This window comes from Amycolatopsis sp. NPDC049688 (genome assembly GCF_040674975.1).
GTDB lineage: Bacteria > Actinomycetota > Actinomycetes > Mycobacteriales > Pseudonocardiaceae > Amycolatopsis.
The window spans coordinates 281001-390880 of record NZ_JBFANY010000007.1 but is presented as its reverse complement, the minus strand read 5'-3'; the positions used below and the strand labels follow the sequence as shown (position 1 = coordinate 390880).

Genomic DNA, 109880 nt, shown 5'->3' with positions numbered 1-109880 from the left:
CCGGCTGCGGTCCAGCTGGCCCGCCTTGTGCTCCTCCAGCAGCGCCAGGATCGCCTGCTTGTCCAGCAGCTCCTCGGTCTTCGAGTCCGAGATGATCCCGCGGGCCCAGTCGTACATCTCGTTGCGCAGCCACAGCCGGATCGGAACCGGGAAGCCGAGCTTGCGGCGGTTCAGCACGTGCGCCGGGATGATCTTGGCCAGCGCTTGGCGCAGCGCGTACTTCGTCGTCCCGTGCGCCAGCTTCTGATCGAGGGGGATCGACGCGGCGACCTTGAACACCTCGGCGTCCAGGAACGGCACCCGCAGCTCCAGCGAGTTCGCCATCGTCACCTTGTCGGCCTTGACCAGGATGTCGCCGCGCAGCCACGTGTAGAGGTCGACGTGCTGCATGCGGGCCACCGGGTCCCAGCCGCGCGAGACCTCGTACCAGGGTGCCGTGACGTCCTTGAAGCCGACGCCCTCCTGGTAGGTCTTCAAAACGTTCCGCAGCTGGTCGTCGCGGAAGTTGCGGGCGTTGCCGTAGTAGCGGTCCTCCAGCGGCAGCGCGCCGCGGCGCAGCAGGTCCTTGCCGCGGGTGCCCTCGGGGATCTTCGTCGACACTTTGCCGATCAGCTTCCGCATGCCGCCCGGGATCTTCTCGAACGGCGCCAGCGAGATCGGCTCGTTGTAGATCGTGTAGCCGCCGAACAGCTCGTCCGCGCCCTCGCCGGACAGCACCGCCTTGACGTGCTTGCGGGCCTCGCGGGCGATGAACCACAGCGGGACCAGCGCCGGGTCGGCCACCGGGTCGTCGAGGTACCAGACGATGAGCGGCAGGACCTCCATCATCTCGTCCGCCGACACCGTCCGGACCACGTGCTTCACGCCGATCGCGGCGGCCGACTCGGCGGCGACGTCGACCTCGGAGTAGCCCTCGCGCTCGAACCCGGTGGTGAACGCGATCAGGTTCGGGTTGTGCTCCTTGGCCAGCGTGGCGGTGGCCGTGGAGTCGATGCCGCCGGACAGGAAGGCACCCACGGTGACGTCCGGGTCGGAGATCATGTGCTTGCCGACCGAGTCGCGCATCACATCGGCGATGCGCTGGTACAGCTCTTCGGCCTCGGCGGGGGAGTTGACCGGCTTCGCGCTGAACTGCGGGTGGAAGTAGCGGGTGAACTTCACCTCACCGCCGGGCACCACCTCGAACGACGTCCCGGATTCGACGCGCCGGATCGCCGTGTGCAGCGACTCGGGCTCGGGCACGTACTGCAGCACCAGGTAGTGCTGGAGGGCCCTGCGGTCCAGCTCCTGCGCGACGCCGAGGACGTCCGACAGCTCCAGCAGGCTCTTCTTCTCGCTGGAAAACGCCACGCCGCCGGGGCCGGCCGAGTAGAACAGCGGCTTGATCCCGAACGGGTCGCGCGCGCCGAAGACCCGCTTCTCCTGGGAGTCCCAGATCATGAAGGCGAACATGCCGCGCAGGCGCTTGACCCACTCCGCGCCGAGGTAGTGGAAGCCGGCGACGATGGCTTCGCCGTCACCCTCGGTCTCGAACTTCGCGCCGTGCTTTTCGGCGAGCTCGGCCCGCAGCTCCAGGTAGTTGTAGATCTCGCCGTTGAAGTTCATCGTGTACCGGCCCGGCGCCTCCGGCGGCCCCCAGACCAGGGGCTGGTGGGCGTGCTCGACGTCGATGAAGGCGAGCCGGTTGAAGCCGTAGACGACCTCGGCGTCGGCCCAGGTGTCCTGCTCGTCGGGGCCGCGGTGGCGCTGGCAGCGCATGGCCGCGCCGACGGCGTCACGCGCGTTCGCCGCGCCGGTCTCGGTCGCGCAGATCAGTCCAAGCAGGCCGCACACGGGTACTCACACACCTTCAGGGTCTTCACCGGGCTGGGGGAAGGCCCCAGTATGCCGGGACCGCCGTGGCGAGTACCACGCGCGTCGACGGTTACCCCTTAGTCAGCGGACCGCGTCAACTCGGCTAGGCTCCGCCCTGTCACAAAGATCGGTCGTAGGAGGCTCTGGGTGAAAGGGCGAGGCGCAGTGGGACAACCCGAGCGCACCCTGGGGAAGCGGACCGTGCGGATCGCCGCGCTGGCCGTGCTGGTCGCGCTGACCGCGACGGGCTGCTCCGGCGACGAGATCCTGCGCTTCGGCTGGCCGGTGGGCGTCACCCACCAGGCCGACCAGATGCGCACGCTGTGGACCTGGGCCGTGGTGGCCGCGCTGGTCGTCGGCGTCATCGTGTGGGGCCTGATCTTCTGGACCGCGACGTTCCACCGCAAGAAGAAGACCGCCGACGGCGAGCCGGAGGAGCTGCCCCGGCAGTTCCAGTACAACATCCCGCTGGAGCTGTTCACGGTCGTCGTCCCGACGATCATGGTCTGCGTCCTGTTCTTCTTCACCGCGACGACGGAGTCGAAGGTCCTCGACAAGATCCCGAACCCGGACGTCAAGGTCCAGGTCGTCGCCTTCCAGTGGAACTGGGAGTTCAAGTACGAGGACGCCAACGCGGCGAAGCCCGACGGCAGCGGCCAGGTCAGCACGGTCGGCTCGTCCGGCGAGATCCCGCTGCTGGTGCTCCCGGTCGGCAAGACCATCCAGTACGACCTGGTCTCCACCGACGTCATCCACTCCTTCTGGGTGCCGGAGTTCCACTTCAAGCGGGACGTCTTCCCGAACCCGGAGAAGAACAACCAGGACAGCTCGTTCCAGAACAAGATCGACCGCGAAGGCTCCTTCGTCGGCCGGTGCGCGGAACTGTGCGGCACCTACCACTCGGTGATGAACTTCGAGGTCCGCGCGCTGTCGGCGGACAAGTTCGACCAGTACATCGCGCTGCGCAAGCAGGTGAACCCGGCCACGGGCCAGACGTTCACCGCGGCCGAAGCGCTGGCGAAGATGAACTGCGGCGAGCTGTGCACCCCGCACGCGGTGACCACCCAGCCGTTCAACACCGACCGCACCGCGCGCACCGCGTCCAACTGACGGCGTCGCACCCAAGGAGTAGGAAAAGACCATGAAGGTCGAAGCCCGCATCTTCTTCATCGTGGCGATCTTCGCCGTGTTCATGGCGGCCGTGTACTGGGTGTGGACCGGCCTGTCCGCGACCCACGGACCGGAGCCGGTCGGCATCGTCGCCCTGTTCCTCACCGGCGGCCTCGCGTTCCTGGCGGGCAGCTACATGCAGTTCATCTCCCGGCGCATCGAGCCGCGCCCGGAGGACCGCGAGGACGCCGAGATCAGCGACGGCGCGGGTGAGCTGGGCTTCTTCAGCCCGGGCAGCTACTGGCCGATCGGCATGGCGGCCACCGCGGCGCTCGCGGCCGTGGCGCTGGCGTTCTTCCACATCTGGCTGCTGGTGATCGCCCTGGTCGCGCTGCTCATCACGATCGGCGGCCTGGTGTTCGAGTACCACACGGGCCCCTCGCACGACTGACGCTCACGCATCCGGAACCGGCCGTCACGCACCCGCGTGGCGGCCGGTTTCGTTTCAACCGCGGAACGCTGTCCGGTAGGAGGATGGGCTCGTGCCGCGCAGCCGGCTGAACTGGTGGCGCAGGGCGGCCGCCGACGCGTAGCCGCACGCCGTCGCGATGTCCTCCACCGACAGTCCGCCCTCCTCCAGCAGGGCCTGGGCGCGGTCCAGCCGCCGCTCGGTCAGCCAGCGGTGCGGCGTGGTGCCCGTCGCCGCGGAGAAGCGGCGCAGGAACGTCCGCTCGCCGAGGCCGCTGCGGCGGGCCAGTTCGGCCACCGTGAACGGCTGGTCCAGGCGCCGCTCCACCCACTCCAGGGCCTCCGCCACCACGGCGTCGTCGCCCGCCGCCGTCGCCGGGACGGGTGCCTGCACGAACTGCGCCTGCCCGCCCGCGCGGTGCGGAGCCGCCACCATCCGCCGGGCCAGCGTCGTGGCTGCCGCGACGCCGCGCAGGCGGCGGACCAGGTGCAGGCACAGGTCGACCGCGGCGACCGTGCCCGCGCTGGTCAGGACGCCGCCGTCGTCGGCGTACAGCGCCTGCGGATCCACCTGGGCCGCCGGGAACCGCTGCCGGAATTCCGCCTCGTACACCCAGTGGACCGTGCAGCGGCGGCCGTCGAGCAGGCCCGCGTAGCCGAGGGTGAACACCCCCGCGCAGAACCCCGCCACCCAGGCGCCGCGCCCGGCCGCGTCGCGCAGGACGTCCAGCACCGGTCCGGGCGGCGGGGCGGTCCTCGGCGCGCACGTCGGCACGATCAGCAGGTCCGCCGAGGCCGCGAAGTCCAGGTCCCGCAGGCCGGACAGCCCGAACCCGGACCAGCTTTCGACCGCGGAGCCGCCGGGGGAGCAGACGGCGAAATCCCAGCCTTCGATGCCGTCGGCGCTGCGGTCGGTGCCGAAGACCTCGCACGCGACGCCCAGCTCGAACGGCGAAACGCGGTCGGCGAGCACCACGGCGACCCGGTTGACGTCCATGGCGGCCAGTCTGTCACAAGTTTTGCGGCCATTGTCATCTCTGACACTGGTTGGCGGCGCCGGACGGGACGAACCTGGTCGGCATGACGAACTCCGAAACCCGCCCGCTGCTCCAGTGGTCCGCGGCGATGGCGATGTCCGGCACGATCGGTGCCGTCGTGCTCGAGAGCGGCGCGGCCGCCCCCGCCGTGGCGTTCGCCCGCTGCTTCGTCGGCGGCGCGCTGCTCGTGCTGTGGTGCCTCTCGCGCGGCTGGCTGCTCTCCTGGCGGCCGTCCCGCCGCGACCTGGGGCTGGCCGTGCTGGGCGGGCTGTTCCTAGTCGGCAACTGGGTGCTGCTGTTCGCCTCGTACGCGCTGTCGTCGATCTCGGTCAGCACGGTCGTCTACCACACCCAGCCGCTGATCCTGGTCGGCCTGGCGGCGGCGTTCCTCGGGGAGAAGGTGGCCAAGAGCCACCTGGCCCGGGCCGGGATCGCCTTCGCCGGGGTGGCGTTGATCTCCCTGTCCGCGCACGGCGAGGACGGCAAGCCGGTGCAGCTCGCCGGCATCGCATTGGCCCTCGGCGCGGCCGTGTTGTACGCCGGAGCGTCCTTCGTCGCGAAGCAGCTGAAGCACATCCGCCCGCACCTGCTGGCCGCGGTGCAGACGACGGTGGGCGCGCTGGTGCTCGCCCCGGCGCTGCTGATCACGCCGCTGCCGGCGACGACCTCGGGCCTGCTCTGGCTGGTCCTGCTCGGCACCGTCCACACCGCACTGATGTACGTGCTGATGTACGCGAGCATCGGCAAGCTGCCGACCACGACGGTGGCGCTGCTGTCCTACCTGTACCCGGTGGTCGCTGTCCTGGTCGACATCGTGTTCTACGGCCACCGCCCGAACTGGCCGGAGGCGCTGGGCATGCTCGCGGTGCTGGCGGCCGCACTGGCACCGCAGCGCAGCCGCCGCCCCGAAGCGCAGCCGGTGAAGGTCAGCTGAAGGCGATCCAGCGGTCCAGCAGCGCGGCCGCGGCACCCGAGTCGATCGCCTCCGCGGCCCGCGTCAGCCCGGCCCGGAGGTCGTCCTCCAGGGAGTCCGAGAAGCCCGTGAAGGCGGCCAGCGCGGCCGCCGCGTTGACCAGGACCGCGTCGCGGACCGGGCCCGGCTTGCCGCCGACCAGCTCGCGGACCACCTCCGCGTTCGCCGCCGCGTCGCCGCCGCGCAGGTCCTCCGCCGTCGCTCGGGGGATGCCCACGGACGCCGGGTCGAAGCTGCGTTCGGTGACCTCGCCGTCCGAGACCACCCAGACCGTCGACGTCGTCGTCGTGGTGATCTCGTCGAGGCCGTCGTCGCCGCGGACCACCAGGGCGCGGGTGCCGCGGCGGGCGAACGTCTCCGCCAGCACCCGCGTCTTGTCGGCGTACGCGCAGCCGATGAGCGCCGCGCCCGGCTGGGCCGGGTTGGTCAGGGGGCCGAGCAGGTTGAACGTCGTCGGGATGCCGAGCTCGCTGCGCACCGGGCCGGCGTGCCGCAGCGCCGGGTGGAACGCCGACGCCAGGAAGAACCCGACGCCGACCTCCGCGAGGCTGCGCTGGACGTCCTCCGGCGGCAGGCTGATCCGCACGCCGAGGGTCTCCAGCACGTCCGCCGCGCCGGACTTCGACGACGCGCTGCGGTTGCCGTGCTTGGCCACCGGCGCGCCCGCCGCGGCCGTGACGATCGTCGCCATCGTCGAGATGTTCACCGAGTTGGAGCCGTCGCCGCCGGTGCCGACGATGTCGACCGCCGGGCGGTCCAGTTCGACCCGCCGGGCGTGCGCCAGCATCGTGGCGGCCATGCCGGCGATCTCCTCGGGCGTCTCGCCCTTGGCGCGCAGCGCGACCGCGAACCCGGCGATCCGGGCCGGGCTCGCCGCGCCGCTCATGATCTGGTCCATCGCCCACGCCGTGTCCTCCGCGGAGAGGTCGACGCCCGCGATGAGCTGCTTGAGCAGGGGTGGCCAGGTGCGGGGGACCGGGGTGGTCACCGGGCTCAGCCGTTCACGACGGGGACCCGTCGCGCGCGCAGCACGTCGGCGACGGTCTCCGCGGCGGTCAGCGGGTCCAGCGGGTGCACCAGCACGGCGTCCGCCTGCGACCAGGTGGCCAGCCACCGGTCGTCCTTGCGCCGCACGGCGACCACGATCGGGGGACAGTCGGTGATTTCACTCTTCAGCTGACGGCAGAGGCCGATGCCGCCGGTCGGCTGGGCCTCGCCGTCGAGGATGGCCAGGTCGACGTTCCCCGCGTCCACCTCGGACAGCACGTCGGCGATGCCGGCCGCCTCGACGTAGTCCACGCGCGCCAGGTCGGCGGCGGGCCGCCGGCCGACCGCGTTCACGATCGCCTCGCGCACCTCCGCCTTGTGGCTGAACACCAGGACCCGCATCGACCGCTCGCCCATGTTGGACACGCCCTCTCTCGTCACCGCACCACTCGCACGCCGATCGTATCGGCCGAGACCGACATCACGCGGTCGGCTCCGGCTGGAGCGCGTCCCAGCCGAGCGCGTCGCCGCCCAATCGTTGCGCGAGACCGGCCATCCGGGACCGTTCCTGGGCGCAGTGCAGGGCGTCGAGCACCTGGACGCGCACAGCGAGCACCCGCGCGAGATCGCCGGAAACCCCCTGTTCCCGCAGCTCGTAGCCGTCCTGGGCGAGGATCGACGCCGCCTCGGCGAGCCGGTCCGGAGGCAGCAGCAGGTGGTGCCGCAGGACGGCCGGTGCCGCGGCGACCCAGGCGGGTGAACCGGCGAGCACGGCGGAGTCCGCGACGACCGGGTCGAAGGCCTCCGCGACGATCTCCAGCCCCGGCGTGTCAGGCGTCAGACCGGGCGTTTCCCGCTTCTTGACCAGGTCAAGCAGGCGGTCGAGTAAACCCATGAGTAGCTCTCACCTTCCCGGGCATCCGGTGTGATCGGTTACGCAGACGACCCGCCGTGGACCCACCCGGCGGAGCGGTGGTGCGAGAGGACATAATGCGACGCGTGACAACGGCAGCTCCCACCATCAGTCAGCGGGTCCACTCGCTGAACCGGCCGAACATGGTCAGTGTCGGCACCATCGTGTGGCTTTCCAGCGAGCTGATGTTCTTCGCCGGACTGTTCGCGATGTTCTTCACCGTCAAGGCGCAGAACTCGTCCGGCCAGTGGCCGCCGCCGCTGCACGGCGAGGAGTTCAAGCTCAACGTGGCGTACGCGATCCCGTTCACGGTGATCCTCGTGCTGTCCTCGCTGACCTGCCAGTTCGGGGTGTTCGCCGCGGAGCGCGGTGACGTCTACGGGCTGCGCCGCTGGTACATCGTCACGTTGATCATGGGCGCGATCTTCGTCGGCGGCCAGGCCAACGAGTACCACAACCTGGTCGAAGAGGGCATGACGATCCCGTCCGGCCCGTTCGGCACGGTCTTCTACCTCGCCACCGGGTTCCACGGCCTGCACGTCATCGGCGGGCTCGTCGCCTTCGTGTACCTGCTCATCCGCACGAAACTGAGCAAGTTCACGCCCGCCCAGGCCACGTCGGCGATCGTCGTGTCCTACTACTGGCACTTCGTCGACATCGTGTGGGTCGGCCTCTTCGGTGTGATCTACCTCCTTCCGTAGGTCCGCCTCAGCCGCCACCACCTTCACCATCGGCCTGAACTGACAGCAAGGGTTGCCGCAAGATGACCACCAGCACGAAATCCTCGGAGCGCCGCTACCGCGCGCGGTCGAAGCTGCGGAGGCGGTTCGCCGGCCTGCTCGCGCTCGGCATCGCGCTGGTGGGCGCCGGCGCCCTGTACGCCGTGTTCGCCCCGGAGCCGCAGACCGCGCAGGCCCAGGGCACGCCGGCGCAGCTGCGTCTCGGCGAGCAGGTCTACAACAACACCTGCATCGCCTGCCACGGCGCGAACCTCGAGGGCGTGCAGGACCGCGGGCCGAGCCTGATCGGCATCGGCGACGCCGCGGTGTACTTCCAGACTTCTTCGGGCCGCATGCCCGCCGCGCGCCAGGAGGCGCAGGCCGAGCGCAAGCCGCCGAAGCTGACCGAGGCCGAGATCGACGCGGTCGGCGCCTACATCCAGGCGCACGGCGGCGGCGTCCAGCGTCCCGCCGAGAAGGGCGAGGCCCTGCGCGGGAACGACCCGGCCCGCGGTGGCGAGCTGTTCCGCCTCAACTGCGCGTCGTGCCACAACTTCACCGGCCGCGGTGGCGCGCTGTCCGCCGGCAAGTACGCGCCGAACCTGGACCCGGCCAGCGAAGAGCAGATCTACACGGCCATGCTCACCGGCCCGCAGAACATGCCGAAGTTCTCCGACCGGCAGCTGTCGCCGGAGGAGAAGAAGGACATCGTCGCCTACGTGAAGTCGGTGTCGGACGGCAACAATGACCCGGGTGGTAACGGCCTCGGCGGGGTCGGCCCCGCTTCGGAGGGCGTCATCGCCTTTATCGTCGGGATCGCCGCGCTGATCGGCGTGACGTTGTGGATTGGATCGAAGGCATGAGTGCCGAGGGGCCGAAGCCGCCGACGGAGGCGGAGCTGGCTGAGATGGACCGCGACCAGCTGCTGAAGCTGGGCGGTCAGCTCGACGGCGTCGAGATCGTCGAGTACCCGACCCCGTGGCCCGTGGAGGGCACGCGGGCGGAGAAGCGGGCCGAGCGCCTGGTCGCGTTCTGGTTCGGGCTCTCCGCGCTGGCCGGGATCGGGTTCGTCGTGTCGCTGATCTGGTGGCCGTGGAAGTACGAGGCGCCGGACAACGAGAGCGGCCACTTCTGGTACAGCCTCTACACCCCGATGCTCGGCATCACGCTCGGCCTGGCCATCCTCGGCCTGGGCATCGGCGTGATCCTGTACACGAAGAAGTTCGTGCCCGCCGAGGTCGCGGTGCAGCAGCGGACCGACGCGGACGGCGCCGGGTCGGCCGAGGTCGACCGCGCGACGATCCTCGCGCACCTGGCCGACGCCGGGAACCGCAGCACGATCGCCCGCCGGTCGCTGATCAAGCGCTCGGCGATCGCCGGGGCCGGCGCCCTGGGCCTCGCGGCCGCCGCGCTGCCGGTCGCGTCCTTCATCAAGAACCCGTGGAAGGACAGCGAGTCCCGCGACTCGCTGTGGCACACCGGCTGGAAGCCCAACTACCCGGGCGAGAAGGTCTACCTGCGCCGGGCCACCGGCAAGCCCATCGAGGATCCCAAGGACGTCAGCCTGGTCAAGGCCGAGGACCTCGACGCCGGGGCGATGGAGACGGTGTTCCCGTACCACAAGGAAACGGACACGACCCCGGAGGCGCTGGCCGCGGCGCTGACCCGCGTCGACAACCCGGTCATGCTGATCCGCCTGCGCCCGACCGACGCCGCCAAGGTGGTCAAGCGGGCCGGCCAGGAGGACTTCAACTTCGGCGACTACTACGCGTACACGAAGATCTGCAGCCACGTCGGCTGCCCGACCTCCCTGTACGAGCAGCGGACCAACCGCATCCTGTGCCCGTGCCACCAGTCGCAGTTCGACGCTCTCCACTACGGCAAGCCGATCTTCGGCCCGGCGACGCGGCCGCTGGCCCAGCTACCGATCACGGTGGACGAAGAGGGATACTTGTACGCGCGAGGCGACTTCATCGAGGCCATCGGTCCGGCCTTTTGGGAGCGTAAGTCATGAGTTCACTCACCACGCCGACCAAGGGCTCGAGTGCCGTGGAGCGGCATCTGGGCGAGGCCGCGAACAACGCCGACCAGCGGTACCGGCTGGCCAAGGGCCTGCGGCACCAGATGAACAAGGTGTTCCCGACGCACTGGTCGTTCCTGCTGGGCGAGATCGCGCTCTACAGCTTCATCATCCTGCTGCTGACCGGCGTGTACCTGACGCTGTTCTTCGACCCCTCGATGCAGGAGGTCGTCTACAACGGCAGCTTCAAGAACATGCAGGGCCTGGAGATGTCCCAGGCGTTCCGCACCACGCTGGACATCTCCTTCGACGTCCGCGGCGGCCTGTTCATGCGGCAGCTGCACCACTGGGCCGCGCTGATCTTCGTCGCGTCGATGGCCGTGCACATGCTGCGCATCTTCTTCACCGGCGCGTTCCGGCGCCCGCGTGAGGCGAACTGGGTGATCGGCGGGCTGCTGCTGATCCTGGGCTGCTTCGAGGGCTTCTTCGGCTACTCGCTGCCGGACGACCTGCTCTCGGGTACCGGTATCCGCGCGACCCTGTCGGGCATCGTGCTCTCGGTGCCGGTGGCCGGGACCTGGATCCACTGGGCGCTGTTCGGCGGGGAGTTCCCCGGCGACCAGATCATCCCGCGGCTGTACACGCTGCACATCCTGCTGATCCCGGGCATCATGCTCGCCCTGGTCGGGGCGCACCTGGCGCTGGTCTGGTACCAGAAGCACACCCAGTTCCCGGGCGTGCGCCGCAAGGAGAGCAACGTCGTCGGCGTCCGGATCATGCCGTACTTCGCGCTCAAGGGCGGGGCGTTCTTCACCCTGGTCGTCGGGGTGCTGGCGCTGATGTCGGGGCTGTTCCAGATCAACCCGGTGTGGAACTTCGGCCCCTACAACCCGGCGCAGGTGTCGGCGGGTTCGCAGCCCGACTGGTACATGGCCTGGGCCGACGGCATGCTCCGGATCTGGCCGGCCTGGGAGGTCTACCTCGGGAACTACACGATCCCGGCGGTGTTCTTCCCCGGCGCGATCGGCATGCCGATCCTGTTCGGCCTGCTGCTGGGCTACCCGTTCATCGAGCGGAAGCTGTCCAAGGACACCGCGCACCACAACCTGCTCCAGCGGCCCCGGGACACCCCGGTCCGCACGGCGCTGGGTGCGATGGCGCTGGGCTTCTTCATGGTCATCGAGCTGTCCGGCTTCAACGACATCATCGCCGACAGCTTCGACATCTCGCTGAACGCGACGACCTGGGCCGGCCGCATCGGCGTGCTGATCGTGCCGCCGCTGGCGTACTACTTCACCTACCGCATCTGCCTGGGCCTGCAGCGGGCCGACCGCGAGGTGCTGGAGCACGGCGTCGAGACCGGCATCATCAAGCGGCTGCCGCACGGTGAGTTCATCGAGATCCACCAGCCGCTCGGCGGCGTCGACAGCCACGGCCACGCGATCCCGCTCGAATACCAGGGCGCGTCCGTCCCGAAGAAGATGAACAAGCTGGGCTCGGCCGGTCAGGCCGTCCCGGGCACGTTCTGGTCGCCGGACCCGGCGGACGAGACGGTGGCGCTGCAGCGCGCCCACGGCAACGGGCACGGCGGTGGCGAGAACGGCCAGCACGGCCAGCACGGCGAGTTCGACTCCGCGGAGACGGCCTCGGCCGCCAAGCAGGACTAGGTTCGGCCACGACGAAGGCCACCTCCTCCGGGAGGTGGCCTTCGGTCGTTTTCAGGGCTTCGCGGCGCGGAGCCGGGCGATGGTCTTCTCCACCCGCGAGACGCGCGTCTCGGGCCTCTTGGCCTCGGCGACCCACTGGACGTACTCACGCCGGTGGGAGGGCGGCAGGGCCTCGAACCGGGCCGCGGGGGGCTCGCTCAATCCTCGACGCCGATCGAGAAGGCCGATTCCGTGTCGGCGCGGGAGTAGGACCGGAACGCGATGTGCGTGACGGTGTCCAGCACGCCCGGCACCTTCCCGATCCGCCCGGGGATCAGGTCGGCCAGCTCCTCGTGCGTCGACACCTTGACGGTGGCGATGAGATCGACGTCCCCGGCGCACGAGTAGACCTCGCCGACACCCTCGATGTCGGCGATCGCCTGCGCGGCGTCCGGGATCGCGTCCGCCTCTACCTGGATCAACACGATCGCGGTGATCACCCTGGGTCCTCCAAGACTCGGCTGTGGGGTCGCCCGCGATCCTAGCTACGCCGCGGTGGGCCCCGACCGGCGCGCGGCCCGCGCCCCCAGGCGGCCGCCGCGAGCCGACCCTCCGATCACGTGAACCGACCCTCCAGGCACGCCGACCGACCGGCCGGATTCGCGAGGCGCGTGCGTCAGCCGACGTGTTCCAGCGAATGCGCCTCCGACACCAGGTTCAGCCAGCCCTGCCAGCCCGCCACGGCCGCCGGCTCGGCCCAGGGGCGGGTGGTGCGGACCAGTCTCACCCCCGGGCGGGCCAGCCAGCGCAGCAGCACCCCCACCTCCTCCGGTGGTGCCCCGTGCAACGGCCCCGGGTCCGGGAGGACCGTCTCCGCCGAAGCCACCAGCGCCTCCACCACCGGCATCGGCGGTACCCCGCGGCGGGCCACGCCCGCCGAGGCCAGCCTGCCGTAGCGGATCACCGCCAGCTCCCAGCCTCCCGCGCCGTCCGGGCCCGCCGCGATCAGCTCGCCGATCGATGCCAGCGATGCCTGGCGGTGCGCCCGGCCCAAGGCCCGGATCAGCCCCGCCAGCTCGTCGCGGTGCCGGGCCGCCTGCTCGTAGTGCTGCCCCTCCGCCAGCCGCTCCACGTGCGCGGCCGCCGTGTGCAGGGGGCGGCCGTCCAGGCCCGCGATCAGGCCCGACACCGACTCGACCGCCGGGCCGTACGCCTCCACGCTCTGCCGTCCCGCGCACGGCGCGCCGCACCGGCCCAGCTCCGCCAGCACGCACGGGGTCCCGTTCGGCGACCGCGGTGAGATCCGCTGGGTGCACGTCCGCAGGCCCGACGCCCCGGCCAGGGTGTCCGCCGTCGTGCGGGCGTCCGCCTGGTTGCGGAACGGGCCCAGCACCCCCGGCCGCGGCAGGCGCACCACCGACAACCGCGGGAACGCCTCGTCGGTCAGGCCGATCCACCAGCCCTGGTGGCGGTTCTTCGACCGCCGGTTGTACGCCGGGCGGTGCGCGGAGATCAGCCGCAGCTCCCGGACCTCCGCCTCCAGCGCGTGCGCGCACACGACGTGGTCGACGCGCTCGGCCAGCGCGACCATCTCCCGGATCCGGGAGCGGTTCTCCGAGCCCGTGAAGTACGTGCGCACGCGCCGCCGCAGGTCCTTCGCCGTGCCGACGTACAGGACCTCGTCCTTCGGCCCCTTGAACAGGTAGACGCCGGGAGCCGACGGCAGGTCCGCCGCCAGGTGCCGCTTCGCCCGCTGGGCGACCGTCACCTCCGGCAGGTACCCCATCAGCTCTTCGAGGGAGTGCACGCCCAGGTTGCCGACCCGCTCCAGCAGGCCGTGCAGGACGTCCACCGTCGCCCGCGCGTCGTCCAGAGCCCGGTGCGTCGGCCGCGTCTTCGCTCCGAACAGCAGCGCGAGCGCCGTCAGGTTGTACCGGCCGACCTCGTCCCGCGGCACCACCCGCCGCGCCAGCCGGACCGTGCAGACGACGGTCAGCTTCGGCCACACGTACCCGTGGCCTTCGCAGGCCGCCCGCATGTGCGACGTGTCGAAGCCCGAGTTGTGCGCGACCAGCACCGAGCTCCCGATGAACTCGAGGAAGGCGGGCAGCACCTCCTCGATCGGCGGCGCGTCGTACACCATCGCCTGGGTGATCCCGGTCAGGGACACGATCTGCGGCGGGATCACCATCCCCGGGTTGACCAGCGTGGCGAACTCGCCGAGCACCTCGCCGCCGCGGACCTTCACGGCGCCGATCTCGGTGATCCCCGACGGCCCCGGCGGAGCCCCGGTCGTCTCGAGGTCGAACACGACGAAGGTGGTGTCCCGCAACGGGGTTCCGAGCTCGTCGAAGGCGAGCTGTGCCTGGACCGGACGCATGAGCGGGACCCTAGAGGCGACCACCGACAGTTTCCGCGCGCCGCCGGTCCGTGTGCCGGCTGCGGTACGGCCGGAACCCGGGCCGGGCTGGGGTTGCCGGTTCGTGCCTCGGTGGTTCCGCCGCCTGCTGGCAGGCCGCGGCCTGCCAGGGCTCGGCCGCCGAGGGGCCTGTGTTCACCGGCCGCATCCGGTTCGTTTCGCCGCGCGGCCGGCCGGTCGCCCGGGGCCCTCCGGCCGGGTGGGCCGCCGGTCCGTGTGCCGCGCGGGGCGGGATGTGGGGGCGGGGCCTACCCTGGACCAATGCACCCGCAGCCGCTCGTGCCGGAGCCGCCGGGGGATCCCGTGGGTCCCTCGGGTGTCGCGGCGCGCCCGGAGGTGGCCGGGGAGCCCGCTGACCAGGACGGACGGCCCGAACCCGCCACCTGGCCCACCCTGCCGGAACCGGTACGGGACCGCATCGCCGAGCTCGCCGCGGCCGCCGTCGCCAAGCTGCCCGCCACCGATGTGCCCCGCCAGCTGCGGCCGGTCGCCAAGTTCGCCCCCGCCAAGCGGGCCAAGCTCGGGGGCGCCGCGCTGCTCGCCGCCCTCGGTGAGTCCTCGCAGTTCCGCACCGCCGTCATCGAATGGCTGCGCGAGCACCGCACGGACGTGCTCGACCCGAACGCCGCCGACTCGGTCGCCGCCGCGGCCGCCGCCGTGCTGCTCGGGGAGTCCGGGGCCGCCGGGCGCGTCCGGCTGGTCGCCCGGAACGCCGAGGAAAACGCCCTGCGTGCCGAACGCGACGCCGCGCTCGCCCGCACCCAGCGGCTCGAAGCCGAGCTCGCCCAGGTCCGCGCCGAACTCGCCGAAGCGAAACAAGCCGCCGAAAACGCCCGGGGCGAGCGCGAAGGCGAAGTCGAGAAGCTCCTGAAGCGCCTTCGAGAACAAGGCGTCCAGCTGCGCCAGGCACGCGACGCGGCCGAAGCGGCAGCCGCCGACGCCGAACGCGGCTCCGCCGCCCACGTCGACGAGATCGCCTCGCTCACCAGCCAGCTCGAACGCGAACGCCAGCGCGTCGCCGGCGAACGCGCCCGTGCCGAACGCGCCGTCGCCGACGCCGAGATCGCCCGCCAGTCCGCCCGCGAGGCCCGGCAGGCCGACGAGGTCCGGCTCGCCCTGCTCATCGACACCATCGACGGCGCCGTCACCGGCCTGCGCCGCGAACTCGCCCTCGGCGCGCGCGGGGCCCGCCCGGCGGACATGGTCCGCGGTGCCAGCCCGGGCACCGGCCAGGGCGGCAGGATCGCCGACGTGTCCACGCTGGACCGCTATCTTGCGCTGCCCAACGTGCACCTGATCGTCGACGGCTACAACGTCACCAAGACCGGGTATCCCGAACTCGCCCTCGCCGACCAGCGCGACCGGCTGATCCACCAGCTGTCCGCGCTGGCCGCGCGCACGTCCGCCGAGGTCACCGTCGTCTTCGACGGCGCCGGCGTGCTCTCCGTGCCCGCTTCGGTGCCGCGCGGGGTGCGGGTGCTGTTCTCCGACCGCGGGGTCCTGGCCGACGACGTGATCCGCAACCTCGTCGCCGCCGAGCCCGCCGGGCGGCCCATGGTCGTCGCGACGTCCGACCGCGCCGTCGCGGACTCGGTCCGGGGCGGCGGAGCCCATCCGACACCGGCAGCGGTGCTGGTCAGCCGGTTGTCTAGGGTCTGACCGAGCTTTTCGGGGGTCCGGGTGGCGAAGCCCCCGGCCCGGGGCGAAGGCCCCGGTATGACGCTGACCGCCCGAAATTGTCGGTGGTGGCCCTTACCGTTCTCCTCAGTCAGTTCCGACGTGAGGAGGACCACATGGGCGACACCCCCGAGCTGTCCGAAGTGGACGTCTCGCACATCGCCGTTTCGGACATCGAGAACCTGGTGGTCGACTGCGACCGCTGCGCCGTGCGCGGCATCTCCTGCCACGACTGCGTGGTGAACGTGCTGCTCGGCGCGCCACCCGCGGTGGTGTGGGACGCGGACGAGCGGCGCGCGGTGGACGCGCTGGCCGAAGCCGGGATGGTGCCGCGGCTGCGGCTCGTCGAAGAACCGGTCCGGCGCTCCGCCTGATTTCCACCGTTTCGTGACGGCGCGCCGAATGGTCGATTGAATCGGTGAACGGTCGGTAGTCGAAAAGCCCGCCGGAAAACCCCAGCGTGTAACGCCCATCACACGATGGCTCCCGCCCTGGTCCGATGGTGTGCAGCGGTGTCACTCAGCGTTTTTGGCCGAGAGGTGGTGGACGCGGTGGCGGTCTTTTCGTAACCTGTCCGAGATCTCGTGGCCCCCGGCCGTCTGAAGAGGCGGCGACGCGAGATCGCCGCCGGGCGCAGCTTTGTCGGGAAGCTGGGAACCGGAACCACCACCGCGTGCTTCACCTGTTGCGGTCCGTGCATGTCAAAGCGCGGTCCGGGCGCGTGGTGGGTGGGACAGCGGTGAAGAGGAACTCCCCGGCCTCTTCGCGCCCCGGTCCCCTTCGGCGGCCGAGACCAAAGGAGACCCGCGCGACCGTGCAGTCGCATTCCCTCAGGCGCGTGGTTTCAGGTGCCCTCGCCGCGGCCTCGGTGATCACCCTCGTCACCGTGGCGCAGCCGTCGGCCACCGCCGCCCCCGTCCCCGTCCTCCAGACCCCGCCCACCGGCTCCGACGCCCTCGCCCAGTACCGCGACCTCGCGGCCCAGGCCGAGAAGCTCAACGAAGACCTGCTGTCCGCCCAGGACGACCTGAAGAAGAAGCAGGCCGAGCTCGACAAGGCCACCGGCGACGTCAACGCGGCCAAGGAACAGGCCACGAAGGCGTCCGAAAGCCAGAAGAAGTACCAGACCGAGGTCGACAAGTTCGCCGGTGCGTCGTTCACCAGCGGTGTCCAGCTGAACAAGCTGTCGGCGCTGCTGGCGGGCACGTCCACCCAGGACTTCCTGGACCGCTCGTCGGCGCTCGAGGTCATCGCGACCGGCAAGAACGCCGCGATGGGCAACCTCACCGGCGCCGTCCAGGAGGCCACCGACGCGGCCGCCAAGGCCAGCGACGCCGCGAAGCGCGCGCAGGACGCGCGGGACGCCGCGGCGAAGCTGACCGAGGACATCAAGGCCAAGCAGAAGACGCTGCAGGACCAGATCGACCAGCTCGAAGCGGCCAACAAGAACCTGAGCGCCTCGGACAAGGCCGCCCGGAGGGACACCGGCGGGACGCCCCCCTCCAACATCCAGGCGCCCACCGCGGCCGCGCAGAGGGCGGTCGACGCGGCGTTGAGCAAGCTGGGCAGCGCCTACGTCTACGGCGCGACCGGCCCGACCAACTTCGACTGCTCGGGCCTGACGATGTGGGCCTACAAGCAGGCCGGCATCACCCTGCCGCGGACCAGCCGCGAGCAGTCGACCTTCGGCGCCGCGGTGCCGCGGGACCAGCTCCAGCCGGGCGACCTCGTGTTCTACTACTCGCCCGTTTCGCACGTCGGCATGTACATCGGCGACGGCAAGATGGTGCACGCGCCCGACACCGGTGACGTCGTGAAGATCTCGCCGCTGCAGAGCCAGTATGCGGGAGCCCGCCGCCCGACGGCGTAATCCCCGAAGCAGCACCCTCCAGGGGCGGTACCGCGGACGCGGTGCCGCCCCTGGTTCGTCGGTGGCTAGCCTTTGGGGCGTGCTCAAGACCCTGCTCGTGACCAACGACTTCCCGCCCCGGCCCGGGGGGATCCAGAACTACCTGAACTCCCTCGCCACCCGGCTGCCGGCGGACGACCTGGTCGTCTACGCGCCGTCGTGGGAGTCGCGGACGGGGTCGCACGAGGAGTTCGACGCCGAGGCGCCGTTCGAGGTCGTCCGGCACCCGACGTCCCTGATGCTGCCGACGCCGGACGTGCTCCGCCGGGCGAAGCAGATCATGCGGGCGAGGGACTGCGAAGCCGTCTGGTTCGGTGCGGCCGCCCCGCTCGCGCTGCTGGGACACCCGCTGCGGCGGGCCGGGGCGCGCCGCGTCGTCGCGTCGACGCACGGGCACGAGGTCGGCTGGTCGATGCTCCCGGGTTCGCGGCAGGCACTGCGGCGCATCGGCGACACCGCGGACGTCCTCACCTACGTCAGCCGGTACACCCGCGGCCGCTTCGCCGCGGCGTTCGGCCCGATGGCCGGGCTGGAACTGCTGCCGTCCGGGGTGGACACCGAGCTGTACCGGCCGGACCCGGCAGGGCGCGCGGAAATCCGCGCGCGGCACGGTCTCGGCGACCGGCCGACCGTCGTGTGCGTGTCGCGGCTGGTCCCGCGCAAGGGCCAGGACCAGCTGATCCGCGCGCTGCCGAAGATCCGCGAGCAGGTCCCGGACGCGGTGCTGCTGATCGTCGGCGGCGGCCCGTACCGCAAGACGCTCACCGGGCTGGTCGCCGAGCTGGGCCTGGAGCGCGACGTCGTGCTCACCGGGTCGGTGCCGTGGGCGGAGCTGCCGGCGCACTACGCGGCGGGCGACGTCTTCGCGATGCCGGCCCGCACCCGCGGCAAGGGCCTGGACGTCGAAGCGCTCGGCATCGTCTACCTGGAGGCCTCGGCGACCGGCCTGCCCGTGGTGGCCGGCAACTCCGGTGGTGCCCCCGAGACGGTCCTCGACGAGGTCACCGGGCACGTCGTCGACGGCCGCGACGTCACGCAGCTGGCCGAAACCCTCGCCAGCCTGCTGGCCGACCCCGTGCGCGCGCGCCGGATGGGCGAAGCGGGGCGCCGGTGGGTGTCGGCGAACTGGCGCTGGGACGTCATGGCGCGGCGGCTGTCCGGCCTGCTCGACGGCGATCCGGTGGCCGTCGTCCGTTAAGGCGTGTAGAGCGCCGGGTGCCGCGGATCGTCGACGCGCACGACGACGTCGGCGAGCGAGCTCGGATCCACCTCTTCCTCGTAGCGCTCGTAGGCCGGGACCGCCCAGGCCTCCGGTACGCGGCGGCGCAGCGCGGCGGGGGAGAGCCACAGGTGCACGGCCAGGTCGAAGGCCAGCCCCGCGCCCAGCAGCAGCTCGCCGTCGACGAGCACGACCCCGCCTTCGGGCAGCGGCACGCGTTCGGCGCGGGTCGCGCGGTCGCGTGCGGCGTCCCACAGCGACGGCAGGACTTCGCCGGACCCCTTGAGCGGATCGAGGACTTCGCGGCGGAGGGCGCCGAGGTCGAGCCAGTCGCTGTAGCGGGCGTCGGGATTGGTGCGGCCGTGCTCGAAACGCAGGGACGCCGGGCGCAGGAAGTCGCGCGCCGACACGCGCAGGGTCGCGCGGCCGCGCAGGCGCAGCGGGTCGACCAGGGCGTCCGCGAGTTCCCCGGTTTCCGTCGCGCCGGCCGCGCCGTCGACGGCCACCGCGATCCGCGGCGTGGTCAGCGCGTCGATGCGGTCGGTGAGTTCTTCGGCCAGGACGGCGGGGGAAATCGGGCGGTAGCGCACGGGTACTGATCCTCCACCCGGACCGGTGGCCGGTTTTGTCGTACCCCGGTGGCACGATGAGGACATGACTTCTTCAGTGGGGAAGACGGCCGATGTGGGGTGGAACATCGGCGTTTCGCGCACCCTGCCGTACCCGGCCGGGACGGTGTGGGACTTCCTGGTCAGCCGTGAGGGCGTCGCGATCTGGCTCGGCCCCGGCGTCGAGCTGCCGCGGGAACCGGGCGCGGAGTACGAAACGGCGAACGGCACGGTCGGCGAGATCCGCAGCTTCGCCGAAGGCGACCGGGTCCGGCTCACCTGGCGGCCGAGCGACTGGGACCACGACTCGACCGTGCAGGTGCGGCTGAGCGGCGCCGGGGCCAAGACGACACTGAGGTTCCACCAAGAATGGCTTGCGGACGCGGAAGAACGCGAGGAACAGCGGGCATACTGGCAGGACGTGACCGAGCGCGTCGTGGCGGCACTCGCCGAACGCTGACGCGGTGAGGCTTGGGGGATGAGATGACGAGCGACGAAATCGTCGAGGTGGCGGAGGACTTCGCCCAGGACGCGCACCTGTTTTCGGAGATGCTGCGCGGGGGCGGCCCGGTGCGCCGGGTGCGGCTGCCACCACGGGGACTGCCGTGCTACCTGGTCACCGGGTTCGCGGACGCGCGGTCGCTGCTGGCGGATCCGCGGCTGCACAAGAACAGCGCGGGCATCCGGGCGCTGTTCGAGGCGAAGCTGCCGCCGGAGGCCCAGATGAGCGGCTTCGGGCAGGACCTCAGCCAGCACATGCTCAACTCGGACCCGCCGGACCACACGCGGCTGCGGAAACTGGTGAACAAGGCGTTCACCGCGCGGACGGTGGCGCGGCTGCGGCCGCGGGTCGAGGAGATCACCGCGGGACTGCTCGACGAGCTGGCCGGGCAGGAGCGGGCCGACCTGGTGGCGTCGTTCGCCGCGCCGCTGCCGATCACGGTGATCTGCGAGCTGCTCGGGGTGCGCGAAGAGGACCGCTCGGAGTTCTCCGGCTGGTCGAAGACGCTGCTGAGCGCGGCGGCGCGCCCGGAGGAAATGCTGGCGGCGGCGCAGAGCATGTTCGGCTACCTCACCGGCCTGATCGCGCAGAAGCGTGCGGAGCCGGCCGAAGACCTGCTGTCGGACCTGGTGCACGCGACCGACGACGGCGACTCGCTGTCCGAGCCCGAACTGGTGTCGATGGCGTTCCTGCTCCTGGTCGCCGGCCACGAGACGACGGTCAACCTGATCGCCAACGGCACGCTGGCCCTGCTGCGCGAGCCGGAGCAGCTGGCCCGCCTGCGCGCGGAGCCGGAGCTGCTGCCGGGCGCGGTGGAGGAGTTCCTGCGCTTCGACGGCCCGATCCACCTGGCGACCCTGCGGTTCACGGCCGAGCCGGTGGAGGTCGGCGGCGTGACGATCCCGGCGGGCGAGTTCGTGCTGGTTTCCCTGCTCGGAGCGAACCGTGACGCGGAGCGGTACCCGGAGCCGGACCGGCTGGACATCACCCGCCCGGCCGGCGGGCACCTGGCCTTCGGGCACGGGATCCACTACTGCGTGGGGGCGCCGCTGGCCAGGCTGGAGGCGGAAATCGCGCTCGGGGGGCTGCTGGCCCGGTTCCCGGACATCGCTCTGGACGCCAAGCCGGACGAGCTCGTTTACCGGCCCAGCTCGCTGGTGCACGGGTTGGAGGCGCTGCCGGTCCGCCTGTGATACCCGGACAGGTCGTGAGTGGCAAGGCGAGTCAGAAACTCGCCTTGGCCCTCACGACCGGTGGCGGACTGCTCGGCGGCGGCCGTGTCGTAGGGTCGGCGGATGGACTCCGCCGACCTGCTCGCCCTCGATGCCCGGCACGTCTGGCACCCCTACGCCCCCATGCCGGCGAAGGTGCCGTCGCTGCTGGTCACCGAGGCCAGCGGGGTCCGGCTCACCCTGGCCGACGGGCGGGAGCTCGTCGACGGGATGTCCTCGTGGTGGTCCGCTGTCCACGGCTACCGGCACCCCGTGCTCGATGCCGCGCTCGCCGCCCAGGCCGGGCGGATGAGTCACGTCATGTTCGGCGGTCTCACGCACGAACCCGCCGTCACCCTGGCCAAGACCCTCGTCGACCTCACGCCCGAGGGGCTCGAGCACGTCTTCCTCTGCGACTCCGGTTCCGTCTCCGTCGAGGTCGCCGTCAAGATGTGCCTGCAGTACCAGCGTTCCCGCGGGAAAACCGCGAAGCACAAGCTGCTCACCTGGCGCGGGGGCTACCACGGGGACACCTTCACCCCGATGAGCGTCTGCGATCCCGAGGGCGGCATGCACTCGCTGTGGCGCGGGGTGCTGCCCGACCAGGTCTTCGTGCCCGCGCCACCGTCCGGTTTCGACACCCCGCCGGATCCGTCCTATGTGGACATGCTGGCCGCGGAAATCGAGCGGCACCGGCATGAACTGGCCGCGGTCATCGTCGAACCGGTCGTGCAGGGGGCCGGGGGGATGCGGTTCCACCACCCCGGCTACCTGCGCGCCCTGCGGGAGCTGACCGCGGCGCACGACGTGCTGCTGATCTTCGACGAGATCGCCACCGGCTTCGGCCGCACCGGTTCGTTCTTCGCCGCCGGGCACGCCGGCGTGACGCCCGATGTCCTGTGCGTCGGCAAGGCCCTCACCGGGGGCTACCTGAGCATGGCCGCGGCCCTGTGCACGCCGGAGATCGCCGCCGGGATCGCGCGGGGCGAACTTCCCGTGCTCGCGCACGGCCCCACCTTCATGGGCAACCCCCTCGCCTCGGCCGTCGCCAACGCGTCGCTCGGGCTGCTCGCCGGTGGAAGCTGGCGAACCGACGTCTCGCGGCTGGAGAAGGGCCTGCTCGACGGCCTGGCTCCGGCGCGCGACCTGGCCGCCGTCGCCGATGTCCGCGTGCTGGGCGGGATCGGGGTGCTGCAGCTCGACCACCCCGTCGACATGGCCGTCGCCACCGAGGTCGCGACCGCGCACGGCGCCTGGCTCCGGCCGTTCCGGGACCTCGTCTACGCCATGCCGCCCTACGTTTCGACTGACGACGACCTGGCCGTGATCATCCGCGCGATGCTGGCCGTCGCCGAAAAGGCGTGAATTCAGCACATCGGGTGTGATCGCGGGCACAGCGAGACCCGAAGTCCCCTCATCGTCGCACTGCGTGTCCGGTCAAGATTTACACCACGCGAACGGCGGAGGCGGTAAGTGTGAAAGCCGGGTCCGCCCGGTCGATCCTGTGCCCGGCGGAACGCGAGAAATGCTTGCGTAGCGGACTTTTCGCCCGTTTTCGGCGATCCTGCCCCCATGATCGAGATCGTTCGTGGCGAGCACGACACCGGACCGCCGTCGCACCAGAAACTCCAGGACCTCAAACACGATTTCTTCGCTTCGATAGTCGTCTTCCTCGTCGCCGTCCCCCTGTCCCTCGGCGTGGCCTTCGCCGCCGGGGCGCCGCTGCTCTCCGGCCTGATCTCCGCTGTCGCCGGCGGGCTGGTCGCGAGCCTGCTCGGCGGATCGCCGCTGCAGGTCAGTGGCCCGTCCGCCGCCCTCACCGTGGTGCTGGCCGACACGATCGCCACCCACGGCTGGCCCGTCACCTGTGCGATCACCGTCGCCGCGGGCCTGCTCCAGATCGTCTTCGGCCTGACGCGCCTCGCCCGCGCCGCGCTCGCCGTGTCGCCCGCCATCGTGCACGGCCTGCTCGCCGGCATCGGCGTCACGCTCGTGCTCGGCCAGCTGCACGTCGTCCTCGGCGGCTCGGCGCAGGGCTCCGCGCTCGCCAACGTCCTGGCGCTGCCCGGGCAGATCGCCGCGCACCACGATCAGGCCGTGCTGATCGGCGTCGTCACCCTCGGCGTCCTGCTGGCCTGGCCGCGGTTGCCGAAGGCCGTGCGCCGGGTGCCCGCGCCGCTGGCCGCCGTCACGCTGGCCACCGGGCTGTCCGTACTGGCCGGGATGAGCCTCCCGCGCGTCGACCTCCCGGCCGGGCTGCCTGCGCTCCACGTCGTGCCGCGGCTGCCCGATGGCGGCTGGGCCGGCTTCGCGCTCGCCGCGCTCACCATCGCGCTCATCGCCGGCCTGGAGAGCCTGCTGTCCGCGGTCTCGGTGGACAAGCTCCGCGGCGGCCCGCGCACCGACCTCGACCGCGAGCTCATCGGGCAGGGCGCGGCGAACGTCGCCGCCGGCGCGCTCGGCGGGTTCCCGGTCACCGGCGTCATCGTGCGCAGCATGACCAACTACGAGGCCGGCGCGCGCACCCGGGCGTCGGCGCTCCTGCACTGCGTGTGGATCCTCGCCGCCTGCCTGCTGTTCACCGGGCTGCTGCGGCTGATCCCGCTGGCCGCGCTCGCCGCCCTGCTGGTGTACGTCGGCACGAAGCTGGTGAACCTCAACGGGCTCAAGGAGGTCCGGCGGCACGGCGACCTGCCCGTGTACGTCGTCACGCTGGCCGGCGCGGTCGCCGTCAACCTGCTCACCGGGGTCGCGGCGGGGATCCTGCTGGCGCTCGCGCTGATGCTGCGGCGGATGATCTTCTCCGGGATCCACGTCGAAACGGACGGCGACCGCCACCGCGTCGTCATCGAAGGCGCGCTGACGTTCCTGTCCGTGCCGCGGCTGACCCGGGTGCTCGCGGAAGTGCCCGCGCACGCCGACGTCACGCTCGAGCTGCTCGTCGACTACCTCGACCACGCCGCGTTCGACTGCCTGCGTGGCTGGCAGCAGGCGCACGCCGGGCCGGTGACGGTCGACGAGATCGGGCACCCGTGGTTCGAACGCGGCCGCTCGGGGGAGCCGACCGTGCGCCGCAGCGTCGCCGCGCGGGTCGTGCCGCGGTGGCTCGCGCCGTGGTCGGAGTGGCAGGCCGAGCACGTCGTGCTGCCCGCGCAGCGCACGGCCAGTTCGCTGCTGTGCCGCGGCGCTTCGGAGTTCCAGCGCCGCACTGCGCCGCTGCTGCGCGACACGTGGAGCGGGCTGGCGCACGGCCAGCAGCCGCACACGCTGTTCATCACCTGCGGCGACGCGCGGATCGTGCCGAACCTGATCACCACCAGCGGGCCGGGTGACCTGTTCACCGTGCGGAACATCGGCAACCTCGTGCCGCCGGCCGGCGGCACCGACTCCTCGGTCGGCGCGGCGATCGAGTACGCCGTCGGGGTGCTGGACGTCGCCGAAATCGTGGTGTGCGGGCACTCCGGCTGCGGCGCGATGAAGGCGCTGCTCGGCCGGGCGCCGGACGGCCTCGAACAGCTCGGCAGCTGGCTGCGCCACGGCGAAGCGACGTTGCGGCGCCGTGCCCGCGAGGCGCCGCTGCTGCTCGGCGGCGAGCGGCCGGCCGCCGAGGCCGACCAGCTCGCGCTGCAGAACGTGGTGCAGCAGCTGGAAACCCTGCGCGGCTACCCGGTGGTCGCGGCGGCCCTGGACCGGGGTGCGCTGCGGCTCACCGGGATGTACTTCGACGTCGGCGCGGCGCAAGTGTCCCTTTTGGACAGTTCCGCGCGCGGGTTCGTCCCTGCGGGCGCGCTGGAGCACTGACCGCTAGCGCCCCAATGTGGCGTTCGGTGCGCTGGACGTACCCAACGCCACATTGGGGTGGTCCGGAAGCTGTTGTGTCGTACGGGATTCAACTGTCACGCGACAGAAATGAGGACCCGTGAACGGCGTGTTAACGCGGTGCCCGATATGTGACGTTCAGGCTAAATGTGGCGAGTTGTTCACTCGATCGGGTGGTACATAGCGGACATTTCACTCGATTTCCTGTTGCATGGTGATCATGAGACCCCTCGCCGTGCTCCGACACGACCTGCCGGCCTCACTGGTCGTCTTCCTCGTAGCTGTCCCCCTGTCCCTCGGCATCGCGCTCGCTTCGGGCGCCCCGGTCGCCGCCGGGCTGGTCGCCGCCGTCGTCGGCGGTATCGTCGCCGGCGCGCTCGGCGGCTCCGCCCTGCAGGTGAGCGGGCCCGCCGCCGGCCTGACCGTGGTCATGGCCGAAACCATCCAGACGTTCGGGTGGGTGGTCACCTGCGCGATCACCGTCGCCGCCGGCGCGTGCCAGATCCTGCTGGGGCTGAGCCGCATCGCCCGGGCCGCGCTGGCCATCTCGCCGGCGATCGTGCACGGCATGCTGGCCGGCATCGGCGTCACGATCGTGCTCGGCCAGCTGCACGTCATCCTCGGCGGCAAGGCCCAGAGCTCCGCGCTGGAGAACATCGCCGAGCTGCCCGCCCAGATCGTCGCCCACCACGACTCCGCCGCCATCGTCGGCCTGCTCACTATCGGCATCCTGCTGGTCTGGCCGAAACTGCCCGCAGCCGTGCGCAAGGTGCCGGGGCCGCTCGCCGCGATCGCGGTGGCCACGGTGGTGTCGGTGGCCTTCGGGATGACGCTGCCGCGCGTCGAACTGCCCGGTGACCTGCTGAACATCCACCTCGTCCCGCAACTGCCCGACGGCGGCTGGGGCGGGTTCGCGCTCGCCGTCGTCACGATCGCGCTGATCGCCAGCGTGGAAAGCCTGCTCTCGGCGGTCGCGGTCGACCGCATGCACACCGGGCCGCGCGCCAACCTCGACCGCGAGCTGGTCGGCCAGGGCGCGGCCAACATGCTCTCCGGCGCGCTCGGCGGGCTGCCCGTCACCGGCGTCATCGTCCGCAGCTCCACCAACGTGGCCGCCGGGGCGAAGTCCCGCGCGTCGGCGGTGCTGCACGGCGTCTGGGTGCTGCTGTTCGTCGTCCTGCTCGCCGGCCTGATCCAGAGCATCCCGCTGGCCGCACTGGCCGGGCTGCTGGTGCACGTCGGCGCGAAGCTGGTCAACCCCGGGCACATGCGGACCGTCCTCGCCCACGGCGACCTGCCCGTGTACCTGCTCACCCTTGCCGGGGTGGTCGTGTTCGACCTGCTCACCGGCGTGCTCGCCGGGATCGGGCTGGCGCTGGTGCTGATGCTGCGCCGCACGGTCTGGTCGGGGCTGCACGTCGAGCGCGAGGGCGACGACTGGCGGGTCGTCGTCGAAGGCGTGCTGACGTTCCTGTCGGTGCCGCGGCTGTCGAAGGTGCTCGGGAGCGTCCCGGACGGCGTGACGGTACGGCTGGAGCTGGTCGTCGACTACCTCGACCACGCCGCCTTCGAAAGCCTGCACACCTGGCAGCAGGCGCACGAGCGCGCCGGCGGCACGGTGGAGGTCGACGAGGTCGGCCACCCGTGGTTCGGCGAAGGCAAGGCGGGCCGCCCGACGCGGTCCCGGATCGCCGCGAGCCGGGCGGTGCCGCGCTGGCTCGCGCCCTGGTCGGCGTGGCAGGCCGTCGAGGGGATCCCGGCGCAGCAGACCCGCCGCGGCGCGACCGAGTTCCACCGCCGCGCGGCGCCCCTGCTGCGTGACACGCTGTCGGGGCTCGCGGACGGCCAGCGGCCGCGCACGCTGTTCATCACCTGCGGCGACTCCCGGATCGTGCCGAACCTGATCACCACCAGCGGCCCGGGCGACCTGTTCACCATCCGCAACATCGGCAACCTCGTCCCGCCCGGGCAGGCCGACGCGTCGATGAACGCCTCCATTGAGTACGCGGTGGGTGTGCTCGGGGTGGCGGAGATCGTGGTGTGCGGCCACTCGAGCTGCGGTGCGATGGCCGCCCTGGCCGACGGCCCGCCGCCGGGGCCGCTGTCGGCCTGGCTGCGCCACGCGGAGCCGAGCGCGCACCGCCTGGGTGCGGCGACGCTGGACGGCGCCGTCCCGGACCGGGAGGGCGACCGGCTGGCCTTGCACAACGTGCTCCAGCAGCTGGACCACCTGCGCGAGTACCCCTCGGTGGCGGCGGCCGAATCGGCCGGGAAACTGCAGCTGACCGGGATGTACTTCCACGTCGGCGACGCCCAGGTGTACCTGTTCGACGGCGCCGGGCGGACCTTCCGCCCGGCCGGGGCCCCGGTGGCCGTGCCGGGCGCCTGACCCACCCGTCGTGAGTGGCAAGGCGAGTTCTCACTCGCCTTGCCACTCACGACCGCGGGCGGCTGACCACGGCCCGCGTGCGCGTGCGGTGGGTGAGTCACTAAGTTGATGGTTCGTGACCATGCTGGTGATGACGGGGACCGGGACCGGGGTCGGCAAGACGATCACCACGGCGGCGATCGCGGCCGTGGCGGTGGCCGGGGGGCAGCGGGTGGCCGTGCTGAAGCCCGCGCAGACCGGGGTGCGGCCCGGCGAGGACGGTGACCTGCAGGACGTCGTCCGGCTCGCCGGGGCCGGGGTCACCACCCGGGAGCTGCGCCGCTATCCCGATCCGCTCTCGCCGGAGGCCGCCGCGCGGCGCAGCGGGCTGCCCGCGCTCGATCCCGGGGAGATCGCGCAGGCCGCGTCCGACCTCGACACCGACCACGACCTCACCCTGATCGAAGGCGCCGGCGGGCTGCTCGTGCGCTTCGACAGCGCCGGCGCGAGCCTTGCCGACGTCGCCTGGTCGCTCGGGTCGCTCGTGATCATCGTGGCCGAGGCCGGGCTCGGGACGCTCAACGCCACCGCGCTCACCGCCGAGGTCGCCACCAAGCGGGGGCTGACCGTCGCCGGGGTCATCATCGGGTCCTGGCCGGCCGAACCGGACCTCGCCGCGCTGTCCAACCTCGAAGACCTGCCGGTGGCGGCCGGTGCGCCCCTGCTCGGCGCGCTGCCCGCCGGGCTCGGGGACGCCTCGCGCGAAGAGTTCCTGGCCGCCGCGCGGACCGGGTTGTCGCCGTGGTTCGGCGGGGAGTTCGACCCGGAGCTTTTCGCGGGGTGCGCTTCCGCCGGGAAGTGACCTGCATCGCTGTCCCCTCGGCGCCCCGTCGTGCACGATGAGGAACGTTTGCCGCACCACCTCGATCAAGGAGCGCCCGTGACCGCAGTCCCGGACACCGATGTCCTCGCCTTCGCACGCGAGCAGGTCCTAGAAAACGGCGTCGGCCTCGGTGAACAGCAGGTCCTCGACGTGCTCCGGCTCCCGGACGACCGGCTGCCCGACCTGCTCGCGCTGGCGCACGAGGTGCGGATGCGCTGGTGCGGGCCCGAGGTGGAGGTCGAGGGCATCATCAGCCTGAAGACCGGCGGCTGCCCGGAGGACTGCCACTTCTGCTCCCAGTCCGGCCGCTTCCCGACGCCGGTGCGCTCGGCGTGGCTCGACATCCCGAACCTCGTCAAGGCCGCCCGGCAGACCGCCGAAACCGGCGCGACGGAGTTCTGCATCGTCGCCGCCGTCCGCGGGCCCGACAAGCGGCTGCTTTCGCAGGTCCGCGAGGGCGTGAAGGCCATCCGCGAGGACGGCAACGACATCCAGATCGCCTGCTCGCTCGGCATGCTCACGCAGGAGCAGGTCGACGAGCTCGTCGACATGGGCGTGCACCGCTACAACCACAACCTCGAGACGGCGCGCTCGCACTTCCCGGCCGTGGTCACCACGCACACCTGGGAAGAGCGCTGGGACACGCTGCGGATGGTCGCCGAGGCGGGCATGGAGGTCTGCTGCGGCGGCATCATCGGCATGGGGGAGACGGTCGAGCAGCGCGCGGAGTTCGCCGTGCAGCTGGCCGAGCTGAACCCGCACGAGGTGCCGATGAACTTCCTCATCCCGCAGCCCGGCACGCCGTACGAGCACTACGAGATCGTCGAAGGCCGCGACGCGCTGCGGACGGTGGCGGCGTTCCGGCTCGCGATGCCGCGCACGATGCTGCGCTTCGCCGGCGGCCGCGAGCTCACGCTCGGCGACCTGGGCGCGGAGCAGGGCATGCTCGGCGGGATCAACGCGATCATCGTCGGCAACTACCTGACCAACCTGGGCCGCCCGGCTTCGGCGGACCTGGAGATGCTGGACGAGCTCAAGATGCCGATCAAGGCCCTCAGTGACAGCCTCTGACGCTGCCTTTTGCGTCCACTGTGGACAGGAGTCGCCGGGTGGGGCGGACCACCCGGCGTGCCACAACCCGAGGACGGCACTGGAACCGCCGCGCTACTGCACGTTCTGCGCGCGCCGGCTGGTGGTCCAGGTCAGCCCCCTCGGCTGGACGGCCCGCTGCAGCCGCCACGGCGACACGGCGAGCGGCTGACGCCTTCCGCGGCCCGCCGCCGTCCGCGACACGACCCGCCGTGGGCGGCCCGGGCGCACCGACCGGTTACGCTCGGTGGCACGAATGCAGGAGGGAGTCCGGGTGAGTGAGTCGTCGGGGCCCGCGCACCGGCCGTCGGCCGTGGCCGGGCCGTGGTCGGTGCCCGTGCTGTTCCGGGAACGGCGGCCGCGGGTCGTCGTCAAGGCCGACCTGCTGCCCGCCGTCAGCGTGCTCGGCACCCTGAGCCTGCTGAGCTTCCCGCTCGCCTTCGCCTGGTCGCGGCTGGCGCCGCCGGAGCGCGTGCGCATCGTCGCCGCCGACGGCACCCAGGGCGCCCTCGAACTGGAGAGCTGGCACCGCTTCGACGACCTCGCCGTCTTCGGGTTCCTCCTGCTCGGGCTGGGGATCGTCGTCGGTGTCGTCGTCTGGCTGCTGCGCGAACGCCGTGGCCCGGTCGTGTTCCTCGCCGCCGTGCTCGGGGTCGCCCTCGCCGGGGCGCTCGCCATGCTGCTCGGGGTCGGCTGGGCGAACAGCCACTACGCCGTGTCGAGCCCGCCCGCGCTCGGCTCGGTGATCGAACTGGCGCCGCGCCTGGAGTCGTGGTGGGTGCTGCTCACCGGCCCGCTCGGCGTGTCGATCGCCTACAGCCTGCTGGCCACCTGGAACGGCCGCGACGACCTGGGCCGCCGCCTCGGCTGACGGCTTTCCCCTAAGGTGGTGGCCGTCACCTACAGGGGGGAACCGACAGTGACCGAAGACATCGAAGTTCCGCGGCCCAACGCCGTCCGCTTCCCGGGCATCAGCCCGCGGGCCTACGAACACCCGGTGGACCGCGGCGCGCTCGCCACGCTGCGGGCCGTGCCCGGGTTCGCCCAGGTCGTCAAGGCCGTTTCGGGCTTCTACAACGAACGCGGCGAGCGGCTGATGGCGCTCGCGTCGTCGATCCGCGTCGGGCCGAAGCAGTACCCGGAGCTCGACCGGCTGCGGCACGAATGCGCCGAGACGCTCGACCTGCCCGCCGTGCCGAACCTGTACGTCTACCAGGACCCGCGCATCCAGGCGTCGGCCGTCGGCATGGACGAGCCGTTCATCCGGGTGAGCACCGGGCTCGTCGAGCTGATGAACCAGGAGTCGCTGCGGTTCGCCATCGGCCACGAAATGGGGCACGTGCTGTCCGGGCACGCGGTCTACCGCACGATCATGGTGCGCCTGATCGGCCTGCAGACGGCGATGTCGTGGACGCCGGTCAGCGCGCTCGGGATCCGGGCGATCATCGCGGCGCTGCGCGAGTGGTTCCGCAAGGCCGAGCTGTCGTGCGACCGCGCCGGGCTGCTGTGCAGCCAGGACCCGACGGCGGCGCTGCGGGCGCAGATCCAGGTCGCGGGCGGCATCGACCCGGCCCGCATCGACGTCCCGTCGTTCCTGCAGCAGGCCACCGAATACGAGTCGGTCGAGGACATCCGCGACAGCTTCCTCAAGCTCAAGTTCGTCGAGACCGAGTCGCACCCGTTCGCCGTGGTCCGGGCGGCCCAGCTGCAGAAGTGGGCGGCTTCGGAGGAGTACCGCGCGATCCTCGCCGGCGACTACCCGCGCCGCGACTCCGACCAGCCGACGTCCGACTGGAAGGACGACCTGAAGTCGGCCGCCCAGTCGTACAAGGAGTCGTGGAGCTCGTCCACGGACCCGCTGACGAAGGTGTTCAGCGACGTCGGCGAAGCGGTTTCGGGCGCGGCCGGCAAGGTGTGGAACAAGTTCGGCAACGGCTCTTCCTGAGCCGGCTCAATTGAGGCTGGCCGGGCGGATCGGATCGGTGAATTCGCCCGGCGGCAGCGGCACCGCGCCCAGGGTGTTCAGGAAGCCCGTTTCCCGCGTCAGCAGGCGGCAGGCGATGCGGAGCCGGCGCAGCGGGTGGCGTTCTTCGAGCAGCCGCTGGCGGTCTTCCAGCGGGAGCAGGCAGTCCGCGGCCAGCGCGTAGGCCAGCTCGCCGAGCGTGGTGCCCGGTCCCGGGGCGTGCCAGTCTTCGCTGCGCCACGCCGTTTCGCAGTACCGCCGGTGCGCCGCGCGCGCGACCGCCGCCAGCCGCTCGGCCATGTCGCCGGCCGGCGCCACCGGGTCGTCGTCGACCCACTCCACCGACGCGATCAGGTACGGCGCCGAAACGCAGTCGAGTTCGCGCAGGCGGAACCGGCGCTGGGCCTGCGTCACGACGTCGAAGCGGCCGTCCGGCAGGCGTTTCGCCTCGCGCAGCACCGTGCTGCAGCCCACCTCGTACAACTGGTCCAGACCACGAACCTCGCGCGTCAGGGACGACCGCAGGGCGACCACGCCGAACTCGCGCTCCGGCACGGTCCCGTTCACCAGGTCCGCCGTCAGCTGCCGGTACCGCGGTTCGAAGATGTGCAGCGGGAGCTTGGTGCCGGGCAGCAGCACGGTCTGGAGCGGGAACAACGGCAGCAGCGTCGTCGTCGCGTCACTTTCCGATTCCGGCTCGGTCACGCGTCCACCGTAAAGGGAGAACGCCTTCGGCGCAGGATGGTCACCGGGACGGCGGCTTGAACACCGCGAACGGATCGGTGATCTGCATGCCCTTGCCGGCGAAGGAGAACAGCGCCGCCGGGCGTCCGCCCGCCCGGCCGGGTGCGGCCGTGTGGCCGGTGGGGACCAGCAGGCCACGCCGGGAAAGGACCCGCTGCAGGTTGGTCGCCGAGACGCGGTAGCCCAGCGCCGCCGAATACAGCCCGCGCAGCGCGGAAATCGTGAACTCGTCCGGCGCCAGCGCGAACCCGAGGTTCGTGTAGGACAGCTTCGAGCGCAGCCGGTCGCGGGCGCGCAGCACGATCGCCTCGTGGTCGAACGCCGTGCGCGGCAGCTTCGCGACGTCGTGCCACTCGGTGTCTTCCGGTACCTCGGGGTCGACGTCCGACGGAACGAGCCCGAGGAACGCCGTCGCCACCACGCGCGGCCCCGGCACGCGGTCCGGGTCGCTGAACACCGCGAGCTGCTCGACGTGCTTGAGCTGGCGGACGTCGACCTTCTCGGCGAGCTGGCGGCGGATCGACGTCTCGACGTCCTCGTCGGGCCGCAGCCGGCCACCCGGCAGCGACCAGCGGCCCAGGTGCGGGTCCAGCGCGCGGCGCCACAGCAGCACCCGCAGTGTGTCCGAGCGCACTTGAAGGACCGCGCCCAAAACCTCGTGGGCCAGGGGGGCCTGGGTGTTAAGATGACTTCGCACGGTTTTCGATTGTAAGGCGAAAACCGGAGACAGGTCCAGGAGGGCCCGATGACCACCACGTTGGTTCCGGAAGGTCTCACCCCGTTCGGCGGGGTCGAGGCGAACGCGGCCTGGGCGGAGGAGGTGCGGCGCCTGGCGAAGCAGCGCGACGCGGTCCTGCTCGCGCACAACTACCAGGTCCCGGAGATCCAGGACATCGCCGACCACACCGGCGACTCCCTGGCGCTGAGCCGCATCGCGGCGAGCAGCGACGCGTCCACCATCGTCTTCTGCGGTGTCCACTTCATGGCCGAAACCGCGAAGATCCTTTCGCCGGAGAAGACGGTCCTGATCCCGGACGCGCGGGCCGGCTGCTCGCTGGCCGACTCCATCACCGGGGAGCAGCTGCGGGCCTGGAAGGCCGAGCACCCGGGCGCGGTGGTCGTCTCCTACGTCAACACCACGGCCGAGGTGAAGGCCGAGACCGACATCTGCTGCACGTCCTCGAACGCCGTCGACGTCGTCGCCTCCATCCCCGCCGACCAGGAAGTTCTCTTCCTGCCGGACCAGTTCCTCGGCGCGCACGTCAAGCGCGTCACCGGCCGGGAGAACATGCACGTCTGGGCCGGGGAGTGTCACGTCCACGCCGGCATCAACGGCGCCGAGCTGGCCGAGCGCGCGGCCGAGGACCCGGACGCCGACCTGTTCATCCACCCCGAGTGCGGGTGTGCGACGTCGGCGCTCTACCTGGCCGGCGAGGGGGCGGTGGCGCCGGAGCGGGTCAAGATCCTCTCCACCGGCGACATGGTCCACGAGGCCCGCGACACGAAGGCCAAGACCGTGCTGGTGGCCACCGAGATCGGCATGATCCACCAGCTCCGCAAGGCCGCGCCGGGCATCGACTTCCGCGCGGTGAACGACCGCGCGTCCTGCCGGTACATGAAGATGATCACGCCGGCGGCGCTCCTGAGGTGCCTGCGCGACGGCCTCGACGAGGTCCACGTCGACGTCGAGACGGCTTCGAAGGCGCGGGCCTCGGTGCAGCGGATGATCGAGATCGGGCAGCCCGGCGGCGGCGAATGACCACGCCGGTTAATGACCCACAGGCGAAAACCCCGGTCTGGGAAGCTCGTGCCGACCTGGTCGTGATCGGCAGCGGCGTCGCGGGGCTGACCGCCGCGCTGCGGGCCCAGGCGCTCGGGCTGCACGTCCTGGTGATCACCAAGGCGGCGGTCGCGGACGGCAACACGCGCTGGGCCCAGGGCGGCGTCGCCGTGGTCCTGGAAAACGAGCACGACCTCGACGACTCGGTCGCCCGGCACGCCGAGGACACCTTCACCGCAGGAGCCGGGCTGGTCGACGAGGCCGCGGCCCGCTCGATCCTCGACGGCGGGCCGGCCGCGGTCGCCCAGCTGAGGGCGGACGGGGCCCGGTTCGACGCCGCGGCGTCCGGGCTGCTCGCGCGGACCCGCGAGGGCGGGCACAGTGCGTTCCGCGTGATCCACGCGGGCGGCGACGCGACCGGCGCCGAGGTCGAACGCGCGCTGGTCGCGCAGGCCGGGCAGGCGCGGGTGCCGGTGCTGGAGCACCACATCGCGGTGGACGCGCTGCGCACCCCGGGCGGCCGGGTCGCCGGGGTCACCGTGCTCGACCGGAACGGCGTTCCCGGCGTCGTCCGCGCCTCGGCCGTGCTGGTGGCCAGCGGCGGGATCGGGCAGCTCTACCAGGCGACGTCGAACCCGGAGATCGCCACCGGCGACGGCCTCGCGCTCGCGCTGCGGGCCGGGGCGACCGTGGCGGACATCGAGTTCGTCCAGTTCCACCCGACCGTCCTGTACACCCCGGGGGCCCGCGGACGCTGCCCGCTGGTCACCGAGGCCGTGCGCGGCGAGGGCGCGACGCTGGTCGACGGTGCCGGCCTGCCGGTGATGCGCGGTGTGCACCCGCTCGGCGACCTGGCCCCCCGCGACGTCGTCGCGGCGGCCATCACGCGCCGGATGACGTCGGCGCCCGGCGGGGTCGACGACCACGTCTTCCTCGATGCGACGCGGATTTCCGGGTTCGCGCAGCGGTTCCCGACGGTGTTCGCGGCGTGCGCGGTGCTGGGGCTCGACCCGGCCGTGGACCCGATCCCGGTGACCCCGGCCGCGCACTTCTCGTGCGGCGGGGTGGTGACCACTGTGGACGGACGCTCGTCGGTTCCGGGGCTGTACGCCGCGGGCGAGGTCGCGCGGACCGGGCTGCACGGGGCGAACCGGCTGGCGTCCAACAGCCTGCTCGAAGGACTGGTCGTCGGGCAGCGCGTCGCGGAGGCCGTCGCCGCGGACCTCGCGGCCGGGCTGCTGGCCGATCCGGCGCGGGGACGGCTGCCGTCGTGGACGGCCGCGCCGGCCGCGGACCGCGACTCCCTGCAGCGCGTGATGAGCCGGTACGCGGCGATCGGCCGCGACGCCGACGGGCTCGCGGCGGCCGGCTCGGTGCTCGATCTGTCTCTTTCGGACACTCCGTTGTGGACGCACAAGGGGGTGGAGGACGCGGCGCTCACCGTGGTGGCGCAGGCGTTGCTCGCCGCGGCCGTCCGGCGCACCGAGTCGCGCGGCTGCCACGTGCGGTCCGACTTCCCGGCGCCCGACGAAGGCTGGCGGCGCAGCCAGCTCATCCGGCTCAGCCCGTCCGGCCAGCCGGTGCTGGCCGACCCGATCCCCCTGGAGGGCGTGGCATGACGTTCCCCATCTCCGAACCGGTCCGCGCGCTGGTCGCCGCCGCGGGGCTCGACGTCGAGGACGTCGAGCGCGTGGTGGCCACGGCGCTGGGCGAGGACCTGCGGTACGGGCCGGACGCGACGACGGCGTCGACCGTGCCCGAGTCCGCCGTCGCGGTTGCGGAGCTGACCCCGCGCGCCGACGGCGTGATCGCCGGGCTGCCGGTGGCGCTCGCGGTGTTCGACATGGTGCTGGGCGACGGCTACGAGGTGCTGGCCCGGCGCGAGGACGGTGACCGGCTGGTCGCGGGCGAGCCCGCGCTGGTGCTGGCCGGGCCGGTGCGCGGGCTGCTCACCGCCGAGCGGACGGCGCTGAACCTGCTGTGCCACCTCTCCGGCGTCGCCACCGCGACCGCCGCCTGGGTGTCCGAAGTGGACGGTACCGGGTGTGCCATCCGGGACTCCCGCAAGACGTTGCCGGGACTGCGGCTGCTGCAGAAGTACGCCGTCCGCTGCGGGGGCGGGGTCAACCACCGGCTCGGCCTCGGGGACGCGGTGCTGATCAAGGACAACCACGTCGTCGCCGCCGGTTCGGTGACCGCGGCGCTGGCCGCGGCCCGCGCGCACGCCCCGGAACTGGCGTGCGAAGTGGAGGTCGACACCCTGGAGCAGCTCGAAGAGGCCCTGGCGGCCGGGGCGGACGAGGTGCTGCTGGACAACTTCACGCCCGAGGACTGCCGCCGGGCGGTGGCGCGCCGCGACGAAGTCTCGCCGAAAACGCGGCTGGAATCCTCTGGTGGCCTCACGCTCGACCGTGGTAAGGCGTACGCGTGGTCCGGTGTGGACTATCTGTCGGTGGGCGGGCTGACGCATTCTTCGCCCGCGTTGGACCTCGGGATGGACCTTCGCTGACGCGTGTTTCCGGGCTAGACTGGCGGTGGCGGAATTCCTTGTCCGCCACCGTCTTTCGGTTTTCGGGGGTGGGGGTGCGGTTACCGGCGGTGCTCGCGGTCGCGGGCCTGGTGGCTGCCTCGGGTGTGTCCGGCGCACCGGCGGCCTCGGCCGAGGGGTGCGCGAACCCGTCCGGCACCTACACCGGCGAAGTACCGTGGGGCCAGCGGCTGGTCGACCCGGCGCGGCTGTGGCCGCTGACCCGGGGCGGCGGCCAGCTGGTGGCCGTCGTCGGCACCGGCGTCGACGGGCAGAACGCGCAGTTCGCGCCCGGCCAGCTCGAAGGCGGCGCGGGCACCGAACGGACCGACTGCGACGGCCGCGGCACGATCGCGGCCGGGATCGTCGGCGCCCAGCCGGACCCGTCGACGACGTTCGCCGGCGTCGCACCCGGCGTGCGGCTGCTTCCCCTGCGGTACACCACGTCCGACGGCGGCGACCCCGGTGCGCTGGCCGGGGCGATCGACACGGCCGTGGACCGCCACGCCGGCGTCATCCTGATCGCGGTGCCCGCGGCGGCCGACAGCCCGGCGTTGTCGGCGGCGGTCTCGCGGGCGCGTACGGCCGGGGCGGTGGTCGTGTCGGCGGCGTCGGCGACCCAGCAGGGCGCCCGGACGTACCCGACGGCGACGTCCGGTGTCCTGGCCGTCGGCTCGGTGAACCAGGCGGGCGAACCGGTGCAGACGGAGGCGGGCGACCACGTCGGGGTGGCCGCGCCGGGAGCGGACCTGGTGAGCACCTCGGCCGGGGCGGGCGGCGCGGCGGCCCACCGCTGGCCGGTGACGGACCCCGGCCTCGCGGCGGCGTACGTCGCCGGTGTCGCGGCTTTGGTGCGGGCGTACCACCCGGAGCTGTCCGGCGACCAGGTCGTCACGCGCCTGACCCTCACCGCCCACCGCCCGCCTTCGGGAGCCCACGACCCACGCCTGGGCTGGGGAGTCCTGGACGCCTACGCAGCGGTGTCCTCGACCCTCCCCGCCGACGTTTCCCCGCCCGGCGCGGCTCCGGTGCCGGTCACGGCCCCCGCCGTGGTCCCGGCCGCGGCCCCCGCACCCCGCCGCTCCGACGTCGCGGCCGGCACGATCGCGCTGGCCGGGGTCGCCTTGGCCGCCGCCGCCGGGGTGACGGTCGCGGCCGTCCGCCGGGCCCGCCGCCGCGGCTGGCGCCCCTCCCGCTTCACCCCCTAGGCCGTGTCGACTCCTCAATCACACGTGATGACCCTTCAATCACGTGTGATGCCCGCTCGATCACGCGAGATACCCCTTCCCGCACGTGAGCTCGGCGTGCCGGAAGGGGAATCAACGTGATTGGGGAGGCATCACGTGTGATTGGAGGGGCATCACTCGTGATTGGAGGGACGACACGGGGTCAGGCGGGGATGGGGCGGGTGGAGCCGATGATCGCCACCGCGTTGCCCGCGCGGGTGACGTGGATCGTGAAGTCCGCGCCGTCGCGGGAGAAGCGGGTGATGTGCTCGCCGGGGGTGCTGCGGTCCTGGGACTCCCAGCCGTCGCGGCGCAACGCCGGGAGCAGGGATGCCAGGCGGTCTTCCGGTGACGCCGGGGTCTCCAGGCGGACGCCGTACTGCCAGCAGAACAGGTGACCCGGGTTGATCGGGTCGCAGTCCAGTTCGCCGTCCAGGGTCGGGTCGACGGGACCGCCGAAGGCCGCCGCGACGTCGTCGATCACCGACGTCAGCTCGGCACCCAGCCGGCGCAGTTCCGGGTTCACGGCAGCACCTTCCCGTCGCCGGTGAGGACGCGGTACATGTTCGTCCACGAATCCGAACCCGGCTTCAGCACGTCATTGTGCGACGACACGCCCCACAGCGCCGAACCGGCCGCGTCGTGGCCGGTGGCCAGCTCGGTGACGCCGGGGAAGACGTCCGGGTCCGCGCCGTGCCCGATGCCGGTCCACTCCAGGCCCCACGCGTTGCCCTGCGCGATGACGATCGGGTCCAGCGGCGCCGTCATCGAGTACCGCTGGACGCCCGCCTGGCTCGGCGGCAGGTCGGACGGCGACCACACGCCGTGCCCCATCCCGGCCGACTCGACGTGCAGCACGCGGTCGACGTCGAGGCCGTGCGCCTCGGCGAGCCCGACCGTCGCCCCGCCGTAGCTGTGCCCGATCGCGGTGAGCGTGACGCCGGGGCCGGCGTGGCCCGCGATCTCGCCGCGCAGGTCGTCGGCGAACGTCTTGAGACCCGGCGCCATCGCCTGCGCGTAGCTTGCGTCCGGCCCCTGCGCCACCGGGCCCTGCGGGAACACCCCGTCCGCCCAGACGACGACCGCGGTGCGCCCGGCCGGATCCGCGGCCACCAGGCTGCGCCCGAGGCCGGCGTAGGCGTCGAAGTTCGACATCTGCGTGTTGACGCCGGGCACGAACAGCCCGACGTTGCGCGTCCCCGGCTCGATGTGCCCGACGAGCTCGGCGATCCGGCCGTTGCCCGAGGGATCGAACCGGAGGATCTGCCGGTCGTGAGCGAGGATGTCCTCGTACAGCTTGATCCGCGCCTGTGACCGCGCGATGGCGTCGGCGTCGGTCAACGCGGCCAGCCGCGCACGCTCGGCGGTCAGCGCGTCGGCGACCTTCACCCGGTTGTCCGCGATGGCGTGCGCCCACGCCCCGGTGTCGGCCGCGCCGCCGATCCCGGCGGGATTTCCCGCGCGCGGCAACGGATCCTCGGGCAGCAGGGCCCGGTACATCGCCGCGACCTGCGCGTCCGCCCGCCGGTACCCGGCGGCGGACGCCGTGAGTCCACTTTGGATCGTCCGGAGCCGGGACACGCTCGACTCGAGCTTCGAACCCAGCTCCGCCATGGTCTTCTCGAACGTCTTGGCTGCGGCGGCCGACTCGCTCACCTGGCCGAACGCGGCGGCGGGCACCTTCTCGCCCGCCACCGCCGACTGTGCCCCGGAAAGCGCGTCGGCGCGTGAGCCGGACTCGCCGGCCACCGCGTCGAGACGCGCCGGGGCGACGCGGTATCCCGCCGCCGTCATCAGGCGCCGTCTTCGCCGATGACCGGCGGCGCGACCGGTGCCGACTGGCCCCAGACGTTCTCGGTCTCGACCAGCCACGCCGGGATCCGCCGCCCGGAGCCCATGTCCCCGCCGCCGCCCATGCCCATCGGCATCATGGGCATCATCGGCATCGCGCCCTTGGCGGCCGCCGCGCCCGCCGCCCCGGCCGCGCCGCCGGCAAGCCCGCTCAGCGCGTTGCCCGCGCCGCCGTCGCCGGCCAGGCCGGAGTGCGCCGCCGGAACCTCGCCGGGACCGGACAACCCGCCCCCGCCGACCGGAATTCCGCCGCCGCCGCCGAGCGAAGGCGCGTCACCGCCGCCGATCGGGATGCCGCCACCGGTGCCACCTTCGACACCTGCGCCGCCCCCGCCGAGCTTCGTGCCGGCCGGTTCGTCCTTCTTGTCCTTGGGATCCTTGCCGGTGGCCCACGACGGCACCTTCGGCATGATCGAGCCGAACCGGCCGAACGCGGCGGCCGAAGCCGCGGCGAGCCCGGCGGTGAACATGTCGCCGAACAGGGGGTTCGACGTCGGCGCGGTCGTCCCCGGCCGCGGCAGGTTCGTCGACGGCAGCGGGTGCCCGTCGGCCGGCGTGACGATGACACCGGGACCGGTCATGCCGTTGCCGACCAGGCTCGGCGAGCCGCCAGTGCCAGCACCCCCGCCGGCCGGCGGGGTCGTCGGCGTCTGGACGGCGTTCGGCGAAGCCGGGATCGACTCCTCGGCCACCGTGTACTCACCGGCCAGTTCGGTCATGACGACGATGGCCTTGCCGTGCGCCGAGCCGGCGGCGTTCGCGGCGGCCTGCTGCGCTTCGACGTTCGCGATGGCCTGCTGGCGCTGCTGCGCCGCGGCCTGGACGACGGCGGGGGAGGCGTCCGGCGGCAGCAGCGGCGGGTTCACCGCGAGCGCGACGTCGGCGGGGGCGACGTCCGGCACCGAGACCGGCGGCGGCATCTCCTTCTTGGCCTTCACCAGCGCGTCGGCGGCGTCGCCGAGCATCACGTTCATCGCCTCGGCGGTCTGCGCCACCTTCGAGATGCCGTTCGCGAGGTCGATGATCATGTGCTGGTACTGCTCGGCCGCGCCGCCGGTCCACTGGTCCTTGAACTCGGTCAGCTCCGAGTTGAGGTTGTGGGCCTGCTCGTGCAGGTGCAGCGCGGCGGACTTCCACTTGTCGGCGGCGTGGCGCGCGCTGTTCGGGTCGCCGGCCTGCAGCATCGCGTACAGCTGCTGGTGGCTGTACGCGGCGAAGTTCGTGTGCGCGGTGTTCTTCGTCATCCCTTGCGGCTCCCGTCCGTGTCCCCGCCGCCCAGCAGGCCGAGCAGCGGGTCGAGCAGGCCGGTGACGGCCCCCGACGCGTGCAGGTCCCCGGCCACCGACTCGTCGGCGTGCTGGTAACCGTCGGCGACCGTGGTGGTGACGTCCTGGGCGAACCCGATCGCGCTGCGGACCTGGTCGAGCAGGCCCTGCATCTCCGAGACGGCGGCGCGGTGGGCGTCGGCCAGCGACCCGGCCTCGCCGAACTCGCCGAACAACAGCGGCTCTTCGCCCAGGGTGAGCAGGAAGTCGTTCGGTTTCGACATCGCGTGGATCTGGGTCTCCAGCTCCCGCACGAAGTCCTTCAGCGATTCCAGGTGGACGTAGTACGACTGGTCGTGCATCGGGTCCCGGCTCTCTGGTCGCGGTACGGGAAAGCCGGTCGGCCGGTGCGAGCGGGGGGTTTCCCGCACCGGCCGACCGACGTCTTGGCGCGGATCAGCCCGCGAACAGCCCCTGGTTGCGGTTCTCCAGCGACTGCTGGAGGTCGTGCGCCTCGCCGACCTTCCCGCCGAACTGCGCGATGATCGCGACGATGTCCGCGGTGGCCTGGCGCAGGCGCGTCTCGGCCTGGCGGGCGGCGTCACCGGCGGAGCTGCCGGAGGCGTACCAGGTCGCGGTGATCGGCTGCAGGTTCTGGTGCAGCTGCTCCAGCTGCGAGGTGAGCGCCTTGGCCTTGGCGGCCAGGGAAGCCGAGCTGTGCTGCAGCGCGGCGAAGTTGATTTCGACGACGTCGGCCATGATGAGCGTCCTCTCGGGTCAGGGGTTGAGGCGGGGGAGCACGCCCGAGCCCTCGAGGGTGTTGCCGACCCCCTGGAAGCTCTGGTGGACGTCGGCGTCGCCGCGGCCGTAGTTCGCGTGGCTGGTGTGCACGAGCTGCGACATCGTGTCGAGCTCCTTCACCGCCGCGGACATCTTCTCCTGCAGCCGCCGCTGGAGGTCCCAGAAGGCCACGGCCTGGTCACCCTTGTAGTTGCGCAGGGCCTCGGTCAGCTCGGACTCCAAGCTGGCCATCGTGGACTTGGCGTTCGTCGCGGTTTCCTCGAAACCCTGGACGGCGCGCGTCATGGCAGCGGAATCTGCCTGGAATCCCGGACTGGACATCGACGGGCCACCTCCTTCCTGAAGCGAATTCCCCGGGCGCGGTGGTCCGCGCGGTGTGAAAGTCACGCTAGAAAAGAGGCCAGTGCGGTCAAACGGCACAACTGCCGGTCGCGCTGACGGCACTATTACCCACACCCCGGCGGTAGGGCTCGCCCCACCCCGCCGACGGTGGCGCGCTCCAGTGACCCCGCGCGGCCCCCGAGCCAGGCTTGGTGCCATGGCAGACAAGGGAAATCCGCTGGTCACGGTCCGCGCGTGGCACCGCCCGCTGGTGGTGCTCGCCGGGGCGATGGGGGTGCTGTGCGCGGTCTCGCTGCTCGGGCTGCTCCTCGATGATCGCACGCTGGTCAATGCGCCGATCTGGCTCAAGCCGTTCAAGTTCTCGGTTTCCATCGGGATGTACGCGCTGACGCTGGCGTGGCTGCTGACGCACGTGCGCCGCGGCCGCCGGGCCGGCTGGTGGTTCGGCACGCTGTTCGCCGCCGGGATCGGCCTGGACTTCGTGCTGCTGGTGTGGCAGATCATCGTCCGCGGCCGCACGCTGCACTTCAACCAGGCGACCGCGGCGGACAAGATGATCAACAACCTCGTGGCCGGTGGCGCGTACACGGCGTGGCTGATGACCGCCGCCGTCGCCGTCCTCCTGCTCTTCCAGCGCATCCCGGACCGGGCCCTGCGGTCGGCCCTGCGGTGGGGCAGCGGGCTCGCGGTGCTGGGGATGTACGTCGCGACGCTGATGTTCTCGCCCACGCCGGCGCAGCAGGCGGTGCTCGAAGCGAACGGCAGGTACTCGACGTTCGGCGCGCATTCGGTCGGCCTCGAAGACGGCGGCCCCGGCCTGCCGATCACCGGCTGGAGCACCGTCGGCGGAGACCTGCGGATCCCGCACTTCATCGGCATCCACGGCCTGCAGGCGCTGCCCCTGGTCGCGTTCGGGCTGCTCCTGCTGGCCCGCCGGTTCCCGGTGCTGGAGTCCGACCTCGTCCGCCGCCGGCTGGTCCGGACCGCGGGCGCGGGCTACGCGGGCCTGCTCGCGCTGCTCACCTGGCAGGCGCTGCGTGGCCAGTCGATCGTGCACCCGGACTTCCGGACGCTCACCGCCGCCACCGGCCTGATCGCGGCCGTCGCCGTCGCGGGCACGCTGTCGCTGCGGCCGGTGTCCCGGCCGCCGGTCGGTTCTGCCGAAATTCTGAGATCCGCCCGGTAGACCGGGACCTCCCGGCGAAAGGCGGTCGAGATGGTCCACCCGCAGGCACTGCTGGACGAGCTGCAGCGCGCCCCGGAGGTCCCCGCGTTCGAGCACGGTGCGCGGGTGACCACCCGCGGGCAGCTGCGGGACCTGATCGGCCGGTTCACCGCGGGCCTGCGGGCCGCCGGGCTGGGCCCGGGCGACGGTGTCGGGCTCGCCACCGGCGTCACGCCGGAGGGGTTCGCCGCGCTGGTGGCGGTGCACGTGCTCGGCGCCCGCGCGGTCGCGGTGCGGCCCGGGCTGCCGGAAGCCCAGCTGCGGCACGTCCTCGGCGACGTCGCGGCGGTGGTCGCCGACGGGCCGGTGGCCGCGGCGGTGCCGGTGCTGCCGGTGGAGCGCCTGCTGGGGCGCTACGCCGAACCGGTGCCGCAGGGCCGGCTCGACGACATCGCGACGGTCGTGTTCACCAGCGGCAGCACCGGCGTCCCGAAGGGCGTCGCCTACCGCTACCGCGCGCTGACCGAAGGCCGGGTGTGGCGGCCGCCGGTCCCGGGCTCGGCGCACGAACGGCTGGGCTCGGGGTTCGGGCGGTACCTGCTGTTCGGGACGCTGGCCAGCGCGGTGATGGTGGAGCAGCTCGGGGTGTGCCTGTTCGCGGGCGGCACGGCGGTGATCCCGGAAGGAGCGGTGGACTTCGCGCAGGTGCTGCCGCGGCTGCGCATCACGGCGGCGCTGACGACGGTGCCCCGGCTGCACCAGCTCCTGGACGTGCTGCGCGTCGAAGACGTCGACCTGAGCGCCCTGCGGACGTTGATCGTGGCCGGGTCGCCGGTACCGCCGCACAAGCTCGCCGAGGCGGCCGCGCGGATCGGGCCCGCGATGCACCACGCGTACGGCCAGACCGAGACCGGCATGCTGACGATCTGCCGGGCCGACGAGGGCCTCGGTTCCGTCGGAAAAGCCTGCGACACGGTCGAAATCGCGACGCGGGAGGGCGAGGTCTGGGTGCGCACGCCGTCGGCCTTCGCGGGCTACTGGCGCGACGAGGCGGCGACGGCCGAGGTGCTGCGCGACGGCTGGGTGCGCACGCAGGACCTGGGGTTCCTGGACGACGACGGCTACCTGCACCTGTCCGGCCGCGCGCGGGACGTGGTGATCGTCAACGCGGTCATCCACTACACCGGGCCGATCGAGCGGGCGATCGCGGCGCACCCGGACGTCGACCAGGCCTACGTCGTGGCGGTGCCCGACGAGCGCACCGGCGAGGCGGCCCACGCGTTCCTGGTGCCGGCGCCCGGGCGGGAACCCGACCTGGACGAGGTGCGCAAGGCGGTGGCGGCCGAACTGGGGGAGGCGGCGGTCCCGGCGCGGTTCGGCTTCGTGGGCGCGGTTCCGGTGGCCCCGTCGGGAAAGCCGGACAAGGCGGCGCTCCGGAGATCCATTGTGGACTGACTACTTCCCTGCGCGCAGCTCGGTGCTCGGCCGCCCCGCGGTTCTCCGCGCTGAGCGGAGCGTCATGGAGCGAGTGTGCCGCGTGCCGGCCGGCGGCACGCGGCACACTCGCGCTCGTCAGACGCCCGCGGTGGTGCGGATCCAGCTGCGGCTGGACGCGATGCTGGCGTAGTTCTGCGTGCCCTGCGGGTCCGAACCGGAGTTGTTCCCCGTCGAGCACACCCCGACCTGGGCGCCGTTGTACAGCTGCGGGCCACCCGAGTCGCCGTGCCACGCCGAGCCGTTGATGCCCTGGCTGGCGATCGCCGTGCCGCCGAAGGCGTCCGAGCTGAGGCCCGTGACGCGGACGTTGGCGGTCTTGAGGGTGCTCGAGGGCGGGCTGCTGCCCTGCGTGCGGCCCCAGCCGTAGATCTGGTTGGTGGAGCCGGTCGGCGGGTTGCCGGTGCCGAGCTTCATGTAGGTGGTGCTGACCGCCGTCGTCAGGTGCAGCAGGGCGATGTCCCCGTTCGGGGACGCCTTCTGCTGGTCGACGCTGGCGTTCGTGCCCTGCTGGAGCGTCACGCTGCCGACCTTGACGTGCATGCCCGGCGAGTTCAGGCAGTGCCGCGCGGTGAGCACCCACTGCGGGGCGATGATCGTCCCCGAGCACTCGAAGCCACCGTACGTCGTCACGTTGTTCCAGTAGATCTGGGCGCCCCACGGCGCGGAGGAGACGGTGCTCCCGCCGATGATGTCCTGCTGGGCGTCCGCAACCCCCGCTGAGACCAGACTCAGCGCCGCGGCGGCAGCTCCGACCGCGGCTACAGCCCTCGACATTCGCATGAAAATGCCCTTCGGCCCAGGTGATCCGGATATCCGTCCCGAACGGGACGACGAGCCCAACGTATGAGCCGTGAAGGATTTTCGGAACCTACCGAAGTCGGTAACCGGCGCCTCTGGAGGATCGGGATCGCCCCGCCGAACCTCAGGACTCCACGGGTTTCGTCCACGCCACCTGGACCAGCCCCGTCCCGTGCCGCCGTGACACCAAAGTCCCGCGTCCCGGCGGCTGCGGTGACGGCTTCACCTCGCCCAGCAGCGCCCCTTCCTCCTTCGCGCCCGACATGATCAACCCCGGCGAGCCCAGCTCCCGCAGCCGCTGCAGCACCGGCTCGAACAACGCCCTGCCCGCGCCGCCCGAGCCGCGGACGATCACCAGGTGGAGGCCGATGTCCCGGGCCTGCGGCAGGAACTCCAGCAACGGCTGCAGCGGGTTGCGCCCGACCGTCGCCACCAGTTCGTAGTCGTCCACCAGGACGAACAGCTCCGGGCCGCGCCACCACGACCGGTTGCGCAGCTGCTCCGGCGTCACCGATGGCCCCGGCAGGCGGTTGCGCATGCCCTGGGCGCACTCCGCGATCAGGTCCGTCAGCTTGCCCTCGGCCCCCGCGTAGCCGAGCAGGTGCGGCTCGGAAACCGCGCCCAGCAGGCCCCGCCGGTAGTCCGCCACGATGATCGCCGCTTCTTCCGGTGTGTACGCCGACGTGATGCCGTGGGCGATGGCGCGCAGCAGCGAACTCTTGCCCGACTCCACGTCGCCGAAGGCCACGAAATGCGGGTCCGCCGCGAAGTCCAGGTACACGGGCCGCAACGTCGATTCGGCGATGCCGAGGGTGACCTGACGCGACGGCGCCGCGGGCAGGGTGTCCAAGGGCACCTCCGGCGGCAGCAGCCGGACCTGCGGGGCGCGCGGCCCTTGCCACGCTTCGGAAATCCGCCGGACGAGGTCGACGCCGCCCGCGCCGACGGTCTCCGGCCGCTGGTCGGCGTCGATGCGGGGCAACGCCGCCAGGAAGTGGAGCTTCTCCGCCGTGAGGCCGCGGCCCGGGCGGTCGGTGGGGACGTTGGCCGCGACCTTGCGGTCGATCGAGGAGTCCATCGGGTCGCCCAGCCGCAGCTCGAAGCGCGTGCCGATCGCGTCGCGCAGCTGGGCGCGGACGCCGATCCACTGGTTCAGCGACACGATCACGTGGATGCCGAACCCGAGGCCGCGCGCCGCCAGGCCGGTGATCTGCTCTTCCAGCTGCTCGTACTCCTGGCGGATCGTGGTCCAGTTGTCCACGAACAGGAACACGTCGCCGAACTCGCGGCCGTCCGTGCTCTCGGTGAACTCGGACCGGCGAGCGCGGAACGCCGCCATCGACTCGATGCCTTGCGCGGCGAAGAACTCTTCGCGCTGCTCCAGCAACGTCGTCAGCTCGGCGACGACCCGGCGGCAGCGCTGCGCGTCCCGGCGGGTGGCGTACCCCGACACGTGCGGCAGCCCGGCGATCGGCGCCAGCGCGCCGCCGCCCATGTCCAGCACGAACAGCTGCACCTCGGCCGGGGTGTGCGTCAGCGCGAGCATGCCCGCGATGTCCTTCATCAGCGTCGACTTCCCGCTCTGCGGCGCGCCCACGATCAGCGCGTGCCCGGCCGCGCCGGAGAAGTCGGCCCACAGCAGGTCGCGGCGCTGCTCGAACGGCTTGTCCACCAGCGCCACCGGGATCGTCAGCTTGCCGTTGCCGCCCCAGCCGAGCGGGCACAGGCCGCGCGCGGCGTCCTCGCCGAGCGGCGGCAGCAGCTGGTCCAGTGTCGGCGGTTCGTTCAGCGGCGGCAGCCAGATCTGGTGCGCGGCCGGCCCGCGGCCCTCCAGGCGGGACAGCATCGCGCCGATGATCGTCTCCCCGGTGCCTTCCGCCGAAGGCGCCGCGGACACCTCGGTCGTCACCGGGATTTCCACCGGGGCCAGGGAAAACGGCAGCACGCCGAGTTCCTGGCCGTCCTCGCGCACGACCGTGCTGCGCGGCGGCAGCTCGCCGGAGACGTAGGCCGCCTTGAGCCGGATCAGCGTTTCGGTATCGGACTTGAGGTACGCCGATCCCGGCACCGGCGGCAGGTGGTAGGCGTCCGCGACCCCCAGCACGGCCCGGCTTTCCGCGGCGGAGAACGTCCGCAGGCCGATCCGGTACGACAGGTGGGAGTCCAGCCCGCGCAGCCGGCCCTCCTCCAGCCGCTGGGACGCCAGCAGCAGGTGGATGCCCAGCGAGCGCCCGAGCCGGCCGATGGCGACGAACAGGTCGATGAACTCCGGGCGCGAGGACAGCAGCTCGCTGAACTCGTCGATGATCACCAGCAGCGACGGCAGCGGGTCCAGCGGCGCGCCGTCCGCGCGGGCCTTCTCGTAGTCCCGCACCGACGCGTAGTTCCCGGCCGCGTGCAGCAGTTCCTGCCGCCGCAGCAGCTCGCCGTTCAGCGCGTCCGCCATGCGGTCGACCAGCGCGAGGTCGTCGGACAGGTTGGTGATGACGGCGCAGGTGTGCGGCAGCCCGGTCATCCCGGCGAAGGTCGCGCCGCCCTTGAAGTCGATGAGCGCCAGGTTGAGCGTCTCCGACGAGTGCATCACGGCCAGGGCCGTCACCAGCGTCCGCAGCAGCTCGCTCTTGCCGGACCCGGTCGCGCCGATGACCAGGCCGTGCGGGCCCATCCCGCCCTCGGCCGACTCCTTGAGGTCCAGCTCCACCGGCCGGCCTTCGGGGTTGACGCCCAGCGGGATCCGCAGCCGATCCCTTGCCGCGCGCGGGGCCCACGTCACCGTCGTGTCGGTGTCGCGCGGGTCGCCGATGCCGAGCAGCCCGGCCAGCCCGAACGTCGACGACATCGGCTTCTCGCCGACGACCGCGGCGGGTGTGTGCAACGGCGTCAGCATCCGGGCCAGTGCTTCCGCGGCGCCGCGGTCGAGGGTGTCCGGGCGGCCGAGGAAGCCGAGCCGCTGCTCGCCGCCTTCGCCGACGACCATGCCGAGCGACGCCGGCGCGGTGTGCAGGCTCAGCAGCCGTTCGGTCGAGGACGCGCGCGGGTGCTCCTGCCCGACCTCGAGCACCGTGACGCCGAGCCGGCCGTCCTCGCCGATCAGCCGGGGTTCGCCGTGGGCGGTGCCGCCGTCGACGACGACCACCAGGTGGGGCAGGTCGAGCTCGGCGGCCGCGCGCCTGCTGAACGCGGGCCGTTCGCCGAGATCGGCGCCCAGCAGCTCGGCCAGGCCGGCCGCGGTGTCGGCGGCCAGCCGCCGCGAGCCGACGGCGTCGGCCGCGCCCGCCGCGGTCGCGTGCGGTAGCCACTTCGCCCACTCCCAGTCGTGCTGCCGGTCCGGCGACACGCACACCGCGACCCGCAGGTCCGCGGGGGAGTGGAAGGTGACCAGCTGGCACAGCAGGGCCCGCACCAGGCCGAGCACGTCGGGCCGCCGCCCGGCCACGGTGACCGCGGCGAACGAGCGCAGCGACAGCGCCACCGGCAGGCCGTCCACCGTCGAGTAGGTGCGGATGAAGTGCTTGAGGCTGGTGGAGGACACCGGGTCCAGGTCCTCCAGCGGCACGGTCTGCGGCGCCTTCAACGGCGTCGCGAGCCGCTGCGGACCGGTGCCCGCCCGCACCTGCGCGAACTGCGGCTCGGTGCGGCGGCGGTCCCACAGCTTGCCGGTCTCGACGTAGGCCCACAGGTCCGCCGGGTCCGGCTGGACGGCGATCATCGCCGCGCGCTGGCCGTCGGCGATCTCCCGGACCTGGGCGCGCAGCCCGGACAGGTACCGCTGGTAGTCCCGGCGTTCGTCGTTGATCTGCGCCTTCTTCGCCATCCCGCCGCGGCCGAGCGACATCACCACCATGCCGCCCATGGCGCAGAGGAACAGCGCGCCGAAGACGTAGGTCATCACCCCGCCGTCGCGTCCGATGTAGACGAACGACATCGCGCCCATGCCCAGCATCATCGGCAGGAACATCATCAGCTGCACCATGCCGCCCGACGAGCTCTTGGGGAGCATCGGCGGCGACTGCAGCACGATCTCGGACGGGCGCTCTGGCGAGAGGCTCATGCAGCAATGCTCCAGCGGATCGGGGCGGCTCTGACCGGTATTTTGGCCACTCGCCGCCCCGCCGCGGTGGGTACTTTTGCCGTCCGCCCGCTTCCGGGGCCGAACCTACGCTCAGCCGAGCACACCCCCCGGAAGGAGACCCATGGCCGGCGAGTACCGGGCTGAGCCCGAGGCGATGCGCTCCGCCGTGGGCAACGTCGGGGGCATCATCGCCCACGGCATCAACGCCGTGGCCGACCTGGAACGGCTCGTCGTGCAGCCGATGTCGTTCGCGACCTTCGGCAGCGCGGTCGCCGCCGCGAACGCGGCCCTGCACTCCAGCCAGATCACCGCCGTCCGCACGCTGCTGCAGCTGCTGCAGCAGGTCAACGGGCTCGTCAAGGCCAGCGCCGACGCCTACCAGGCCGCGGACCAGGACGCCGCCGCCGGCTACGGCGGGGGCCACCAGGGCGGCTCTTCGACGCCCGCGTCGTCGATCTGGGGCAGTTCGCACGCGTCCGAGCTGGCCACCCTGGCCATCAACGACAGCGCGGGCGCCCGCGGCGAGCCGTCGTCGGTGGGGAACGTGCTGCGCTACCTCGGCGACGCGCGGCTCGGCCGGCTCGGCGACCACCCGATCACCGACACGCGCTTCCACGGCGTCGCCGACTTCAACGACTGGCTCGCCGGCGACGCCGACAACCAGGCGCGGGTCGGGCTGATCGAGGTCTACGCCGGCACCGCGCGCACGTTCTCCGACGTGCCCGGCGGGGTGCACAGCGGGGACGTCGTGGTCGTGGAGCCGCTGATGTTCTCCGACCGCCAGCCGGTCATCGGCGTCGCCGGCGACGGCGGCCGCCTCTACAACCACGGGCTGCTCGACGCCCGCATCGGCGGGCTGGCGAAGGTCAGCGTCTACCGGCCCGCCTCCGTCGTCGCCTGATCGTCCGCTCCTCGAATCCCTGTGAGGTCCGATGCTGACTTTCCCGAACTCCAGCGCGATGGACGCGACCGCGTCCTCGGGCGGGCCGATCACCATCCTGCCGCAGATCGTCACCGGGCAGCCGGAGCAGATCGCCAAGCACGTGGTGGACCTGGTCAAGAAGGCCGAGCAGTTCCTCAGCATGTACAACGAGCTGACCAAGGCCGCCGACCAGCTCGGGAAGATCTGGTCGGGCGCGGCGAGCGAGTCGGCGCTGAAGAAGATCAGCGACTCCCTCGACCAGCTCACGAAGATCATCAACGTGGTGCAGAAGGGCGCCGAGCTGCTCGGCGTCTCCGGCACGCTGATCAAGACCGCGCAGGAGGCCTACCGCGCGGTGGTCTCCGCGGTGAACCCGACGGTCGCCGCGCTGATGTCGAACTGGTGGACCTACGGGGCCGCGGTCGCTTTGTCGACCGCGACGAGCGCGTCGCTGCGGGCGTTCATCACCGCGATCGGCGCGCTGCTCAAGGCGCTCGGCGCGGTCGACCTGGCCCAGCAGGTCACCACGCTCGCCCAGGTCATCGGCGAGATCGAGAAGCTCTTCCACCACGGCTCCGGCAGCTCGGGCGCGACCACGCCGTCGATCGGGAACACCCCGGTCCGCGCGCCGCAGGCCCCGGCGCCGGTGGCGAGCCCGTCGGGGCAGCAGGCAGCGTCGTCAGGAAATCCCACCCCCGGCGGTGAGGGGATCCCGCAGCAGCCCTCGTTCACTGACTACACCCCGCCCGCGCTCGCCACCGGCGCCGGTTCCAGCGGCTCGGCGACGCCCGGCGCGGTGAACCCGGCGAACAGCTGGATCCCCGTCGACCACGCCGGGACGACGACCCCTGCGGTCGTCCCCGCGCCCGCCCCGGCCCCCGCGCCCATCCCGGCGCCGGCCACCGGGCACGCGGACGAGGTCGTCATCCACACCAACCTCACCACCGGTGAGTCCACTGTGGAGGCTCCGGGCGGCCAGGACTTCGACCTCGACATCGCGCTGGACTACAACGGCAAGCACTTCAGCCAGCACGTCGGCTACGACGCGGCCGGGAACTAGCCGATGGCGGGCTCGGGGGTCGTCGACGCGTCCGGGGTGGTCAGCTCGGTGCTGTCGGGGTACCGGCGCGTGCTCGCCGAGTGCCGGCGGCGCGTCACCGGGGATCCCGGGGCGCTGAGCGCGGCTTCGCAGCGGGTCGCCGGCCAGGCGTCGGCGGTCTCGGGCAAGGCGCGCGAAATCGGCGAGTCCGCGAAGGCGCTGCACGCGGACTGGGACGGCGACGCCTACACCGCCTTCGCCACGGCGGCGGAGAAGCTCGGCGAAGGGCTCACCGAGACCGCCACGAAGCTCGACGACCAGGCGAAGCGGCTTTCGACGGCCGCGCAGCTGGTGCAGTCCGCGGAAGCCGCCGTCGACTCGGTGCTCGCGCAGTTCGACCAGTACGCCGCCCAGCTGACCGCGCAGGCCCGCGCGGTGAACTCCGCTTCGGTGGGCGCGTTCATCCAGGCCGCGCGGCAGCTCGGCGAACAGAGCGTCGCCGCGGCCCGCCAGGTCGTCGACGAGTTCTCCGACGCGCTCGCCGAGCTGTTCCCGCCCGAGGGCGTCGGCCGGCTGGAGCACGAGCTCGGCAAGTGGGCCCGCGGCCCGCTGCACTGGCTCAACGGCGAACCCCTCGACGGCCGGAAGCGGCCGCGGACCGTGCCGTCGTGGTTCGGCAACTCGGGCTGGAAGAAGCTCACCTGGGACGGCCTCGAGGGCACGCGCGCGCCGAAGAAGGCGGACACGCCTTTCGGGCAGCCCGAAGCCGAGGGGCTGAAGAACAAGATCGGCCGCAACACCGAGATCACCTACTACAAGTTCCAGCACGAGCAGGACGGGTTTTCCCCGGAGTACGACGGGAAGATCACGTCGAAGGGCTGGGACGCCGGCGCGTCCGGGCACGCGGAACTCGCGGCCCTGCACGGCGAGGCCGAGCTCAAAAAGGAGTGGGGCGTCGCCGAAGCCCACGCCAAGGGCACGGTGTTCGCCGGCGGCGAGGTGAGCGCGTCCGGCACGATCGGCGCGCACGGCGTCGGCGCGCACGCGAACGCCTTCGTCGGCGGCAAGGTCGAGGGCGAGGTCGCCGCGGACGTCGCCGGGATCGGCGTCGGTGCGAACGGCACCCTGCAGTACGGCGTCGGTGCGCAGCTCGACGCCCAGGCCGTCTACGACGCCGGGCACCTCAAGGTGAACTTCAAGGCGGGGGCGGCGCTCGGGCTCGGCCTGGGCGTCGGCGCCAAGATCGACATCGACCTGCCGAAGCTCGGCCACACGATCAGCGAGTACGGCGGCGCGGCCGTCGACGCGGTCAGCCACGCGGCCACCGATGCGGCCGACGCCGTCGGCTCCGCTTGGGACGACGCCGTCGCGTACGTGGGGCTGTGATGACCCTTCCCCTCGACTTCGTCATCCCGGACGGCTGGACCGCCGTCGACCCGGGCGATTCCGGTGCGGTGTTCGTCGCCGTGCACGACGCCGCACCGGGCGAGTTCGTCCCGAACATCACCGTGAGCGTGCAGCAACGGCCGGACGACGCCTCGATCGACGCCATCGCCGACGAGGCCGTCGAACGGCTTTCGCTGACCTTGGCCGGGATCGAGGTCCTGAGCCGTCGCGACGTCGGCGAGCCGGCCGCGCCCGGCGTCATGCAGCTCCTGCGCCTGCGCACCGGCGAAGGCACCGAGCTGATCCAGACCCAGGTGCACCTGACGGTCCCCGGCGCGACGCCGGCGGACCGGCTGGTGCTCGAGCTCGCCTGCACGGCCGCGCCCGCGACCGCCCGGCGGCTCTCACCCGGTTTCCAGCGGTTCGTGGGCAGCGTCCACGTCCGCCAGCACGAAGGGAAAGCACAGTGACCGATCCGTACGCGGTGCCGGACATGGACGAGCTGCTCGCGCAGGTGCGCAAGCAGACCGAAGAGGTCCAGCGGATCCAGCGCACGGTCGAGGCGATGGAGGTCAAGGCGCACTCGCGGCAGAACGAGGTCACCGTCACCCTCCGCGGCGACGGCCGGTTCACCTCGATCGACATCGACCCCCGCGCGATCCGCGAGTACGACGCCCGCAACCTTTCGGAGATCGTGCTGGAGGCGGTCAACGCCGGGCTGCAGAAGCTCGCCGAAGCGTCGTCCGCGAAGTTCGCCCCGGTCATCGCGGCCGCGAAAGACGTGTGATGACGGCATCTTTGACCGGGACGACCCGCCGGGTCACGGTGGTCACGCCGCGCGCCCGCGTCGACGTCGCCCTGCCGCAGCAGTCGACGTTCGCCGAGCTCGTGCCGCAGCTGGTCCGGCTGGCCGGCGCGTCCGGCCAGGCCTCGGCCGAGCACCCCGGCTGGGTGCTGTCCCGGCTGGGCGGGGCACCCCTCGCCTTGGGGCTCAGCGTCGCGGCGGCCCAGATCCGCGACGGCGAAGTGCTGCACCTGACCCCGCGGGAGCGCCCGCGGGGTCCGCTGCTGTTCGACGACGTCGTCGACTCGATCGCCAGCGTCGCCGACACGTCCGGGGGCTGGGGCCCGGCGGTGGCCCGCCGGTCCGGCCTGGTCGCCGCGGTGGTCCTGCTGCTGGCGGGCGGCCTGCTGGTGCAGGCGGCCGCGTCCGGCAGCGTCCTGGCCCCGATCGGCACGGGGTTGCTGGCGCTGGTGCTGCTGCTCGGCGGCGGTGCGCTGAGCCGCGCTTACGGCGACGCCGAGGCGGGCGCGGCGGGGTCGCTGGCCGGCGTGGGCGTGGCGCTGCTGGCGGGGATGTCGGTGCTGCCACCCCACCCGCTGTTCTCGCTGTCGGCGGGCCCGCTGGCCGCGGGCCTGGCGGCGGTGACGGTGTACGGCGTGCTGGCGGCGGTCTCGGTGGCGGACCGCCTGCCGTGGTTCGTGGCGATCACCGGCGCGGCGGGCTTCGGCGCGGTGACCACCGGGGTCGTCCTGCTGGCGGGGGTTTCCGCGGGGTCGGCCGCGGCGGTGGTCGCGGTGCTCTGCACGGCACTGGCGGCGGTGGCGCCGATGCTGGCGTTGCGCCTGGCCCGCCTGCCCCTGCCGCGCGTGCCGGACGACATGGAGGCGTTCCGCGCGGACGAGCAGCCGTCGCTGGGCACCGAGATGATCGGCCGGACCTCCCGGGCCCAGGCGGTGCTGACGGGCTTGCTGGTGGCGCTGGGCCTGGTGGTGCTGGCGGCGTCGGTCGTGCTGTCCGCGGGCGGGCCGTGGGAGGCGGGCCTGGCCGGGTTGCTGGGACTGGCGTGGATCCTGCGGTCACGGTCGTACGCGGGCCGTGCGCAGCGGCTGGTGCTGATCGGGTTCGGGGTGCCGACGCTGGTGTGCGCCGGGGTGTGGCTGGTGGCCTCGGGCCACCGCACGGCGGTGTTCGCGGCCGGGTGTGCGGTGGTGCTGGCGGCGGTGGTGTGCCTGGTCTATGCGACGCGGGTGGCGCGGGGACTGCGTTCGCCGTACTGGTCGCGGCTGCTGGACGTGTCGGAGTTCCTGGTGCTGTTGTCGCTGGTGCCGATGGTGGCGATGATCGCCGGGGTGTACGAAGCCGTCCGCGGCTGAGGGGCTGCCTTGGCCGTCGAGGTATTCGACTGAACGTTTCATTGACGGTGCCGCGCGAAAACTGTCAAGATTGTTTTGGGAGCGCTCCCAGGTCGTTCACCGCCGACACAGGGAGATGCCATGTCACCACGCCAAGAGCAGTCCGGAAGTTCGCCGTTCCTGCGCCGGCGGACCGTGCTGGCGGCGGGCGCCGTCCTGCCGGTGCTGGCGGCCCGGACACCGGCCGCGGCGGCCACCTCCGTGGTCGTCGAGCCGTCGAACGTGCAGCAGACCATCCTGGGCTTCGGCGGGATGAACCACACCGTCTGGATCAGCGACCTCACCGCCGCCCAGCGCGAGACGGCGTTCGGCAACGGCACCGGGCAGCTGGGGTTCACCGTGCTGCGCATCCCCGTCCACGAAGACCGCAACAACTGGAGCCGCGAAGTCGCCACGGCCCGGCGGGCGAGCGAGCTCGGGGCCAAGGTCATCGCCTCGCCGTGGAACCCGCCCGCCTCGATGACCGAAAGCTTCTCCGGCGGCAAACGGCTGAAGTACGGCTCCTACGGCGCCTATGCCCAGCACCTGAACGACTTCACCGCGTTCATGGCGGGCAACGGCGTGAACCTGTACGGGATCTCGGTCCAGAACGAGCCGGACTACGCGTCGGCGTGGACGGCGTGGACCGCCGCCGAGATCGTCAAGTTCCTGCGTGAGAACGCCGGCTCGCTCACCACCCGGGTCATCGCGCCCGAGTCGTTCCAGTACCGCAAGAACATGTCCGACCCGATCCTGAACGACGCCACCGCCCTGGCGAACGTGGACATCATCGGCACGCACCTCTACGGCACCTCGTTCGCGAACCTGCCCTACCCGCTCTTCCAGCAGAAGGGCGCCGGCAAGGAGCTGTGGATGACGGAGGTCTACTACCCCAACAGCACCGACTCGGCCGACCTGTGGCCGCAAGCGCTCGACGTGGGCGAACACATCCACCGCGCGCTGGTCGACGGCCGGTTCCAGACCTACGTGTGGTGGTACATCCGCCGGTCGTACGGCCCGATGCGCGAAGACGGCCAGATCAGCAAGCGCGGCGCCTGCATGGCGCACTTCGCGAAGTGGGTGCGTCCCGGGTACTCCCGGATCACCGCGACCGCGAACCCGCAGGCGAACGTCTACGTCTCGGCGTTCAAGAGCGGAGCGCGGGTCGTCATCGTCGCCATCAACAAGAACACCGCGGCGGCCGACCTCGCGTTCACCGTCCGGGACACCGGCTCCGCGACCGCCCCGACCTGGCTGACGAGCGCGAGTGCGAACCTCGCGCAGTACACCGACGTCACGGTCACGAACGGAGCGTTCAACGCTCAGCTGCCCGCCCGGAGCATCAGGACGATCGTCATCGGCTGAGTCAGCCGTCCAGCGCGAGCGGCAGGGTCCGGCGCACCCCGGCCCCATGCCGCCCGTGCAGCGGAACCATCCCGGGCGGCACCGGCACCGCGGCCCCCGGCCGCGCCCCCACCCGGACCGTCACCTCGGCCTTCTCCCGTCCCCCGGCCGTCCGCGTCAGCGTGTACGAAGTCGCCGTGAAGGCCGCTCCCGGCACCGCCGGATCCAGCACCTGCGGCGACCGCGGCGTGAAGCACACCTGCGCCGCCCCACCCCAGGTCCAGGCCCGCCACCCCTCAGGCGCGCCGGACGCGGGCCCCTGAACGCCCAGCGCCACCCGGAGTTCCTTCGCGAGCTCCCCGGCCTCCAAGACCGTGCTCTGGTACCCCGCCTCGGCCAGCACACCCATCAGGCTCAACGCCGCCGACGCCGTGCTCCGCAACGCACCGAGGTCTCCGCCGCCCCGGGCCAAAGCCGCGATCGGGGCCAGGTCGGGCCGGTACCGCACCGCCAGCCAGCGCACCCGCAGCACCTGCTCACCGCGCGGGATCGCCCAGGTCAGCAGCTGGGCCGACGCCAGCGGGATGTCCGCCCGCTCGTACGCCGAGCGCAAAGCCTCCACGAGCGGCCCCGGCGCTCCCGGGCCCGGGGTCAACCGGATCAACGCGCTCCAGCCGCCGTCGACCTCCGCGACGCCGAACCGGTTGCCCGCGCGGTCGACGTGCTGGCGGACCTTCACCGGCCCGGCCACGGACAACAGCGGGTCCGGGCTGTCGCGGCGGGTGTCGTGGCGGCGCAACCGGAACGCCGTCCACGTCAGCGCCCAGCCCGCCAGGTGCCGCCCGGCGAAGCGCACCGACGTCAGCAGCACCACCAGCCCCGCCGCCGCGCTGACGCCGATCCGCACCGGCTGGGTGACGCCGCCGACCAGCCACGCGAGCAGCACGGCGATCGCGGCGATCTCCCACACCGCGGCCTGCAGCGGGCGGACCGGCAGCAGCCACGGCAGCGGTGTGGCCGCGGGCCGAAACGGTGCCGGGCGGACGGCGGTATCGACGGACACGGGCTCCCCTTTCCCCGGCCCCCGACGCTACTGCCTCCCCAGATGCGGCGTGGGCGTAAAAATTACCCTCGCCGCGCCCTGGTCCGGTGCCTAGCATCGGCTGCTCGGGAGGACGACGCACACAGCGGGGGCACAGCAGCGTGTGGACGCAGCGGGACCAGATCCAGGCGTACCAGTTCCTCCGCCGCAGGCTCGTCTCCGCGCTCGTCGCCGCCGACGCCAACCACCCCGTTTCGCCGAGCCGGCGGCTCGTCCTCGGCACCGTGCTGGGCGTCGCGGCCGCCCTGCTGGTCACCGCCGTCTTCGGCATCATCGGGCTGCTGAACCCCGCCGGGGGCAAGGACTGGCTGGCCGGCGGGAAGGTGATCGTCGAGGAGGGCACCGGCGCCCGGTTCGTGCTCGGCGCCGACGGCGTCCTGCACCCGGTGCTCAACTACGCCTCGGCGCGGCTGCTGGTCGGCGGCAACGGCGACGCGACCGTGTCGGTGTCGCCGGAGAACCTCGGCAAGGCAGGCCGGGGCACGCAGATCGGCATCCCCGGCGCCCCCGACTCGCTGCCGTCGCCGAAGGCGCTGGTGAACGTCCCCTGGACGAGCTGCAGCCGGACCACCCAGGACGCGCCCGCGTCGGCCGAGCCGCGCACCGCCGTCCTGCTGGCCCCGCCCGCGTCCGGCGTCGAGCTGCCGCGGGACCAGGGCGTGATCGTGCGGCTGCCGCAGGGCGACCGGTTCCTGCTCGCCGGCGGACGGCGCTACAAGCTGAGCGACGAGGCCGCGACCGCGCTGCAGTTCGACAGCTACCCGACGATCGCGGTGTCCTCGCGCTGGATCGACACCGTCCCGGCGGGCCGCGACCTCACCGCGCTGCCGGTCGACGGCGCCGGGGACCCGGGCCCCGCGGTGGGCGGCCGCGGCAGCCGCGTCGGCGAAGTCCTCGCCGTCGTCGACGCGATGGCCGCGCCCGGCACCGCCACGTCGTACTACCTGGTCCGCCGCGACGGTCTCGAGCCGGTCGGGCAGACCGAGGCGAGCCTGCTGGTGACGACGGAGGCCAACGCCGCCGCCTACCCCGGGCCGCCCGCGCCGGTCGAGGTCCGCGCGGCGGACGTCGCCGCGGTGCCGAAGGTCGCCGCGCCGCGGGCCGGCGGCGCGGACCCGGCGGCCTTCCCCGACCGCATCCCCGGCAAGGCCCCGATCACCGGGAACTCCGTGGCGCTGTGCGTTCAGGGCAGCCGGTTGCTCGTTTCGGCCGAATTCCCGCTTCCCGCCGGCGCCAAGGCCATCCAGGTCGCCACCCGGACCGAAGCAAGGGTGGCGGACGAGGTTTACGTCCCTCCTTCGGGTGGGGCGGTCGTCGTCGAAGCCGGTTCGGTCACGGCGTACCTGGTGACCGACACGGGCCGGAAGTACCCGGTGGTGAACGCGCAGTCCCTGGCCTCGCTGGGCTACGGAAGCGTCGCCAAGCCGCCGATCGCAGGTAGTTTGCTGGCATTGGTGCCGACGGGCCCCGCGCTGGACCCGGCTGCGGCCGGGCGGCCGGCTCCGTCGGGTGGAACGGGGTGAAAGTCGTGCACATGACAGAAGAACGTCCGACCGAGGGTGAGCTGGACCAGGGGCGGGTCCGGGTCGCGGTCATCGAAGACCACCCGCTGTACCGCGTCTCCGTGGAACGTGTGCTGGCCGAGGCGGACTTCGTCGAGCTCGGTGCGGTCGTCGATTCGGTCGCCCGGTTCCACGTGCACCGGCAGCCACCGGGCAGCGTGGTCCTCCTGGACCTCGGTCTCCCCGGTGTCGCGGGGGCGGCGGCGGTGCTGGAGGTGTGCGAGCTCGGGCACCACGTGCTCGTCGTCTCCGCGCAGGCCGAGCCGGAGGTCGTGCTCGGCGCGATCGCGGCGGGCGCGCGCGGCTTCCTGTCGAAGGACGTCGACGCGGACGAGCTGCTCATCGCGATCAAGACGGTCGCGGGCGGCGGCGCGTACGTCTCGGCCGTGGTCGCCGGGATGATCATGAAGGACAACGCCGACCGCCCGGCCGTGTCGGCCGAAGCCGAGCTGTCGCCGCGCGAGGAGCAGGTGCTGCGGCTGGTGGCGGCGGGGGAGCGGGACGTCGACATCGCGCTGATCCTCGGCATCGGCGTCCGGACGGTCCGCGGCTACCTCGACCGGATCCGCGACAAGACCGGGGAACGGCGGCGGCCGGGGCTGGTCAAGGAGGCCATCCGCCGCGGCCTGATCGGCGGCGCGGGCCCGCGGCGCGGCGGCCGCAAATGAGCGGCTCCGCGCGGCGCATCCCGGTCGGGGTGATCGAGGACCACCCGCTCTACCGGTACGCGCTGACCCGCGTGCTCACCGAGGCGCCGGACATCGAACTCGGCGCGGTCGCCGACTCGGTGGCCCGGTTCGCGGTCCAGGAGCAGCCAGCGGGCAGCGTCGTCGTCCTCGACCTCAAGCTGCGTGGCGTCCAGGACGCGGCCGCGGTGCTGGAAGTGGGGCAGATGGGCCACAAGGTGCTGGTGGTGTCCGCGCACGCGGAGCAGCCGGAGGTCCTCGGCGCGATGCAGGCGGGCGCGAAGGGCTTCCTGTCGAAGGACGTCGACGGCGACGAGCTGCTGCGCGCGATCCGTACGATCGCCGACGACAACGCATACGTGTCGCCGACGCTGGCCGGGATGATCATCCAGGACAGCGAAGAGCGTCACGCGGGCCCGAAGATCGTGCTGTCGGAGCGGGAAAAGCAGGTGCTGCGCCTGGTGGCGGCGGGGGAGCGGGACGTCGACGTGGCGGAGATCCTCAACATCAGCGTCCGCACGGTCCGGTCGTACCTGGACCGCATCCGCGACAAGACCGGCGAACGGCGGCGCGCGGGTTTCGTGCGCGTCGCCATCCGCGAGGGCCTGTTGCGCTGAGGTCCGGTCCCGCTAGAGGCGCCGGTTGGCCAGGGCTCCCGTTGCGGCGCGGGCCTTGGCCGACACCGCCGGATCGACGTCCACCACGAGCGTTTCCGCGCCGGCGCCCGCGGTGGCGGCGACCCGGCCGAAGCCGTCCGCGACCAGCGAGTACCCGATGCCCGTCGGCGCCTTCGGGTTGACCGTGACGCCCGTCGCCGCCGGGTCGGCCTGGCCGCACGCCAGCACCCAGCAGCCGGAATCCAGGGCCCGCGCCCGCACCAGCACCTCCCACTGCTCGCGCTTGCCCTCGCCCGCGCCCCACGACGCCGGCAGCAGCACGACGTCGGCGCCGTCGTCGGCCAGCGCGCGGAACAGCTCCGGAAACCGGACGTCGTAGCAGGTCGCGACGCCGAAGACGACGCCGTCCAGCTCGAAGGTGGTCGCCGTGGAGCCGGGGGCGACCGTGTCGGACTCGGCGAACCCGAACGCGTCGTAGAGGTGGATCTTGTCGTAGCCGCGGTGGTGCCCGCCGCCGGTGACCAGCAGGGTGTTGTGCACCCGGCCGCCGTCCGCCGGGGTGAACATGCCGGCCACGACGACCACGTCGTGCTCGGCGGCCACCGCGGCCACGGCCGAGGCCCACGGCCCGTCGAGAGGCTCCGCCACCGGCTCCAGGGGCCGTCCGAAGCGGGCCATGGTCGCTTCGGGGAACACGACGATCCGCGCGCCGTCCGCCACCGCGGCTTCCACCCCGGTGCGAACGAGCTTCAGGTTCGCCTCCGGATCGTCACCCGAGTTGACCTGGCACAACGCGATTCGCGCCACCGTTGCCTCCTGCATGCTGGGATCGGCCGTCACCGGGGAGTATCGCTGAAAAGCGGCTGGGCGTGACCTCGTACCCTGGAGGGCATGTTGAACCGCACCGACCTGCGCGGGCAGGTCCCGACCGCCGCCGAACTGCGCGCCACGCTCCCTCGCGCCGAATACGACGTGGACGCGGCGCTGCATCACGTGCGCCCGGTGGTCGAGGCGGTCCGCGACCGCGGTGTCGAAGCCGTCCTCGAATACACCGAGAAGTTCGACAAGGTCCGGCCCGGCGCGGTACGCGTGCCGCGGGCCGCGTTGACCCGCGCTCTGGAGGAGCTCGACCCCGCGGTGCGTGCCGCGCTGGAGGAGTCGATCACCCGGGCCCGGAAGGTGCACGCCGAGCAGCGCCGCACCGATGTCACGACGACGGTCGTCGAGGGGGGCACGGTCACCGAGAAGTGGGTGCCGGTCGAGCGTGTCGGGCTGTACGCCCCGGGCGGGCTGGCCGTGTACCCCTCGACCGTGGTGATGAACGTCGTCCCGGCGCAGATCGCCGGCGTCGGCTCGCTGGTCGTCTGCTCGCCGCCGCAGGCCGCGTTCGACGGCCTGCCGCACCCGACCATCCTCGCCGCGGCCGAGCTGCTCGGCGTCGACGAGGTGTGGGCGGCCGGTGGCGCGCAGGCCGTGGCGCTGCTGGCGTACGGCGGCACGGACACCGACGGCGCCGAGCTCGCCCCGGTCGACGTCGTCACCGGGCCGGGCAACATCTACCTCACCGCGGCCAAGCGGCTCCTGCGCGGCCTGATCGGCATCGACTCCGAGGCCGGGCCGACCGAGATCGCGATCCTCGCCGACGAGACGGCCGACCCGGTGCACGTCGCCGCCGACCTGATCAGCCAGGCCGAGCACGACCCCCTGGCCGCGAGCGTCCTGGTCACGACGTCGGCCGAGCTGGCCGACGCCGTCGACGAGGAACTGCTGAACCGCGTCGCCGCGACGAAGCACAGCTCGCGGGTCGCCGAAGCGCTGGGCGGCAAGCAGTCCGGCGTCATCCTGGTGTCCACAGTGGACGATGGACTGCGGGTCGTCGACGCCTACGCCGCCGAGCACCTGGAGATCCAGACGGCGGACGCGCGTGCGGTCGCCGCCCGGGTCCGCAACGCGGGCGCGATCTTCGTCGGCGCGTATGCCCCGGTGTCGCTCGGCGACTACTGCGCCGGGTCCAACCACGTGCTGCCCACCGGCGGGTTCGCCCGCCACTCCTCGGGCCTGTCGGTGCAGAGCTTCCTCAAGGGCATCCACGTCGTGGACTACACCGAGGACGCGCTGCGCGAGGTCGCCGGCCGCGTCGTCGCGCTGGCCGACGCCGAGGACCTGCCCGCGCACGGCGAGGCCGTCGCCGCGCGCTTCGGAGGTTCGGTCCGATGACGATCGGCGAAGACGTCACCCTGGACCAGCTGCCGCTGCGGGACGACCTGCGGGGGAAGTCGCCCTACGGCGCGCCGCAGCTGGACGTCCCGGTCCGGCTCAACACCAACGAGAACCCGTACCCGCCGCCGCCCGCGCTGATCGCGGACGTGGCGGAGGCGGTCCGGGCGGAGGCGGCCGAGCTGCACCGGTACCCGGACCGCGACGCGGTGGCGCTGCGGCAGGACCTGGCCCACTACCTGAGCGTGTCGACGCGGGTGGTGCTGTCGGAGGCGAACGTCTGGGCCGCGAACGGGTCCAACGAGGTGCTGCAGCAGATCCTGCAGGCGTTCGGCGGTCCCGGGCGCAGCGCGCTCGGCTTCGAGCCGTCGTACTCGATGCACCCGATCATCGCGTCCGGCACCCGCACCGAGTGGGTCCCGGCGCCGCGCCGCGACGACTTCAGCCTCGACACGGCCGCGGCGGCCGCGGTCATCCGCGACCGGCGTCCGGACGTCGTGTTCGTCACGAGCCCGAACAACCCGACGGGTGGCTCGATCCCGCTGCCGGAGCTGCGCTTGCTGCTCGACACGGCCACCGGGATCGTGGTGGTCGACGAGGCGTACGCGGAGTTCTCGTCGCAGCCGAGCGCGGTCTCGCTGCTGGCGGACTACCCGTCGTCGTTGATCGTCTCGCGCACGATGAGCAAGGCGTTCGCCTTCGCGGGTGGCCGGCTGGGCTACCTGGCGGCAGCGCCGGCGGTGGTCGACGCGTTGCAGCTGGTGCGCCTGCCGTACCACCTTTCGCGGTTGACGCAGGCGGCGGCCCGCGCGGCCCTGCGGCACGCGGACGCCACTTTGGACAGCGTGCACAAGCTGGCCGCGGAACGCGACCGCGTCGTGGAGGCGTTGGCGGGACTGGGTTACGACCCGGTGCCGAGCGACTCGAACTTCGTCCTCTTCGGACGGTTCGCCGATCCGCACGCGGCCTGGCAGTCCTATCTGGACCTCGGCGTGCTGATCCGCGACCCGGGCATCCCCGGGCACCTGCGCGTCAGCATCGGCACGCCGGAAGAGAACGACGCCTTCCTCGAGGCGAGTAAGGAAGTCTCGCGATGACCCGCATCGGCAAGGTCGAACGGACCACCAAGGAGTCCTCGATCTTCGTGCAGCTGGACCTCGACGGCACGGGCGAAGTCGAGATCTCGACCGGCGTCCCGTTCTACGACCACATGCTGACGGCGTTCGGCGTCCACGGCTCGCTGGACCTCAAGGTCGAGGCCACCGGCGACGTCCACATCGACGCCCACCACACGGTCGAGGACACGGCGATCGTCCTGGGCCAGGCGATCCGCCAGGCCCTGGGCGACAAGAGCGGCATCCGCCGTTTCGGCGACGCGTGGATCCCGATGGACGAAACGCTGGCCCACGCGGCCATCGACGTCTCGGGGCGGCCGTACTGCGTGCACGTGGGCGAGCCGGAGCAGTTCAACACCTTCACGATCGGCGGCAACTACCCGTTCGTGCTGACCCGCCACGTATTCGACTCGCTGGCGTTCCACGCCCAGATCGCGTTGCACGTCCGGGTGATCCACGGCCGCGACCCGCACCACATCGCGGAGGCGGAGTACAAGGCGGTGGCCCGTGCATTGCGCGCGGCGACCGAGCCGGACCCGAGGGCGGGCGGCATCCCGTCCACGAAGGGTGTTCTGTGAACAACGGAGTCGTCGGAGTCCTGCTGCTCGCCCTCGGGGGTTTCCTCGTGGGCGGCGTGTATTCGACCTGGAAGACGGCGAAGTTCATGGCGGTGGTCCTGGGCATCGCGGCCCTGCTCGCCATCGGCGGCGCGATCTTCTGGTTCTCCAGCTAGCCCCTCACCCGTCGGCGAGCCGCTGGATGGTGTGGCGCCCAGCCACGCTTCGAGCTCGGCGGGATCGCCGAGTTCGAAACGCAGCACCCGGCGCCGCGTCGAAACGCCGAGCACGAAGGCGTCGATCGCGGGGGCCCGGCTACGGGCTTCCGCGTCGTCGAGGCCGCTATCGCGCAGGTAGCGGTGCAGTGGTTCCAGCGAGTTGGTGTCGAGGAACGCGGCCAGCGCCTCGGCCGCCTCCTGGCGTTCGCCGGCTGCCCGGTGCAGCACCAGCAGGGGATCCTCACCCGGGGACCGAACCAGCGGCGGACGATGTTCGCCGCGAGTCTGGCCCCCAGCGTGGCGCGGTCGCCGCCGGCCACACCTTTGACCTTGACCGCCGTGTACCCGTGCCGGGCGAACTGGCGCCTGGCGTGCACGAGGATCCGCTGCCGGGTGGCGGACGCGGCTGGTCCCCACCCCACCAGCGGTCCGGGGACCCCGGTGCGCCGATCGTCGTGCTGCTGCACGGATGGCCGGACTCGGTGCTGCGATTCGAGCGCGTCCTGCCGCTGCTCGCGGATGTGCACGTGGTAATGCCCGCGCTGCCGGGTTTCCCGTTCGCGGCTCCGCTCACGACGCCCGGGATGTCGGCCGCCCGGATCGCCGGGATCATCGCGGCCGCACTCGCCGAGCTCGGTTACACCCGGTACCCGGTGTCCGGCGGCGACGTGGGTGGCACGGTCGCCGAGATCCTCGCGGCCCGGTCGCCGGACCGGGTGGCCGCCCTGCACCTGACGAACGTCGCACCGCAGCGCGCGCGTCCCAAGTCCAGTCTATCGACAGGCCCGACAAAACCCCTGGCCGAAGCCTGGTTGTCCACAACCCCACGGGGTTGTGGACAACCAGGGTCAGCGGTTCGCGCCGACCAGTTCCCGCTCCTCGGGCTCGTCCAGCTGTTTCGTGAGCTTCTCGCCCTCGACGTCCACATCCGGCAGGATCCGGTCCAGCCACTTCGGCAGCCACCACGCGCCGCGGCCCAGGAGGGACATCACCGCCGGGACCAGCGTCATGCGGACCACGAACGCGTCCACCAGCACACCGAACGCCAGCGCGAAACCGATCGACTGGATCAGCGACGACTCCGCCAGGACGAACCCGGCGAACACGCTGATCATGATCAGCGCCGCCGCGACCACCACCCGCGCGCCGTGGCGGAAGCCCGTCACCATCGCCTCCTGCGGCTCCGCGCCGTGGACGTGCTCCTCGCGCATCCGCGTCACCAGGAACACCTGGTAGTCCATCGCCAGCCCGAACAGCACGCCGATCAGCAGGATCGGCAGCATGCTCATGATCGGGCCGGTCGATTCGACGCCCAGCAGGTCGGTGAGCCAGCCCCACTGGAACACCGCGACCACCGCGCCGAACGTCGCCGCGACCGAGCCGAGGAAACCGATCGTCGCCTTCAGCGGCACCACCACCGAGCGGAACACCAGCATCAGCAGCACGAACGCCAGCCCCACGATCAGCGCCAGGTACGGCAGCATCGCGTCCGACAGCTTTTCGGAGACGTCGATGTTCGCCGCGGTCTGCCCGGTCACCGCCAGCTTCGCGTCCAGCTTGCCGGATTCGGCGCGGATCGCGGCCACCAGGTCCTCGGTCTGCGTGCTGCTCGGGCCGCTCTTCGGGATCACCGTCAGCAACGCCGTGTCACCGGTCTGGTTGACGCGCGGCGGGGTGACGGCGGCGACGTCCGGCAGCTTCTGAATGCCGGCCGCGGCCTGGCCGAGCGCCGCCTGGCGGTTGGCGCTCGCGGAGACGTCGACGACGACCAGCAGCGGCCCGTTGGAGCCCTCGCCGAAGCTGCGGCTGGCGATGTCGTACGCCTTCTTCTGCGTCGACTCGGGCGCCGCGGTGCTGTCGTTGGGCAGGCCGAGCTGCATGCTCAGCGCGGGCAGCGCCACGACGGCCATCCCGGCCAGCGCGACCAGCAGCACCGGGATCCGGTGGCGGGCGACGAACCGCGCCCAGCGCTCGCCGTGCGTCGTTCCGACCGGCTTGCGGCGCAGCCGGATGCGGCCGCCGGCGACGCGGGCCCCGGCGAATCCGAGGATCGCGGGCAGCAGCGTCAGGGCGATGAGCACGGCGATCGCGACGGTGACGGCCGCGGCGACGCCCATCTGGCCGAGGAACGGGATGCCGATCACGGTGAGCCCGGCCAGCGCGATGATGACGGTGAGCCCGGCGAACACGACGGCGGACCCGGCGGTGCCCGCGGCGCGTCCGGCGGCTTCTTCGGGGTCGCGGCCGATGCTCAGCTCGTGCCGGTAGCGGGAAACGATGAACAGGGCGTAGTCGATGCCGACGGCCAGGCCGATCATCAGCGCCAGGATCGGCGTGTTCGAGTTCAGCTCGAGGAACCCGGAGGCGAGGAAGATGCCGCCCATCCCGGTGCCGACGCCGATCAGCGCGGTGAGCAGCGGGATCCCGGCGGCGACCAGCGAGCCGAAGGTGATGATCAGCACGACGGCGGCGACGGCCACGCCCAGCCCTTCGGTGGCCCCGGTCGCGGGCACGCCCTGGATGGCGTCGCCGCCGAACTCGACGGTGAAGCCGGCCGCCCGGGCGGCGTCGGCCGGGGCCTGCAGGGCCTGGCGGTCCTCGTCGGTGAGTTCGTACGCCTTCGCTCCGTAGCTGACCTGGGCGAGAGCGACGCGCCGATCGGGTGAGATGGACTGCGCCTGGAACGGGTCGACCACCGCGGCGACCTTCGGTGCCGTCTTCAGCTGCCCGACGAGCGCTTCGACGGCGGCCTTGCCCTTGGCGTCGGTCACTGTGGTCCCGGCCGGCGCCTCGATGACCACGCGCGCGGTGGCGCCACCCGCGTTGGCCTGCGGGAACTTCGCGGTGAGCTGGTCGATCGCCCGCTGCGACTCGGTGCCGGGGATCGTCACCGAGTTCGACAGCTGGCCCGACAGCGTCAGCGCGCCCAGGCCGAGCGCCACCAGGACGGCCGCCCAGACGGCCGCGACCAGCGCTTTCCGCCGGAAGGAGAACCGGCCCAGCCGGTACAGGAAGGTCGCCACGAGTCAGCTCCGTTTCGCCCGAACGGGGTCGAGTCACTCCATAGGGTCCTTTCCAAGCTAGCCGATCGGCAAGGGTGACTCCAAGCCGATCGGCAAGTATGTGACTTGCCGAACAGCAAGGTTTATCCCTAGCCGTTCGGCTAGTAAGCCGGTTTGCCGATCGACTAGGCGTGACGTAGGCTCCGACGGCTGCTGAGGAGGAAGAATGACCGCCGGCCCGGCCGAGGACACCCGGACCCGACTGCTGCAGACCGCGCTGCGTCTGTTCACCGAACACGGGGTCGAGGGCACGTCGCTGCAGATGATCGCGGACGCGCTGGGCATCACGAAGGCGGCGGTGTACTACCACTTCAAGACGAAGGCGGAGATCACCGAGGCGGTCGCCGAGCCGGGCGTCCGCGACCTGGACGACCTGGTGCGCCGCGCGGCCGCGCAGAAGCGCCGCGGCGCGCAGGTGGACCTGCTGCTGGAGGGGTTCGTCGACCTGGTGATCCGCCACCGGGCGCTGGTGGCGCTGTTTTCGAGCGACCCGGGCATCGCCCGCGCGATCGAGAAGTCGGCCCACGGCGGCATGGAGGGTTTCGGCCAGGCCCTGCTCGGCATCCTGTCGGGCCCCGACCCGGACACGACGGCCCGCGTCAACGCCCTGGTGACCCTGACGGGCATAGCCATGGCCGGCGGCTCCCCGGACCTGGCCGCCCTCGGCGACGACGAGCTGCGCACGGAACTGCTCGACGTGGGCCGCCGCCTCCTCGGCCGCCCCCGCCGCCGCCCCCTGAACCCCGTGTCGACCCTCTGATCACGCGAGATGCCCCCTCAATCACACGAGATGCCCCTCCCATCACGAAAGTCTCGCGCCTGATCACGCGAGTTCCGGCTTTGATCACGCGAATCGCGTGTACCCGACGGGACGACTCGCGTACCTGGACGGACGACTCGCGTACCTGGAGGGTCGGTTTGCGTACCTGGAGGGTCGGTTTGCGTGGCTGAGGGCGGAACTCGCGTGACTGGAGGGGTATCTCGTGTGATTGGGAGGTCATCTCGCGTGATTGGAGGGGCATCTCGCGTGATTGGGGGGTCGACACGTCAGGGGTGGGGGGAGAGGTAGGGCGGGGGGACTGAGGTGGTGAGCCAGACTCCGTTGGCGCTTACCTGGAATTTGTGGCCGGCGGCGGTCATGGCGGCGGCGTCGATGCGGAGGATGACCGGTTTGCCGCGGCGGGCGCCCACTGTCCGGGCCGTTTCCGGGGTGGCCGACAGGTGGACCGCGTGGCGGTTCATCGGGCGCAGGCCCTCGCGGAAGATCGCGTCGAGGAACGTCGCCACCGTGCCGTGGTAAAGGACGTCCGGGGGAACCGTGTCCGGCAGGCCGAGGTCGACCGCCACGCTGTGGCCCTGGCTCGCGCGGATGCGCGTTCCCGTTTCGTCGAAGGCGAAACGGCGCTTGTTGTTCTTCTCGACCACTTCGTCGAGTTCCTCCCGGGTGATCGAGAGGGCACTCAGCAGGGTGTCGACCGGGGCCCAGCCGTCGGGGGAGAGGGTGAGGCCGAGGGCGGCCGGGTCGTGGCGCAGGTGGCGCGCCAGCCTCTTCGAGAGGCGGATCAAATGGTTTTCGTTCATTGCCTCCTCAGCATCCTCCCCGCCCGCAAGCGATTTAGATGCCGCCTTCGACCGCGGGGCGCAGTTTGCTCGCCCCCGGGCCGAACCGGGCCAGCTCGTCGTCGTTGTTGTACAACGCGCAGCTGCGCAGGGAAAGGCAACCGCACCCGACGCAACCTGTGAGCCGGTCGCGAAGGCGTTGCAGGGCATCGATCCGGGCGTCGAGTTCATGCTGCCAGTCGCGGGACAGGCGCGCCCAGTCCGCCTTCGTCGGGGCGTGGTCCGCCGGGAGCGTCGCCAGGGCCGAGCTGATGTCCTCGAGCGAGAGCCCGACGCGTTGCGCGGCGCGGATGAACGCGATCCGCCGCAGCACCGAACGCGGGTAGCGGCGCTGGTTGCCCGCCGACCGCTCCGAACTGATCAGCCCCTTCTCCTCGTAGAACCGCAGTGCCGTGTGCGGAACCCCGCTGCGTTCCGCCACCTGTCCGATGCTGAGATGTTCAGCGAGCCTGGTCACCAGGTCAGGCTATCCTTGACTTCGAGTTTAGTCGAGGTTGCATCGTCGGGTCATGACCACTGTGACCGAACCCGGCTACGCCGATCTGCCCCGGCTGATCGCGCTGATGACCGGCGACGAAAAGCACAGCGCCGCCGCAGAGTCCACTTTGGACGTCATCTGGGTGCTCTACGACCGCGTGCTCGACATCACCACCGAAAACTTCCGCGAGCCCGGCCGTGACCGTTTCCTGCTCTCCAAAGGACACGGCCCGATGGCGTACTACGCCGTGCTCACCGCGAAGGGCTTCATCGCCGAAGCGGAGCTGCCGACGTGGTCCGACCCCGTGTCGCGGCTCGGTCACCACCCCGACCGGCGCCGCATCCCCGGCGTCGAAATCTCCAGCGGCTCGCTCGGCCACGGCCTGCCGATCGCGTTCGGCACCGCGCTCGGCCTGCGGGCCCGCGGCCTGACGCGGGCGAAGGTCGTGACGCTCGTCGGCGACGCCGAACTGGACGAGGGCTCGAACCACGAGGCGATCGTCGTCGCGGCGCGGGCCGGCCTCGGAAACCTGACCACGGTGGTGATCGACAACCAGTCGTCGACGCGCGGCTGGCCCGGCGGGATCGCGCGCCGGTTCGCCGTCGAAGGCTGGGAAACCCGCACGGTGTCCGGCCGTGATCACGACGCGCTGTACGACGCCTTCACCACCCCCCACCCCGGCCGGCCGCTGGCCGTCGTCGCCGTCGTCGAACCGAAAGGCTGACCATGCTGCCGATGCGGGAAGAGTTCCTCGCCACCACCGAACGGATCGTCGACGCCGACCCGGACGTCGCGGTCGTGCTGGCCGACATCTCGGCCGCGCAGCTCGCCGGCGCCGCGCGGCGCCACCCGGACCGCGTGATCAACGTCGGCATCCGAGAACAGCTGCTGGTCAGCACGGGCGCGGGCCTGGCGCTCGCCGGGCTGCGGCCGATCGTGCACACGTTCCCCTCCTTCCTGGTGGAGCGCGCCTTCGAGCAGATCAAGCTGGACTTCTCGCACCAGGAAGCGGGTGGCGTCCTGGTGTCGTGGGGAGCGTCGTACGACATGCCGACGGCCGGCCGCACGCACCAGTCCCCGGCGGACGTGACGCTGATCGATTCCCTGCCGGACTGGACGATCCACGTTCCGGGCCACCCGGCGGAGGCCCGCCGGCTGCTGCTGGAGTCGATCCCGGGCGACGGCCGCGTGTACCTGCGGCTTTCGGCGCAGGAGAACGCTTCCGCGCACCTCGGGGTGGGGTTCACGAGGCTGCGGGAGGGATCCCGGGGCGTGGTGGTGGCGGTGGGCCCGGTGCTGGACCGGGTCCTGCGCGCGACGGCGGGCCTGGACGTGACGGTGCTGTACGCCTCGACGATCCGGCCGTTCGACGGCGCCGGGTTGCGGTCGGCGGTGCTTTCGGCCACTCCTTCCGTGGTGCTCGTGGAGCCGTACCTCGCCGGGACGTCGGCGTATTGCGTGGCGGACGCGCTTTCCGATGTGCCGCACCGGATGAAGGCGCTCGGCGTCCGCCGCGACGTCGAGGTCCGCTCGTACGGGGACATCGCGGACCACGACCTGGCCCACGGCTTGGATGCGGGCTCACTGGGCTTGTCGATCAGGGCGTTCCTGGCGGAGGCCTCACCGGAGCAGTGATCGCGACGTCGGCTCCAGCTGCACCGAAGCCCCCGACACCGGCGTCCGGCTGAACCACACTGCGAACGGGCCGTCCGTGCGGACCGGCAGCTGGGGGAACGTGTTCTCCGACGGTTCCGTCTCGAACGCCGCGAACACCGGCTCCGGAACCGGGGAAGGCGAAGTGATCGTCACGTACCAGTCCGCACCCGGTGGTGGCGCAGTGAGGCCGCCGGCCACCGGGCGCAGCAGCAGGACGTTGTCCGAGTCGATCATCGTCGCGTTCGCCGCCGACCGGTGTTCCTTCCACACCGGCCCGAAGTAGAACTCTTCGAGCGCCGCCTTGCGCTCGTCCATCGAGCGGAAACCGCGCAGCCACACGAACTCGTCCGGGGCCGCGCGCGACCGGAACAGCCCGAACAGGTGCGCGCCCGCCGCTTCCTGCGGCTCGACGAACTCGCGTTCGAACAGCTCGATCAGCTCGTCGCGGCGGCCCGGGTGCAGGGTGTAGCGCCGCAGTTCCAGCACGGTTTCGAAGTCGGAGAAGGTCATGCCGCCGAAGCTAGCGGGCACCACCGACAAAAAACGATCAGCGGAACGCCGCGAGCCCCGTGACCGCCTGACCGAGTGACAGCGCGTGCATCTCCTCGGTGCCTTCGTACGTCAGCACCGTCTCGAGGTTCGCCATGTGCCGCATCACCGGGTACTCCAGCGAAATCCCGTTCGCCCCGAGCATCGACCGCGCGGTGCGGGCCACGTCCAGCGCCGACCGGACGTTCGCCATCTTCCCGAAGCTGACGTGGTTGTGGTGCAGCGAACCCGCGTCCTTGAGCCGCCCGATCTGCAGCGCCACCAGCCCCGCGCGGTTGACCTCCACGACCAGGTCGGCGAGCTTGCGCTGCGTCAGCTGGAACCCGGCGAGCGGCTTGCCGAACTGGGAACGCGACAGCGTGTATTCCAACGCGGCTTCGTAGCACGCGCGCGCCGCGCCGACCACGCCGAACAGGATGCCGTAGCGGGCTTCGTTCAGGCAGGACAGCGGCCCGCGCAGGCCGCGGACTTCGGGGAACGCCGCCGACGACGGCAGCCGGACGCCGTCCAGGACCAGTTCCGCGGTCAGCGACGCCCGCAGGGACAGCTTGTGCTTGACCTCGTTCGCGGTGAACCCCGGCGTGGACGTCGGGACGACGAAGCCGCGGATCCCGTCGTCGGTCTGCGCCCAGACGACCGCGACGTCGGCGACGGTCCCGTTGGTGATCCACATCTTCGTGCCCGAGAGGACCCAGTCGGACCCGTCGCGCACCGCGCGCGTCCGCATCGAGCCGGGGTCGCTGCCCGCGTCCGGCTCGGTCAGCCCGAAGCAGCCCAGCGCGTCGCCGGTGGCCATCCGCGGCAGCCACTCCTGCCGGTGCTCTTCGCTGCCCCACTTGTGGATCGCGTACATCGCCAGCGACCCCTGCACCGACACGAAGCTGCGCAGCCCCGAGTCGACGGCCTCCAGTTCGCGGCACGCGATGCCGTACGCGACGGCGCTGGTGCCGGCGCAGCCGTAGCCCTCCAGGTGCATGCCGAGCAGGCCGAGCGAGCCGAAGCCCTTCGCGAGTTCCGCGGCCGGGAGCGCGCCCGTTTCGTACCAGTCGGCGACGTGCCCCAGCAGGTGGTCCTTCGCGTACGCGCGCACCGCGTCGCGGATCGCGCGTTCCTCCTCGGCGAGCCCGGCGTCGAGGTCGAGGAAGTCGTGCGGATCAGGGGCGCTGCTCATGAGGACTCCCGGTGGACGCGTCGATGCGGCCACCGCAGGAAACCACAGTCAGGCGTCTGTTCTCCTCGTGGCGTTCGTCACGCGAGCAGCAGACGGGCCGGGCGTGTAGCGCGGCCGGACCTGCTGGCGGGGGATCAGCAACTCGCTGAACTGCGGAAACGGTACGCTTTCGATGTCGTCACGCCAGGCGTGCAGCATCTGGGACAGCAGATCGTCCTCGGCCATCTTCGCCTCCCTGGCGTCCGCTCGTGGCGGGTGCGCGCACACGATCGGGTGAAGTGATACCCGGCGGGTGGGACGGTCAAACGGGTTTCCCCAAGATTTTTCCGGGCAGTGCGGGCTCTGTGGCAGGATGGCTTCGCCGCCGCCAAGGCCTCAACTCCCGAGGAGCGCACATGCGCGCACTGCGGACGGCAAGTCTGCTCGCCCTCACCACCGTCACCCTGCTCGCCGCCGGCGGTGTCGCCACCGCGCACGGCACCCGCTGGCAGCAGGTCGGCCACACGACCGCCGAGAACCGGATCAGCGGCGAGGGCCTCACCACCCTCCGGCTGCCGGGGCACGCCCCCGAGATCGTCTACCGCAACGGCGCCACCATCCCGCAGCCGCTCAAGGACGAGGGCTGGGGCCACGTCGGCGACCCGGACTCGCTGCGCGGCTACGTCTTCGACGTCTACCAGGACACCCGGACGCCGGCGCCCACGACGAAGATGTACCTGGTCACCCGGCCCGACGGGACGACGACGGAGTTCGTCCACCCGCTGCAGGCCGACGAACCGGCGGCCAACGCGAACGCGCAGGTCGCGGCCACCCCCGACGGGCAGTGGCTCGTCTCCGGACCGCTCGGCGAGATCGACCGGCTCTACGTCTCGCCGACGCCCTTCCTCAACCCGCGCGGCCCGAAGGTGGCCGGCGACCTCCCCGTCGCCGCCCGCATCCACCTCGACCACCACATCCGCAGCGCCCAGGGCTGCGACTTCACCGGCCCGGCGACGCTGATCTGCGCCACCAGCGACCCGTACAACGACCTGTACCCGACCAACCTCCAGCTCCTGCAGATCGACCTCGCCCGCCCGCTGACCGGCCGCGACGTCACCGCGCGGGTGCACGAGATCGGCCAGGTCCCGCTGGTCAGCACGTGCACGGGCACCTTCACCCCGGAAGGCGTCGACTACGACGCCGGCGTGCTGCGGGTGGAGGTCGTGCCGCCGTCGCCGTGCAACACGGTGACGGACGTCTATTCGTTCGAGCGCCGCTGAGCGCGACGGCTACGCTGGGTGGCGTGTCTCGTGTGGTGATCCTCGACTACGGTTCCGGCAACCTCCGCTCCGCCGAACGCGCTGTGGCGCGCGCCGGGGCCGACGTCGAGGTCACCGCCGACCCCCATGCCGCGATCGAAGCCGACGGCCTGGTCGTGCCCGGCGTCGGCGCGTACTCCGCCTGCATGGCGGGGCTGCTGGAGGTGCACGGGCACCGGATCATCGGCAAGCGCCTCGCCGGCGGCCGCCCGGTGCTCGGCATCTGCGTCGGCATGCAGATCCTCTTCGCCCGCGGCGTCGAGCACGGCGAAGAGACCGAGGGCACGGGGGAGTGGCCCGGCGTCGTGGACCGGCTGCACGCGGACGTCCTGCCGCACATGGGGTGGAACACCGTCCGCGCGCCCGCGGATTCGCAGCTGTTCGCCGGGCTGGACCCGGAGGAGCGGTTCTACTTCGTGCACTCCTACGCGGCGCGGAAGTGGGAGCTCGACGGCCTCGCCGGGCAGGAGCCGAAGGTGACCTGGGCCCACCACGGCGAGGATTTCGTGGCGGCGGTGGAGAACGGGCCGCTGTGGGCGACGCAGTTCCACCCGGAGAAGTCGGGCGACGCCGGGGCGCAGCTGCTGCGCAACTGGCTGGCGACCCTCTGACCGGGTGATCGGGGTCCCCGCCCTAGAGTTACCGCTGTGACTTTCACGCTGCTTCCCGCCGTTGATGTGGCCGATGGCCAGGCCGTGCGACTCGTCCAGGGCGAGGCCGGCACCGAGACCTCCTATGGCAGCCCGCTCGAAGCCGCGTTCGCCTGGCAGCGCGACGGGGCCGAGTGGATCCACCTGGTCGACCTCGACGCCGCCTTCGGGAAGGGCAGCAACCGGGAGCTGCTCGCCGAGGTCGTCGGCAAGCTCGACGTGCAGGTCGAGCTCTCCGGCGGGATCCGCGACGACGCGTCCCTCAAGGCCGCGCTGGCCACCGGGGCGCGCCGGGTCAACCTCGGCACCGCCGCGCTCGAAGACCCGGAGTGGACCGCCCGGGTCATCGGCGAGTACGGCGACCGCGTCGCGATCGGCCTCGACGTGCGGATCACCGAGGCCGGCCACCGGCTTTCCGCCCGCGGCTGGACCTCCGACGGCGGCGACCTGTGGGACGTCCTCGAGCGGCTCGACCGCGACGGTGCCTCCCGGTACGTCGTCACCGACGTCAGCAAGGACGGCACGCTGCGCGGCCCGAACCTCGACCTGCTGCGGGACGTCGTCGCCCGCACCGACGCGCCGGTGATCGCTTCCGGCGGGGTGTCGAGTGTGGCCGACCTCGTCGCGCTGGCGGGCCTGGCGTCCGACGGCGTCGAGGGGTCCATCGTCGGCAAGGCGCTCTACGCCGGCGCGTTCACGCTGCCGGAAGCCCTCGCCGCGGTCGCGCGGGTCTAGCCGAGCAGGGACACCGCGGTCCGGCGCGGCAGCAGCCCGGTGACCGCGGTGAGCACGGCGTTGTGCCGTCCCGGCACCACGGTGGGCCCTTCACGGCGGTGCACGGCCCGCAGGGCCCGCGCCACGACGTCCTCCGGTGTCTGCACGAGCCAGGCGGGGACATCGGAAGCGCGCTGCGACTCCGTCGCGGTCACGCCCGGGCACAGCGCCAGCACGTGCACGCCACGCGCTTTCTGTTCGTGCCACAGGGTTTCCGAGAACGACGTCACGAACGCCTTGGTGGCGCTGTAGACGCCGAGCCCCGGTTTGGGTGTGAAGCCCAGCGTCGAGGACACGTTCACCAGCGCGGACCCGGGCCGGGCGCCGGCGAGGAAGGCGTGGGCCAGCGTCACGACCGCGCGGCAGTTGAGGTCCATGACGGCCAGCGAGTCTTCCAGCGAGGTCTCCGCGAAGCCGCCGTGGATCGCGGCGCCCGCGTTGTTCACCAGCAGCGTGTACGGCCCGGCCAGCCGATCCGCGGTGGCCCGAAGGCCGTCCGCGGTGGCCAGGTCCGCGACCAGGTGGTCGTGGCCCGGGCCGAGAGCGGTCATGAGGTCCGCGAGGCGGTCTTCGCGGCGGGCCACGGCCGTCACCGAGTAGCCCGCCGCGGCCAGCATCGTGGCGAACGCGCGGCCGATGCCCGCGCTCGCCCCCGTCACCAGCGCCTTCACTGCTTCGGCCGCGTTTCCGGCGCGAACTTGAACGAGATCCGCTCCATCAGCGGCTTGCGCTGGGTGTTGTGGAACGCGGCGACGAGCCAGCGCTCGCCGTCGCGGACCAGCGTGTACGTCTGCACCTTCGACAGCTTCTTCGGTGCGTCGCCGGTGTAGGTGTCGCCGCGGCTGGTCAGGACGGCCACGTCCGCGCCGAGGAACCGCACGTCCAGCACCTCGTGCGCGAGCTTGGTGCCCTTGAGGAACTTCTCGAACAGCACGCGGTGGCTGCCGGCGATGTCGTCGCGGCCGGCGTAGCGCGTGCCGACGAAGGTCACGTACGTCGCGTCTTCGGTGAAGTGCGCGCCGTAGGCGTCGGCGTCGCCGCGGCCCCACGCGTCGGCGAGCGAGTCGAGCACGGCGGTGACGGTCGTCCGGTCGGTGGTCAGCATGGTCGTCTCCTATACTTAGCTTCGCGTGTGCAGTATCTGCACACATGCAGATATTAGGCAGGAGGACGACGAGATGGCAAGTCCCGGGGAACGGCACGTGCTCTTCCGGCGGTACCTGGACGCGGTGGGCCTGCACGGCCTCGCCGGGGCGGAGGCCGCCGGGCTGCACGCCACCGAGTGGTACGCGCTCAGCCTGCTCGACCTGGAGGGCCCGCTGACGTCGGGCGAGCTGTCCACCCGCACCGGCCTGACGACCGGCGCGACGACCCGGCTGATCGACCGGCTCGAGCGCGCCGGGTACGTCCGCCGTGCCGCCGACCCGGCCGACCGGCGCAAGGTGCTGGTCGAGCCGGTGCCGGACGCCCTCGCGAGGGTCGAAGGGATCGTCGGCCCGGCCCGCGGCCGGATCGCCGAAGTCATCGGCCGCTACACGCCGGAGCAGCAGGAGGTCCTGTTCGACTACTTCGCCCGCGCCGCACCGGCCTACCGCGAAGCTTCGGAGCAGATCCGCGCGGCGACGCGGCGGCGCTAGCACGGCCGGGCACTCTGCCGGTAGTACTTTGGCCGGAGTAGTCCGAGCGGCGGGAGTGATCATGGTGCGACGCAATCCCGAGCGGCGGGCCGCCCTGCTCGACGCCGCGATCGAAGTCCTGGCCGCCGAGGGGGCCCGCGGGCTCACCTTCCGCGCGGTCGACCAGCAGGCCGGCGTCCCGGTGGGCACGGCGTCGAACTACTTCTCCAGCCGCGCCGAAATCCTCACGCACGCCGGGGAGCGGGTCTACGAGCGGCTGGTGGACGACGCCGTCATCGCGGGCGGCCTCGAAGGGCCGCGCGACCGGGCCCGCGTCGCCGAGCTGATGCACGAGCTCGTCGACCGCGTCGCCGCGTTCCCGACCGGGTTCCTCGCCCTGCTGGAACTGCGGCTGGAGGCCACCCGGCGGCCGGAGCTGCGGGACGTGCTCACCCGCCGCATCCGGGCGGACGTCGAGTTCAACGTCGGCTACCACGAGAAGTCCGGGCTGCCCGGGGACGGGACGACGGTCGTCCTGCTGTGGCTGGCCCTGAACTGGCTGATCATGGAACGCCTGACCCTGCCGGACCTGTTCGGCGGCGAGGAGCGGCACGACCTCGTGGAGGCGCTGGTGGACCGGCTGCTGGCCGGGCAGCCCTCGTTACCTCCGACGTAATCGACTCCGTTCCGGCGGCCCGCGAAGATTCCTTTCGAGGACAACGAAAGGAACGCCATGACCGCCTACGGAGTCGCCCACCTCCGCCCGCCCGCCGTGCTGTCGGAGGAGGTTTTCGAGTACCTGGAACGCATCCAGGCGACGCTGGACCCCTACGGCGGCAAGTTCCTGGTGCACGGCGCGCCGGTGGAGGTGCGGGAAGGGGAGTGGCCCGGCGCCCTGGTGGTCATCGGGTTCCCGAGCCTCGCCGCGGCACGCGAGTGGTACGACTCGCCTGCCTACCGCGAAATCCTCCGGCTGCGCGCGGACCACATCCCGGGCGACCTGATCCTCGTTGACGGCTGCGGCCCGGACCACGACTCGGCCGCACTGGCCGCCGTCCTGCGCGCGGCCGCGTAACGGCGAAAAGGGGCTGACAGGGGTGCCCGGGCGTCGTAGGTTGCCGCGGGTGGAGGAGATCGTCACCCAGCTCGAGATGACCGCCGCCGATCAGCTCAACCCCGCGCCGGCCGTCGACGGTGTCGCGTTGCGCGCCGTCCGGCCGGGGCCGCTGATCCGCGAGCTGCACGTCCGGATCGGCACGCCGCACGGCTGGCCGGGCGTCACCCGCGGCGACGCCGAGTGGGACCGCTGGCTCGCGGAACCGGGCCGGCACTACCGGCTCGTCGAGTACCGCGGCGAAGTCGCCGGCGCCGCGGACTTCGAACCGCAGCCCGGCGGCGTCGTCGAGATCACCACCTTCGGGCTGGTGCCCGGGTTCGTCGGGAAAGGACTCGGCGGGTACGCGCTGACCCTCGTCGTCGCCGACGCCTGGGCGCTGCCCGGCACGCGGCGCGTCTGGCTGCACACCTCGTCGCTCGATCACCCGAACGCGCTGCCGAACTACCTGCGGCGCGGCTTCCGCAGCTTCAGCCGTCCAGCTTGACGGCGATCCCGACGGTCCGGTCCGCCGGCCCGCGCAGCTTCGAGAAGAACATCGTGACGCGGCCGATGACGCCGTACTTGCGCGCGATCGCCCGCCGGACGCGCTCGGTGTCCGCGGCGTCCAGCAGCCGGGCCTGGCCGGACGCCTTCGCGCCGTGTGTCTTCTGCCCGCGCAGGTCGCACGCCTGGACCTCGACGCGGCCGCTGTTGCGGATGCGCTTGACCTTGCCGGCCTTCCGCTCCGACCAGAAGACGAGCTCGCCGTCGTGGCCGGCGACCCAGATCGGGGTCGGCACGGCCCGCCCGTCGCGCCGGAACGTGGTCAGGACGACGTAGCGCTCGGCGGCGAGGCGGTCGGTCTCCGAAGTCATGGACCCACCGTAGCCGCCCATGAAAACCGGCTGGGCCGTTCGGCGCCAAAACCGCACACGCCCAGCCGAAGCGTTGCAACGCCTGCACCTGCAACGCTTCAACGGCTGGGTCATCCGCACACTGGGAGGCTTCGATGGCGGTCAGACAGCACCTACCGGCTCACCCACAGGCAGGCTTTTTCGGCGGCGGGCCGTACCCCGCGCGCCGGGTCCTCGTCGCGGTCCTCGCGGTCCTGGCGGGGTTCGTCCTCACCGCGATCTGGTCGGCGCCGTTCGTCGACTCCGTGATCGGGGACAGCGTCGCGAACGGCCTGCTCGGCTACGACGCCAAGGCCACCCCGATCAGCGGGGTCGTCGCCGGGACGCTCTTCGCGTTCGTCTCCGGCCTCGCGGGGTCCTTCACCGCCTGCAACATCGCCGCCTTCGGGGCGGTCGCCCCGCTCGTCGGCGACCAGGCGGGCGAGAAGCGCAACGCGTTCAAGCCGCTCGGCTGGATCGCCGCGGGCATGCTCACGGTGTCGGTGGTCTACGGCGTGATCGTCGCGCTCGTCGGCACGCGGATGCCGCAGTTCGACACCGCGAAGACCACCGGGCTGTCGCCGCGCAGCATCCAGTCCATGGTCGCCTTCGGGGTGGTCGGCCTGGTCTTCCTCGGCATGGGCCTGATCGCGCTCGGCATCGTCCGCAACCCCTTCGAGAGCTTCACCCGCCGTCACCCGGCCGCGCCGCTGGTCCTGATGGGCGCGCTCATCGGCGGGTTCCTCATCGGACGGCCGTACCCGCTGTTCCGGATCATGTTCCGCAGCGCCGCGGAGCAGCACAACGTGCTCTACGGCGCCGCAGCGTTCGCGCTGCAGTCGCTCGGCAACATCGTGGTGATGGCCGTGCTGTTCCTCGTCCTGACCTACGCCACCGGCGGGCGCGTGCAGCGCTGGCTGGCCGCGAAACCGGCCCGGATCGCCACCGTGACCGGCGCGGCGCTGCTCGTCGGCGGCACGTTCACGCTGCTCTACTGGGACGTCCGCGTGCTCGGCAGGCTCGGGTACATCTGGTTCCCGATGATCAACTGGTAGGCCGCCCGAGCCAGCGGTAGTCGGGTGCCGGGTCGAGCTGGACGCCGTCCGCGACGGCGATCAGCTCGGCCTCCGGCCGCGAACCCGACACGGTCAGCCAGCGCCCGGACGGCAGCCGGGCCGCGACCATCGCGTCCCGCCCGGCCACCGGCGCCACGAAGAAACCCTCGCCGCCGCGGACGGTCACCGGTGCCGCGCCGCTCACCCCGGGGGAGGCCGGACCGGCGGCGACCGTCACCGCGGCGATCGACGGCCGGGCCGGATCGGCCGCGGTCAGCACGGTGGCCGCGTCGGCGGGCCCGGTGCCCTGCACCGCGGCCGACCGTTCGGCCAGCCCGCCCGGGAGCGGCCCGAACCGCAGCTCGCCCCGGACGCCGACCGGCTCGGCGGCGACCGCGCCGGCGACCCGCTGGGCGGCTTCGCGGGCGTCCGGGACGCCGGCCAGCGCCGCGACCAGCACGTGCTCGTCGTCGGCCAGCCAGGTGAGCTGAGCGGTGTCGCCGGCTCCGGTGACCATCGCGACCCGGCCGTGCACTACCACCTGGTCCTTGATCGACGCGATCTTCAGCGCGGTCTGCGACCACTCCGGATCGGCGGTTGAGTACGTCTGCAGCGTGATCGAGGCCGGCCCGGCGGACCACCGCCGGACCTGCGGGGTGATCCCGGGCCCGCCTTCGCGGTACCGCTCGGTGAAGCCGTCCGGCAGCCACCCCGGGCTGAACGCGAGCACCGGACGGCTCGCGGCCGGCTCCAGATCCGGCCGGGTCAGCAGCTGCGTGCCCGCGAAGACGCCGACGACCACCACGACCACGGCCGCGGCGACCAGGGCCAGCCGGGGCGCGGGCCGCCGCTTCCGCCCGGCGCGCGCGAGGGCGTCGCGCACCGCGTGGCCGTCCGGGGCGCGGGCGGCGAGGCGCTCCAGGCTGTCCCGGATCAGCGTCTCGGTGTCGTGCTCGCTGCGCGTCATTCGGGAACTCCGGTGGGGAGGGACGTGGGGTGCGGGGCCTGGCGCAGGGTGGCCAGGGCCCGCGAAATCTGGCTGCGCACGGTGGAGGGACCACAGCGCAGGACCGCGGCGATCTCGGCGTCGGAGTAGTTCTCGTAGTACCGCAGCACGATCGCGGCGCGCTGCTTGCGCGGCAGGGTGGCGAGCAGGCCCAGCATGGCGTCCCGCTCGTCCCAGGCGGTGGCCGGATCGGCTTCCGGCGGGCTGAGCGCGTCGAGGACGTCGTGGCTGCTCGGCACCATCCGCCGGACCGCCCGCCGCCGCCACGAAAGGTATTCGTTGGTGACCATCCGCCGCACGTAGGTCGGCGGGGCGGCGATGCCGTCCCAGCGCTGCTGGGCACGCAGCAGCACGTCCTGGACGATGTCCTGCGCCAGGTGCGGGTCGTTCGTCAGGACGGTGGCGTAGCGGAGCAGCCCGTCCAGCCGCTCCGCCACGAACTCTTCGAAGCTCACACGCGTCCCTTCCGCTCACCCCAGGGACGCACGAGGGGGCCGTGCTGATGCACGGCGGTCGGAAGTTTTTATCGCGGGAGGACGTCCTCCAGCCGGAGGAAGGCGAAGCCGGTGGCCGGTTCGTCCCCGGGCGAGGGGTGCCGCTCGCCGTCGTGGACGACCAGGAGGCCGTGCGGGAAGCGGCGGCCGAGGTAGGCCGTGCTGATCGCCGAGCCGTCGGAGTGCTCGACCGAGTCCGTGCCCCGGCCGGCGACGATCCGCAGGTCACGGACGCGCTTGCCGTACACGACGAACCGCGAGTCGCCCTGGCTGGAGGAGAACAGCGTGCCGTTGGCCAGTGCCAGGCCCTCCGCGTCGGCGGTCAGCCACCGGCCGCCGAAGCCCGGGTCGGGTCCGTCCGGGACGCACTCCTCCGTGGCGGCGTCCCAGCGCTGCGGGACGCCGAACGAGCGCACGCGGTCGATCAGCTCGGGCCGCCCGAAGCCGGCGGACGTCAGCGGGATCCGCCAGATCCCGACGTCCTCCTGGGCGGTGTAGAGGACGCGGCCGTCGAGCACCGAGCCCTCCAGCTGCGGCCGCTCGCCGGGCTCCTCGCACGGCGACCAGGTGGTCCCGTCCGGCAGGCGGAACGCGGCGGGCAGGTCCACGGTGGCGATCGGCGCGGTGCCGACCGTCCCGTCCGGCCGGTCGGCCAGCCGCAGCAGCGCCACGCGCGTCTCGTGCCGCCGCGTCACGGCCACCCACCGGACACCGGTGCGCGGATCACGGGCCGCGGCCAGGCCGTAGGCGGTCCGCTGTTCGTCCACTTCGGACTCCGACGCGGAGAACACCGGCGCGGCGGCGGGGTCGGTGACGTCACGGAGCACGTGCGCGCCGGCGCCCGAGCCCGCGGGGTCGATCCGGTAGACGCGGATCCGGTCCCGGCCCCGGTCGCTGACCACGGCCAGGTCGCCGACGACGTCGACGTTGTTGAACCGCCCGCCCGGCCCGGCGGGCACCAGCTGCAGGGTCCGCCCGTCCAGGTCGAACGCGGCGAGACCGCCCTTCTTGAGGGTGCCGAGGACGACGCTGCGCTCGGGGTCGCGCGGGTGCACCCAGATGGCGGGATCGTCGGCGTCGGCGTCGCCGGTGAAGGCCTGGGTCTGCAGGACCGGAGCGGGATCGCGGGGCGCGGCGGAGGCGGGGACGGCGGCGAGGAGCGAGAGGGCGGCGACGGCCACCGGGAGGAGTCTGCGCACGGGCGGAAAGTAGACGAATCGGATGACCGGGACGTGAACGCGGGATGCCGGAGAGGCGCCATCGGCGGCGGCCCCGAGCCCCTTGACTACGCTGGTGGCCATGTCTGTCGCGGTGCGGGTGATCCCCTGTCTCGACGTCGACGCGGGCCGGGTCGTGAAGGGTGTCAACTTCGCCGGCCTCCGCGACGCCGGTGACCCTGTCGAGCTGGCCCGGCGTTATGACGCCGAGGGCGCCGACGAGCTCACCTTCCTCGACGTCACCGCCTCCTCCGGCGACCGCGAAACCACCTACGACGTCGTCCGGCGGACCGCCGAGCAGGTCTTCATCCCGCTCACCGTCGGCGGCGGGGTGCGCAGCAACGACGACGTCAACCGGCTGCTGCGGACCGGGGCCGACAAGGTCAGCATCAACACCGCCGCCATCGCGCGGCCCGAGTTCCTCAGCGAGGCGTCGAGGCGGTTCGGCGCCCAGTGCATCGTGCTTTCCGTCGACGCCCGGCGCGTCCCCGAAGGCGGCGAGCCGACCCCGTCCGGCTTCGAGGTCACCACCCACGGCGGCCGCCGGGGGACCGGGATCGACGCCGTGGCGTGGGCCGCCCGCGGCGAGGAACTCGGCGTCGGGGAGATCCTGCTCAACTCGATGGACGCCGACGGCACCAAGAACGGCTTCGACCTCGAACTCATCGAGCTCGTCCGCAAGGCCGTGCGCGTCCCGGTGATCGCCAGCGGCGGTGCCGGCTCCGTCGAGCACTTCCTGCCCGCCGTGCGGACCGGGGCCGACGCGGTGCTCGCCGCCAGCGTGTTCCACTTCGGACAGCTGAAGATCGGGGACGTCAAGGACGCGCTGCGCGGCGGCGGGGTCGAGGTCCGGTGAGGTCCTGGCAGGCACCCGTCGAGGTGAAAGTCACCGCCGGCCTGCTCGTCGGGCTGCCGGTCGCGTGGGCGCTGCTCGACCTGATCCAGGTGCTGGGCGCCGGGTCGGGCCTGGAGATCTACCGGATGCCCGCGCTCGCGCTGATCCTCGGCGGCGTCGTCACCACCGGGCTCGTCCTCAAGCACGGCAGCGCGCGGATCGGCGGCCTGATCGTCGCCGTCGTCTTCGCGCTGCTGCACGCGTTCCTGCTGCTCGCCGCCGAGCTGTGGTGGGTCAAGCTGTTCTCCGGCCTGTCCTTCGCCGGCTACGGCTACGCGTTCGTCCTGCTGAACTCGATGCCGCTCAAGCGGCACATCCTGGGAGCCAACGCATGACCCTGGACGCGGCCGTCTCGGCGCGCCTCAAGCGCAACGCCGACGGCCTGATCGCCGCGGTGGTCGTCGAGCACGCCACCTCGGACGTGCTGATGATGGCCTGGATGAACGACGACGCCCTCGCGGCGACGCTCGCCACCCGCCGCGGGACGTACTGGTCGCGCAGCCGGCAGAAGCTGTGGGTCAAGGGCGAGACGTCCGGGCACTACCAGCACGTCCGCGAGGTGCGGATCGACTGCGACGGCGATACGGTCCTGCTGCGCGTCGACCAGACCGGCCCGGCCTGTCACACCGGCACGCACACCTGCTTCGACACCGAGGAGCGCCTGCTCCTGGCCGATGAGAAAGAGCTTGCGTGACCATCGTCGCCGACATCCTGGTCGGGCTCGTCGCCCTGATCCACGTCTACATCGTCGTCCTGGAGATGTTCCTCTGGACGACGCCCCGCGCCCGCGCCGCGTTCGGCACGACCGAGGAGTTCGCGGAGGCGAGCAAGACCCTCGCGGCGAACCAGGGGCTGTACAACGGCTTCCTGGCCCTCGCGCTGGTGTGGGGCCTGATCGCGGGCGAGTTCCAGCTGCAGCTGTACGGTCTGGTCTGCGTGATCATCGCGGGGCTGTACGGCGCTGCGACGGCCAGCAAGCGGATCCTTTTCGTGCAGGTGCTCCCGGGTGTGCTGGCGCTCGTCGCGCTGCTGATCGCGCGGTAGGGGTACCGAGGACGGCGTCAGCCGATGTCGCCCGTGAGGTAGCGCTGCAGGTTCGGCGCGATCGCGCGCACCAGGACCTCGACGTCCTCGGTGGTGAGCGGGTCGAACTTCGCCACGTACCGGACCATGCCCAGGCCCACCATCTGGGTGGCGCACAGGTTCATCCGCAGCGCGTTGCGGTCCGCGCCGATCGACGAAATCAACCCGCTGAAGAACCGCTGGAAGAAGTCGCGCAGCACGTGGCCGGCCTGCTCGTGGCCGGTGACGCTGCGGATCAGCGCCACGAACGGGCCGCCGCCCGCGCTGTCCCAGCGGGTGATGAAGGTGCGCACGATCCGTTCCCCCAGCTCGTCGTCGGGGCCCTGGCGCAGCACCTGCTGCAGTTCCATGGGGTCGAACGGCAGCTCGAGCACCGCCTGGGCGAACAGGCCCTCCTTGCTGCCGAACCAGTGGTTGACCATCGCCGCGTCGACGCCGGCGCGGGTCGCGATCGCGCGCACGGTCGCACCGTCGTAGCCGTTCTCGGCGAACACGGCCCTGGCGGCTTCGATCAGCGCGGTGCGCGTGTCCTGGCCGGCGGGCCGCCGTCCGCGGCGGCGGGCGTTAGGCTCGGTGTTCCCGGTGGTGCTCACGGCTCCATCATGACCGATGGGCCCGCCGAATTCAACATCCATTGAATTTCGGCCCCGGCGCCGCCGGGATCCGCGCAAGCGGCACAATGAGGTCCATGGTCAGCGCATCCGCCGGTTCGGCCGGTCCCGGCACGGTCAGCCCGTCCCGCGAGGACTTCCGCGTCCTCGCCGAGAGCCGCCGCGTGATCCCGGTCGTGCGCCGGGTCCTCGCCGACGGCGAGACGCCGATCGGGGTGTACCGCAAGCTCGCCGCCGACCGGCCCGGCACCTTCCTGTTCGAGTCCGCCGAGAACGGCGCGTCCTGGACCCGCTGGTCGTTCATCGGGGTCCGCAGCCCGGCCGCCCTCACCGTCCGCGACGGCGAAGCCGTCTGGACCGGCACCCCGCCGGTCGGCCTGCCCTCCGATGGCAACCCGCTGACCGTCCTGCGGGAGACCATCGAGGCCCTGCACACCGAGCCGCTGCCCGGCCTGCCCCCGCTGACCGGCGGCATGGTCGGCTACATCGGCTACGACGCCGTCCGCTGGCTGGAAAAGCTGCCGGAGCTGGCCGAACGCGACCTCGACATCCCCGAGCTGACCATGCTCCTGGCCACCGACCTGGCCGCCTTCGACCACCACGAGGGCACGGTCACGCTCATCGCGAACGCCGTCAACTGGGACGACTCGCCCGAGCGCGTGGACGCGGCCTACGACGACGCCGTCGCCCGCCTCTCCGCGATGACCGAGCAGCTGCAGGTGCCCGCCCCGGCCACCGTCGCCGCGTTCGGGCGGCCCGCGCCGGAATTCACCCGGAAGCGGACCAAGGAGGACTTCCACGCCGCGGTGGAGAAGGCCGTCGAGGCGATCAAGGCCGGCGAAGCGTTCCAGATCGTGCCGTCGCAACGGTTCGAGATCCCGACCGCGGCCGACGCGCTTGACATCTACCGCGTGCTGCGGACGTCCAACCCCAGCCCGTACATGTACCTGCTGCGGCTCGAAGGGTTCGACATCGTCGGCTCCAGCCCGGAGTCCCTGGTCACCGTGCGGGACGGCCGCGCGACCACGCACCCGATCGCGGGCACCCGCTGGCGCGGCGCCGACCCCGAAGAGGACGCCCAGCTGGCCAAGGACCTGCTGGCCGACGAGAAGGAACGCGCCGAGCACCTGATGCTCGTCGACCTCGGCCGCAACGACCTCGGCAAGGTCTGCAAGCCCGGCACCGTGCGCGTGGTCGACTTCTTCCAGATCGAGCGCTACAGCCACGTCATGCACATCGTGTCCACCGTCACCGGCGAGCTGGCCGAGGGCAAGACGGCGTTCGACGCGGTGACGGCGTGCTTCCCGGCCGGGACGCTGTCCGGCGCGCCCAAGGTCCGCGCGATGGAGCTGATCGAGGAGCTCGAGCCGGTCCGCCGCGCGCTGTACGGCGGGGTCGTCGGCTACCTCGACTTCGCCGGGGACGCCGACACCGCGATCGCCATCCGGACGGCGCTGGTCAAGGACGGTATCGCGCACGTCCAGGCCGGCGGCGGGGTGGTCGCCGACTCGGTGCCGGACTACGAGGACACCGAGTCGCTGAACAAGGCCAGGACCGTGCTTTCGGCCGTGGCCGCCGCGCAGACGATGGTGGCGGCGGGTGCGCTCGACCCGGCCGCGGACGCCGCTCATGTCTGACGCGCCGGGCGCCCCCTCGGCAGCGGTGGACCCGGCGGCGAAGGCGCCGAAGCGTCCACTGTGGATGATCGTGGTCGCGCTGCTGCTCGGCGCGGCCGCACTGTGGGGTGCGTCACGGCTGACCTGGTTCGCCGAGTTCCGCGACGGCGGCGTCCGCGGCACGGTCCTGTACCGCGAGTCCGGCGAGCAGCAGGCCACCGCCCTGGTGCCGCTGGCCCTGCTCGCGCTGGCCGGCGTGGCCGGCGTCGTGGCCACCGGCGGCTGGGCGCGGCGCGTGCTGGGCGTGGTGCTGGCCCTGGCCGGGGTCGCGGCGGTCTGGACTGGCGTCGCCGGGGTCCGGTTCGCCGGCTACGCCGACGGGCTGCCGGTGACCCAGATGCTGCTCGGCCGCGCCCTGGCCGTGCTCGGGGGAATTCTCGTCGCCGCCGGCGGGTTGGCCGCTGTCAAGGGGGCCGGCCGCGCCGCGCGCCTCGGCGCGAAGTACGCGGCCCCGGCCACCCGGAAAACGGTGCGTGACCCGGACGCCGAGCTGTGGGAGGCGCTGTCCGAAGGGGAGGACCCGACGGACGTCCGGGGCAGGCATTCGGAGTAACGCGCACACCCGGAACCGGGCGTCTCGGATGCGGGGGTTAGCATCGTTTCGGCGGGAAGGGGAAGGTTTTTGTGAGCGACCTTGCGAGTGAATCCGTGAGCACGTGCCCTGGTGGGGGCGCCCGGTGAGCGTGCTCGAAGACATCGTCGCCGGCGTGCGGGAAGACCTCGCCGTGCGGGAATCCGCGCTGCCGTTCGACCAGCTGAAGATCCGGGCGGCCGCCGCCCCCGGGCCCCGCGACGTGATGGCCGCGCTGCGCGAGTCCGGCATCGGCGTGATCGCCGAAGTCAAGCGGCGCAGCCCCTCGAAGGGCGACCTGGCCGACATCCCCGACCCGGCCGCGCTGGCGAAGGACTACGAAGCCGGCGGCGCGCGCGTGATCAGCGTGCTCACCGAGCAGCGCCGGTTCGGCGGCTCGCTGGCCGACCTGGACGCCGTCCGCGCCGCGGTGGACATCCCCGTCCTGCGCAAGGACTTCATCGTCAGCCCCTACCAGGTGCACGAGGCCCGCCTGCACGGCGCCGACATGGTGCTGCTGATCGTCGCCGCCCTGGAGCAGAACGCGCTCGTCGCGCTGCTCGACCGCGTCGAGTCGCTGGGCATGACCGCGCTGGTGGAGATCCACAACGCCGAGGAGGCCGACCGGGCCCTCGAGGCGGGCGCCAAGGTCATCGGCGTCAACGCGCGCAACCTGCACACCCTCGAGGTGGACCGGGACGTCTTCTCGCGGCTGGCCCCCGGCCTGCCGATGGACGTCTACAAGGTCGCCGAATCCGGCGTCCGCGGCCCGGGCGACCTGATGTCCTACGCCGGCCACGGCGCCGACGCGGTGCTGGTGGGCGAGGGTCTCGTCGCCTCCGGTGACCCGAAGGGCGCCCTGGTCAAGCTGGTCACCGCCGGTTCCCACCCCGCCTGCCCGAGGCCGTCGCGGTGACCCAGGAGCACGACAAGCACGACCCGGACGAGCGGGGCTACTACGGCCCGTACGGCGGGCGGTTCATGCCGGAGGCGCTGATCGGCGTCGTCGACGAGGTCGCCACCGAGTACGACAAGGCCCGGCACGACCCGGAGTTCCTGAACGAGTTCAACCGCCTGCTGCGCGAATACGCGGGCCGTCCGTCGCTGCTCACCGAGGCCAAGCGCTTCGGCGAGCACGCCGGCGGCGCGCGGGTGTTCCTCAAGCGCGAGGACCTCAACCACACCGGCTCCCACAAGATCAACAACGTGCTGGGCCAGGCGCTGCTCACCAAGCGGATGGGCAAGAAGCGGGTCATCGCCGAGACCGGCGCGGGCCAGCACGGCGTCGCGACGGCCACCGCGTGCGCGCTGCTCGACCTCGACTGCGTCGTCTACATGGGCGAGGTCGACACCGAGCGCCAGGCGCTGAACGTGGCCCGGATGCGGCTGCTCGGTGCCGAGGTCATCCCGGTCAAGACCGGGTCGCGGACGCTGAAGGACGCGATCAACGAGGCCCTGCGCGACTGGGTCACCAACGCCGACACCACGCACTACCTGTTCGGCACGGCCGCCGGGCCGGCGCCGTTCCCGACCATGGTGCGCAACTTCCACCACGTCATCGGCACCGAGGCCCGCGAGCAGATCCTGGAGCAGGCCGGCCGCCTGCCCGACGTCGTCGCGGCCTGCGTCGGCGGCGGGTCGAACGCGATCGGCATCTTCTCCGGCTTCTACGACGACCCGTCCGTGCGGCTGGTCGGCCTGGAGCCGGGCGGCGAGGGCATCGAGGGCAACCGCCACGGCGCGACCCTCACCAAGGGCACCCCGGGCAACCTGCACGGCGCGATGACGTACCTGCTGCAGGACGAAGACGGCCAGACGGTCGAGTCGCACTCGATCTCGGCCGGGCTGGACTACCCGGGCGTCGGCCCGGAGCACGCGTGGCTGAAGGACACCGGCCGCGCGGAGTACCGCCCGGTCACCGACGCCGAGGCGATGGACGCGTTCAAGCTGCTGTCGCGCACCGAAGGCATCATCCCGGCGATCGAGTCGGCGCACGCGCTGGCCGGTGCGCTGGTGCTGGGCCGCGAGCTGGGCCCGGACGGCCTGATCGTCGTCAACCTTTCGGGTCGTGGTGACAAGGACATGGACACGGCGGCCAAGTGGTTCGGACTGGTGAACGGATGAGCGGGCTCGACGACCTCTTCGCGGCCACGCGTGCGGAAGGCCGCGGCGCGCTGATCGGCTACCTGCCGGCGGGCTTTCCCACCGTCGACGGCTCGAAGGACCTGATCGCGGCGTGCGTCGACGGCGGCGCGGACCTGATCGAGGTCGGCGTCCCGTATTCGGACCCGGTGATGGACGGCCCGACGATCCAGGCGGCGTCGGTGACGGCGCTGGACAACGGCTTCCGCCTCAAGCACCTGTTCGAGGTGGTCGAATCGGTGTCTTCGCGCGGCGGCCGCGCGGTCGTCATGACGTACTGGAACCCGGTGAACCGCTACGGCGTGGACCGCTTCGCGCGCGACCTCGCGTCGGCGGGCGGGCTCGGCCTGATCACGCCGGACCTGATCCCGGACGAGGCCGGTTTGTGGCTGACGGCGTCGGAAGCGCACGGCCTGGACCGGACGTTCCTGGTGGCGCCGTCTTCGTCGGAGGAGCGGCTGGCCCGCACGGCGGCCGCGTCGTCGGGCTTCATCTACGCGACCGCGGTGATGGGCGTGACCGGCGCCCGCGACCAGGTCGGCGCGGGCGCGGAGGAGCTGGTGCGGCGCACGCGGGCCCACACGGACCTGCCGATCGGCGTGGGCCTGGGTGTCCGGTCGGGCGACCAGGCCGCCGAGGTGGCGTCGTTCGCGGATGCGGTGATCGTGGGCTCGGCGCTCGTCACGGCGGCGGCCGAGGGCCCCGACGGAGTGCGGAAACTGTCGGCCGAGCTGGCCGAGGGTGTGCGCCGGGCGGTCGCGACCGCCTGACCCGGCGGTGGGCCGGCGCTTTTCCCGATTGCGCCGAATGCCGATTCTTCGCCTGTTTTCCCGGTACGCGGACCGATTCGTTGGGAATTGACTTCCCGGGAACGTCGCCGACCGGGAAAGAACATGTCGTCGAAGATTGACTCTTACGGACGGCAAAGATCGGCGCTAAGGTCGTCCTCGCCCTGGCGCCGCTTCCGCTCGCCATTTCCGTGAATCCCGCAGAAACCCGGTGTAGCCCGATGTCCGTGCGCGTACCCGCCCGCTACGTTCTACCGGTCGCGATCCTCGTCACCGGCGGGGCCTGGTGGTGGCTGACGGCCGGGGTGCCCGCGGCGGACCGGACGCCGGTGGCCTGGTACGGCGCGGTGGCGGCCGCTGTCGTGTGTGCGGCCGTCACGGCCCTCGCGTACTGCGCGCAGACGGCGCGCCACCTCCGCGACCGGATCGCGGTGGCGGACGCGGAGGCCGCCCGGCTCGCCGGCGAAACGCTGCCCGAGGTGATCCGGCGGCTGCGCGACGGGGCGTCGGCGGACACCGCGCTCGCCGAGGTGCCGGATTCCGTCGGCGGCGCGCACCGGCAGCTGCTCGAGACGGTCGCGCAGGAGATCGGCCGGAGCGAGCGCATGCGCGCGGCCACGATGGCGGCCTGCGCCAACGCCGCCGGCCGCGTCCAGGCCCTGGCCACCAGCATGCTGGCCGACCTGCGCGAAATGGAAGGCAAGTACGACGAGAACGTCCTCGGCGACCTGCTCGAACTGGACCACAGCACGGCGCAGGCGGGCCGCTTGGCGGACAGCATCGCGGTCCTGACCGGAGCACGTTCCGGCCGGCGCTGGACCAAGCCGATCGTGATGGAGAGCATCCTGCGCGGGGCGATGGGGCGCATCAGCGCCTACCAGCGCGTGCGGACGCACTCGGCCAGCACCGTCGCGGTCGCCGGGTACGCCGCCGAAGGGGTCATGCACGCCCTGGCCGAACTGATGGACAACGCCACCAGCTTCTCCCCGCCGTCGGAGGACGTGCACGTCTACGTGGAGGAAGTGCACGCGGGTGTGGTGGTCACGATCGAGGACAGCGGCCTCGTCATGAGCCCCGCCGCCCTGGAACGGGCGGTGCGGGCGGTGTCCGCCGAGCCGCTGGACCTGACCACGCTGTCCGGGACCCGGCTGGGGCTGGCAGTGGTGGGGTGCCTGGCGCGCAAGCACGGGCTGACCGTGCACTTCCGGCCGTCCGCGCGGGGCGGCACCGGCGTGGTGGTCATGATCCCGCGGACCTTGATCACCCAGCCGGAACCGGACGCCGTTCCGGTCACGCCGAGCCCGGCGGCGGTGCCTGCCCCGCCCGCCGAGGTGCCCGCCGCCGCGCCTGCGTCCACAGTGGAGACTGCGCTGTCCGGGCTGCCGCAGCGGCGTCGCGGGCAGACGCTGGCCGCCGCGCCCAAGCCCGTGCCGCCGCCTGCCGCGAGTCCCGCACCGGTCCGGGCCGACGCCGGAGCGCGGTTCAGCGCGTTCCACGCGGCCGGCCGGGGAACCCGCCCTTCTGCTTCCTCGGAGGACAGCCGATGAACACCACGGACCACGATCTCGACTGGCTGCTGGAGAACCTGCTGGGCAAGACGCCGGGCACGCGGCACGCCCTGGTGCTGTCCAAGGACGGCCTCAAGCTCTGCCACACCCGCGGGCTCACGATCGACCAGGCCGACCAGCTGGCCGCCATCGCCTCGGGCATCCAGAGCCTGGCGTACGGCACGTCCATCGAATTCGGCGACGGCACCGGCGGCGTGCGCCAGTCGATGACGGAATTCCACGGCGGGATGCTGTTCATCGTGGAAGCCGGCGCCGGCGCCCACCTCGCCGTGATCGCCGCCGACGACGCGGACGTGGGCCTCATCGGCCACAACATGAACGAGCTCGTCGAGCAGCTCGGCGAGTACCTGACCGCGCCGCCGCGCCCCCAGCACACCGCGGCCGGATGAGATGAGCCGGGAAGACCTCCACCGGGAGGACCCGGACCGGTTGTACACGGTCACCGGCGGGCGCAGCCGCGCGAACGAGAGCGCGCTGGACCTGGTGACGCTGATCGTGAGCGAAGGCGATCCGGTCCCGGGCATGCAGTCCGAGCACGTCAAGATCCTGCGCCTGTGCCGGCACCCGACGGCGATGGTGGAGGTCGCCTCGGAGCTGGGCCTGCCGGTGAGCGTCGTGAAGATCCTCCTGTGCGACCTGCTCGACACCGGCCGGGTGACCGCCCGCCACCCGTCCTCGGCTCCCGTCGACACCGATCTGCCCGATCTCGAAACCCTGAAGCAGGTACTCGTTGGACTCAAGAAGCTCTGACCAGGACGTCCGGACTCCGCTGCCGAGCACCGCCAGGGACGGGCTGAAGATCGTGATCGTCGGCGGGTTCGGGGTCGGCAAGACCACCATGGTCGGTTCGGTCAGCGAAATCCGCCCGCTGAGCACGGAGGAAACCATGACGCAGGCGGGCGTCGGGATCGACGACGGCGCCTCGCACGGCAAGACCACCACCACGGTCGCGTTCGACTTCGGGCGGATCAGCCTGAACGAGCACATGGTGCTGTACCTGTTCGGCGCCCCGGGCCAGGAGCGGTTCTGGTTCCTCTGGGACCGCCTGTTCGCCGGCACCCTGGGCGCCGTCGTGCTCGTGGACACCGACCGGCTGGCCGACTCCTGGTACTCCATCGACCGCCTCGAACACCACGGGACGCCGTTCATCGTCGCGCGCAACAACTTCGGCGAGCCGAAGCACTCCTTGGACCAAGTGCGCCAGGCTCTCGACCTGGCCGCCGACGTGCCGCTGATCGACTGCGACGCCCGCCGCCGCGACTCCGCCAAGGACGTCCTGCTCACCCTCGTCGACCACCTCTTCGCCCTGTCCTCCGCCCGGGAGACCGCGTCATGACCACCTCTCAGCCCGCACTCGCCACCCGGTTGTCCGGGCCGCAGTTCCAGCAGAAGTCCGCGGATCTCTACGCGGAGATGCGGCGCGCCCACGGGCCGGTGGCCCCGGTCCTGCTCGACGGAGACGTGCCGGCGTGGCTGGTGCTGGGCTACCGCGAAGTGCAGCACGTCGTGAGCAATCCGGAGGCGTTCGGGCGCGACTCGAGGCGGTGGAACGCCTGGGACCGCGTCCCGCCCGACTGGCCGCTGCTCCCGCTGCTGGGCTACCAGCCCACGATGATGTTCGCCGAGGGCGCCGAGCACCGGCGGCGGGCCGACGCGCTCGACGAAGCACTCGGCGGCGTCGACCAGTTCGACCTGGGCGCGCAGGCCCAGCAGGTGGCCGACCGGCTGATCGACGCCTTCGCCGGGAGCGGCGAGGCCGACCTGATCACCCAGTACGCCGACGGGGTTCCGCTGCCCGTCGTCGCCCGGATGATCGGCGTCCCGGAAGCGGAGACCGCCGAACTGGTCGAGGACGTGTACCGGACGCACGCCGCCGGCGAGGGCGCGAACGAGGCCTACGCGCGCGTCCGGGAGAAGGTGCGGCTGATGGTCGAGGCCAAACGCCGCGACCCCGGGCCGGACGTCACCTCGCGGCTGCTGGCCCACCCGGCCGCGCTCGCCGACGAGGAGATCACCGAGGACCTGCTGCACCTGATGAACGCGGGGCAGCTGCCGACCGCGTACTGGATCGGCAACACCCTGCGGCTGATGCTCACCGACGACCGCTTCGCGATGACGCTGTCCGGTGGCCGCCGCAGCGTCGGCCAGGCGCTGAACGAGGTGCTCTGGGAGGACACGCCCACCCAGAACTTCCCGGGCCGGTTCGCCGTCCACGACCTCCGGCTGGGCGGCAGGCAGATCCGCAAGGGCGACCTGCTCATCCTCGGGCTCGCCGCGGCCAACCAGGACCCGCTCGTCCGGCCGGTCCCGCAGGCCTCGACCGGCAACCAGGCGTACCTGTCGTTCAGCCACGGCGAACACCGGTGCCCGTACGCGGCCCAGGAGATCGCCAAGGTCATCGCCGAGGCTGCGATCGAAGTCCTGCTCGACCGGCTCCCGGACGTCGTGCTGGCGGTGCCGGCCGACACGCTGGAGTGGCGGCCCTCGCCGCTGTTCCGTGGCCTCGCGGCGCTGCCGGTGCGGTTTTCGCTGGCCTGGTGACGCCCTTTGTACGAAAGCTGTACGCCGCCGCGGGAAAGTCCGCGCCATGGACATCGCACACCTCCCGCGGCGCGGCTTCCTCCGCGGTGCCGCCGGCCTGGCCGCCGCCGGGGCCGCCGGTCTTCTGCTCCCGCAGGCCGCGCGCGCCCTCACCGTGCCGCGGATCTACAGCTGCGCCGAATGGGGCGCGCGCCCGCCCGCCGATGCGCTCACCACGCTCGACCACCCCGCGAACCGCGTGCTCATCCACCACATCGCCTGCCCCAACAGCACCGACTACTCCCTCGCGCACGCCTTCCAGGTCGCTCGCGACGACCAGCACGACCACATCGACAACAACGGCTGGTCCGACACCGGCCAGCACTTCACCGTCAGCCGCGGCGGCTACCGCCTCGAAGGCCGGCACGGCAGCCTCGACGCGCTGCGCGGCGGCACCACGATGATCCAGGGCGCCCACTGTCCCGGCCAGAACACCAACGCCATCGGCATCGAAAACGAAGGCACCTACACGAGCGTGGAGCCGCCGCAGGCGCAGTGGGCCTCGCTCGTCGTGTTCTGCGCCTACATCTGCCGCCAGTACGGCATCGGAGTCGAGGAGATCAAGGGCCACCGCGACTTCTACAACACCGAGTGCCCCGGCGATCGCCTGTACGCCAAGCTGCCGCAGCTGCGCACGGAGGTCGCCCAGGCGCTCAAGTCAATGTAGGTACCGCATGAGGGCGCACAGCTCGTCCGGCGGCAGCGCGCCCAGCCGGTCGAGCTCGCCCCGGCGCACGTCCATCAATGTCGTCGCCAGCTCCGCCCCGAAAGCCGACGTCAACGCCGAGTCCGCTTCGAACGCCGCCACCGCGTCGGCCAAGGAAACCGGCAGGCGCTCGGCTGAGGGGAGCGTTCCGGGGTCGACGTCGACCGGCTCCGGCAAGCTCTCGCCCGACTCCACCCCGGCCAGCCCGGCGAAGATCAGCGCGGCCACCACCAGGTACGGGTTCGCCGTCAGGTCGAAGCACTTGACCTCGAAGTTCGCCGCCCGGTCGCGCTGCCCGGCCGGGCCCTGGACCAGCCGCAGCGGCGCCTCGCGGTTTTCCAGGCCCCACCCGCGGAACACCCCGGCCCAGTGGTGCGGTTCGAGCCGCAGGTAGCTGACCACCGACGGCGCGCCGATCGCCAGCAGCGCCGGCAGCCGGGAAAGGATCCCGGCGCCGAACGCCTCCGCGGTGTCCGTGAGCCCGAACCGCCGGTCGCCGCCGGCGCACAGGTTGCGGTCGCCGTCCCAGAGGCTCAGGTGGACGTGGCCGCCGTTGCCGATGCCGTCCGGGGCGAACTTCGGCGTGAACGACGCCCGCAGCCCGTGCCGCTCGCTGACCGTCCGGATGGTTTCGCGCGTCAGCACCGCGATGTCGGCCGCGCGCACGGGGTCGCCCGCCGCCACCGACACTTCGAACTGGCCGGCCGCGTATTCCGGGTGGATCTGTTCCACCGCGACACCCTGGGCGGTCAAGGTGGACACCAGCGTCCGCAGGTAGGCCGCCTGGGAGGAAAGCCGGGCGTAGCCGTAGGCCGGGCCCGCGGTGGCCGAGCGCGGGTCGTCCGGGGCATCGGCCGCCGTGATCACCCATTCGATCTCGAACGCCGTCCGCGCGTGGTAGCCCAGGTCCGCGAGCCGGGCCGTCGCCGCCGCGGCCAGCGCCCGCGCGTCCTGCGGGTGCGGCTCGCCTTCCTGGTCGTACTTCCAGACCGGCGCCCACGCCCAGCCCGGCTGCGCGGCCAGCGGCACGAGCGCGTCCAGGTCGGGGTGCAGCCGCAGGTCACCGACGGGGCCACGCGAATGCGTGCCGTCCACGATGTCGTCGGTGGCGAGGAAGAAGTCGAACGAGTTCGACGCGCCGACGCCCCACGCCGCGGCCGACCACAGCCGGTCCACCGGAACCGCCTTCACCCGCGCGATGCCGCTGTGGTCCACGAAGGTCAGGGCGACGAGCTCCACGCCGGCGGCGCGCAGGCCGTCGGCCCGGAGGGCGCCCTGTTGCGCGAGTTCGGCCCGGTCGAGCTGGCTCATCCTGCCCCCGTCGATGTTCACTTGAGTGCTTCTCGCCTGAGAAAGAGGTGAAGATCGTGTCAGACACCGTCGAAACCCGTCCAGGTCTGCGCCGCTCCCTCTCCGTCTGGCAGGCCGTCGGCCTGTCCGTGGCGCTGATGGCCCCGAGCATGGCCGCCAACATCAACCCCCAGCAGACCGCGGCCGCCGCCGGCCGGGCCGTGCCGCTCGCCTTCCTGCTCTCGGCGGTCGGCGTCCTGCTGGTCGCGTACGGCTTTGTGAAGCTCTGTCAGCACTATCAGCACGCCGGGTCGGTGTACGCCTTCGTCGGCGCGACCCTCGGCCCGCGCGCGGGTGTCGTCTCCGGCATCGGTCTCCTCGGGACGTACACGTTCTACGCCGTCGTGACGAGCTCGGCCGCGGGCACGCTGGGCACCGCTTTTCTGACGCAGACCGGAATCTGGCCGGACCCGCCGTCCTGGGGCCCGTTCGTGCTGACGGCCGTCGCGCTGCTCGGGGCGTGGCTGCTGTCCGTGGCGCCCGCGCGCCGCGGGACGAGCACCCTGCTCGCCGTCGAAGGCGCGACGATCGCGGTGATCCTGCTGGTCACCGTGGTCATCCTGGTCCGCCTGCTCGCCGGGAACGCCCCCGGCGGCGCGCGGTTCACGATGGCCGTCTTCGTCCCGGAAACCGGGCTGTCCGGGGTGTTCCTCGGCGCGGTCTTCGGGTTCCTGTCCTTCGCCGGGTTCGAAGCCGCCGCGACGCTCGGCGAGGAGACCCACGACCCGAAGCGCACCATCCCGCGCGCGATCCTGGGCACGGCGATCTTCGGCGGCGGCTACTTCGTGGTGGTGACGGCGGTCGAGATGATGGCGTTCGGCAGCGACGCGGGCGCGTTCCACGACTCGCCGTCCCTGCTGGGCGACCTCGGCAGCCGGTACGCGGGCGGCTGGGCCGGCGACGTCATCAGCGTGGGTGCCGCGATCAGCGCGTTCGGCTGCTGCCTCGCCTGCGTCGTCGGGGGTTCGCGGCTGCTCTACGCGCTGGGCCGCGACGCCGGTGGCGGCCTCGGCCGGGCGTCCTCGCGGGGCACGCCGGTGGCGGCGGTGAGCGCCGTGACCGCCGCGGCGGCGCTGATCATCGTGGTGTGCGCGGTCTTCTTCGGCGCGACGGCGTCGGACACGTTCGCCTGGTCCGGTTCGATCGGGACGCTCGTCCTGCTGGTGATCTACCTGCTCACGACGATCGGCGCGATCCTGCTGCTGTTCGTGAAGCGCCGGATGCGCGTGCCGGGGTGGCACCTGGTCTTCCCGATCGGCGCGCTCGCCGTGCTCGGGTACACCGTCTACGTCAACGTCGTGCCGTACCCGGCCGAGGGCCCGGCGCGGTGGTTTCCGGTGGTCGCCGCGGCGGTGCTGGTGCTCGCGGTGATCTTGGTGCTGTCCGCGCCCGCCTACGCTCGTAGGGTGGGGGAGAGGCTCACGAGCGTGGACGGAGGCGCATGACCGAGCTGCTCCCGTTCGTCGCGGACCTGCCGCTGGTGGACCACCACTGCCACGGCCTCGTCACCCGGGACGTGTCCCGCGGGGAGTTCGAGGCGATGCTGACCGAGGCGGACACGACGTCGCCGCTCGGCACGAGCCTGTTCGACTCGCTCATCGGGCTGGCCGTGCGCGAACGCTGCGCGCCCGTGCTCGGCCTCCCGAAGCACGCCCCGGCCGAGGTCTACCTCGAGCGCCGCGCCGAACTGGGCGCGGCCGAGGTGGCCCGGCGGTTCCTGCGGGCCACCGGCACGACCGACTTCCTCCTCGACGGCGGGTTCCGGCCGGACTCGCTCACCACCGCGGCCGGGTTCGCCGGGCTGGCGGGCACGCGCGCCCACGACGTCGTCCGGCTGGAGCAGGTCGCGGAGGCGGTGATCGGCGGCACCACCGCGGCCGGGTTCGCCGCCGCCTTCGCCGACGAGCTGGGGAAACGCGCCTCGGCGGCGGTCGGGCTGAAGTCGATCGCCGCCTACCGCGTCGGCCTGGAGCTGGCGGGTTCGCCGCCGTCGCCGCCGGAGGTCGAAGCGGCCGCGGGGCGCTGGCTCGCCGCGGGCGGCGGCCGGCTGGCCGACGAGGTGCTGCACCGGCACCTCGTCTTCACCGGCCTCGACCTCGGCCTGCCGGTGCAGTTCCACGTCGGCTACGGCGATTCCGACGTCGACCTGCACCGCTGCGACCCGCTGCTGCTCACCGGGCTGCTGCGGGCCACCCGCGACCGCGGCGTGCCTATCCTGCTGCTGCACAACTACCCGTACCACCGGCAAGCCGCGTATCTGGCGCAGGTCTTCGAGCACGTGTTCGTCGACGCCGGGCTCATCACGCACAACGCGGGCTTCCGGGCGCCGGCCGTGCTGGCCGAGCTCCTGGAACTCGCGCCGTTCGGGAAGGTGCTCTTCTCCACCGACGCTTTCGGCCTGGCCGAGCTGTACCACCTGGGCACGGCCCTGTTCCGGCAGGGTTTGTCGGACTTCTTGCGTGCTGCTCTGGCGGCCGACGCGATGTCCGAAAAGGACGCCGTCCGGCTGTGTGCTTTGGTGGGACACGAGAACGCGAAGAGGATCTACCGCTTGGAGCACGTGTGAGTGATCTGTGGACCCGGTGGACGCAGGCGATCGCCGACGAACTGCCCGCCGCCGTCGAGCTCCGGCACGCCGTGCACGCCGACCCCCGCGGATCCGGCGAGGAGGAGGACACCGCCCGCCTGGTGACCGGCGCCCTCGGCGCGGGCGAGGGCACCCGCGTGGCCAAGACCGGCCGCGCGATCCTGCTGCCCGGCGGCGAGGGTCCGGCCGTGGCGCTGCGGGCCGAGCTCGACGCCCTGCCGGTGCTGGAGGGCACCGGCGTGCCGTGGGCGTCCGGGAACGAGTTCATGCACGCGTGCGGCCACGACGTCCACCTCGCCGCGCTGGTCGCGGTCGGCCGCGCGGCGGTCCGCGTCGGCGTGCCCCGGCCGATCCTGGCGCTGCTGCAGCCGCGGGAGGAGACGTCCCCGCCCGGCGCGCTCGACGTCGTCGAGTCCGGCGTGCTGACCGGGCACGGGGTGGACACGGTGATCGGCGCGCACGTCCAGCCGCGGATCGCGCACGGCGTCGTCTCGGCGGTGCCGGGCCCGGTGAACGCCTCCACCGACGAGTTCGAGGTGACGATGCACGGCCAGGGCGGCCACGCCGGTTACCCGCATCTGCTGCGCGACCCGATCCTCGCGCTGTCGCAGCTGGTCGTGAGCCTGCAGCAGCTGGCGTCCCGCCGGATCGACCCGGTGTTCGGCGCGGTCTGCTCGATCGGCCGGATCCAGGGCGGCGCGGCGGCCAACGTCGTCCCGAACAGCGCGAGCGCGTTCGGCTCGCTGCGCCTGATGCGCACGAAGGACCGCGAGCGAGCCCTGGAAACCCTCGCGGACATCGTGCACGGCACCGCGCGGGCCCACGGCTGCACCGCGGAGCTGGAGATCAGCCCGTGCGAGCCGGTGCTGGACAACGACGCCGTCCTGGCCTCGGGGGCCCAGCGGTGGCTGCGGCACGCCGGCTTCGTCGTCGACGACCAGTTCCGCTCCTTCGGCGCCGACGACTTCGCCCACTACTGCGGCGGCCCGACCCGCGGGCTCATGATGTTCGTCGGCCTCGGCGACACGGCGGGGGTGCCGAGCCTGCACGACGAGCGGTTCCTGCCACGTGACCAAGCCGTCACCCAGGTCGCGCACGCGCTGGTGGCGGGGTACCTGGCCGCCTTGGAAGCTCCCGCGCCTTAGCGCTACGGTGGCCGCGTGATGAGCGCCTACCTCGCGACGATCCCCAGCCCCGACCGCGGTGTCTGGCACCTGGGACCGATCCCGCTCCGCGCGTACGCCCTGTGCATCATCGCCGGCATCATCGTGGCGATCTGGTGGGGCGAGCGCCGCTGGGCGGCCCGCGGCGGCACCAAGGGCACGGTGATCGACGTCGCGGTGTTCGCGGTGCCGTTCGGCCTGGTCGGCGGCCGGTTGTACCACGTGATCACCGACCCCGAGCTGTACTTCACCGAGGGCCGCAACCCGTGGAACGCGTTCGCGATCTGGGACGGCGGCCTCGGCATCTGGGGCGCGATCGCCCTGGGCGCGGTGGGCGCGCTCATCGCCTGCCGCCGCAAGGGCGTCCCGCTGCCGGCGATGGCGGACGCGGTCGCCCCGGGCATCGTCGTCGCGCAGGCCATCGGCCGCATCGGCAACTACTTCAACCAGGAGCTGTACGGCGCGCACACGGACCTGCCGTGGGGGCTCGAGGTCTACCAGCGCTTCAACCCGGAGGACCCGGACAACCTGCTCAACGGCGTCGCGACCGGGCACATCCCGCTGCCGGAGAGCCCGGTCCACCCGACGTTCCTGTACGAGCTGCTCTGGAACCTGCTGGTCGCGCTGCTGGTGGTGTGGGCGGACCGGCGCTTCAAGCTCGGGCACGGGCGGGCGTTCGCGCTGTACGTGGCCGGGTACACGGTCGGCCGCGGCTGGATCGAGATGATGCGCACCGACACGGCGAACCACATCCTCGGCCTGCGGGTGAACGTGTGGACGTCGATCCTGCTGTTCCTGGGGGCGGTGGCGTACTTCGTGGTCGCCGGGCGGCGGGGGCCGCGGGAGGCGCCGGAGCTGCTGGTGGGCAAGAACGCGCCCGGGCCGGATGAGACGCCGGTTCCGCAGGACTCCGACGTGACCCCGGACACGGTGGCGCCCGCTTCCGGCGAGGAGGCCGGCGAGCCGGAGCACGCCAAGGTGGCCGCCGCCGAGGCGCCGGCTCCGGAGAAGCCCGCGTCGGAGGACGCACCGGCCCAGGAGCCGAAGAAGGCCGGCGACAGCTGAGGGATGCCGCGTAACCGACGCCCGCAGGACCGGGAAGAGAAGCGCGGTGAGATCGTCGCCGCGGCCACACGGTTGTTCGTGGAAGAGGGCTACGACCCCACGACGGTGGCGCGGATCGGGCGTGCGGCGGGGGTGACCTCCAACACCGTCTACTGGTACTTCAAGGACAAGGACGAGGTGCTGGTCGCCGTTCTGGACGCGCTGTTCGCGCAGTTCCTGGCCGGCATCGCGGAACGCTCGGCCGAACCGCCGGCCGAGCAGTTGTCGTGGGCGGTCACCGAGTTGCGACGGGTCGACCGGCTGATCACGACGGTGCACGCCAGGGTCGCGGCGTCGGAGTCGCTGCGGGTGTGGCACGACGGCTTCCACGCGCAGGTGGAGGCGATCCTGCGGTGGCACCTGGCCGCGTTGGGCGTGCCGGAGGCCGAGCAGGCCGCGATGACCCGGATCGGGGTGTTCGTCGTCGAAGGGATGCTGACCCACGCGGGCGACGCCGCGGGCGACCGCGCCGTCGTCGAGACGCTGGTGCGCAGTGCCCGCGGCATCGCCGCCCTGCCGGCTACCGGCCCGCCGCGGCCGTGAACCGGGCCGCGAGGAACCGGATCTGGTCCGCGACGGCACGCTCGAACAGGTCGCCGACGTAGATGTCGAAGTGGTCGCCGTCGTAGTGGTTGACCTGGACGTGGTCCTGCCCGGCCGCCAGCCGGGCCGTGGTGCGCGCGGGGGCGGCGCGGTCGTCGTCGCACACGCACAACAGGGTCGCCGCGGCGATCTTGCGCACGTCCTTGCCCGGCCGGTACAGCGGCAACCGCAACGCAAGCCGGGCGGCGACCGCGTTGGCGCTGTCGCCGCCGCCGGCCGAGCCCTTCATGACACCCCAGATCGTGTCGCGGCCGACAGCGGTGTCGCCGGGGCGGAACGGCTGCCCGCCCGTCTCGACGGTCGAAGACAACCCCTTGCCCACGGCCGGAATCCGGGTGAGGACCCGGGCGGTACGCGGCGAGAGCCGAGACCCCGCCGGGATCAGCTGGGACGCCGCGGCGATCGCGGTCGGCGACACCAGGAAGGCGGGCATCCACCACAGCCCGACCACCGGCGCCAGCACCGGCTTCGCCCCGAACACCGACCCGACGACATCGAGCACGGCGGCGATGATGAGCCCCACCATGCTCACCGGGCTCGACCGGAACCGGGAGAGCAACGACGCCGGACCGTCGGTGAACGGACACTGGGCCACTACCGCGGCCACGCCGTGGTCCTCGCTCGCGATGCGCAGCACGTGCCCGCCGCCGAACGACGTCCCCCACACCGCGATCCGGTCCGGGTCGACCTCCGGCAGGGACCGGCCGTAGGCCAGTGCCGCCCGCCAGTCGTCGAGCTGGTCGCCGATGTCGAGCAACTGCCGGGGAGCTCCCTCACTGGCCCCGAGGTACCGGTAGTCGAACACCAGCACCACCCACCCCTGGGCGGCGAACCGTTCGGCGAACGCGTCCAGCCGCCACTCCCGCACCGCGCCCAACCCGTGCGCCATGACCACCAGCGGCCGAGGCCCGCCTTCCGCCGCCGGCGTGTGCAGCCACGCCGCGCACCGCACGCCACCGGACTCGAACCACACGTCCCGCCGCACCGGCGCGGTGGGGCTGTCCGTCTCCGCCGAAGTTTCCATCGCCTGCCTCAGTCCGCTCCTGCCGCTCTTGACTCACGATCAAGACCTGGTGGACGCGAAGGCTAGAAGTCTCTTGATCGTAAGTCAAGAAAGAGGCGCGGCGGGGCCGGTCGCGGCCGGGAGTGCCGAGGAAGACGCCGTGGCGCGGGTGTCGGCGCCGCCCGCGATTTCCACGCTCCGGAGGGGCGCCGACAGTTCCGGCTCACAGGTCGGGCAGGCCCAGCTCCAGGTTCGGCGCCTGCAGCCCGCCGTCGACCTCGATGATCTTGCCCGTGATGTAGCCGCCCGCCCGCGACGCCAGGAACACCACCGTTGCCGCGATGTCCTCCGCTTCGCCGATCTTCCGCAGCGGGGTGGCCGACTCCATCTTCGCCTTCAGCTCCGGGTTGCCCACCACGATCTCCAGCGCCGACGTCGCCACCGAGCCCACCGAGATCGCGTTCACCCGCACCCGGGGCGCCAGGTCCGCCGCCGCCAAGCGCGTGTAGTGCGCCAGCGCCGCCTTCGCCGTTCCGTACGCCGCGAAGCCGCGGCCCGACACCCGGCCCATCACCGACGAGATGTTGACCACCGAGCCGCCCGTCTGCACCAGGGACGGTGCCGCCGAGACCGTCAGGGCGTGGGCCGTCGCCACGTTGAAGCGGAACGCTTCCTCCATGAACTCGACGGAACTCTCCAGCAACGGCCGCGGGTACGTGCCGCCGACGTTGTTGACCACCAGGTCGAGCCGGCCGAACTCCGACACCGCCGTCGCGGCCAGCGCCGCCGCCGCGTCCGGGGAGGACAGGTCCACCGGCACCGGGACGGCCCGGCGGCCCGCGTCGGCCACGTGCGCGGCGACGTCCTTGAGCTGGGACTCGGTGCGGGACGCGATCACGACGTCAGCGCCCGCTTCGGCGAGGGCCACGGCGGTGGCCGCGCCGATTCCGCGCCCTGCTCCGGTGACCACCGCCACCTGGCCGGTGAGCTTGAACCGATCGAGGATCATGCGGCGAAATGTAACACGTTCTAGTGACTGCGGACACAGTCCGACGATCAGGTCACGTTAGACTCGACCGGAGTTTCCGGGCCGTATCCTTAGCCGAACGAACTACCGGAAGCCCATCAGGAACTACGTCGTTCCGCGCAGCCAGATCGTTACCGTCCGACGTCGTCCGGGGCGCTCTGGAATGCTGCTGCCGTGTTTCCCAGGTGTTAAAGTCGCGCTAACAAGCGGGCCATCGTCGTCCCGTGCGCTCCCCGGCCGGTAGCCCGGCCCCGCACGACAAGACGACGAAGGAGGTCCCTTCATGATCTTCTCCGCCATTCCCGGCAAGCAGGGTCTCTACGATCCGGAGACCGAACAGGACTCCTGCGGTGTGGCCATGGTGGCCGACATCCGCGGGCGCCGCTCCCACGGCATCGTCACCGACGGCCTGGCCGCGCTGACCAACCTCGACCACCGCGGCGCCGCCGGCGCCGAACCCACCAGCGGCGACGGCGCCGGCATCCTGCTGCAGCTGCCGGACACGCTGCTGCGCGCCGAAGCCGGCTTCGCGCTGCCCGAACCCGACGAGAACGGCCACCACACCTACGCCGCCGGCATCGCCTTCCTGCCGCAGGACGCCGAAGAACGCCGCAAGGCCGTCGGCCTGGCCGAACGCATCGCCGTCGAAGAGGGCCTGGAGGTCCTCGGCTGGCGTGAGGTCCCGGTCGACGCCGACCGGGCCGACATCGGGCCGACCGCCCGCTCGGTCATGCCGCACTTCGCCATGCTCTTCGTCACCGCCGACGGAAAATCCGGCGTGGACCTGGACCGGCTCGCGTTCTGCCTGCGCAAACGCGTCGAGCACGAAAGCGTGACCGCCGGCTGCGGCACGTACTTCCCGTCCCTGTCCTCCCGGACGCTGGTCTACAAGGGCATGGTGACGCCGGAGCAGCTGCCCGCGTTCTTCGGCGACCTGCGCGACGAGCGCCTGGAAAGCGCCATCGCGCTGGTCCACTCGCGCTTTTCCACCAACACCTTCCCGTCGTGGCCGCTGGCCCACCCGTTCCGGTTCGTCGCCCACAACGGGGAAATCAACACCATCCGCGGCAACCGCAACCGCATGCGGGCCCGCGAGGCGCTGCTGGAATCCGACGTCATCCCCGGCGACCTGAGCCGGCTGTTCCCGATCTGCTCTCCGGACGCGTCGGACTCGGCGTCCTTCGACGAGGTCCTCGAGCTGCTGCACCTGGGCGGCCGGTCGCTGCCGCACGCGGTGCTGATGATGATCCCGGAGGCGTGGGAGAACCACGCCACCATGAAGCCCGAGCGCCGCGCGTTCTACCAGTTCCACGCGAGCCTGATGGAGCCGTGGGACGGCCCGGCGTGCGTCACCTTCACCGACGGCAGCCTGGTCGGTGCGGTCCTGGATCGCAACGGCCTGCGCCCGGCGCGCTGGTGGCGCACGGCCGACGACCGCGTCGTGCTGGCCAGCGAGGCCGGCGTCCTGGACGTCGCCCCGAAGGACGTCGTGGCCAAGGGGCGTCTCAAGCCCGGCAAGATGTTCCTGGTCGACACCGAGGCCGGCCGGATCGTGGACGACGAAGAGGTCAAGTCCGCGCTCGCCGCCGAGCTGCCCTACGACTCGTGGCTGCACGCGGGCCTGCTCAAGATCGCCGAGCTGCCCGACCGCGACCACGTGGTGCAGAGCCACGACTCCGTGCTGCGCCGTCAGCTTTCCTTCGGCTACACCGAAGAAGAGCTCAAGATCCTGCTCGCGCCGATGGCCGAGAAGGGTGCCGAGCCGATCGGCTCGATGGGGTCGGACACCCCGCCCGCGGTGCTGTCGAAGCGGTCCCGGCTGCTCTACGACTACTTCAAGCAGAACTTCGCCCAGGTGACCAATCCGCCGCTGGACGCGATCCGCGAGGAGCTCGTCACCTGCATGGCGCGGATCATGGGCCCGGAGCGCAACCTGCTGGCCCCCGGCCCGGCGTCCTGCCGGCACCTGAAGCTGCCGTACCCCGTCATCGACAACGACGAGCTCGCCAAGCTCATCCACATCAACGACGACGGCGACCTCCCCGGCTTCGCCTGCAGCGTCCTTTCCGGACTGTACGAAGTGGACGGTGGTGCGGAAGCGCTCGCGTCGGCCATCGAACGCGTCCGGCGCGAGGCGTCCGAGGCGATCGCGGCCGGCGCGCGCACGCTGGTGCTGTCCGACCGCGACTCCGACCACCGGATGGCGCCGATCCCGTCGCTGCTGCTCGTGTCGGCGGTGCACCACCACCTGGTCCGCACCAAGGAACGCCTGCGCGTCGCGCTGGTCGTCGAGTCCGGCGACGCGCGCGAGGTGCACCACATCGCGCTGCTGCTCGGCTACGGTGCCGCCGCGGTCAACCCGTACCTGGCCTTCGAAACCATCGAAGACATGATCGGGCAGGGCGCGGTCACCGGCATCGAGCCGGTCAAGGCGATCCGGAACTACGTGTACGCGCTGGTCAAGGGCGTTCTGAAGATCATGTCCAAGATGGGCATCTCGACGGTCGGCGCCTACACCGCCGCCCAGGTCTTCGAATCCCTCGGCCTGAGCCAGGACCTGCTCGACGAGTACTTCACCGGGACGTCGTCGAAGCTCGGCGGCGTCGGCTTGGAGGTCCTCGCCGAAGAGGTGGCGACCCGCCACCGCCGCGCGTACCCGGACAACCCGACCGACCGTGTCCACCGTGGACTCGAGACGGGCGGCGAGTACGCGTACCGCCGCGAAGGCGAGCTGCACCTGTTCACGCCGGAGACGGTGTTCCTGCTGCAGCACGCGTCCAAGACCGGCCGCGACGAGGTCTACCGCAAGTACACCGACGAGGTGCACCGCCTCTACCGCGAGGGCGGCACGCTGCGCGGGCTGTTCTCGTTCAAGGACGGCGTCCGCGAGCCGGTGCCGCTGGACGAGGTCGAGCCCGCCGAGGCGATCTTCAAGCGCTTCAACACCGGCGCGATGTCGTACGGCTCGATTTCGGCCGAGGCGCACGAAACTCTGGCCATCGCCATGAACCGCATCGGGGGCCGGTCCAACACCGGCGAGGGCGGCGAGGACCCCGAGCGGCTCTACGACCCCGAGCGCCGCAGCGCGATCAAGCAGGTCGCGTCGGGCCGCTTCGGTGTCACGAGCGAATACCTCGTCAACGCCGACGACATCCAGATCAAGATGGCTCAGGGCGCGAAGCCCGGCGAGGGCGGCCAGCTGCCGCCGAACAAGGTGTACCCGTGGATCGCGCGCACCCGGCACTCGACGCCGGGCGTCGGCCTCATTTCGCCGCCGCCGCACCACGACATCTACTCCATCGAGGACCTGGCCCAGCTGATCCACGACCTCAAGAACGCCAACGAGCACGCCCGCATCCACGTGAAGCTGGTGTCCTCGCTGGGCGTCGGCACGGTCGCGGCCGGGGTGTCCAAGGCGCACGCCGACGTCGTGCTCATCTCGGGCCACGACGGCGGCACCGGCGCGTCCCCGATGAACTCGCTCAAGCACGCGGGCACGCCGTGGGAGATCGGCCTCGCCGAGACCCAGCAGACGTTGCTGCTCAACGGGTTGCGCGACCGGATCACCGTGCAGGTGGACGGCGCGATGAAGACCGGGCGCGACGTCGTCATCGCGGCGCTGCTCGGCGCCGAGGAGTACGGCTTCGCGACGGCCCCGCTCGTCGTCGCGGGCTGCATCATGATGCGCGTCTGCCACCTCGACACCTGCCCGGTCGGCGTCGCCACGCAGAGCCCCGAACTGCGCAAGCGCTACACCGGCCAGGTCGAGCACGTGGTCAACTTCTTCAGGTTCGTCGCCGAAGAAGTCCGGGAAACCCTGGCGGCGCTGGGCTTCCGCACGCTCGACGAGGCCATCGGCCACGCCGAGCTGCTGAACACCGACGAGGCCGTCGACCACTGGAAGGCGTCCGGTCTGGACCTGGCGCCGATCTTCGAGATGCCCACCGAGACCCCGTACGGCGGCGCGAAGCGGCGCACCCGCGGTCAGGACCACGGCCTCGAGCACGCCCTGGACCGCACGCTGATCCAGCTCGCCGAGGCGGCCCTGGAAGACGCGCACCACGTGAACATCGAGCTGCCGGTGCGCAACGTCAACCGGACCGTCGGCACGCTGCTCGGCTCGGAGATCACCCGCCGCTACGGCGGCGACGGCCTGCCCGAGGACACGATCAACGTCAAGCTCACCGGCTCGGCGGGCCAGTCGCTCGGCGCGTTCCTGCCGCGTGGCATCACCCTCGACATGGTCGGTGACGCGAACGACTACGTCGGCAAGGGCCTGTCCGGCGGCCGGATCGTCGTCCGCCCCGACCCGGAGGCGTCCTTCGCCGCCGAGGCGCAGACGATCGCGGGCAACACGATCGCCTACGGCGCCACCGGCGGCGAGATCTTCCTGCGCGGCCAGGTCGGCGAACGCTTCTGCGTCCGCAACTCCGGCGCCACGGTCGTCGCCGAGGGCGTCGGCGACCACGCCTTCGAGTACATGACCGGCGGCCGCGCGGTGGTGCTCGGCCCGACCGGGCGCAACCTGGCGGCCGGCATGTCCGGCGGCATCGCCTTCGTCCTCGACGTCGACGCGAAGAAGGTCAACCACGACATGGTGGACCTGCTGCGCCCGACCGCCGACGACCTGGCGTGGCTCAAGAAAACCGTGCAACAGCACTACGATCTCACCCGCTCCGCGGTGGCGGCCTCGCTGCTCGGCGACTGGCCGCGCCGGTCGGTGGCGTTCACCAAGGTGATGCCGCGTGACTACCAGCGGGTCCTGGACGCGGCGAAGGCGGCGCGCGCCGCCGGCCGCGATGTCGACGAGGCGATCATGGAGGCCGCTCGTGGCTGACCCGACCGGTTTCCTGAAGTTCGAACGCGAAGAGCCCGCGAAGAAGCCGTACGAGGAAAGGCTTTCCTCGTGGGGTGAGGTCTACGCGGACGTCGACCCGAACGAGCGCAACGAAAAGGTGCGCAAGCAGGCGTCGCGGTGCATGGACTGCGGCATCCCGTTCTGCCACTCCGGCGGCTCGGGCTGCCCGCTGGGCAACCTGATCCCGGAGTGGAACGACCTGGTCCGCCGCGGCGACTGGGCCGCGGCGAGCGACCGGCTGCACGCGACCAACAACTTCCCCGAGTTCACCGGGAAGCTGTGCCCGGCGCCGTGCGAGGCGGGCTGTGTGCTGTCGATCTCGCCGCTGTCGGGCGGGCCGGTGGCGATCAAGCGCGTCGAGCAGACGATCGCGGACCAGTCCTGGGAAGCGGGCTACGTCCAGCCGCAGGTGTCCGAAGTGTCCAGTGGCCGCCGGGTGGCGGTCGTCGGCTCCGGCCCGGCCGGGCTCGCGGCCGCCCAGCAGCTGACCCGCGCGGGCCACGAGGTCACGGTGTTCGAGCGCGACGA

111 protein-coding genes and 2 pseudogenes (2 of these 113 cut by a window edge) are annotated in these 109880 nt (G+C 72.2%); 75 read left to right on the top strand and 38 right to left on the bottom strand.

From position 1 onward, the window contains the following. On the bottom strand, nt 1-1833 hold the 5' portion of the coding sequence (gene asnB, locus AB0J55_RS25155) for an asparagine synthase (glutamine-hydrolyzing) (protein WP_364252955.1). Its footprint begins 102 nt before the window's first position; 1833 of the gene's 1935 nt are visible here — the first part of the coding sequence; its start codon is at nt 1831-1833; the stop codon falls past the left edge of the window. A 186-nt stretch (nt 1834-2019) separates the two neighbouring features. Between asnB and AB0J55_RS25150 the strand changes: the two genes are divergently transcribed. Further along, entirely contained in the window at nt 2020-2964 is a 945-nt protein-coding gene (locus tag AB0J55_RS25150; protein ID WP_364252952.1) for a cytochrome c oxidase subunit II, read from the top strand. A gap of 31 nt (nt 2965-2995) precedes the next feature. Then, complete coding sequence (locus tag AB0J55_RS25145) at nt 2996-3415, top strand: cytochrome c oxidase subunit 4 (protein WP_364252949.1); 420 nt, start codon at nt 2996-2998, stop codon at nt 3413-3415. 54 nt (nt 3416-3469) lie between these two features. Here the strand turns inward: AB0J55_RS25145 and AB0J55_RS25140 are convergent, their stop codons facing one another. Beyond that, nucleotides 3470-4429 (bottom strand): helix-turn-helix domain-containing protein, encoded by a 960-nt coding sequence (locus AB0J55_RS25140; protein WP_364252946.1) that lies wholly within the window; start codon nt 4427-4429, stop codon nt 3470-3472. 83 nt (nt 4430-4512) lie between these two features. Between AB0J55_RS25140 and AB0J55_RS25135 the strand changes: the two genes are divergently transcribed. Continuing rightward, complete coding sequence (locus tag AB0J55_RS25135) at nt 4513-5403, top strand: DMT family transporter (protein ID WP_364252943.1); 891 nt, start codon at nt 4513-4515, stop codon at nt 5401-5403. Here the strand turns inward: AB0J55_RS25135 and trpD are convergent. The 3 genes from trpD to AB0J55_RS25120 all read right to left on the bottom strand — a co-directional run bounded on the left by trpD (nt 5396) and on the right by AB0J55_RS25120 (nt 7324). Beyond that, nucleotides 5396-6430, bottom strand: coding sequence for an anthranilate phosphoribosyltransferase (gene trpD, locus AB0J55_RS25130; protein ID WP_364252941.1), 1035 nt, complete (start codon nt 6428-6430; stop codon nt 5396-5398). The two genes, AB0J55_RS25135 and trpD, sit on opposite strands and share 8 nt — an antisense overlap. Before the next feature lie 5 nt (nt 6431-6435). Next, nucleotides 6436-6846: a hypothetical protein gene (locus AB0J55_RS25125; protein WP_086848121.1), complete on the bottom strand. Its 411-nt coding sequence runs from the start codon at nt 6844-6846 to the stop codon at nt 6436-6438. 64 nt (nt 6847-6910) lie between these two features. Further along, nucleotides 6911-7324 (bottom strand): hypothetical protein, encoded by a 414-nt coding sequence (locus tag AB0J55_RS25120; protein ID WP_364252939.1) that lies wholly within the window; start codon nt 7322-7324, stop codon nt 6911-6913. Nucleotides 7325-7419: 95 nt separating this feature from the next. On the opposite strand from AB0J55_RS25120, the gene AB0J55_RS25115 reads away from it, so the two are divergent. The 4 genes from AB0J55_RS25115 (at nt 7420) to AB0J55_RS25100 (ending at nt 11748) form a co-directional block, all read left to right on the top strand. Beyond that, nucleotides 7420-8043 carry a heme-copper oxidase subunit III gene (locus AB0J55_RS25115; RefSeq protein ID WP_364252936.1) on the top strand — a complete coding sequence of 208 codons (624 nt, stop codon included), beginning with the start codon at nt 7420-7422 and terminating at the stop codon, nt 8041-8043. Nucleotides 8044-8105: 62 nt separating this feature from the next. After that, nucleotides 8106-8924, top strand: coding sequence for a c-type cytochrome (locus AB0J55_RS25110; RefSeq protein WP_364252933.1), 819 nt, complete (start codon nt 8106-8108; stop codon nt 8922-8924). Further along, nucleotides 8921-10075 carry a ubiquinol-cytochrome c reductase iron-sulfur subunit gene (locus AB0J55_RS25105; protein ID WP_364252930.1) on the top strand — a complete coding sequence of 385 codons (1155 nt, stop codon included), beginning with the start codon at nt 8921-8923 and terminating at the stop codon, nt 10073-10075. Before AB0J55_RS25110 ends, AB0J55_RS25105 begins: the two co-directional genes overlap by 4 nt. Further along, nucleotides 10072-11748: a cytochrome bc complex cytochrome b subunit gene (locus AB0J55_RS25100; protein ID WP_364252927.1), complete on the top strand. Its 1677-nt coding sequence runs from the start codon at nt 10072-10074 to the stop codon at nt 11746-11748. Before AB0J55_RS25105 ends, AB0J55_RS25100 begins: the two co-directional genes overlap by 4 nt. 51 nt (nt 11749-11799) lie before the next feature. Here the strand turns inward: AB0J55_RS25100 and AB0J55_RS25095 are convergent, their stop codons facing one another. From AB0J55_RS25095 to AB0J55_RS25085, 3 genes are all read right to left on the bottom strand, one after another. Beyond that, the gene (locus tag AB0J55_RS25095; protein ID WP_364252924.1) at nt 11800-11949 is read right to left on the bottom strand and encodes a YdeI/OmpD-associated family protein; all 150 of its coding nucleotides are present in this window, start codon (nt 11947-11949) and stop codon (nt 11800-11802) included. Then, the gene (locus tag AB0J55_RS25090; protein WP_013224084.1) at nt 11946-12227 is read right to left on the bottom strand and encodes an Lrp/AsnC ligand binding domain-containing protein; all 282 of its coding nucleotides are present in this window, start codon (nt 12225-12227) and stop codon (nt 11946-11948) included. Before AB0J55_RS25090 ends, AB0J55_RS25095 begins: the two co-directional genes overlap by 4 nt. Before the next feature lie 176 nt (nt 12228-12403). Then, nucleotides 12404-14107, bottom strand: coding sequence for a DEDD exonuclease domain-containing protein (locus tag AB0J55_RS25085; protein ID WP_364252921.1), 1704 nt, complete (start codon nt 14105-14107; stop codon nt 12404-12406). Nucleotides 14108-14407: 300 nt separating this feature from the next. On the opposite strand from AB0J55_RS25085, the gene AB0J55_RS25080 reads away from it, so the two are divergent. The 4 genes from AB0J55_RS25080 to AB0J55_RS25065 all read left to right on the top strand — a co-directional run bounded on the left by AB0J55_RS25080 (nt 14408) and on the right by AB0J55_RS25065 (nt 18930). Continuing rightward, nucleotides 14408-15805: an NYN domain-containing protein gene (locus tag AB0J55_RS25080; RefSeq protein WP_364252918.1), complete on the top strand. Its 1398-nt coding sequence runs from the start codon at nt 14408-14410 to the stop codon at nt 15803-15805. Nucleotides 15806-15939: 134 nt separating this feature from the next. Further along, nucleotides 15940-16197, top strand: coding sequence for a hypothetical protein (locus AB0J55_RS25075; protein WP_364252915.1), 258 nt, complete (start codon nt 15940-15942; stop codon nt 16195-16197). Between the two features lie 440 nt (nt 16198-16637). After that, nucleotides 16638-17693, top strand: coding sequence for an NlpC/P60 family protein (locus AB0J55_RS25070; protein WP_364252912.1), 1056 nt, complete (start codon nt 16638-16640; stop codon nt 17691-17693). 79 nt (nt 17694-17772) lie between these two features. Beyond that, a complete protein-coding gene (locus AB0J55_RS25065) occupies nt 17773-18930 on the top strand; it encodes a glycosyltransferase family 4 protein (protein WP_364252909.1) in 1158 nt (385 codons plus the stop codon). Here the strand turns inward: AB0J55_RS25065 and AB0J55_RS25060 are convergent. Then, nucleotides 18927-19541 (bottom strand): uridine kinase, encoded by a 615-nt coding sequence (locus AB0J55_RS25060; protein WP_364252906.1) that lies wholly within the window; start codon nt 19539-19541, stop codon nt 18927-18929. The genes AB0J55_RS25065 and AB0J55_RS25060 overlap by 4 nt on opposite strands. A gap of 64 nt (nt 19542-19605) precedes the next feature. On the opposite strand from AB0J55_RS25060, the gene AB0J55_RS25055 reads away from it, so the two are divergent. The 10 genes from AB0J55_RS25055 to AB0J55_RS25010 all read left to right on the top strand — a co-directional run bounded on the left by AB0J55_RS25055 (nt 19606) and on the right by AB0J55_RS25010 (nt 31376). Continuing rightward, a complete protein-coding gene (locus tag AB0J55_RS25055; protein WP_364252903.1) occupies nt 19606-20019 on the top strand; it encodes an SRPBCC domain-containing protein in 414 nt (137 codons plus the stop codon). A gap of 23 nt (nt 20020-20042) precedes the next feature. After that, nucleotides 20043-21254, top strand: a complete 1212-nt coding sequence (locus AB0J55_RS25050; protein ID WP_364252900.1) for a cytochrome P450 — start codon at nt 20043-20045, stop codon at nt 21252-21254. Between the two features lie 102 nt (nt 21255-21356). Next, a complete protein-coding gene (locus AB0J55_RS25045) occupies nt 21357-22637 on the top strand; it encodes an adenosylmethionine--8-amino-7-oxononanoate transaminase (protein ID WP_364252897.1) in 1281 nt (426 codons plus the stop codon). Between the two features lie 207 nt (nt 22638-22844). Then, complete coding sequence (locus AB0J55_RS25040) at nt 22845-25073, top strand: SulP family inorganic anion transporter (protein WP_364252894.1); 2229 nt, start codon at nt 22845-22847, stop codon at nt 25071-25073. 229 nt (nt 25074-25302) lie between these two features. Further along, nucleotides 25303-27480: a bifunctional SulP family inorganic anion transporter/carbonic anhydrase gene (locus AB0J55_RS25035; RefSeq protein ID WP_364252891.1), complete on the top strand. Its 2178-nt coding sequence runs from the start codon at nt 25303-25305 to the stop codon at nt 27478-27480. Nucleotides 27481-27601: 121 nt separating this feature from the next. Beyond that, entirely contained in the window at nt 27602-28321 is a 720-nt protein-coding gene (gene bioD, locus AB0J55_RS25030; RefSeq protein ID WP_364253110.1) for a dethiobiotin synthase, read from the top strand. Nucleotides 28322-28399: 78 nt separating this feature from the next. After that, nucleotides 28400-29413 carry a biotin synthase BioB gene (bioB, locus tag AB0J55_RS25025; RefSeq protein WP_364252888.1) on the top strand — a complete coding sequence of 338 codons (1014 nt, stop codon included), beginning with the start codon at nt 28400-28402 and terminating at the stop codon, nt 29411-29413. Continuing rightward, nucleotides 29400-29603, top strand: coding sequence for a hypothetical protein (locus AB0J55_RS25020; RefSeq protein ID WP_364252885.1), 204 nt, complete (start codon nt 29400-29402; stop codon nt 29601-29603). Before bioB ends, AB0J55_RS25020 begins: the two co-directional genes overlap by 14 nt. Before the next feature lie 102 nt (nt 29604-29705). Continuing rightward, complete coding sequence (locus tag AB0J55_RS25015) at nt 29706-30302, top strand: DUF2567 domain-containing protein (RefSeq protein ID WP_364252882.1); 597 nt, start codon at nt 29706-29708, stop codon at nt 30300-30302. 48 nt (nt 30303-30350) lie between these two features. Then, nucleotides 30351-31376 (top strand): M48 family metallopeptidase, encoded by a 1026-nt coding sequence (locus tag AB0J55_RS25010; protein WP_364252879.1) that lies wholly within the window; start codon nt 30351-30353, stop codon nt 31374-31376. 6 nt (nt 31377-31382) lie between these two features. On the opposite strand, the gene AB0J55_RS25005 is transcribed toward AB0J55_RS25010, so the two are convergent. Further along, a complete protein-coding gene (locus tag AB0J55_RS25005) occupies nt 31383-32099 on the bottom strand; it encodes an LON peptidase substrate-binding domain-containing protein (protein ID WP_364252876.1) in 717 nt (238 codons plus the stop codon). A gap of 40 nt (nt 32100-32139) precedes the next feature. After that, the gene (locus AB0J55_RS25000; protein ID WP_364252873.1) at nt 32140-32772 is read right to left on the bottom strand and encodes an NUDIX domain-containing protein; all 633 of its coding nucleotides are present in this window, start codon (nt 32770-32772) and stop codon (nt 32140-32142) included. Nucleotides 32773-32883: 111 nt separating this feature from the next. Between AB0J55_RS25000 and nadA the strand changes: the two genes are divergently transcribed. From nadA to AB0J55_RS24980, 4 genes are all read left to right on the top strand, one after another. Beyond that, entirely contained in the window at nt 32884-33897 is a 1014-nt protein-coding gene (gene nadA, locus AB0J55_RS24995) for a quinolinate synthase NadA (protein WP_364252870.1), read from the top strand. Then, the gene (locus AB0J55_RS24990) at nt 33894-35537 is read left to right on the top strand and encodes an L-aspartate oxidase (RefSeq protein ID WP_364252867.1); all 1644 of its coding nucleotides are present in this window, start codon (nt 33894-33896) and stop codon (nt 35535-35537) included. Before nadA ends, AB0J55_RS24990 begins: the two co-directional genes overlap by 4 nt. Further along, nucleotides 35534-36427 (top strand): carboxylating nicotinate-nucleotide diphosphorylase, encoded by an 894-nt coding sequence (gene nadC / locus AB0J55_RS24985; RefSeq protein ID WP_364252864.1) that lies wholly within the window; start codon nt 35534-35536, stop codon nt 36425-36427. Before AB0J55_RS24990 ends, nadC begins: the two co-directional genes overlap by 4 nt. Before the next feature lie 89 nt (nt 36428-36516). Continuing rightward, nucleotides 36517-37653: a S8 family serine peptidase gene (locus tag AB0J55_RS24980; protein ID WP_364253107.1), complete on the top strand. Its 1137-nt coding sequence runs from the start codon at nt 36517-36519 to the stop codon at nt 37651-37653. A gap of 181 nt (nt 37654-37834) precedes the next feature. Here the strand turns inward: AB0J55_RS24980 and AB0J55_RS24975 are convergent, their stop codons facing one another. From AB0J55_RS24975 to AB0J55_RS24950, 6 genes are all read right to left on the bottom strand, one after another. Continuing rightward, nucleotides 37835-38197 carry a hypothetical protein gene (locus tag AB0J55_RS24975; RefSeq protein ID WP_364252861.1) on the bottom strand — a complete coding sequence of 121 codons (363 nt, stop codon included), beginning with the start codon at nt 38195-38197 and terminating at the stop codon, nt 37835-37837. Continuing rightward, nucleotides 38194-39465 (bottom strand): alpha/beta hydrolase, encoded by a 1272-nt coding sequence (locus AB0J55_RS24970; protein WP_364252858.1) that lies wholly within the window; start codon nt 39463-39465, stop codon nt 38194-38196. The genes AB0J55_RS24975 and AB0J55_RS24970 overlap by 4 nt, the downstream gene beginning before the upstream one ends. Beyond that, entirely contained in the window at nt 39465-40766 is a 1302-nt protein-coding gene (locus AB0J55_RS24965; protein WP_364252855.1) for a WXG100 family type VII secretion target, read from the bottom strand. Before AB0J55_RS24965 ends, AB0J55_RS24970 begins: the two co-directional genes overlap by 1 nt. Continuing rightward, nucleotides 40763-41149, bottom strand: a complete 387-nt coding sequence (locus tag AB0J55_RS24960; protein WP_364252852.1) for a hypothetical protein — start codon at nt 41147-41149, stop codon at nt 40763-40765. Before AB0J55_RS24960 ends, AB0J55_RS24965 begins: the two co-directional genes overlap by 4 nt. A gap of 94 nt (nt 41150-41243) precedes the next feature. Further along, nucleotides 41244-41546, bottom strand: a complete 303-nt coding sequence (locus AB0J55_RS24955) for a hypothetical protein (protein WP_003057455.1) — start codon at nt 41544-41546, stop codon at nt 41244-41246. An 18-nt stretch (nt 41547-41564) separates the two neighbouring features. Further along, nucleotides 41565-41909 (bottom strand): WXG100 family type VII secretion target, encoded by a 345-nt coding sequence (locus AB0J55_RS24950; RefSeq protein ID WP_152603733.1) that lies wholly within the window; start codon nt 41907-41909, stop codon nt 41565-41567. A 217-nt stretch (nt 41910-42126) separates the two neighbouring features. Here AB0J55_RS24950 and AB0J55_RS24945 point away from each other — a divergent pair, with 217 nt between their 5' ends. Continuing rightward, nucleotides 42127-43116 (top strand): hypothetical protein, encoded by a 990-nt coding sequence (locus AB0J55_RS24945; RefSeq protein ID WP_364252850.1) that lies wholly within the window; start codon nt 42127-42129, stop codon nt 43114-43116. A 30-nt stretch (nt 43117-43146) separates the two neighbouring features. Further along, a complete protein-coding gene (locus AB0J55_RS24940; RefSeq protein WP_364252848.1) occupies nt 43147-44550 on the top strand; it encodes an AMP-binding protein in 1404 nt (467 codons plus the stop codon). Nucleotides 44551-44667: 117 nt separating this feature from the next. On the opposite strand, the gene AB0J55_RS24935 is transcribed toward AB0J55_RS24940, so the two are convergent. Together AB0J55_RS24935 and eccCa are read right to left on the bottom strand one after the other, a co-directional pair. Further along, nucleotides 44668-45366, bottom strand: coding sequence for a trypsin-like serine protease (locus tag AB0J55_RS24935; protein ID WP_364252845.1), 699 nt, complete (start codon nt 45364-45366; stop codon nt 44668-44670). A gap of 148 nt (nt 45367-45514) precedes the next feature. After that, complete coding sequence (gene eccCa, locus AB0J55_RS24930) at nt 45515-49441, bottom strand: type VII secretion protein EccCa (protein ID WP_364252842.1); 3927 nt, start codon at nt 49439-49441, stop codon at nt 45515-45517. Nucleotides 49442-49583: 142 nt separating this feature from the next. Between eccCa and AB0J55_RS24925 the strand changes: the two genes are divergently transcribed. The 7 genes from AB0J55_RS24925 to AB0J55_RS24895 all read left to right on the top strand — a co-directional run bounded on the left by AB0J55_RS24925 (nt 49584) and on the right by AB0J55_RS24895 (nt 56349). Next, complete coding sequence (locus tag AB0J55_RS24925) at nt 49584-50363, top strand: WXG100 family type VII secretion target (protein ID WP_364252839.1); 780 nt, start codon at nt 49584-49586, stop codon at nt 50361-50363. Nucleotides 50364-50394: 31 nt separating this feature from the next. Next, a complete protein-coding gene (locus AB0J55_RS24920; protein ID WP_364252836.1) occupies nt 50395-51444 on the top strand; it encodes a hypothetical protein in 1050 nt (349 codons plus the stop codon). Nucleotides 51445-51447: 3 nt separating this feature from the next. Beyond that, entirely contained in the window at nt 51448-52809 is a 1362-nt protein-coding gene (locus tag AB0J55_RS24915; protein ID WP_364252833.1) for a WXG100 family type VII secretion target, read from the top strand. After that, nucleotides 52809-53279 carry a hypothetical protein gene (locus tag AB0J55_RS24910; protein ID WP_364252830.1) on the top strand — a complete coding sequence of 157 codons (471 nt, stop codon included), beginning with the start codon at nt 52809-52811 and terminating at the stop codon, nt 53277-53279. The genes AB0J55_RS24915 and AB0J55_RS24910 overlap by 1 nt, the downstream gene beginning before the upstream one ends. Further along, nucleotides 53276-53596, top strand: a complete 321-nt coding sequence (locus AB0J55_RS24905; protein ID WP_004558471.1) for a YbaB/EbfC family nucleoid-associated protein — start codon at nt 53276-53278, stop codon at nt 53594-53596. The genes AB0J55_RS24910 and AB0J55_RS24905 overlap by 4 nt, the downstream gene beginning before the upstream one ends. Beyond that, on the top strand, nt 53596-54966 hold the full coding sequence (gene eccD / locus AB0J55_RS24900; protein WP_364252826.1) for a type VII secretion integral membrane protein EccD: 1371 nt from the start codon (nt 53596-53598) through the stop codon (nt 54964-54966). The genes AB0J55_RS24905 and eccD overlap by 1 nt, the downstream gene beginning before the upstream one ends. 120 nt (nt 54967-55086) lie before the next feature. Continuing rightward, a complete protein-coding gene (locus tag AB0J55_RS24895; RefSeq protein WP_364252823.1) occupies nt 55087-56349 on the top strand; it encodes a glucuronoxylanase in 1263 nt (420 codons plus the stop codon). Nucleotide 56350: 1 nt separating this feature from the next. Here the strand turns inward: AB0J55_RS24895 and AB0J55_RS24890 are convergent, their stop codons facing one another. Then, complete coding sequence (locus AB0J55_RS24890; protein WP_364252820.1) at nt 56351-57391, bottom strand: type VII secretion protein EccE; 1041 nt, start codon at nt 57389-57391, stop codon at nt 56351-56353. A gap of 140 nt (nt 57392-57531) precedes the next feature. On the opposite strand from AB0J55_RS24890, the gene eccB reads away from it, so the two are divergent. From eccB to AB0J55_RS24875, 3 genes are read left to right on the top strand one after another with little or no spacing between them, the layout of a single operon-like run. Further along, the gene (eccB, locus tag AB0J55_RS24885; protein WP_364252817.1) at nt 57532-58953 is read left to right on the top strand and encodes a type VII secretion protein EccB; all 1422 of its coding nucleotides are present in this window, start codon (nt 57532-57534) and stop codon (nt 58951-58953) included. Nucleotides 58954-58964: 11 nt separating this feature from the next. Next, entirely contained in the window at nt 58965-59660 is a 696-nt protein-coding gene (locus tag AB0J55_RS24880; protein WP_199199193.1) for a response regulator transcription factor, read from the top strand. Continuing rightward, nucleotides 59657-60295 (top strand): response regulator transcription factor, encoded by a 639-nt coding sequence (locus AB0J55_RS24875; RefSeq protein WP_364252814.1) that lies wholly within the window; start codon nt 59657-59659, stop codon nt 60293-60295. Before AB0J55_RS24880 ends, AB0J55_RS24875 begins: the two co-directional genes overlap by 4 nt. A gap of 12 nt (nt 60296-60307) precedes the next feature. Here AB0J55_RS24875 and AB0J55_RS24870 read toward each other — a convergent pair whose 3' ends face one another. After that, nucleotides 60308-61102, bottom strand: a complete 795-nt coding sequence (locus AB0J55_RS24870) for a carbon-nitrogen hydrolase family protein (RefSeq protein ID WP_364252812.1) — start codon at nt 61100-61102, stop codon at nt 60308-60310. Between the two features lie 84 nt (nt 61103-61186). On the opposite strand from AB0J55_RS24870, the gene hisD reads away from it, so the two are divergent. From hisD to AB0J55_RS24850, 4 genes are read left to right on the top strand one after another with little or no spacing between them, the layout of a single operon-like run. Beyond that, nucleotides 61187-62512 (top strand): histidinol dehydrogenase, encoded by a 1326-nt coding sequence (gene hisD / locus AB0J55_RS24865; RefSeq protein WP_364252809.1) that lies wholly within the window; start codon nt 61187-61189, stop codon nt 62510-62512. Then, complete coding sequence (locus AB0J55_RS24860) at nt 62509-63609, top strand: histidinol-phosphate transaminase (protein WP_364252807.1); 1101 nt, start codon at nt 62509-62511, stop codon at nt 63607-63609. Before hisD ends, AB0J55_RS24860 begins: the two co-directional genes overlap by 4 nt. Then, on the top strand, nt 63606-64205 hold the full coding sequence (gene hisB / locus AB0J55_RS24855) for an imidazoleglycerol-phosphate dehydratase HisB (RefSeq protein WP_364252804.1): 600 nt from the start codon (nt 63606-63608) through the stop codon (nt 64203-64205). The genes AB0J55_RS24860 and hisB overlap by 4 nt, the downstream gene beginning before the upstream one ends. Continuing rightward, a complete protein-coding gene (locus tag AB0J55_RS24850) occupies nt 64202-64360 on the top strand; it encodes a hypothetical protein (RefSeq protein ID WP_364252801.1) in 159 nt (52 codons plus the stop codon). Before hisB ends, AB0J55_RS24850 begins: the two co-directional genes overlap by 4 nt. Nucleotides 64361-64453: 93 nt before the next feature. Here the strand turns inward: AB0J55_RS24850 and AB0J55_RS24845 are convergent. Then, a pseudogene (locus AB0J55_RS24845) lies at nt 64454-64630 on the bottom strand (TetR/AcrR family transcriptional regulator); the annotation flags it as partial. Here AB0J55_RS24845 and AB0J55_RS24840 point away from each other — a divergent pair. Further along, nucleotides 64549-65142: pseudogene (locus AB0J55_RS24840) on the top strand (alpha/beta fold hydrolase); the annotation flags it as partial. The pseudogenes AB0J55_RS24845 and AB0J55_RS24840 overlap by 82 nt on opposite strands. Before the next feature lie 108 nt (nt 65143-65250). Here the strand turns inward: AB0J55_RS24840 and AB0J55_RS24835 are convergent. Continuing rightward, nucleotides 65251-67425: an MMPL family transporter gene (locus AB0J55_RS24835; protein ID WP_364252798.1), complete on the bottom strand. Its 2175-nt coding sequence runs from the start codon at nt 67423-67425 to the stop codon at nt 65251-65253. Between the two features lie 205 nt (nt 67426-67630). Here AB0J55_RS24835 and AB0J55_RS24830 point away from each other — a divergent pair, with 205 nt between their 5' ends. Further along, entirely contained in the window at nt 67631-68224 is a 594-nt protein-coding gene (locus AB0J55_RS24830) for a TetR family transcriptional regulator (RefSeq protein WP_364252795.1), read from the top strand. A 287-nt stretch (nt 68225-68511) separates the two neighbouring features. Here AB0J55_RS24830 and AB0J55_RS24825 read toward each other — a convergent pair whose 3' ends face one another. Further along, on the bottom strand, nt 68512-69045 hold the full coding sequence (locus AB0J55_RS24825; RefSeq protein WP_364252792.1) for an RNA 2'-phosphotransferase: 534 nt from the start codon (nt 69043-69045) through the stop codon (nt 68512-68514). Nucleotides 69046-69079: 34 nt separating this feature from the next. Then, complete coding sequence (gene soxR, locus AB0J55_RS24820; protein ID WP_364252789.1) at nt 69080-69541, bottom strand: redox-sensitive transcriptional activator SoxR; 462 nt, start codon at nt 69539-69541, stop codon at nt 69080-69082. 52 nt (nt 69542-69593) lie between these two features. Here soxR and AB0J55_RS24815 point away from each other — a divergent pair, with 52 nt between their 5' ends. Both AB0J55_RS24815 and AB0J55_RS24810 read left to right on the top strand, forming a co-directional pair. Then, nucleotides 69594-70286 (top strand): thiamine pyrophosphate-dependent enzyme, encoded by a 693-nt coding sequence (locus AB0J55_RS24815; RefSeq protein WP_364252786.1) that lies wholly within the window; start codon nt 69594-69596, stop codon nt 70284-70286. A 2-nt stretch (nt 70287-70288) separates the two neighbouring features. Beyond that, nucleotides 70289-71197 (top strand): transketolase, encoded by a 909-nt coding sequence (locus tag AB0J55_RS24810; RefSeq protein ID WP_364252783.1) that lies wholly within the window; start codon nt 70289-70291, stop codon nt 71195-71197. Here AB0J55_RS24810 and AB0J55_RS24805 read toward each other — a convergent pair. From AB0J55_RS24805 to AB0J55_RS24795, 3 genes are read right to left on the bottom strand one after another with little or no spacing between them, the layout of a single operon-like run. Further along, nucleotides 71183-71728, bottom strand: a complete 546-nt coding sequence (locus AB0J55_RS24805; RefSeq protein WP_364252780.1) for an NIPSNAP family protein — start codon at nt 71726-71728, stop codon at nt 71183-71185. The genes AB0J55_RS24810 and AB0J55_RS24805 overlap by 15 nt on opposite strands. A 37-nt stretch (nt 71729-71765) precedes the next feature. Continuing rightward, nucleotides 71766-72938, bottom strand: coding sequence for an acyl-CoA dehydrogenase family protein (locus AB0J55_RS24800; RefSeq protein WP_364252777.1), 1173 nt, complete (start codon nt 72936-72938; stop codon nt 71766-71768). A 48-nt stretch (nt 72939-72986) separates the two neighbouring features. Next, nucleotides 72987-73163 carry a hypothetical protein gene (locus tag AB0J55_RS24795; protein ID WP_364252774.1) on the bottom strand — a complete coding sequence of 59 codons (177 nt, stop codon included), beginning with the start codon at nt 73161-73163 and terminating at the stop codon, nt 72987-72989. Nucleotides 73164-73333: 170 nt separating this feature from the next. On the opposite strand from AB0J55_RS24795, the gene AB0J55_RS24790 reads away from it, so the two are divergent. From AB0J55_RS24790 to priA, 3 genes are read left to right on the top strand one after another with little or no spacing between them, the layout of a single operon-like run. Then, on the top strand, nt 73334-74197 hold the full coding sequence (locus AB0J55_RS24790; protein WP_364252771.1) for a hypothetical protein: 864 nt from the start codon (nt 73334-73336) through the stop codon (nt 74195-74197). A gap of 32 nt (nt 74198-74229) precedes the next feature. Beyond that, nucleotides 74230-74847 (top strand): imidazole glycerol phosphate synthase subunit HisH, encoded by a 618-nt coding sequence (hisH, locus tag AB0J55_RS24785; RefSeq protein ID WP_364253104.1) that lies wholly within the window; start codon nt 74230-74232, stop codon nt 74845-74847. 36 nt (nt 74848-74883) lie between these two features. After that, nucleotides 74884-75621: a bifunctional 1-(5-phosphoribosyl)-5-((5-phosphoribosylamino)methylideneamino)imidazole-4-carboxamide isomerase/phosphoribosylanthranilate isomerase PriA gene (gene priA, locus AB0J55_RS24780; protein ID WP_364252768.1), complete on the top strand. Its 738-nt coding sequence runs from the start codon at nt 74884-74886 to the stop codon at nt 75619-75621. Here the strand turns inward: priA and AB0J55_RS24775 are convergent. After that, on the bottom strand, nt 75618-76319 hold the full coding sequence (locus AB0J55_RS24775) for an SDR family NAD(P)-dependent oxidoreductase (protein ID WP_364252765.1): 702 nt from the start codon (nt 76317-76319) through the stop codon (nt 75618-75620). The genes priA and AB0J55_RS24775 overlap by 4 nt on opposite strands. An 8-nt stretch (nt 76320-76327) precedes the next feature. After that, a complete protein-coding gene (locus AB0J55_RS24770) occupies nt 76328-76765 on the bottom strand; it encodes an SgcJ/EcaC family oxidoreductase (protein ID WP_364252762.1) in 438 nt (145 codons plus the stop codon). 73 nt (nt 76766-76838) lie between these two features. Here AB0J55_RS24770 and AB0J55_RS24765 point away from each other — a divergent pair, with 73 nt between their 5' ends. The 4 genes from AB0J55_RS24765 to AB0J55_RS24750 all read left to right on the top strand — a co-directional run bounded on the left by AB0J55_RS24765 (nt 76839) and on the right by AB0J55_RS24750 (nt 78877). Beyond that, nucleotides 76839-77297 carry a MarR family transcriptional regulator gene (locus AB0J55_RS24765; RefSeq protein WP_364252759.1) on the top strand — a complete coding sequence of 153 codons (459 nt, stop codon included), beginning with the start codon at nt 76839-76841 and terminating at the stop codon, nt 77295-77297. Nucleotides 77298-77358: 61 nt separating this feature from the next. Continuing rightward, on the top strand, nt 77359-77952 hold the full coding sequence (locus tag AB0J55_RS24760) for a TetR family transcriptional regulator (RefSeq protein WP_364252756.1): 594 nt from the start codon (nt 77359-77361) through the stop codon (nt 77950-77952). Between the two features lie 57 nt (nt 77953-78009). Further along, a complete protein-coding gene (locus AB0J55_RS24755) occupies nt 78010-78351 on the top strand; it encodes a DUF1330 domain-containing protein (protein WP_364252753.1) in 342 nt (113 codons plus the stop codon). 49 nt (nt 78352-78400) lie between these two features. Then, nucleotides 78401-78877, top strand: a complete 477-nt coding sequence (locus AB0J55_RS24750; RefSeq protein ID WP_364252750.1) for a GNAT family N-acetyltransferase — start codon at nt 78401-78403, stop codon at nt 78875-78877. Here AB0J55_RS24750 and AB0J55_RS24745 read toward each other — a convergent pair. Continuing rightward, nucleotides 78861-79247 carry a PPOX class F420-dependent oxidoreductase gene (locus AB0J55_RS24745; RefSeq protein WP_364252747.1) on the bottom strand — a complete coding sequence of 129 codons (387 nt, stop codon included), beginning with the start codon at nt 79245-79247 and terminating at the stop codon, nt 78861-78863. The two genes, AB0J55_RS24750 and AB0J55_RS24745, sit on opposite strands and share 17 nt — an antisense overlap. Nucleotides 79248-79381: 134 nt before the next feature. Between AB0J55_RS24745 and AB0J55_RS24740 the strand changes: the two genes are divergently transcribed. Beyond that, nucleotides 79382-80320: a hypothetical protein gene (locus AB0J55_RS24740; RefSeq protein WP_364252744.1), complete on the top strand. Its 939-nt coding sequence runs from the start codon at nt 79382-79384 to the stop codon at nt 80318-80320. On the opposite strand, the gene AB0J55_RS24735 is transcribed toward AB0J55_RS24740, so the two are convergent. The 3 genes from AB0J55_RS24735 to AB0J55_RS24725 form a co-directional block, all read right to left on the bottom strand. After that, a complete protein-coding gene (locus tag AB0J55_RS24735) occupies nt 80310-81287 on the bottom strand; it encodes a hypothetical protein (RefSeq protein WP_364252741.1) in 978 nt (325 codons plus the stop codon). The two genes, AB0J55_RS24740 and AB0J55_RS24735, sit on opposite strands and share 11 nt — an antisense overlap. Continuing rightward, a complete protein-coding gene (locus AB0J55_RS24730) occupies nt 81284-81781 on the bottom strand; it encodes a SigE family RNA polymerase sigma factor (protein ID WP_364252738.1) in 498 nt (165 codons plus the stop codon). Before AB0J55_RS24730 ends, AB0J55_RS24735 begins: the two co-directional genes overlap by 4 nt. 68 nt (nt 81782-81849) lie before the next feature. After that, entirely contained in the window at nt 81850-83001 is a 1152-nt protein-coding gene (locus AB0J55_RS24725; protein WP_364253101.1) for a phytase, read from the bottom strand. Between the two features lie 118 nt (nt 83002-83119). Between AB0J55_RS24725 and hisF the strand changes: the two genes are divergently transcribed. From hisF to AB0J55_RS24705, 4 genes are read left to right on the top strand one after another with little or no spacing between them, the layout of a single operon-like run. After that, nucleotides 83120-83893, top strand: coding sequence for an imidazole glycerol phosphate synthase subunit HisF (gene hisF, locus AB0J55_RS24720; protein ID WP_364252735.1), 774 nt, complete (start codon nt 83120-83122; stop codon nt 83891-83893). Further along, nucleotides 83890-84267: a hypothetical protein gene (locus tag AB0J55_RS24715; protein WP_364252732.1), complete on the top strand. Its 378-nt coding sequence runs from the start codon at nt 83890-83892 to the stop codon at nt 84265-84267. Before hisF ends, AB0J55_RS24715 begins: the two co-directional genes overlap by 4 nt. After that, the gene (gene hisI / locus AB0J55_RS24710; RefSeq protein ID WP_043783154.1) at nt 84264-84626 is read left to right on the top strand and encodes a phosphoribosyl-AMP cyclohydrolase; all 363 of its coding nucleotides are present in this window, start codon (nt 84264-84266) and stop codon (nt 84624-84626) included. Before AB0J55_RS24715 ends, hisI begins: the two co-directional genes overlap by 4 nt. Beyond that, nucleotides 84623-84976, top strand: a complete 354-nt coding sequence (locus AB0J55_RS24705) for a DUF1304 domain-containing protein (protein ID WP_364252729.1) — start codon at nt 84623-84625, stop codon at nt 84974-84976. The genes hisI and AB0J55_RS24705 overlap by 4 nt, the downstream gene beginning before the upstream one ends. Before the next feature lie 17 nt (nt 84977-84993). On the opposite strand, the gene AB0J55_RS24700 is transcribed toward AB0J55_RS24705, so the two are convergent. Beyond that, nucleotides 84994-85608: a TetR family transcriptional regulator gene (locus tag AB0J55_RS24700; protein ID WP_364252726.1), complete on the bottom strand. Its 615-nt coding sequence runs from the start codon at nt 85606-85608 to the stop codon at nt 84994-84996. A gap of 95 nt (nt 85609-85703) precedes the next feature. On the opposite strand from AB0J55_RS24700, the gene AB0J55_RS24695 reads away from it, so the two are divergent. The 11 genes from AB0J55_RS24695 (at nt 85704) to AB0J55_RS24645 (ending at nt 95618) form a co-directional block, all read left to right on the top strand. Further along, on the top strand, nt 85704-87263 hold the full coding sequence (locus AB0J55_RS24695) for an anthranilate synthase component I (RefSeq protein ID WP_364252723.1): 1560 nt from the start codon (nt 85704-85706) through the stop codon (nt 87261-87263). Between the two features lie 64 nt (nt 87264-87327). Further along, entirely contained in the window at nt 87328-87855 is a 528-nt protein-coding gene (locus AB0J55_RS24690; RefSeq protein ID WP_364253098.1) for a Trp biosynthesis-associated membrane protein, read from the top strand. A 124-nt stretch (nt 87856-87979) separates the two neighbouring features. Beyond that, nucleotides 87980-88789: an indole-3-glycerol phosphate synthase TrpC gene (gene trpC, locus AB0J55_RS24685; RefSeq protein ID WP_364252720.1), complete on the top strand. Its 810-nt coding sequence runs from the start codon at nt 87980-87982 to the stop codon at nt 88787-88789. Then, nucleotides 88786-89997, top strand: a complete 1212-nt coding sequence (gene trpB / locus AB0J55_RS24680) for a tryptophan synthase subunit beta (protein WP_364252717.1) — start codon at nt 88786-88788, stop codon at nt 89995-89997. Before trpC ends, trpB begins: the two co-directional genes overlap by 4 nt. Continuing rightward, nucleotides 89994-90785 (top strand): tryptophan synthase subunit alpha, encoded by a 792-nt coding sequence (gene trpA / locus AB0J55_RS24675; protein ID WP_364252714.1) that lies wholly within the window; start codon nt 89994-89996, stop codon nt 90783-90785. Before trpB ends, trpA begins: the two co-directional genes overlap by 4 nt. 239 nt (nt 90786-91024) lie before the next feature. Beyond that, the gene (locus AB0J55_RS24670; RefSeq protein WP_364252711.1) at nt 91025-92350 is read left to right on the top strand and encodes an ATP-binding protein; all 1326 of its coding nucleotides are present in this window, start codon (nt 91025-91027) and stop codon (nt 92348-92350) included. Next, nucleotides 92347-92760: a roadblock/LC7 domain-containing protein gene (locus tag AB0J55_RS24665; protein ID WP_364252708.1), complete on the top strand. Its 414-nt coding sequence runs from the start codon at nt 92347-92349 to the stop codon at nt 92758-92760. Before AB0J55_RS24670 ends, AB0J55_RS24665 begins: the two co-directional genes overlap by 4 nt. Before the next feature lies 1 nt (nt 92761). Beyond that, entirely contained in the window at nt 92762-93121 is a 360-nt protein-coding gene (locus AB0J55_RS24660; RefSeq protein WP_364252705.1) for a DUF742 domain-containing protein, read from the top strand. 52 nt (nt 93122-93173) lie between these two features. Then, complete coding sequence (locus tag AB0J55_RS24655; protein WP_364253095.1) at nt 93174-93707, top strand: ATP/GTP-binding protein; 534 nt, start codon at nt 93174-93176, stop codon at nt 93705-93707. Then, nucleotides 93704-94912, top strand: a complete 1209-nt coding sequence (locus tag AB0J55_RS24650) for a cytochrome P450 (RefSeq protein ID WP_364252702.1) — start codon at nt 93704-93706, stop codon at nt 94910-94912. The genes AB0J55_RS24655 and AB0J55_RS24650 overlap by 4 nt, the downstream gene beginning before the upstream one ends. Before the next feature lie 46 nt (nt 94913-94958). After that, a complete protein-coding gene (locus AB0J55_RS24645) occupies nt 94959-95618 on the top strand; it encodes a peptidoglycan recognition family protein (protein ID WP_364252699.1) in 660 nt (219 codons plus the stop codon). Here the strand turns inward: AB0J55_RS24645 and AB0J55_RS24640 are convergent. Then, a complete protein-coding gene (locus tag AB0J55_RS24640) occupies nt 95610-96968 on the bottom strand; it encodes a glutamine synthetase family protein (RefSeq protein WP_364252696.1) in 1359 nt (452 codons plus the stop codon). The two genes, AB0J55_RS24645 and AB0J55_RS24640, sit on opposite strands and share 9 nt — an antisense overlap. Before the next feature lie 56 nt (nt 96969-97024). Between AB0J55_RS24640 and AB0J55_RS24635 the strand changes: the two genes are divergently transcribed. From AB0J55_RS24635 to AB0J55_RS24615, 5 genes are read left to right on the top strand one after another with little or no spacing between them, the layout of a single operon-like run. Next, a complete protein-coding gene (locus tag AB0J55_RS24635) occupies nt 97025-98452 on the top strand; it encodes an APC family permease (RefSeq protein WP_364252693.1) in 1428 nt (475 codons plus the stop codon). Next, nucleotides 98449-99573, top strand: coding sequence for an amidohydrolase family protein (locus AB0J55_RS24630; RefSeq protein ID WP_364252690.1), 1125 nt, complete (start codon nt 98449-98451; stop codon nt 99571-99573). The genes AB0J55_RS24635 and AB0J55_RS24630 overlap by 4 nt, the downstream gene beginning before the upstream one ends. Then, nucleotides 99570-100739, top strand: a complete 1170-nt coding sequence (locus AB0J55_RS24625) for an amidohydrolase (protein ID WP_364252687.1) — start codon at nt 99570-99572, stop codon at nt 100737-100739. Before AB0J55_RS24630 ends, AB0J55_RS24625 begins: the two co-directional genes overlap by 4 nt. 18 nt (nt 100740-100757) lie before the next feature. Further along, complete coding sequence (lgt, locus tag AB0J55_RS24620) at nt 100758-101822, top strand: prolipoprotein diacylglyceryl transferase (protein ID WP_364252684.1); 1065 nt, start codon at nt 100758-100760, stop codon at nt 101820-101822. Between the two features lie 3 nt (nt 101823-101825). Then, nucleotides 101826-102404, top strand: coding sequence for a helix-turn-helix domain-containing protein (locus tag AB0J55_RS24615; RefSeq protein ID WP_364252681.1), 579 nt, complete (start codon nt 101826-101828; stop codon nt 102402-102404). Here AB0J55_RS24615 and AB0J55_RS24610 read toward each other — a convergent pair. Together AB0J55_RS24610 and AB0J55_RS24605 are read right to left on the bottom strand one after the other, a co-directional pair. Then, a complete protein-coding gene (locus tag AB0J55_RS24610) occupies nt 102382-103488 on the bottom strand; it encodes an alpha/beta fold hydrolase (protein ID WP_364252678.1) in 1107 nt (368 codons plus the stop codon). The genes AB0J55_RS24615 and AB0J55_RS24610 overlap by 23 nt on opposite strands. A 202-nt stretch (nt 103489-103690) precedes the next feature. Further along, nucleotides 103691-104476: an SDR family oxidoreductase gene (locus tag AB0J55_RS24605; RefSeq protein ID WP_364252675.1), complete on the bottom strand. Its 786-nt coding sequence runs from the start codon at nt 104474-104476 to the stop codon at nt 103691-103693. A 301-nt stretch (nt 104477-104777) separates the two neighbouring features. On the opposite strand from AB0J55_RS24605, the gene gltB reads away from it, so the two are divergent. Beyond that, a complete protein-coding gene (gltB, locus tag AB0J55_RS24600; protein WP_364252672.1) occupies nt 104778-109331 on the top strand; it encodes a glutamate synthase large subunit in 4554 nt (1517 codons plus the stop codon). Continuing rightward, nucleotides 109324-109880: the beginning of a glutamate synthase subunit beta gene (locus AB0J55_RS24595; RefSeq protein ID WP_364252669.1), read on the top strand. Its footprint extends 952 nt past the window's final position; only the first 557 of its 1509 coding nucleotides appear in the window; its start codon is at nt 109324-109326; its stop codon lies beyond the right edge, outside the window. Before gltB ends, AB0J55_RS24595 begins: the two co-directional genes overlap by 8 nt.

What these genes read in the sequence shown, in the direction of transcription:
- AB0J55_RS25050 (WP_364252900.1), top strand. Translation starts at nt 20,043, where the DNA reads ATGACGAGCGACGAAATCGTCGAGGTGGCGGAGGACTTCGCCCAGGAC.
- AB0J55_RS24860 (WP_364252807.1), top strand. Translation starts at nt 62,509, where the DNA reads ATGACGATCGGCGAAGACGTCACCCTGGACCAGCTGCCGCTGCGGGAC.
- AB0J55_RS24880 (WP_199199193.1), top strand. Translation starts at nt 58,965, where the DNA reads ATGACAGAAGAACGTCCGACCGAGGGTGAGCTGGACCAGGGGCGGGTC.
- trpA (WP_364252714.1), top strand. Translation starts at nt 89,994, where the DNA reads ATGAGCGGGCTCGACGACCTCTTCGCGGCCACGCGTGCGGAAGGCCGC.
- AB0J55_RS24910 (WP_364252830.1), top strand. Translation starts at nt 52,809, where the DNA reads ATGACCCTTCCCCTCGACTTCGTCATCCCGGACGGCTGGACCGCCGTC.
- AB0J55_RS24695 (WP_364252723.1), top strand. Translation starts at nt 85,704, where the DNA reads ATGGTCAGCGCATCCGCCGGTTCGGCCGGTCCCGGCACGGTCAGCCCG.
- AB0J55_RS24965 (WP_364252855.1), bottom strand. Translation starts at nt 40,766, where the DNA reads ATGACGAAGAACACCGCGCACACGAACTTCGCCGCGTACAGCCACCAG.
- AB0J55_RS24630 (WP_364252690.1), top strand. Translation starts at nt 98,449, where the DNA reads ATGACCGAGCTGCTCCCGTTCGTCGCGGACCTGCCGCTGGTGGACCAC.
- nadA (WP_364252870.1), top strand. Translation starts at nt 32,884, where the DNA reads ATGACCACCACGTTGGTTCCGGAAGGTCTCACCCCGTTCGGCGGGGTC.
- AB0J55_RS25035 (WP_364252891.1), top strand. Translation starts at nt 25,303, where the DNA reads ATGGTGATCATGAGACCCCTCGCCGTGCTCCGACACGACCTGCCGGCC.
- AB0J55_RS24760 (WP_364252756.1), top strand. Translation starts at nt 77,359, where the DNA reads ATGGTGCGACGCAATCCCGAGCGGCGGGCCGCCCTGCTCGACGCCGCG.
- AB0J55_RS24745 (WP_364252747.1), bottom strand. Translation starts at nt 79,247, where the DNA reads ATGACTTCGGAGACCGACCGCCTCGCCGCCGAGCGCTACGTCGTCCTG.
- lgt (WP_364252684.1), top strand. Translation starts at nt 100,758, where the DNA reads ATGAGCGCCTACCTCGCGACGATCCCCAGCCCCGACCGCGGTGTCTGG.
- AB0J55_RS24805 (WP_364252780.1), bottom strand. Translation starts at nt 71,728, where the DNA reads ATGACCTTCTCCGACTTCGAAACCGTGCTGGAACTGCGGCGCTACACC.
- AB0J55_RS24800 (WP_364252777.1), bottom strand. Translation starts at nt 72,938, where the DNA reads ATGAGCAGCGCCCCTGATCCGCACGACTTCCTCGACCTCGACGCCGGG.
- AB0J55_RS24895 (WP_364252823.1), top strand. Translation starts at nt 55,087, where the DNA reads ATGTCACCACGCCAAGAGCAGTCCGGAAGTTCGCCGTTCCTGCGCCGG.
- AB0J55_RS25055 (WP_364252903.1), top strand. Translation starts at nt 19,606, where the DNA reads ATGACTTCTTCAGTGGGGAAGACGGCCGATGTGGGGTGGAACATCGGC.
- AB0J55_RS24875 (WP_364252814.1), top strand. Translation starts at nt 59,657, where the DNA reads ATGAGCGGCTCCGCGCGGCGCATCCCGGTCGGGGTGATCGAGGACCAC.
- AB0J55_RS25145 (WP_364252949.1), top strand. Translation starts at nt 2,996, where the DNA reads ATGAAGGTCGAAGCCCGCATCTTCTTCATCGTGGCGATCTTCGCCGTG.
- AB0J55_RS25105 (WP_364252930.1), top strand. Translation starts at nt 8,921, where the DNA reads ATGAGTGCCGAGGGGCCGAAGCCGCCGACGGAGGCGGAGCTGGCTGAG.
- AB0J55_RS24755 (WP_364252753.1), top strand. Translation starts at nt 78,010, where the DNA reads ATGACCGCCTACGGAGTCGCCCACCTCCGCCCGCCCGCCGTGCTGTCG.
- AB0J55_RS24770 (WP_364252762.1), bottom strand. Translation starts at nt 76,765, where the DNA reads ATGCTGACCACCGACCGGACGACCGTCACCGCCGTGCTCGACTCGCTC.
- AB0J55_RS24660 (WP_364252705.1), top strand. Translation starts at nt 92,762, where the DNA reads ATGAGCCGGGAAGACCTCCACCGGGAGGACCCGGACCGGTTGTACACG.
- AB0J55_RS24830 (WP_364252795.1), top strand. Translation starts at nt 67,631, where the DNA reads ATGACCGCCGGCCCGGCCGAGGACACCCGGACCCGACTGCTGCAGACC.
- AB0J55_RS24605 (WP_364252675.1), bottom strand. Translation starts at nt 104,476, where the DNA reads ATGATCCTCGATCGGTTCAAGCTCACCGGCCAGGTGGCGGTGGTCACC.
- AB0J55_RS25045 (WP_364252897.1), top strand. Translation starts at nt 21,357, where the DNA reads ATGGACTCCGCCGACCTGCTCGCCCTCGATGCCCGGCACGTCTGGCAC.
- AB0J55_RS25140 (WP_364252946.1), bottom strand. Translation starts at nt 4,429, where the DNA reads ATGGACGTCAACCGGGTCGCCGTGGTGCTCGCCGACCGCGTTTCGCCG.
- AB0J55_RS24940 (WP_364252848.1), top strand. Translation starts at nt 43,147, where the DNA reads ATGGTCCACCCGCAGGCACTGCTGGACGAGCTGCAGCGCGCCCCGGAG.
- AB0J55_RS25080 (WP_364252918.1), top strand. Translation starts at nt 14,408, where the DNA reads ATGCACCCGCAGCCGCTCGTGCCGGAGCCGCCGGGGGATCCCGTGGGT.
- bioD (WP_364253110.1), top strand. Translation starts at nt 27,602, where the DNA reads ATGCTGGTGATGACGGGGACCGGGACCGGGGTCGGCAAGACGATCACC.
- AB0J55_RS24690 (WP_364253098.1), top strand. Translation starts at nt 87,328, where the DNA reads ATGATCGTGGTCGCGCTGCTGCTCGGCGCGGCCGCACTGTGGGGTGCG.
- AB0J55_RS24920 (WP_364252836.1), top strand. Translation starts at nt 50,395, where the DNA reads ATGCTGACTTTCCCGAACTCCAGCGCGATGGACGCGACCGCGTCCTCG.
- AB0J55_RS24815 (WP_364252786.1), top strand. Translation starts at nt 69,594, where the DNA reads ATGACCACTGTGACCGAACCCGGCTACGCCGATCTGCCCCGGCTGATC.
- AB0J55_RS24990 (WP_364252867.1), top strand. Translation starts at nt 33,894, where the DNA reads ATGACCACGCCGGTTAATGACCCACAGGCGAAAACCCCGGTCTGGGAA.
- AB0J55_RS25125 (WP_086848121.1), bottom strand. Translation starts at nt 6,846, where the DNA reads ATGGGCGAGCGGTCGATGCGGGTCCTGGTGTTCAGCCACAAGGCGGAG.
- AB0J55_RS24825 (WP_364252792.1), bottom strand. Translation starts at nt 69,045, where the DNA reads ATGAACGAAAACCATTTGATCCGCCTCTCGAAGAGGCTGGCGCGCCAC.
- AB0J55_RS25135 (WP_364252943.1), top strand. Translation starts at nt 4,513, where the DNA reads ATGACGAACTCCGAAACCCGCCCGCTGCTCCAGTGGTCCGCGGCGATG.
- AB0J55_RS25110 (WP_364252933.1), top strand. Translation starts at nt 8,106, where the DNA reads ATGACCACCAGCACGAAATCCTCGGAGCGCCGCTACCGCGCGCGGTCG.
- nadC (WP_364252864.1), top strand. Translation starts at nt 35,534, where the DNA reads ATGACGTTCCCCATCTCCGAACCGGTCCGCGCGCTGGTCGCCGCCGCG.
- AB0J55_RS24955 (WP_003057455.1), bottom strand. Translation starts at nt 41,546, where the DNA reads ATGGCCGACGTCGTCGAAATCAACTTCGCCGCGCTGCAGCACAGCTCG.
- AB0J55_RS24665 (WP_364252708.1), top strand. Translation starts at nt 92,347, where the DNA reads ATGAACACCACGGACCACGATCTCGACTGGCTGCTGGAGAACCTGCTG.
- AB0J55_RS25120 (WP_364252939.1), bottom strand. Translation starts at nt 7,324, where the DNA reads ATGGGTTTACTCGACCGCCTGCTTGACCTGGTCAAGAAGCGGGAAACG.
- AB0J55_RS24950 (WP_152603733.1), bottom strand. Translation starts at nt 41,909, where the DNA reads ATGTCCAGTCCGGGATTCCAGGCAGATTCCGCTGCCATGACGCGCGCC.
- hisI (WP_043783154.1), top strand. Translation starts at nt 84,264, where the DNA reads ATGACCCTGGACGCGGCCGTCTCGGCGCGCCTCAAGCGCAACGCCGAC.
- gltB (WP_364252672.1), top strand. Translation starts at nt 104,778, where the DNA reads ATGATCTTCTCCGCCATTCCCGGCAAGCAGGGTCTCTACGATCCGGAG.
- AB0J55_RS24765 (WP_364252759.1), top strand. Translation starts at nt 76,839, where the DNA reads ATGGCAAGTCCCGGGGAACGGCACGTGCTCTTCCGGCGGTACCTGGAC.
- AB0J55_RS24650 (WP_364252702.1), top strand. Translation starts at nt 93,704, where the DNA reads ATGACCACCTCTCAGCCCGCACTCGCCACCCGGTTGTCCGGGCCGCAG.
- AB0J55_RS24740 (WP_364252744.1), top strand. Translation starts at nt 79,382, where the DNA reads ATGGCGGTCAGACAGCACCTACCGGCTCACCCACAGGCAGGCTTTTTC.
- AB0J55_RS25100 (WP_364252927.1), top strand. Translation starts at nt 10,072, where the DNA reads ATGAGTTCACTCACCACGCCGACCAAGGGCTCGAGTGCCGTGGAGCGG.
- AB0J55_RS24795 (WP_364252774.1), bottom strand. Translation starts at nt 73,163, where the DNA reads ATGGCCGAGGACGATCTGCTGTCCCAGATGCTGCACGCCTGGCGTGAC.
- eccD (WP_364252826.1), top strand. Translation starts at nt 53,596, where the DNA reads ATGACGGCATCTTTGACCGGGACGACCCGCCGGGTCACGGTGGTCACG.
- AB0J55_RS24970 (WP_364252858.1), bottom strand. Translation starts at nt 39,465, where the DNA reads ATGACGGCGGCGGGATACCGCGTCGCCCCGGCGCGTCTCGACGCGGTG.
- hisF (WP_364252735.1), top strand. Translation starts at nt 83,120, where the DNA reads ATGTCTGTCGCGGTGCGGGTGATCCCCTGTCTCGACGTCGACGCGGGC.
- AB0J55_RS24935 (WP_364252845.1), bottom strand. Translation starts at nt 45,366, where the DNA reads ATGTCGAGGGCTGTAGCCGCGGTCGGAGCTGCCGCCGCGGCGCTGAGT.
- AB0J55_RS24810 (WP_364252783.1), top strand. Translation starts at nt 70,289, where the DNA reads ATGCTGCCGATGCGGGAAGAGTTCCTCGCCACCACCGAACGGATCGTC.
- AB0J55_RS24735 (WP_364252741.1), bottom strand. Translation starts at nt 81,287, where the DNA reads ATGACGCGCAGCGAGCACGACACCGAGACGCTGATCCGGGACAGCCTG.
- AB0J55_RS24925 (WP_364252839.1), top strand. Translation starts at nt 49,584, where the DNA reads ATGGCCGGCGAGTACCGGGCTGAGCCCGAGGCGATGCGCTCCGCCGTG.
- AB0J55_RS25085 (WP_364252921.1), bottom strand. Translation starts at nt 14,107, where the DNA reads ATGCGTCCGGTCCAGGCACAGCTCGCCTTCGACGAGCTCGGAACCCCG.
- AB0J55_RS24945 (WP_364252850.1), top strand. Translation starts at nt 42,127, where the DNA reads ATGGCAGACAAGGGAAATCCGCTGGTCACGGTCCGCGCGTGGCACCGC.
- eccCa (WP_364252842.1), bottom strand. Translation starts at nt 49,441, where the DNA reads ATGAGCCTCTCGCCAGAGCGCCCGTCCGAGATCGTGCTGCAGTCGCCG.
- AB0J55_RS24645 (WP_364252699.1), top strand. Translation starts at nt 94,959, where the DNA reads ATGGACATCGCACACCTCCCGCGGCGCGGCTTCCTCCGCGGTGCCGCC.
- AB0J55_RS24960 (WP_364252852.1), bottom strand. Translation starts at nt 41,149, where the DNA reads ATGCACGACCAGTCGTACTACGTCCACCTGGAATCGCTGAAGGACTTC.
- AB0J55_RS24615 (WP_364252681.1), top strand. Translation starts at nt 101,826, where the DNA reads ATGCCGCGTAACCGACGCCCGCAGGACCGGGAAGAGAAGCGCGGTGAG.
- hisB (WP_364252804.1), top strand. Translation starts at nt 63,606, where the DNA reads ATGACCCGCATCGGCAAGGTCGAACGGACCACCAAGGAGTCCTCGATC.
- AB0J55_RS25115 (WP_364252936.1), top strand. Translation starts at nt 7,420, where the DNA reads ATGCGACGCGTGACAACGGCAGCTCCCACCATCAGTCAGCGGGTCCAC.
- AB0J55_RS24670 (WP_364252711.1), top strand. Translation starts at nt 91,025, where the DNA reads ATGTCCGTGCGCGTACCCGCCCGCTACGTTCTACCGGTCGCGATCCTC.
- hisD (WP_364252809.1), top strand. Translation starts at nt 61,187, where the DNA reads ATGTTGAACCGCACCGACCTGCGCGGGCAGGTCCCGACCGCCGCCGAA.
- AB0J55_RS25040 (WP_364252894.1), top strand. Translation starts at nt 22,845, where the DNA reads ATGATCGAGATCGTTCGTGGCGAGCACGACACCGGACCGCCGTCGCAC.
- AB0J55_RS24610 (WP_364252678.1), bottom strand. Translation starts at nt 103,488, where the DNA reads ATGGAAACTTCGGCGGAGACGGACAGCCCCACCGCGCCGGTGCGGCGG.
- AB0J55_RS24790 (WP_364252771.1), top strand. Translation starts at nt 73,334, where the DNA reads ATGCGCGCACTGCGGACGGCAAGTCTGCTCGCCCTCACCACCGTCACC.
- AB0J55_RS24915 (WP_364252833.1), top strand. Translation starts at nt 51,448, where the DNA reads ATGGCGGGCTCGGGGGTCGTCGACGCGTCCGGGGTGGTCAGCTCGGTG.
- AB0J55_RS25075 (WP_364252915.1), top strand. Translation starts at nt 15,940, where the DNA reads ATGGGCGACACCCCCGAGCTGTCCGAAGTGGACGTCTCGCACATCGCC.
- AB0J55_RS24640 (WP_364252696.1), bottom strand. Translation starts at nt 96,968, where the DNA reads ATGAGCCAGCTCGACCGGGCCGAACTCGCGCAACAGGGCGCCCTCCGG.